This is a genomic window from Geothrix sp. 21YS21S-2 (assembly GCF_030846775.1).
GTDB lineage: Bacteria > Acidobacteriota > Holophagae > Holophagales > Holophagaceae > Mesoterricola.
Genome location: NZ_CP132910.1, coordinates 5,004,177 through 5,118,465, shown reverse-complemented (window position 1 = coordinate 5,118,465; position 114,289 = coordinate 5,004,177). Strand labels below are relative to the sequence as shown.

Here is a 114,289-nt window from a genome sequence, read left to right as displayed (position 1 = left end):
ACAGTTCTTCAACACCAAGATCAGCCTCAAGGCCTCGGACGTGGTGCGCACCGTGCAGGCCTACCGGCTGCTGGCCAAGCAGGTGGACTACCCCTTCCACCTGGGCATCACCGAGGCCGGCACCCCCTGGGGCGCCACCATCCGCAGCAGCGCCGGCCTGGGCATCCTCCTGGCCGAAGGCCTGGGCGACACCATCCGGGTCTCGCTCACCGGCGACGGCGAGGAGGAGTGCAAGATCGGCCACGAGCTGCTCCGGGCCCTGGAGCTGCGCACGGGGGGCTTCCACATGGTCAGCTGCCCTTCCTGCGGCCGGGTGCAGATCGACCTGAACACCGTCGCCCACCAGATCGAGGAGGGCCTGCGCGAGATCAACCACGAGGACGTCACGTACGCCGTCATGGGCTGCGTGGTCAACGGTCCCGGCGAGGCCCGGGACGCGGACCTGGGCGTGGCCGGCGGCGCCGGCGAGGGCCTCATCTACCGCAAGGGCATCCTCATCCGCAAGGTCAAGGAGGCCGACCTGGTCCCCGCCTTCCTGGAGGAGGCGCGCCGGTTCAAGGCAGAGAAGGACGCGTGACGGGAGTCCGGCGGGTGATCGACGCGCTGTTTGCCCATCCCCTGCTGGCCTGCGGGATCTACCTGATCCTGGAGGCCTTCCTGCCCGTGCCCTTCCAGCCCACGGCCTGGGTGGCCCGGGGGGCCATCCGGGCCTACCAGGCCACCCTGGGCCCCGCCCTGCCCTCCCAGTGCAAGTTCACCCCCACCTGCAGCCACTACGGCCTGGGCTGCGTGCGGAAGTACGGGACCCTCCGGGGAGGGGCCCTCACCACCTGGCGGATCCTCCGATGCAACCCCTTCGGCCACGGCGGCCACGACCCGGTGCCGTGATAAGGTACTAGCTCGCGTCAATCCAGGACTCCCGCATGCCCATCGACACCTCCAGCCCCATCGAACAGCTGGCCGCCTCCAGCCAGGCCGTGACCCGCCACCTCTGCCGCCTCGGCATCGACGTGCACGGCCAGGGGGGCCTGACCCTCGCCGAGGCCTGCAAGGTCCAGGGCCTGGCGCCGGACAAGGTCGCCCAGGAGCTGGACGCCCTCAAGCCCCAGGCGCCGCGCGACTGGATGATGGCGACCATCCCCGAACTGGTCCACCACATCGTGCACCATCACCACGCCTTCACCCGGGAGGAGCTGGTGCGCATCCAGAAGCTCCTGGACGCGGGCCTGGCCATCCCCGGCCCCGCCCAGGCCGTCCTCATCCGCATCAAGGTCCACTTCGCCAGCCTCGCCAGGGACCTGGTGGCCCACTTCCAGATGGAGGAGCGCAACCTCTTCCCGGCCATCTGCGCCGCCGAAAACGGAGGCGTGACGCCCATCTCGCTCAGCACCCCCTCGGAGCAGGCCCGCACCATCTCCGCCGAGCACCAGGCCGCCGAGGAGCTCCTCCACAACATCCGGCTCATCACCTCCGACTACGAGATCACCCCGGACTCCCCGGCGCACCTGAGAGCCATCTACCTGGGCCTGCGGAATCTGGAGGACGACCTGCACCTCCACCTCTTCCTCGAGAACCACATCCTCTTCCCCAGGGCCCTCCCGGCCTGATCATGGAGCCCATCGTGGGAGGTTGGAAGAGCACCTGGCCGTGGAGGGCGACGGTCACCGCCTGGGGGCTGGTGAGCCTTCCGCTCACGGCCGTCACCATCATCCTGGGGGCGCCCTTCCTGGGGCCCAAGCGGAGCTTCTGGACCTTTGGGCCGCTGTGGAGCCGGTCCATCTTCCGGTTCTTCGGCATGCACAACGAGCTCATCGGGTGGGAGGACCTGCCCGAGGACATCCGGGAGCGCCGCCAGCCGGTGATCTTCATGGCCAACCACGAGAGCCTCCTGGACCCGCCCGTGCTCATGGGCACCCTGCCCATCCCGGCCGTGTACCTGGCCAAGAAGGAGCTGAAGTGGATGGTCCCGGTGGGCTGGGCCGCCATGATGGCCGGCACCATCTTCATCGACCGCAGCAACCGCGAGAAGGCCGTGGCCAGCATCGCCGAGGCCGCCCGCCAGATACGGGGCGGCAAGAGCGTCGTCCTCTTCCCCGAGGGCACCCGCACCCGCACCGGGGAGCTGCTCCCCTTCAAGAAGGGCGGCTTCGCCCTGGCCGTGGACGCCGACACCCCCATCCTCCCCCTGGGCATCGGCGGCGCCTACCACATGCTGCCCCCCGGCAAGCTCCTGGTGCGGCCGTGGAAGTACGTCATCACCGTGGGCCAGCCCATCCACCCCAGGGACTTCGAGACGAAGGAGGACCTCATGGCCGAGGTGCGGGCCCGCATCGTGGACCTGAGGGAACGGGCCAAGGTCCCCGCGGCATCGCCTGCTCCCGCCAGGGAAGGGTGAGACGGGGCGGCGGATACGGCCGTACGGCCCGGGTCAGAACCTCGTGAAGTCCTGCTCGGCGTGGGCCTCCTTGGAGCCCATCCGCGCCGGCGCGCCGCCCTTCCTGGGCGGGGGCCGCACCCCGCGGCGCCCCCGGGAGGGACGGGCCTCTTCGCCCAGGCTGAAGAAGTCCATGGCGGCCTGGAGTTCCAGGGCCTGGGCGTTGACCTCCTCCGAGGTGGAGGCCAGTTCCTCGGAGGCTGCGGCGTTCTGGGCCACGGCCTGGCTGATCTGGCCGATGGCGGCGTTGATCTGGCCCACGCCTGAGTTCTGTTCGCTGGATGCCGCGGCGATCTCCTGCACCAGGTCGGCGGTCTTCTGGATGGAGGGCACGATGGTCTCCAGGAGGTTCCCGGCCTTCCCGGCCAGCTCCACGCTGCCCGAGGCCAGGGCGCTGATCTCCTCGGCCGCGATCTGGCTGCGCTCGGCCAGCTTGCGCACCTCGGCGGCCACCACGGCGAAGCCTTTGCCGTGCTCCCCGGCCCGCCCCGCCTCGATGGCGGCGTTCAGTGCCAGCAGGTTGGTCTGGTAGGCGATGTCGTCGATGATGGCGATCTTCCGGGCGATCTGCTTCATGGCGTCCACGGTCTCCCGCACGGCCGCGCCGCCCTCCACGGTCTCGCGGGCGGTCTTGATGGCGAGGTCCCCGGTGACCTTGGCGTTCTCGTTGTTCTGGGCGATGGAGGCGCTCATCTCCTCCATGGACGCGCTGGTCTCCTCCACGCTGGCGGCCTGTTCCGAGGCGCCCTGGCTCAGGGCCTGGGCCGTGGAGCTGAGCTGTTCGGACGCCTCCACGAGGCTGCTGCAGGCTTCCAGCACGCCGCCGATGGTCTCGGACAGCTTCTCGACGGTGGCGTTGGAGGCATCCTTGAGGCGCAGGAACTCCCCCTCGTAGGCCACCGTGATCCGCTCCGACAGGTCGCCCTTGGCCGCGGCCTCCATGACCCGCCGCACGTCGCTGAGCCCCTTCTGGCAGGTCTCGGAGAGCGTGTTGAGGGACGTGCCCAGGGCCAGGATGTAGCCCCGGCTTCCCTCCACGGCGATGCGCTGGTGGAAGTCGCCCCGGCCCGCGGCCTCCACGACCTTCTGGGTCTCGGCCAGGACCCGCGAGAGGGTGGCGACCATGGTCCTCATGGCGGCCATCATGCTGGTGGCGTCGCCCTCGGCGACCGGGACCTCCATGGTGATGTCGCCCTGGGCCACGCGCTGGGCGATGGAGGCGGCAAGGGCGGGTTCGCCCCCCACCTGGCCCTTGATAATCCGGGTCACCAGGCCCCCCAGCAGGATGGAGAGCACGAAGCAGGCGGCGACGAGCGTCCCGGCCTGCCAGCGGACCTTTTCGTACACGGCCTGGCCGGCCTTGTTGGCGGCCTCGGCGTTCAGCCGGTTGATCTCCACCACCTCGGCCAGGAGCTTCTCCACGGCGCCGTACGTGGGGCGCACGTCCCCGACCAGCCACTTCTCCGCCTCGGCGCGCTTGCCGGCCTCGGCCAGGGCGACGAGCTTGCGGGTGGATGTGACGTAGGGCTCCCACAACTGGTCGTAGAGCTTCCACTGGGCCACCTCGGCCTCGCCCATCATGGTCTTCCGCTCCCGGGCGACCCAGTCGGCGACGGAGGAGCGGTACTTGCCCATGTGATCGATCTGGCCCGTGCGGTAGGCGGTGTCCTGGGCCAGGACGATGTTGCCCAGGGCCCTCTGGCAGTTGGCCAGGGCCAAGGTGGCGTTGCTGGTGTTGATCACCGCCAGGGTGCAGTTGGAGTAGGCGTCCTCCATCATCCGGTGGAGGTCGAAGGACGCGCGGATGCCGAAGATCCCCACGACGACGGTGATGAGGGCCACGGCCACGAAGGCCGTGATGAGCTGGGTGGCCAGCCGGAGGGACTTGAACCACGTCATGGGGCCTCCAGGCGCAAAGGGTTCCGATGGCACAATACCTCAGGAACTATAGCCATGGATTCCAGCGACGCCAGGAGGCGCCTGGAATAATTTAATGCTGACCCGGAGCTCCGGAAGGCCCGGGCTCAGAGGCCCAGCTTGGCGAACGCGGCCTCCACCGGTTCGGCGTCGGGATCCCAGACCGGCACGTCCGGCCACTGGTTGCGGAAGTAGGTCCCCTGCCGCTTGGCGTAGGCGCGGGTGTCCAGGATGATGCGGGCGCCCGCGCCCCGGGGCTCGTCCATCCAGACGTCGTAGCCCAGGGGGCGCAGGCGGCGCAGCGCGGCCTCCGCCGGGGTGCCCTGGAGGGCGGCCACCTCCTTCTGCCAGCCGGCGCGGATCATCTGGCGAACCCGGGCGGCCACCCGTTCCCGCTGGCGCTCCCGGGAAGGCAGCACGAGGATGGCCAGCCAGCCCTCGGGCACGCCCCGGTCCACGCCGTCCAGGAAGAGCGAGGCGCGGCTCCCGGTGGCCAGGTGGAGGCCCAGGGCCCGCTGCACCCGGGAGCGGTCGTTGGGATGGAGCTGGGCGGCGCGCGCGGGGTCCACCGCGGCCAGGTAGCGGTGCAGGGCCGGGGAGCCCAGCAGGTCCACCCACCGGCGCAGCTTGGCGGTGATCGCCTCGGGCACGTCGGGCAGCTGCGTGAGCTGGTCCCAGACGCCCCGGAGGTAGAGGCCGGACCCGGTGACGAGCACCGGGTTGGCGCAGGCGCCGATCCAGCCCCGGGCCAGCTCCCCGAAGGAGGCCGGATTCACGGCGGTCTCCAGGGGCAGGACGCCGTAGCCGTGGTGGGGGATGCCCTCCCGCTCGGCCTCGCTGGGCTGGCCCGTGCCCACGGGCAGGTCCCGGTAGGCCTGGAAGGGGTCGCCGTTGACCACCTCGCCGCCGATGCGCCGGGCCAGGGCGATGGCCAGGGCCGACTTGCCCGAGGCCGTGGGGCCGAGCACCGCGATCCTAGTCATGGCTCACCGCCAGCAGCGCGATGACGCGGGCCGCCTCGTCCCGGGCGAGCCGCGCGGCCTCCAGGGTGTGGTCCAGCGCGGAGGCGGGGTCCTGGCGCAGGGTGAGGAGGGCGCCGCACTGGGCCCTGAGCCGCTCGACGTTGCCGCCGGGGTCCGGGAGGCGGCGCGCGGCGCCGGCCTCGAGGATCTTCAGGAAGCGCTGGATGGCCGAGCACGCGGCGGTGGTGGCGGCGGGGGCGCTGCGGCTGTCGCCCTTGAGGGCCAGGGCCGCGGCCAGAAGGCGCAGGCCGTCCTCGAACTGGGATGGGAGGGGCCCGCCCGGCCCGGCCGGGCCGGTCATCCGCAGCGGCTCGCGGCGCCCAGGGGGAGCACGGGGTAGTCCCCCGTGAAGCACGCGTAGCAGAAGTGGCCCCCGTCGAGGTCCTGGACGGTGGACTGGAGGTCCTCCAGGGTCAGGTAGCCGATGGTGTCCGCGCCGATGAAGGTCCGGATCTCCTCCAGGTTCCGGGTGGCCGCGAGCAGGTGCTCCCGGTCCGGCGTGTCGATGCCGTAGAAGCAGGGGTGGGTGGTGGGCGGGCTGGAGATGCGCATGTGCACCTCCGCGGCCCCCGCGGCGCGCACCATGGAGACGATCTTGCGGCTGGTGGTGCCCCGCACCACGCTGTCGTCCACCAGCACCACGCGCTTGCCCCGGAGGAGTTCGCGCACGGGGTTGAGCTTCACCTTCACCCCGAAGGAGCGGATGCTCTGCTTGGGCTCGATGAAGGTGCGTCCCACGTAGTGGTTGCGGATGAGGCCGAAGTCGAAGGGGATCCCGGATTCCTCGGAGTAGCCCAGGGCCGCCGAGACGCCCGAGTCGGGCACGGGCACCACCAGGTCGGCCGCGACGCCGTGGCGCCTGGCCAGGAGGCGCCCCATCTCCCGGCGGGTGGCCATGACGGAGAGGCCGTACACGAAGGAGTCGGGCCGGGCGAAGTACACGTGCTCGAACACGCAGGGCCGGGCCTGGATCCGCTCCCTGGGGAACACGGACGTGAGCCCTTCCCGGTCCAGCACCACCAGCTCGCCGGCCTCCACCTCGCGCACGTACTCGGCCCCCAGCAGGTCGAAGGCGCAGGTCTCGCTGGAAAAGGCCGTGGCCTCCCCCAGACGCCCGATGGACAGGGGCCGGAAGCCCCGGGGGTCCCGGGCCGCCATGAACTTGTCCTTGGTGATGATCAGCACCGAGAACGCCCCCTCCACCTGCCGGAGCGCCTCCACCACCGCGTCCACGACGCTGGCGGCCCGGGCCCGGTTGATGAGGGCGAGGATCACTTCGGAATCCGAGGGGCTGGAGAAGACCTGGCCCTCCTGGATGAGGCGGTTCCGCAGCTCCTCGGTGTTGGTCAGGTTGCCGTTGTGGCACAGGGCGATCTGCCCGAACCGGCCCTCCACCAGGAAGGGGTGGGCCGCCGAGGCCACGTTGCCGCCCGTGGTGGAATACCGGGTGTGCCCGATGGCGCCGTCCCCGGGGAGGCGGTCCAGGGTGGCCTCCGTGAAGACGTCGGCCACGTAGCCCTGGCCCTTGTGCAGGTGGAGCCGGCCCTGGTCGCGCGAGCAGATGCCCGCGGCCTCCTGGCCACGGTGCTGCAGGGCATAGAGCCCCAGGTAGGTCTGGCGCGAGGCTTCCAGCTCAGGCCAGATCCCGAATACGCCGCACTCGTCCTTGAAAGCCATGATCCCCCCGGTCCATCAGGATAACCGACCCCGGAGGGGTCACTGTATCTGCTCTGTAACCATTACTTGCTGATCGTCGTCCAGCAGGGCGCCCCACTTGCGCAGGGTGCGCAGGAGCACCGTCCCGTCCTCGGCCGGGGCCGGGGCGGGTCCCAGGCTGACCCCTTCCAGGTGGAGTTCGATGGAGGCCAGGTCCCCTTCCGGAAGGCTGGCGCTCAGGTAGGAGAGGGCCAGGAGGTTCGGGGAGACCTCGGCCAGGTACACGAACGCCCCCACGGAGGAGGGCGTCAGGGCCTGCCAGAGCCGGCAGAACCGTTTGCCGAAACGCATCCCCCCCTCCCTGGGCACCACCCCCGACGTGGGGCCTTCAAGGTACAGGAGGCTCTCCACCCGGGTCAGCACCGACGCGGGGGGCAGCCCCCCCTTGCCCGGGAAGGCCCGGATCCTCCAGCCCACGAACCGGGGGCGCTTGACCCTGTTGTGCGTGGCCACGGGCGCCGTGGTGACCACCTGCAGGCGGCTCTCGAGGGGGGCGCCTCCGTCCCGCATGCGCACCACGACCTTGTAGTCCAGGACGGTCCCCCCGGATCCGGCCGCATCGACAGAAAGGGCCATGAGGGCCGACGCCAGGATCACTGAGAAATACCGCATGAATTCAGGGTAGCCTCCGGATCCCCGCCCAGCCACGCCTTTTTGCCCCAGAATGGAGGCATGCCACTCTGCTTCGACCTCGACGGCACACTCGGACAGTTCGGCGGCGGCTACGTGCTGCTCAGGAAGGCCCTGGGCGACCTCTGGGGCGCCGAACCCACCGTGGAGCAGCTGCGCCGCTGCACCGGCTCCACCGACTGGGAGATCATGGGCGAGCTCCACGCCATGCGCTTCGGAGTCCCCATGTCCGAGGCCCACTACGCCGCCTACGAGGCCGCGTGCCTCGCCCGGTTCGAGGACGCCTTCCACCCCCAGGGCCACGCCCCCACCGCCTTCCGGGGGCTCATCGACGGCATGGCCCGCCTGGTGGACGCCGGCCGCGCCGTCTGGCTGGTTTCCGGGAACGTCCCGAGGGTCCTCGCCTTCAAGGCCGGCCTCCTGGGCGTGGATCCGCGCATCCCCCGCCTGGGGAGCCTGCCCCGGCTGGACCGCGCCGGCCTCATCCGCATGGCCATGGCCGGCTGCAAGGGCCCGCACCTCTACGTGGGCGACCGTCCCCATGACCGCCATGCCGCCGAACTGGCGGGCATCCCGTTCCTGGGGGTCGGGGACCTGGTGCCGGGCGATCATCCGGTCCTGCCGCCGGAAGCCGAGGCGGAGCACCTGGTGAGCGCGGTGGGGAAGCTGCTGGGCACCGGGAAGGGGAACTGACGCGCCTGGCCTCCTGCCCGTGTGGCCCGAGGTTTGGGTGCGTCCGCCCCAGAGCACCTGCCGGGTCTCGGCATCCGCGGAAGGAAGGCCGTCCTGACCCCCTTCATTCAGACTACTTGAAACGAAAAGCCCATCGCCGAGGGGCGAGGTTCGCCGGGAAAAGATCTTTTTTTATTCTTCGGCGATCCTCGGCTGCCTCGGCGACTCGGCGATAGGCTCTTCGTTGGGGTTCTCCGGATTCATCGGGAAACAGGTCGGCACCCGTGAACTCGTGGCATCTTGGGTTCGTCGAGAACAAGTACTCCGTGCAGAACCCAAAATGGAAACCGCGGACAAATCCGTCTCAGTGGATCTCAGGCTGAGGTCCGTGCTGAAACCCGGCGGAACCCGGACGGAAGTCGCCGCCGCCCTGGCCTGGAAAGCGGCCCGGCCCATCCTGAGGTCCAGAGCCCTCCATGGAGGCCCCATGCGTCCCCTCCGCGAATCCGAAGCCCTCTCGATCACCGGCGGCTCCCCCGGCCCCATCCGGGAATTCCCCCATCTGGACCCCTTCCCTCCCCGCCCCTGCCCGCCACCGGTGCTCCGTCCCTGGCCGGTTCCACGGCCGCCTTTCCCGCCGCCCTTCCAGCCGCCCCGGAGCCCAATCCGGTGAATATCCGGGTAATGCTGCATCCGGTGGACATCCTGGAATATGGTCCAGAACCAGACATCCCATCTTTTCCAGTTTCCTCGATGACCCGTCCCCTCACTCCACCTCGGGCAGGGGCTCCCGGCCTTCGGCCAGGTCCAGCTTCCCCTGGTGGGAGAGGCGCTTGACGGCCCGCTCCATGCGCGTGGCCTGGCTGCGGGTGCCGACGGGGGCCTGGAAGAGGAGCTTCTGGCCCGCCCGGCCCCGGGTGAACTTGGCGCCCTTGCCGGCGGCGTGGGCCGCGCACCGGGCCTCCACGTCGGTGGTGATGCCGGTGTAGATGGACCGGCCGCACTGGAGGAGGTAGAGGTGCCAGGTGGTCATGCGGGGCGGGCCAGGCCCTTGTGCACCAGGGCCACCAGGGCGTCCATCACGGCCTGGGCGGGGATGCCGGCGGAGGCGGCCGCGGCCAGGAGGTCCGCCACGGAGGCGCCGGGGTCCAGGCGCTCCAGCAGGTCCCGCTCCAGGGGCGCCAGGATGTGCTCCACGGGCATGGCCTGGGCGGCGAGGCGGGCCTGGGTGGTGGGGGGCACCCGCATGCCCAGGGCCCGGGCCTCCAGGAGGGCCACGGGACCCGCCAGGACGACGCGCCCCCGCTGCAGGCGGTCCCGGAGGGAGGGGTCCCGGGCGAGGCGCTCGGCCGAGAACAGGGCCTCCACCTCCGCGCCGGCGTCGCGCGAGGGGGCCACGGCCTCGTCCACCCGGGTCCACGGGTCGTCGCTCCACTGGAAGGCCAGCAGCACGGAGACCACCCGGTCGTACCCCTGGGCCTGCAGGTTCGCGTGCCAGCGGCCCACGGAGGCGAGGAAGGCGGCGTTGTCGTCGCCCACGGCGTGGCCGATCGCGTACACCTGGGCGGGGTGGACGCGCAGGCGGAGGATGTGGACGTCCATGGGGGCGCCGCCGAGCCAGAGGCGCAGCCTGTCCTCCAGGGGCTCACCCTCCCGCTCTCCGAGCTCCGTCACGATCTGGGCCAGGCCGCCCGGGGCCAGGTGGCGGGGCAGCCCTTCGACGATGCGCCGCTGGACGTCCTCGCCGCTGGGCCCGCCGTCCCGGTAGTCCACCTCCTGGGCGGGGGCGGGCACGAAGGGGGGGTTGGCGGTGATCAGCCCGAAGCGCCGGTCCCCCACCGGGGCGTACAGGTCGCCCTGGAGGGCCTCCAGGTTGGCCAGGCGCAGGGCCCGGGCGTTGAAGGCGGTGCAGGCCACGGCTCGGGCGTTGATGTCCACCGCGGTGGCGGTCCCGGCGTGGGAGGCCGCCAGGAGGGCGTGGATGCCCGACCCGCAGCAGAGGTCCAGGGACGCCGCCACGGGCCGGCGCACCGTGGCGCGCGCCAGCCAGCGGCTGTCGGTGCCCACGTACATGACCTGGTCGCGGGGGACGGCGCCGCCGTCGACCCACGCGTGGTCCGAGACGACGAGGCGGGACCCCACGGGGTACACGGAGGCCCGGGCCCGCACCTGGGCTCCGGCGCGCGCCAGGAGCCCCGCGCGCACCAGGGCGCCCTGCGCCTCCGGGTCGAAGAGCCGGCCCAGTTCCCGGGCCTCCAGGGCGCCCTGGAGGACGAAGAGGTCGATGGCCGAGGCCAGGGGATCCCGCTCCGCCAGGCGCGCCTGCCGATAGATGGGCGCCGCCTTCCACTGGAGGTCGTTCAGGTCCTCCAGGCCGAGCCGCTCCGCCACGGCGGCCTCGGTGAACCCGATGGCGCCCAGCCGCGCCAGGGCGCCCGAGCAGTCCGCGGATTCAGGGTCGAAGGTGAAGGTCATGGGAAGACGCTACCCTGCCTTTCATTTTTCAGCCAGGGCCCCCTTGATGGCCTCCTCCGTGATGGCTTCGCTGAAGCCCGTCCAGCGCTGGCGGATCCGCCCCTGGCGGTCGATGACGAAGTTGGCCGGGAAGGTCGACACCGTGCCCAGGGGCCGCACCGCCTTGGCGTTGGGGGCCACGGCGGGGGCGATCTCCAGGGCCCACTGGATGGCGAAGTGGACATCCTTGACCCGCTCCAGGGCGGGGATGTAGAGGATGAAGGACTCGAAATCGGGACTGCGGCGCCCGTCCAGCGCGCGCAGGCAGGGCACGGCCTCGTGCACCGTGGGGTGGTGGCCGTCCACCACGTGGAGGTACACGACCTTGCCCCGGAAGTCGCCCAGCCGGTAGGAGCCGGACCGCTCGTGGATGACGTCGGCCACGTCGAAGGTGACGCTGCGCGCGTCGGGCCGGAGCCAGCCCGGCAGCACCCGGCCCACGCCGCTGCTCCTGGGCGGGTGGATCTTGCCGAAGAGGCCCCACACCACGCGGCCGGGATCCGGCCTCCAGGCGCCCATGCCGAAGAAGTAGATGTCCAGGGCGAGGTAGCCGAGGAGGGCCAGGGCGATGCCCAGCACGGCCACCGCGCCGCGGTGCCCCACCCCTTCCCGGCGCAGCTCCCGGGCGCCTTCCGTCAGGGACCGGGCGCGCCGCCGGCCCCGGTCCGGGGCGTAGGTGGCCTTGAGCAGGGCCTGGCGGCCGAAAGCCTCGAAGGACGCGTCCTCCACCGGCTCCCCGTCCTGGAGCTTGCGGAGCCGCGCCGCGGCCTCCGGGTGGCCCAGGTCCGCGGCCATCCGGTAGTGCTCGAGGGCCTTCCAGTGGTTCCGGGGCCGGCCGAAGCCGGTCCTGTGGGCCTCGGCCACCTGGTAGGCGGCGTCCGGGTCGCCCCGGTCCGCGAGGACCGCGAAGCGGTCCAGGGCCTCCACGGCCGCCTCCGGGGCCTCTCCGCCTCCCGTGAGGCGCTCGACGTGGGCCCGTTCCAGGAGGCGCAGGGCGTTCTCCCGCACCAGGGGCTCGTAGCCGCGGCGCTCCGCGTGCCGGTAGAGGGGATCCAGGAACCGGTGCAGGAGCCAGTGGCGGGAGCAGAGCCGGGTCATCCGGCCCGTGAGGCGGAAGGTGTCCAAATCAGGCCCCGGCGCGGGCCGCGGCCAGGGCCCGGCTCACCACCGCCAGGGCCTCCTTGATGCTGCAGGGCTTGGACAGGAAGCCCGCGAGGCCTCGGCCGGCGAGGGCGGTCGTGGCCTCCTCCTGGCTGTAGCCGCTCATGAGCACGACGGGCACTTCCGGGGCCAGCTTGTGGATCTCCTCGAACACCTCGTCGCCGCCCATGCGGGGCATGGTGAGGTCCAGGAGCACGGCGTTGATGGAGGACCGGTGGCGGACGAAGGAGGCGAAGCCGTCCACCCCGTCCACGCCCTCGATGACCTTGAAGCCGGCGTTCTCGAAGCCCTGGCGGAGGATGGCGCGGATGGTGGGCTCGTCGTCCACCAGCAGGAGCACGCCGGAGGCGCCCACCAGGGGGGTTCCCTCGTCGCCCTCGTCGATCTCGGGGTTCTTCTCGGCCAGGTGGAAGTAGAGCACGGTGGAGTCGCCCAGGCCGGGCTCGCCCTTGGCGTGCACGGCGCCCTGGTGCTCCCTGAGGATGTCCTCCACGGTGGACAGGCCCAGGCCGTGGCCCGGGTGCAGGGTGCTGAAGAGGGGGTCGAAGACCTTGCCCAGGATCTCGGGAGGCGTGCCGGGACCGGTGTCGGCCACCTCCAGGCAGACGAAGTCGCCGCGGAGGCCCTGGCCCCCGGTCTCGGTGCCGCCCAGGCTGCGCATGAAGGTGCGGATGGTGATCTCGCCGCCCCGGATCCCAAGGGACTCGCAGGCGTTGAAGACCAGGTTGAGCAGGGCGTGGCGGGCCTGGGTCAGGTCCACGCTGGCCAGGGGCAGGTCGTTCTGGAGGTCCAAAACCAGGTGGGCGCCGTCGGGCACGAGGGTCTCGATGGCGGAAAGGCTCTCCCGCACCGCGTCGTTGAGCTGGTGGGGCGAGATCTGGATGCGGCCCTGCCCGGTGTAGGAGAGGATCTGCTTGCAGAGGCCCGTGGCGCGCCCGATGCTTGCCTGCACGCTCTCGAGGCTGGCGCGCAGGATCGCCGGGCCCTGCTCGCCTTCGAGGGCGATCTCGGCGTAGCCCTGGATTCCCATGAGGGTGTTGTTCAGGTCGTTGACGGTGCCCCTCACCAGCGCGCCCAGGCTCTCCACCTTGTGGGCCTGCACCAGGGCGGACTCGAAGGAGCGCTGCTGGGTGATGTCCTGGATCACCGCCAGGGTCTCGGCGGGGCGGCCGTCGCCGTAGCGGACGAAGACCGTCCGGCGGCTCTTGAACCAGCGCCAGGCCCCGTGGTGGTTGCGGATGCGGTAGATCTCCTCCAGGATGGGCTCCTCCCCGCCCTCCGGCGGGGGCGGCGCGGGGGCCTCCCGGTGCTTGCGGAGGATGGGCAGGTCGTCGGGATGGACCAGCGAGTAGAAGTAGTCCCGCCCGCCCTTCATGAAGGTCTCGGTGGGGTAGCCCAGCAGGTCTTCCACCGCGGGATTCAGGTACAGGAAGGCGCCCGATTCGGCGTCCATGATGGCGTGGATGTCCTGGCTGAGCTCGGCCACCTTCTCGATGTAGCGCTCACCCTCGCCCAGGGCCAGTTCGGCCTCCCGGGCGCGCACCGCCGTGGAGCGGATCCCCATGGTGCCCACGATGGCCATGCCCGTCAGGGACAGCGCCAGGACCGGCGAGTGGGTGCCGGCCGTGAAGACCAGGCTCACCGCGGCCGCAGCGAAGAGCAGGAAGAACAGCCCCAGCATGGCCGGCGGCGTCACAAGCTTGCGCATCGAAGGTGCGGTCATGGATCGTCTCGCGGGAATGGGGGCGGGAGGGAGGGCGGCGGTTATTATATTCCCCCAGGTGCCTCCCCCGCGGGAGCCCTATTTCAGCAAAGGTAAAATTCAGAGCCCTCCAGGAGTCCCAGATGCCCGCAGTCCCCGTGGTGGCGCCCGCCGATCTCGTTCCGCCCTATCTCCTCCTGGATGCCCGGCCCGGGGCCGAGGCCTTCGCCAGGGAGCACCTGCCCGGGGCCGTCCACGCGGACCTGGACGCGTTCCTCAGCGCCCGGAACGCCCCGGGGTTCGATCCGGCCCGCGGGGGCCGCCACCCCCTGCCCACCCCCGAGGCGTGGGCGCGCCAGCTGGGCGACTGGGGCGTCACGCCGGAAACGAGCGTGGTGGCCTACGACGACGCCTGCGGGGGCTCCGGCGCCGCCAGGCTCTGGTGGATGCTCCGCGCCTTCGGGCACGAGCGGGTCGCGGTGCTGGACGGCGGGATCCAGGCCGGCCGCGAGGAGGGCCTTCCCGCCCCGGGCGCGATGCCCGTTCCGGCCAGGCCGTATCCCGAGGACCGGTGGCTCCTGCCCATGGCGGACCTCCCCATGGTGGACCGGCTCCGCTCCGACCCGGACTGGAAGGTGCTGGACGTGCGCGCCGCCCCGCGATACCGGGGCGAGAGCGAGCCCTTCGACCCTGTCGCCGGCCACATCCCCGGCGCGGTGAACCTGCCCTGGCAGGAGAACCTCGACGGCAGGGGACGCATGAAACCCGCCCAGGAGCTCCGGCGCATGTACGCGGAGCTGCTCGGGGAGACGCCCCGGGGCCGCCTGGTCGTGCACTGCGGCAGCGGCGTCACGGCCTGCCACACCCTCCTGGCCATGGAGGCCGCGGGACTGGGCGGCGCGGCGCTCTATGTCGGCTCCTGGAGCGAGTGGTGCAGAAATCCGTTGCCGGTCGCCACGGGGGCCGCCCGGTAAAAAAACGGCGGGCGTCCGGATTTGGACGCTTGCCGGGGTCTGGACCCCCTTGCTATCCTCATCGGTGAACCCAGAGGAAAATCCGATGCGCATCTCCAAGCTGTGCTTTTGCCTCGCCACGCCCCTCCTCTGCCTCGGCCTCGCCGGCGCGGAGACGCTCACCCTCAAGGTTCTGCCCCTGGACGCCCGGGGCATCGCCGAGGGCCTGAAGCCCGCCGACTGGAAGGTCCAGATCGCCGGCAAGGGCGCGGACGTCGTCAGCCTGCGAACCCCCGCGGACGTGGGCAAGGAAGGCCAGAGGTGGGCCATCGTCCTCCTGCCCGTGCGCGACCCGGACTTCCGCCAGGTGGTGCTCCAGTCCATCGCCACCTTCATGGCCTCCCTGCCCCCCTCCGATTCCGCGCTGGTGGTCATGCGCACCGCCAAGGGCCTGGAGTGCCTCACCCCCGGCTTCACCACGCGCCCCTCCCTGTGGGGCAAGGCGCTGACGCTGGCCGCCGGCACCTGGTCCGGCAAGCTCGAGGGGAACCCGAACGCCGACTTCAGCCTCCCGCCGACCCCCGCCAACGAGCCCCAGGAAGGCATGGAGGCCGTCAACGCGCTCCTCGCCGGCGGCCTGGGCCGGGCCATGGCCCGCGAGGCCCAGGACTCCAACTCCCGCCGCAAGAGCGTGATCGGCGACTATGCCGCCGAGGAGCTGGGGAGCATGACCAAGACCGTGACGGCCGCCATGGAGGAAATGGAGAAGATGGCCCGGACCCTGGCGAAGGACGCCCCCGGCACGCAGGTGGTGGTCGTCAGCCGCAACGAGATCGACGACCTGGCCAACCCCATCTGGGCCCAGAAGGTCGCCCGCATGAGCGCGGGGGGCATGAAGGCCCTGGGGCGCAACGAGGTCCTGGGCGGACGCGACGTCATGAACAGCCGCCTGCAGACCGAGCTGATGATCCGGGACGTCACCCTGGCCAGGACGGCCGTGAAGAACACCTTCGCCGGCCTCGGCCTCACCCTCCACAGCGTGGGCGGCATCGGCGAATCCAATACCGGCCCCTTCGGGGAGGCCGCCACCGCCTCGGGCGGCAACACGTTCCGCCTCGAGAACGAGCTTCCCGCCCGCCTCACCCAGGCCCTCAACCTCTGGGCCACCCGGTACGAACTCAAGGTCGCCGTCCCCGCCGGCATCTCCCGCCCCGCCGCCATCAAGGTGGAGACGGGCCGCAAGGACCTGAAGCTGTTCTCGCCCACCCTCCAGTAGCTCAGGCGGTCCGGGACTCCCACATCGCGTTCACGATCTTCCAGGGTCCCGCGGACCGGGCCAGGTGCAGGTGGATGACCCATCCGCACAGCTCGGCCACCGCGCTTGCGGAGGCCTTGCGCACCTCCAGGATCCGCACCTCCACCGTGCGGCGGTCCGGGGGGGTCTGGCTGCCCAGGCTGCCCTGCACGCCCAGGGGACGCGACTGCGTGCCCAGGGTCACGAGGCGGTTGACGTAGTCGGGGTGCAGGGTCCGAAGCATCTCGTCGGTGTCCCCCCAATACCAGGCCTGGGCGAACTCCTGCACGGCCCGGCGGATGGCCGGAGACGGATCCTCGGAAGCGTTCAGCCCGACAGGCGGGAAGGCCATCCCCAGTGAACGCTGCATGATTCCCATATGTCGTGAGTCGCCTCTGGGCATCGGTGCCCCCTTTTCGAAGGTGTTCTGCACCATGAGTGCGTCCAGGACGCCCAGGGTTTACACCCTCTGACGAATTTCCTTCTTCGTGACATTCGGCCACTTGTCGAAAAACTTGACCAAATCAATCAGGAACAGTATATTAGGTCGGTCTGGACAGGATGGCCCCTTTGAAGATCTCAGCCCGCGGCAGGTATTCCATGCAAGCGCTGTTCGACCTGGCCCACCACAGCCACGGACAGCCGGTTCCCCTCCACCTCATCGCCCAGAGGCAGGAACTCAGTCTGCCCTTCCTGGAGCAGATCTTCAACCGCCTGAAGAAGGCGGGGATCGTCGCCAGCGTGCGCGGCCCCAAGGGCGGCTACATCATCACGCGCCCCTGCAACATGGTGACGGTGGGCGATGTGCTGCGCCTCACGGACACCAGCTTCTACGCCTCCGCCAAGGAGGACCCCGTCACGGCGAAGTCCGCCCTTCGCGCCGACGTGAAGATGAACGAGCTGCTGTGGAAGCAGCTCTCCAGCCAGATCACCAACTTCATGGACACCATCTCGCTGGCCGACCTCTGCGTCGAAAGCCACAGCAACACCTGCCCCGACTGCACCTGCCCCGCCTACACCAAGGGCGTGCAGGACCAGCTGGACAGCGGGGCCCGGCCCCGGTGCGCCGCCCTGGGCTGATCCGAATTGAGCAATCCCTGCGCCCTCCCCAGCATCGCCCTGCCCCCCACCGAAGCGGACCTCAAGACCCTCCCCAAGCTGGAGGAGCGCATCCGCCGGCGCGTGGGCATGGCCATCCACGAATTCGGCCTCATCCAGGAAGGTGACCGCATCCTGGTTGGCCTCAGCGGCGGCAAGGACTCCTGGGCCCTGCTGGACGTGCTGGAGTCCCTGCGCAGGCGCGCCCCCATCCGGTTCGAGGTGCACGGCGCCACCATCGACCCCGGCTTTCCCGGCTACAACCCCGACCGCATCGCGGAGGTGTGCGAGGCCAAGGGCATCCCCCACGTGATCCTGGGCGCGCCCATCGACACGCTGGTGCGCCGCAAGCCCGACATCACCCCCTGCGCCATCTGCTCCAGGCTGCGCCGGGGCGTGCTCTACTCCTACGCCAAGGAGCACCGCTTCAACAAGCTGGCCCTGGGCCACCACCTGGACGACCTCATCGAGACGCTGCTCATCAACCAGTTCTTCGAGGGGCGCCTGTCCACCATGCCCCTGAAGCTGGTGAGCGACGACGGCGGCAACACCGTCATCCGTCCCCTGGGCACCTGCGAGGAGGAGGACCTGCGCCGCTTCGCGTGGCTGAAGGGCTACCCCTTCGTGCCCTGCGGCTGCCCCCTGTGCGGGGCGTCCGTGCTGGAATCCAGGAGGGCCCAGATCAAGGACCTGGTGGCAACGCTCAAGGAGAGCATCCCGGACCTGAAGTTCTCGATGCTCAAGGCCATGAAGAACGTCAAGCCCTCGCACCTCCTGGACGCGCGGCTGCCTCCGGAGGTCTAGAAGACCCGCAGCCAGAGGCCCTTCAGATAGAACCCCTCGGGATGGTTCAGCGCGTAGGGGTGATCCATCGGCTGCCCGAGATGGGCCAGCACCTGGGCCTCGCGGCCGGCCTCCAGCAGCGCGGTCCACGCCGCCTCCTGGAAGCGTCCCCGCTCCAGGTGCTGGGAGCAGGAGAAGACCCCGAGCACCCCTCCGGGGGCGGTGGCGCGGGCCCCCAGCCGGAAGACGTCCTTGTAGGCCTTGAAGGCCTTGTCCACGTCCTTGCGCTGCTTGGCGAAGGCGGGGGGATCCACCACCACCCGGTCGAAGCCCGCGGGCGGAAGGGCGCGCATCAGCTCGAAGGCGTCCCCTTCCATCCGTTCGTGGGCTTCGGGGGGAAGGCCGTTGGCGGCCCAGTCCCGCTCGGCCTGGTCCAGGGCCTGGGCGGAGATGTCCAGGGTGGCCACGCGCGCGGCCCCGCCCAGCCCGGCGTGGATGGAGAAGCCGCCGGTGTAGCCGAAGGCGTTGAGCACGGTGGCGCCCCTGGAGATCCGCCCCAGGAACAGGCGGTGCTCCCGCTGGTCCAGGAAGAAGCCGGTCTTCTGGCCCTTGAGCAGGTCCACGGCGAGGCGGGCCGGGCCTTCGCGGACCGTGACGGGGCCCGCCAGGGAGCCCTTGAGCAGGCGGTTCACGGGGGCCAGGCCCTCCTCCTTGCGGCCGCCCTGGCTGCGCTCCACGAAGACGGTGATGCCTTCGGCCTTGGCCAGCTCCACCAGGACGGGCCACCAGATGTCGCGCAGGGCCTCCAGGCCGGCGGTGCCCACCTGGATGACCAGGGCGTGGGCATAGCGGTCGACCACGAGCCCGGGCAGGAGGTCCCCTTCCCCGAACACCCACCGGCACCCGGCCTCGGGGCCGTCCAGGCCCAGCAGCCGCCGCCCCTCCAGGGCCCGGCCCAGGCGCTCGCGGAAGAAGGCCGCGTCCAGGGGCCCGTCATCGAAACGGAAGATGCGCACGGCCAGGGGATTCGTCGCGGAGGCGGTGCCCACGGCCAGCACGTTGCCCGAGGCGTCCGCCAGGCGCACCAGGGGTGAGGCGGGCGGTTCGGCCAGGGCGCCGGAGTACACCCAGGGGTGCAGCTTGGACAGGAGGGCTTCCTTGCCGGGCTTCAGACGGAGGAGGGAATATTTTTCCATTGCACCAGCTTACTTCCCCCGGGAGGTTTTGCAGGCGCCCAGGAATCATGAGAAGCTGGGGCGTTCACCCCAACCCAAGGAAAATACATGCGCCCAGCGGCCCTCCTGCTGTTTATTCCCGCGCTCGTCTCGCCCCTCCAGGGCGCGAAATGGCCGCCGATCCCCAAGGAGGTGTGGGCCATGAGCGGGGACCCCGCCCTGGTGGCCAAGGGCGCGGTGATCCTGGAGCGCAAGCTGGACTTCCAGCCGGACTGGTTCGAGCAGACCTTGCGCGTGCGCATCCTGGGTCAGGCGGGGCTCGCCGCCGCCGAGCTCACGGACCTGCCCGCCACCCTCGTCTCCCTGGAGGGCCAGGTGACCTTCCCGGACGGCCGGGTCGTGCCCATCGGCCGACGCGAGGACTTCCTGCCCTGCAAGGCGGTCTCCCCCGACGACGGCACGACGGTCGACACCGGGCTGGTCCCGCCCGGGCTTACCGGCGACTGCGTGGTCGAGCTGCGCTGGCGCGAGCTCACCGAAGTGGGCGCGGCGGTGTTCCGGCGCATGCCCACGGTCGGCAAGGGCCATCTGCCGGAGCGTTTCGGCGCGTTCAAGTACTGGACCCTGGGCTCCCCCTTTCCCACCAAGGTCACGGTGGTTCAGCGGGCCAAGGAAATGTACTGGCCCCTCATCTTCTCGGCCACCGCGGGCTTCGACGTGGTGGAGGGATCCACGTCCATGGGGACCACCTACACGATCCGCGAGATCCCGGGCCACCCCCGCGCGCCCTTCTCCAACGAGCTGATCCGGCCGGTCCCCAAGGTGGTGGTCTTCAAGCCCATCGCCTCCGTGGGCAACCTCCTCACCAAGGCGCCCGCCATGGACTACTGGCAGAAGGTGGTGGAGTTCTTCTACAAGGACTGGTACACGAAGTTCGTGGCCAAGGGCGAAGCCTACCGGACCTTCTCCGAGGCCCTCCGGAAGGACCTGACGGGAGGGCCCCGGGAGAAGGCCCGGACCATCGCGGAGCGCCTGGCCCGGAAGACCGTGAACATCGACCAGCTGATGTTCGGCGAGAAACCCGATCCCCTCGCGCGTTGGGCGGTGGACGAGGGTGCCGTCAAGGAAGGTTCCGCCCATTTCATGGAGTCGGGAAGCACCTTCAACGTTTCGTCCGGGAACGGCATCGTCGGCGCCTCCGGCTGGACCGATGCGAGGGCCTACAACGTGGACGTCGCCAAGGTATCGTCCCTCAACTACATGGCGCGATCGGGCTTCGTCGACAACAAGGGCGCCGCCAGGCTCCTGTTCAACCTCCTCGCCGACGAGGGGATCCCCGCGAAGATCGGCCTCGTCTCCGACCGCAGGCTCTGGATGGTGAACCCCGAGGTGCGCACGCCCTTCCAGTTCACCCACAACCTGCTGGGCGTGGACGAGCCGGGCCAGCCCACCCTCTGGTTCGACCCCGCCAACCGCCTCCTGCCCATCGGCCAGATGCCCATCGAGTACCAGTCCACCAAGGCCGTGACCATCGACACCGCCACCTGGAAGGCCGGCGTGCAGGACATCCGCATCGAGCCCGCCACCGGCAACACCCGCATCTTCACCTTCGAGGTGGACGCCTCTTCCGGCCAGGGCAAGGCCTCCCTGGTGGCCAACTTCCTGGGCGCGCCGGCACTGGCGGCCCGCAGCGTCCTGGGCACCCGGGCCCCCGCGGACCGGGAGGCCTGGTTCAGGGAGAAGCTGGGCAAGGGCGGCTTCACCGCCACCAAGGTGGAGGTGGCCAACGCCGCGGACCCCGCCCAGCCCCTCGGGCTCGTCGCCTCGGGCACCCTGGCCCTGGCCCCCGGCGCCACGCTGAAGATCAACCCCTTCCCCGGCATGGATGCCCCGCTGTACCTGCCCCAGGCGATGCCCGCGGAGCGGATGGAACCCATCCTCCTGCCCTGGCTGGGCGTCCAGGAGGCCACCAGCACCGTGAAGGTGCCCAAGGGCTACGTCCTGGCCAAGCCGGTGAACTCCACCCGCTCCACCCAGTGGGGCACGGTGATCCTGGACGTGCGCCAGGACCCCGGCACCGGGGACCTGAACGCCCGGATGAAGGTGAGCACGCTGGCCGTCTACAACCACGCGATCACCTACCAGACCCTGAAGGACTACCTCAACCTGGTGAAGCTGGCGGTGGCTCCCGAAGTCACCTTGGAGAAGGCACCCTAGCCTTCCACTCCTTCGACTCCGGGATGAACAGCGCCTGCCCGTACGTCGCCTTCCCATAGTCCGCGATGATCCGCTGGCCCTTGTCCGCCGCCGTCAGCCAGGCCTGGAAGGCGGTGGCGCCGGCGAGGTCCGCCTTCGGGCACGTGGCGGGGTTCACCAGGATGAGGGAGATGTGGTTGAGCAGGACCTCGTCGCCCTCCACCAGAACTTCCAGCTTGATGCGCTTGCGGGCGCCCAGGAAGCTGGCGCGGTCCATGAGGGTGTAGGCGTTCTGGGCGTCGGTGAAGACCAGGGTGGCGATGTTGCCCTCGGAGCCCTTGGGGAACAGCCGGTACCAGGAGCCGGCGGGCTTCAGGCCCGCCCTGGTCCACAGGTCCCTTTCGGCCACGTGCGTGCCGGAGTTGTCCCCGCGGGTGATGAAGGGCGCGCCCTTGGCGGCCAGGGTGCGCAGGGCGTCCAGGGCGTTCTTCATGCCGCGGACGCCGGCGGGATCGGCCGCGGGACCGACGATCACGAAGTCGTTGTACATGAGGGGGACCCGGCCAATGCCGTACCCGTCCGCCACGAACTTCTCCTCCAGGGCCCGGGCGTGGGCCAGGACGATGTCCACGCTGCCCTGCCTGGCGATCTCCAGGGCGGCGCCGGTACCGGCGCCCACGTGGCGCACCCGGATGCCGCTCTCCTCCTCGAAGGCGTCCTCCAGGGCGCCCACGATGCCGGAATCGATGGGTCCGATGGTGCTGGCCAGGAGGATGACCTTCCCGGGCCGCTGGGCGCCCAGGAACGTGGAAAGGAGCAGCAGCCCGAGAGCCAGGGTCCGGCGATGCATGGTGCCTCCGAGGGTGGATGGCCCCAGTCTAGCGCTTCAGCACCCGCTTCAGGGCCGCGGCGAGGGCCTCCACGGCGGCCCGGGGCGTTCCGGGCAGCATCGAGACCCGGATCACGCTGCGCGCCTCGACCTCGGAGTAGCCCAGGGAGGTGACGGCGTGGCTGGGCCGGGTGGCGCCGCTGTGGCAGGCGGAACCGGTGCTGACGGCAAAGCCCGCCAGGTCCAGGGCGATCTGCACCGATTCCCCGTTGTGGCCCCGGAGCAGGAGGGCGCTGGTGTTGGGCAGCCGGGCCCGTCCCCGCCCCAGGACCTCGTAGTCCGTGGACCACCCCAGCACCTCCTCCTCCAGGAGGTCGCGCAGGGGCGCCAGGTCCGCGTTGGCCTGCACCCGGCCGGGAACGGCCCTGGCGGCCTCGGCCAGTCCCAGGATGGCCGCCAGGTCCTCGGTTCCTCCCCGGCGGCGGCGCTCCTGCGGGCCCTCCATGACCGGGGTCCAGGGCAGGTCCGGGCGCATCCAGAGCAGGGCCGCGCCCCGGGGGCCGCCCATCTTGTGGCCGGAGAAGACCGCGGCGTCGCAGGCCGTGAGATCCACGGGCACCTTGCCCCAGGCCTGGGCGGCGTCCATGATCCGCACCGCCCCGGGGGCCGGGGGCATGGCGTAGAGGATCCCGGTCTCGTTGCTGGCGGCCATCTGCACCACGGTGGCGGCGCCCGCGGTGTCGCAGGGCAGCCAGCGCACCTGGGTCCAGTCCTTCAGGGGATTCAGGCAGGCGCTGTGCTCGCCCGGGAAGACGCAGGCGGGGCGGTTGCCCAGACGGGGCTGCAGGCCCCGGACGAGCAGGTGGAGCGCCTCGGTGGCGCTGGCGCAGAAGACCAGCTCCCCCGGCGCGGCGCCCAGCTCCCCGGCCACCACGCGCCGGGCCTCCTCCAGGAGGTGCCGGGCCCGCTGGCCCTCCCGGTGCGTGCTGGTGGGGTTGGCCCAGGCCTGGGCCACGGCCCGGGCCTGGGCGGCGAGCACCTCGGGCAGGGGGGGCGTGGAGGCGTTGGCGTCGAAGTAGAACCGTTCCATCCGGTCATTGTCGCCGGGTTGCGGGCAACGAAGGTAGTATCGAAGGGACAGCCCCCGGGAGCACCGTGTCCACACCCCTCCATCCCCAGAACGTCATCGCCATGGTCTGGGACTTCGACAAGACATTGATTCCCGGCTACATGCAGGAGCCGATCTTCAAGGCCTTCGGCGTGGACGAGACGGCCTTCTGGCGGGAGGTGAACGCCCTGCCGGGGTTCTTCGCCCGCCTGGACGTGACCCTCCACCCGGACACGGCCTACCTGAACCACCTGCTGACCTACGTCCACCACGGCCGCATGCCCGGGCTCACCAACGCGCGGCTGCGGGAGCTGGGCGGGGGCATCGTCTTCCACCCGGGGCTGCCGGACTTCTTCGAGCGGATCCAGCGGCGCCTCGAGGACGACCCCGAGGCCCGCAGGTTCGAACTGCGGCTGGAGCACTACGTGGTTTCCACGGGCCTCAAGGCCATGATCGAGGGCTCGGCCATCAAGCCCTTCGTGAAGGGCATCTGGGCCTCGGAGTTCCTGGAGTCCCCGGCCCCGCCGGGCTTCGACCCCGACGCCACCGTGGACCTGGACCTGCCCACCTACGAGGCGCTCCTGCCCGAGACCCAGGGCATCTCCCAGATCGCCGTGGCCTACGACAACACCAGCAAGACCCGCGCCCTCTTCGAGATCAACAAGGGCAGCAACGTGAACGCCACCATCGAGGTGAACTCCACCATGCGCCCCGAGGACCGCCGGGTGCCCTTCCACCACATGATCTACATCGCCGACGGCCCCTCGGACGTGCCGGCCTTTTCCGTGATGCGGCAGAACCACGGCACCGGCTACGCCGTGTACGACCCGGCCAACCCCCGGAGCCTGCGGCAGGTGGACCGCCTTCGCCGGGACGGGCGCATCGACCACTACGGCCCCGCCGACTACCGCGAGGGCAGCCCCACCTCGGACTGGCTGATGATGCAGGTGGAGCGCATCGCCGCCCAGATCGTCGAGGAGCGCAAATCCGCCCTGAAGGCGCGGGTGGGTGAAGCGCCCCACCACCTTCCGCACTAGGATGGATGCATGAGGAACCTCCTTCGCACCCTCCACCAGGCCCTGGGACCGGAATCCGGGCTCGTGCTGGTGGGCGGCGCGGTGCGGGACCTCCTGCTGGACCGTCCCAGCCCCGACTGGGACCTGGCCACCGCGCTCCTCCCGGAGGAGGTCACGGCCCGGGCGCGGGCCGCGGGCCTGCGCGTCATCCCCACCGGGCTGCAGCACGGCACCGTGACGGTCATGGTCGGCGCCCGGGGCTTCGAGATCACCACCTTCCGGGGCGACGAGGTCTACGTGGACGGGCGGCGCCCCGAGTCCGTGAAGCTCGGCGTGGCCCTCGAGGAGGACCTTGCCCGCCGGGACTTCACGATCAACGCCATGGCCCTGCCCGCCCACGCCCTGGACGACGGCGACTGGGAGGCCTTCCTGGTGGATCCCTTCGGGGGCCGGGAGGACCTGGCCTCGGGCACCATCCGCGCCGTGGGCGACCCCCTGGACCGCTTCAAGGAGGACGGACTCCGGTGCCTTCGGGCCTGCCGCTTCGCTTCCCAGCTGGACTTCGACATCGAGCGCGGGACCCTCGCCGCCATTCCGAGGCGCCTGGAGGTGGCGGAAAAGGTCTCGGTCGAGCGGGCCATGACCGAGCTGACCAAGCTCCTGTGCGGCCTGCAGCCCGGCAAGGGCCTCTCGGCCCTGGCCTCCACGGGCCTCCTGGGCCTGTGGCTGGCCGAGCTCCTCCCCATGATCGGGTGCCCCCAGAACCGCTACCACGCCTATCCCGTCTGGGAGCACACCCTGGAAGTGGTGCGCCGCACCCCCCCCGACCCGGGCCTGCGATGGGCCGCGCTCCTCCACGACTGCGGCAAGCCCGCGCGCAAGACCGAGGACGCCCAGGGCCACATCCACTTCTACGGCCACGAGCCCGTGTCGGTGCGCATCGCCGGGGAGATCCTGACCCGCCTGCGGGCATCGGGCGCCCTCGCCCGGGACGTGACCGCCCTGGTGGCCCACCATGGCACCCATCCCGGCCCCGACTGGGGCGATCCCGCCTGCCGCCGGTTCCTCAAGCGCCTCCGGGAGGACGGCCTGTCCCTGGAGCGCTGGGGCGTCTTCCGCCTGGCGGACCAGTCCGGCAAGGGCGTCGGGGACGAGACGTGCTTCGAGGAGCACCGGGCCGTGATGGCGCGCCTGGAGGCCCTGGCCCAGGCCGATCCGCCCCTGCACGTGAAGGCCCTGGCCCTGGACGGCCGCGCCCTCATGGCCAGGGCGAACCGCAAGGGCGGGCCCTGGCTGGGGGAACTTCAGGGGTTCCTCCTGGAAAAGGTCATGGACGACCCCACCCTGAACCTGCCGGAAAAACTCGAGGCCCTCGCCGGAGCCTGGCTCAGGGAACGCGGGTAGGCCCTTCGGCCGCCTGCGCCTGTTCCGGGTTCGCCGTCACGAGCGGCAGCGACACCTTGAACGTGGAGCCCTTCCCGATGGCGCTGGCCACCTCGATGGTGCCCTGGTGGGCCTCCACCAGCGTCCTGCAGATGCTCAGGCCCAGACCCCAGCCCAGGGTCGCGTCGGCCTCCCGGGCCTGGCTGAAGGGCTTGAAGAGGTCCGCGGCCTGGGCGGGGTCGATGCCGCGGCCCGTGTCCCACACCTCCAGCACCCAGCATGGGGGCTCAAGGCGCGAGCGGATGCCGATCTCGCCGGGGGCGGAGGTGAACTTCAGGGCGTTCTCGATGAGGTTGAAGAGAACCTGCTGCATGGACTCGGCGTCGGCCAGGATCCAGGTGCGGTCCCCCATGGGGTCCAGGGCGATGCGGGCCGTGAGGTCCCGGGACTCGGCCTTCATGCGCAGCGTCTCGGAGAGGCCCTCCATGATCTCGCCCGGGTGGCACACGCGGAAGTTGAGGCCGTCGGTGAGGCTCTCGGCCCTGCTGCTGTCCAGGAGGTGCTTGAGCAGGCGCTCCACGCGCTGGGCCTCCCGGGCCACCACCTTGAGGGCGGACTTGCCGGAACCGCCGAGGTCCTGGTTCTCCTCCAGCCGCTCCACGGAGATCAGGATGCTGGTCAGGGGCGACCGCAGGTCGTGGGTGATGGTGTTCATGAGCTGGACGCGGCCCTCCAGGCTGCGCTTGAGCTGGTGGTGGAGCCGCTCCAGGGAGCGGTTGCGCAGGGTGAGCTCCTCGGTGCGTTCCTGCACCTTGATCTCCAGCATGCGGGATCGCCTCCGGACCTGCCTGATCCGGACGTCCACCAGCAGGAGGAACGCCAGCACCCCGGCCAGCACGAAGGCCGTGCGCGCCCAGGCCGTCTGGTACCAGGCCGCCCGGACCCGGATGCGCACCGTGTCCGACTCCGTCCAGGACAGGCCGTCGCTGGCCCGCACCCGCACGGAGAGGACGCCCGGGCCCAGCCGGGCGATCTGGAAGAGGTTGCTGGACTGCTCCACCTGGCGCCAGGCGCCGTCGATCCACACCTGGTAGGAGGGGTTCTCGGGCGGGAGCGGCTTGGCGGCGTCGAACCGCAGGGTGAGGGTGCCCGGCGTGGGGGGCAGGACGATGTTCACGGGCAGCCCGAAGGCCAGGGTTCCCACCGTGGCGTCCAGGATCCGCGGCTTGGGCAGGCGCGGCTCGGGCAGGTCCGCGGCGGGGTCCAGGATGCACAGGCCCCCCGCCATGCCGATCCAGAGCCGGCCCAGGTGGTCCCGGCACACCGCGGAATCCGAGGTCTCGTTGGAGAGCAGCCCGAGGTTCCGGGTGATCTGCATGACCCTCGGCCCGGTGCGGCCCGCGCGCAGGACGGAGAGGCCCCGGGCGTGGCCCACCACCAGGTCGCCGTTGCCCAGGCGGGAGATCCAGCCCACGCGCCCGTGGATCCGGGCGTTGGCCTCGGTGTAGGTGTCGCACGGGCCGTCCTCGCCCTGGGGAAAGCTGAAGACCCCGTCGCTGCCGGTCCCCACCCAGAGGTCGCCCGCGGGGCCCACGTAGAGGCTCGAGATGGATCGGGTGCCCAGGGGCGTGCCGCGCAGCGCGGGCCGGTAGACGCCGTCCTGGAAGGCGTATACGCCGTACCGGGTGGCGGCCAGGAGGCCCTCCCCCCGGGGGACGATGGCCAGGATGGAGGGTTCACCCACTTCCACGGGCGCCGGGTGGCGGGCGATGAAGGTCCCGTCCAGGTCCATCTCCACGAGCCCCTGCTCGAAAGTGCAGGCCCACAGCCGGCCCCGGTGGACCAGCACGGACGATACGAACACGTTCTCCAGGGCCCTGGGACCCTTGCGGATCCGGCCCCGCTCCCAGATCACCAGGCCCTTGTGGGTGCATATCCAGGCGCCGCCCATGCGGCGCGGGGCGATGCCCCACACCACGTTGCTGGGCAGGCCCGAGATCTGGTCCCAGGCGCCGGTGACGCCCCGGCCCCGCTCCCACATGTGGAGCCCGGTGGTGCCGCCGATGAGCATCCGGTCCGGGCCGAGCTCCGCGAAGGAGAGCACGATGCCCAGGCCCAGGCCGATGCCGGTGCGCACGTCCTTCTCCAGGCACAGCAGGCCCGGCACGGCCTCGGCCACCAGACCCGCGCCGTCCGTGCCGAACCACAGGTCGCCCCGGCTGTCCCGGAGGACGGAGGCCACCCCTTCCCGGGGCAGGCCGTCCAGGTAGGAAAGCACGCGGCCCACTCCGGAGGGGCTGCGCAGGTAGGCGCCATCGGCGTCCATGGCCAGGAGCAGCTCGCCCTGCGGGGTCACCTGGACGTTCCGGAACCGCACCTTCCGGTCCAGTCCGGGCAGGGGATCCTGGAACCACGTCAGGCCCTGGCCCAGGCGGTAGAGGGCATCGGCGCAAAGGGCCCACACGTGGCCGGAGGCGTCCGTGCGCAGGCGGCGGAAGCGCGAGGTCATGGGTCCGGGCAGCACCCCGTCGGCCAGGGTATTGCCGTCCCACCGGGCGATGCGGTCCTTGAGGGAACCCAGCCAGACGCGCCCCTGGGCATCCACGGCCATGGAGAAGATGGGCTGCCGGTTCCACCCGCCGGGCAGGTCCACGGCCTCGAACCGGCCGCCCCGCAACCGGTAGAGCCCCAGCCGGGTTCCCGCGAGGATCTCGCCGGCGGCGTTCTCCACCAGGCAGTTGACGTTGAGGACCGCCAGACCCTGGGCCTCCCCGAAGTGGGTGATGGTCCCGCCCAGGATGCGGTCCACGCCGCCCTCCTGGCCGGCCACCCAGATGGCCCCGGCACGGTCCTGCAGCATGTCGGTGACGTCCAGGGCGGTCAGGCCCTGCTTGGCGCCGAAGGGCTGGAACCCCGAAGCCCCCAGCCGGGCCACGCCCTCGGCCGTGCCGGCCCACAGGAACCCGTCCCGGTCCTCCAGGAGCGCGGTCACCTGGCTCTGCGGAAGGCCGTCACGGTCATCGAAGTGGCGATAAGTCTGGACTTGTGCTTCAAGACAGCCGGCCAGGGCCAGGACCAGCAGGAGGCATCTGGCCAACCATCGACGGCCTTCCGGCATGAAATCCCCACGGGAGGTGAACACTGACCCAATTTAGCCCACCCTTCCGGCCGGTTTGTCATGAAACGGACATGCGCCTCAATTTCAGGAAGGAAAAATTGCCGGAGGGGGCTTGACACATTAGTCGCTAACACGCATATTTTCTTCGCCACTGGAATCCACCTTCCGGAACCCGGGCCGGCCGTGGTTTCCAGCCTCAACCCAAGGAGACTTCCATGAACCTCAATCGCCGCGACAACCGAACCACCCCCGCCACCCTCACCCCCGCCTTCGAGCCCTTCGGCCTCATGAGGAACTTCCTGAGGTGGGACCCCTTCCGGGACCTGGACTTCAACCTGGACCTCCAGACCGCCTTCACGCCTTCCTTCGATATCCGGGAGACGCCCGGGGCCTACGTGTTCGAGGCCGACCTGCCCGGCATCCGCCGCGAGGACGTGGAGATCAACCTCACCGGCAACCGCATCACCGTCACCGGCAAGCGTGAGGCGCGCGCGCGTGGAGAGCACGAGAACGTCTTCATGCTCGAGCGCAGCAACGGCTCCTTCACGCGCAGCTTCAACCTCCCCGACGGCGTGGACGCCGGCAAGGTGGCCGCCGACCTCAAGGACGGCGTGCTCACCCTGACGCTGCCCAAGGTGCCCGAGGTCCAGCCCAAGAAGATCGAGATCAGTCTCGCCCGATGAGCACCACGGCCTGCGCCGCCAGGCCCTCGCCCCGCCCCGTGAAGCCCAGCTTCTCGGTGGTGGTGGCCTTGACGTTGAGGTCCTGGGGCGCGAGCCCCAGGACGGGCGCGATGCGGGCCCGCATGGCATCCCGGTGCGGAGCGAGCTTCGGGCGCTCCCCGATCAGGCACACGTCGGCATTCACGACGCTCCATCCGCCGGCCTTCAGGGCGGTCATCACCGCGGCCAGGAGGTCGACGGAATCGGCGCCGCGGTAGGCGGGATCCGTATCCGGGAAGTGCTGGCCGATGTCGCCCAGGCCGGCCGCGCCCAGCAGGGCGTCCATGAGGGCGTGGACCATGACGTCCGCGTCGCTGTGGCCCAGGAGGCCCCGGTCGTGGGCCACCCGGCAGCCCATGAGCACCAGGGGCCGTCCGTCCCCGGGCTCCGCGAAGCGGTGCACGTCGAAGCCCTGGCCCACCCGGATCACAGCCCCTCCCGGATGCGGAACTCGTCCGTGGAATCCTCCACGGCGCCCTGGGGCTGCCTGCCCGAGGCGTCGGGCAGGATGATGGTCACGACCGTGCCCTGGCCCTCCTCGCTGACCACCACCACCGTGCCGCCGTGCTCCTCCACGATCTTCTTCACCGTGGCCATGCCCAGGCCCGTGCCCTTGCGCTTGCCGTGGCTGAAGAAGGGCTCGAAGATCCGCTTGAGGACCTTCCTGGGAATGCCCTTGCCGTTGTCCCGCACCACGATCTGGGTGCCCTCCGGCACCCGCTTCCAGAGCAGGCGGACCTCGCCGGCCTCCTGGCCCTCCAGGGCGTCGATGGAGTTGGCCACCAGGTTCTCCACCACCCGGGCGAACCGGTGCTTGTCGATGCTGACCGGGCAGGCCTCGCCTTCGCACCGCAGCGCCGCCCCCGCTTCCGCCGCGCGGGGCTGCAGGGGCTCCACCATGGCACCCAGGTAGGACCCCAGCTCCACGGTCTCGCGCTTGGGTTCGCGCACCTTGGCGTAGTCCAGGATGTCCGCGCTGAGCCGGCTGAGGCGGTCCACGGCGGAAAGGATCTGGTCCAGGTGGTGCCGGCAGTAGTCGTCCTTGATGGTGGCGCCCAGCAGCTGGGCGTGGCCGCCCACCACGAACAGGCCGTTCTTGAAATCGTGGACGATGCTCGACGCCACCTGGCCCACGGTGGCCAGCACCTGGTTGCGCAGGTTCGCCTCGGCCAGCCGGGTGCGCTCGATGGCGATGGCGCACAGCGCCACGATGGCCTCGAAGGTGGGCCGGTCCACGGGCTCGCTGACGATCTTCCGGCTGTCCAGGTACACGACGCCGATGCGCTCGCCCTGCACCTGCAGGGGCAGGCAGAGGATGGTCTTGAGCTGGAGGTTGATGACGGACTTCTGGGCCATGAGGGCCTCGTCCGTGGCCACGTTGTGGATCCACACCGCGTCGCCCTGCTCGAAGACCTTGTGCACGCTGCTCATGGAGAGGTGGATGTTCTTCTCCATCTCGGCGCCGAGGTTCCGCTGGACCTTCACCACCAGCTCCCCGCTCTCGGGCAGCATGAGGAAGCCGCGGTCGGTGCCCGAGATGGCCAGGAGGCGGTCCAGGGTCTGCTCCAGCAGGTCGTCCAGTTCCGTGTCCCCCGCCAGGAGGCCGGCGGTCTTGAGGATGGCCTGGAGGTTCACCTCGGAGGCGAAGGCAGATTCCGCGCGAAGGGTCAGGTAGTAGGCTCCGTCCGCCACGCGCACGGTGCTGCCGGGCTCCCAGGCCATGCGGGTGACCCGCTGGTCCTTGAAGTAGGTGCCGTGGCTGGACCCCAGGTCCTCCACCCACCAGGCGTCGCCGGCGAACTCGATCTTCAGGTGGTTGCGGCTGACCATGCTGTCGGAGAGCACCACGTCGCACTGGCTCTGGCGGCCGAGCACCATGACGTTCTGGGCGGGCACGGCCCGCTCGAAGCCGTGCCGGTCCCTGATGGAAATGGACGTCCGTTCAGGCACGAGGCCCCCCTGAAGGACAAAGTATAGGGGATCCATCGCGGCGACACTAGACAAGGCTCTCCGGCCGTGAGGCAATCTACCCATGGATCACGCAAGGAACCCGGACCTCGACCCATCGCTTCCCGAGGAGCCCTTCGAATACTCGCTGCGGCCGCAGCGCCTGGCGGAATATATCGGCCAGGAGAAGGTGAAGGCCCGCCTGGAGATCGCCCTGCAGGCCGCGCTGAGGCGCCATGAGGTGCTGGACCACGTGCTGCTCTTCGGCCCCCCGGGCCTGGGCAAGACCACCCTCGCCCACGTGCTGGCCAACGAGATGAACTCGGCCTGCAAGGTCATCCAGGCCCCGGCGCTGGAGAAGAAGGGCGACCTCGCCGCCATCCTCACCAACCTGGACGACGGGGAGTTCCTCTTCATCGACGAGATCCACCGGCTGGCGGCGCCCATCGAGGAGATGCTCTACTCCGCCATGGAGGACCGCAAGCTCGACATCCTCATCGGCCAGGGCCCCTCGGCCCAGACCCTCAAGGTGGACCTGCGCCCCTTCACCCTGGTGGGCGCCACCACCCGCGCCGGCCTCATCAGCAAGCCCCTCCACGACCGCTTCGGCATGGTGCACCGCCTGGACTACTACACCCGCGAGGAGCTCACCGTCATCGCCCGGCGCAGCTCCCAGGTGCTGGGCGTGGAACTGGCCCCCGAGGGCGCGGAGAGCATCGCCCGCCGCAGCCGCGGCACCCCGCGCATCGTGAACCGCCTCCTGCGCCGCTGCCGGGACTACGCCGAGGTCAAGGGGGACGGCATCATCACCTCCGGCCTCGCCGACGCCTGCCTCGCCCTGCACGAGGTGGACGACCTGGGCCTGGAGGGCCTGGACCGCGCCTACCTGGAGGCCCTGTGCGTGAAGTTCCGGGGCGGCCCCGTGGGCGTGCGCACCCTGGCCGCCGCCCTGGGCGAGAGCGACGGCGGCGCCCTGGAGGACCTGGTGGAGCCCTACCTCATGCAGATCGGCTTCCTGGACCGCACCCAGCAGGGGCGCAAGGCCACCGAGGCGGCCTACGGATACCTGGGCCTGAAGACGGTGCCGAACTCCCTCTTCTCCTAGAGTCCAGCCTCGTACTCGTCCAGCCACGCCAGGGTGGCCTCGACGATGTGGACCCGGTGCGAGAGCACGGCCTTCAGGTGGTCCCCCCCGCCGGCCCGGAGCCTGCCGCGGATGTCCTCCAGCCACGCGAGGCAGGCCTCCCGCTGGGCCCGCACCAGCGCCCGCGCCCGGCCGGGCCCCGTGCCCCGGGCGAAGTAGAGGCGGGCGAAGAAGTCCTGGCGCATGTTCCGGATGCTGTCCACCGGGCTGTCCACCCAGGCCTCGAAGGCGGCGCGGCCGGCGGGGGTGACCTGCAGCTGCTTGCGGGACGGGTGGGACTCCCCTTCGATGAGCGTCCCCGCAAGGAGCCCCTTGGCCTCGAGCTTGTCCACCAGGGCGTAGAGGGAACTCTGCTTGATCTTCCAGATCAGGCCGAACCCGTCGAGGGCCTGCACGGCCTTGCAGAGGTTGTAGCCGTGCATGGGGGTCCGGTCGAGGATCCCCAGGAGGGTCAGTTCCAGGGTGAGCGGGGCGCTGGTGCGGGTCATGGGTCGATTCTAGCCGGATCCTGTGGCATCATTTAATGACTGGTCAAAGATTGAGTAGCTGATTTCCAACCCCTTCCAGAGGTATGCCATGGCCTTTCCATCCCGCCTTCTCACATCGCGCTGGGGCGCGATCCTCACGGGCGCCGTCATCGGCGTGCTGGCCCCCGTGCTGGTGCGCTGGGGCAACCCCGGCAACATGGGCGTCTGCGTCGCCTGCTTCACCCGGGATGTCGCCGGCGCGCTGGGCTTCCACCGGGCGGCGGCGGTCCAGTACCTCCGGCCGGAAATCGCGGGCCTGATCCTGGGATCCCTGGCCGCGGCCCTCCTGTTCCGGGAGTTCCGCCCCCGGGGCGGCTCGAGCCCGCTGGCCCGGTTCCTCCTGGGCCTGTTCGCGGCCATCGGCGCGCTGGTCTTCCTGGGGTGCCCCTGGCGTGCCTACCTCCGCCTGGGCGGCGGCGACTGGAACGCCATCCCCGGCATCCTCGGCCTGGCGGCCGGCGTCGGCCTGGGGATCCTCTGCCTCCGGCGGGGCTTCAGCCTCGGCCGCAGCCAGGGTTCCCCGAAGGCGCTGGGCTTCGTGATGCCCGCCCTCGCCCTGGGCCTCCTGGCCCTTCTCGTTCTCGCGCCCCTGTTCGGCCGGGATGCGGCGGGCCTGCCCACCGGACCGGTCTTCTTCTCCGCCAAGGGACCGGGCAGTCAGCATGCCCCGCTCTGGATCGCCCTGGCGGCCAGCCTCGCCATCGGCTTCCTCGCCCAGCGCAGCCGCTTCTGCTCGGTGGGCGCCGTCAGGGACCTGATCCTGCTCCGGGACGGCCAGATGTTCTACGGCCTCGTGGCCCTGGTGGCCGCGGCCGCCCTCACCAACGGAGCCCTGGGGCAGTTCAGGGCCGGGTTCGCCGGGCAGCCCCTGGCCCATACCGCGACGCTCTGGAATTTCGGAGGAATGGTCCTGGCCGGGCTGGCCTTCACCCTCGCCGGCGGTTGTCCCGGCCGGCAGCTCTTCCTCTCGGGCGAAGGGGACGGCGATGCCGCCGTCTTCAGCCTGGGCCTCCTGACCGGCGCCGCCGTCGCCCACAACTTCAACCTCGCCTCCTCCGCCGCCGGCCCCGCCCCCTATGGCCCGGCTTCGGTCCTTCTGGGCCTGGCCGTCTGCGCCGTCATCGGGCTGACCTTCCGCGAACCGGCCGGTGCCCGGTGAGCGCCCTCATCGATGCCCGCGGCCTGTCCTGTCCCGAACCGGCCATGAACGCGCGCAAGGCCATGCTCGCCGCCGGCGGGGGCACGATCCAGATCCTGCTGGATTCGGTGGCGTCCCGCGAGAACGTGGCCCGGGCCGCGGCCCACCTGGGCTGGCAGGCCGCCGTCAAGGACCTGCCGGGTGGGGAATTCCGGATGACGTTGACGAAATGAACGGCGTCATCTACCTGGACCACGCCGCCACGTCCTGGCCCAAGCCGCCCGGCGTGACCCGGGCCATGGCCCGCTTCCTGGACGAGGAGGGGGGCAACCCCGGGCGCTCCGGGCACCGCCTGTCCCTGGCCGCGGCCCGGACCGCGTACGGCGTCCGGGAGGCCGTGGCCGGGCTGGTGAACGCGCCCGATCCCCTGGGCGTGGTCTTCACGGCCAACGGCACCCACGCCCTCAACCTCGCCCTCCACGGCCTGCTGGCGCCGGGCTGCAGGGTCGTGGCGGGGGGGATGGAGCACAACGCCGTGCTGCGGCCCCTCCGGCATCTGGAAGCCCGGGGGATCGAGGTCGCCGTCGTGCCGGCGGCCCGGGACGGATCGCTGGACCCGGAGGCCTTCCGCCGCGCCGTCGTCCCCGGCACCACCCTGGTGGTGGTCAACCACGCCAGCAACGTCGTGGGCACCCTGGCCCCCGTGCGGGAGATCGCGGCCGTGGCCCATTCGGCCGGCGCCCTCCTCCTGGTGGACGCCGCCCAGACCCTGGGAGCGCTGCCCGTGGACATGCAGGCCCTGGGCATCGACCTCCTCGCCTTCACGGGGCACAAGGGGCTCCAGGGCCCGCCCGGCACGGGGGGCCTGGTGCTGGGCGCGGGCGTGGATCCCCGGCGCATCGCGCCGCTCCTCCAGGGGGGCACCGGGAGCCGTTCCGAACACGAGACCCAGCCGGACTTCCTCCCGGACCGGTTCGAGAGCGGCACCCCCAACGGCGTGGGCATCGCGGGGCTGGGCGCGGGCATCGCCTGGGTGCTGGAGCGCGGCCCCGCGGCCCTCCACGCGCAGGCCGCGGACCTCTCCCGGTTCCTCGCCGAAGGCCTGATGGAGATCCCGGGAGTGACGGTGCACGGGCCGAGCGACGCCTCAAGGCGCCTCGCGGTGGTCTCCTTCACCGTGGCCGGACTTCACGTCTCGGACCTGGGGCTCCGCCTCGACGAGGAGCACGGGGTGCTCTGCCGGGTGGGGCTGCACTGCTCGCCCGCGGCGCACCGCGCCATCGGCACCTTCAGCGAGGGCACGGTGCGGTTCGCCCCCGGCCCCGGGGTCACCCGGGAGGACCTGGAGACGGTCCTGCGGGCCGTGGCCGCCGTGGTGCGCGCGTGAGCCAGAGCGTCGCCCTGTTCCACGCCATCTCCGCGGCCCTCCGGGCCGAAAAGCTCCTCGGCCCCACCGGCTGGCCCTTCAAGCTGATCCCCACCCCCCGCCAGTTCTCCTCCGATTGCGGCGTGGCGCTCCGCTTCGAGACCGCCCGCCGCGCCGAGGTGGAGGCGGTCTTCGCCCGGGCGCGCCTGGATGCGGAGTTCCGGGAACTCTAGCTCCTGAGCCGCTGGGACCGGGCCCGCTGCGTGGTGATCGCCGCCCAATAGCCATGGGTTTGAACAAAATAACTTGAGAGTTGTATGTGCACTTGGGGCTGCCGGCAAACCCGGCGCACTTCGGAACCAGGATGAAGCGGCAACTCCCAGGAGAGCCTATCCCCTTTTATCCCATATATCTGCGTTAATCCCAGTTTCGGCAGGGCCGACGCTGCGATGGGTCGCCGCAGGTGTCATTGGACGTCCTTGACCTCGAGTTCCAGGGCCCCGGTTCCTTCGCGAGGCTTCATTCCCAGCCTGCGAACCTCGATCCTCGCTTTGCCGGAACTGATGAGAAGGCAGATAGGAAGGCCAGGGCGTCCTCGAACCCCTTCTCGACGAACCCTTGGCCCAGGGTGTTCGCAATTCGGTGGCGGAAGCCGGTGATCTGCTGGGTGAGGGGGGCCTGGATGGGAAGGGTCTGCCTCCACGACTCCAGGGCGCCGACACACCGCTGCCGGGTGGTAACGGGAATTGGATTTTCGGGAAAGAGCAGGATAAAGACTGGCTGGTCAAAGCCTGAGCCCGATGAACAGACACGGGTTCGCGACCAGGCGGCGTAAATTCGGGTGGCCTTGCCGTATCTCGTGGCCAGGCTGCGAACGGGTCCCACATCACGTCAGCTGGAAAGCACCTCGGCATCCAGCCACCTCCTTGTGGAATCCGGATGCCGCTTTCGAGCCAAGGGTGTGACCCAGCTATTCACAGCTTTGGGTTTGCCGACACGCCCTTCCTGGAATGGCTGGGATTTGGGAGAATTAACTAATATTTTATAGACCTAAACCCAGCTTCGGGCCAGCCGAAAACAATCTAGACAAAAAGTTCTAGACATGTTTGTCTATGTCCATTCCGGAGCTCCCATGGCCAAGCCCCTCAAACCCACCGCAGCGGAACTGGACCTCCTCCGGATCCTCTGGCGCCTGGGCCCCGCCACCGTCAAGGAGGCCCACGCCGAACTCCTGAAGGACCGGGAGGTGGCCTACTCGGCGGTGCTCCGGCTCATGCAGATCATGCACGGCAAGGGGCTCCTCCTGCGGGACGAGGCGCAGCGCTCCCACGTGTACCGGCCCGCCCAGGCCCAGGACTCCACCCAGACCGGCCTCCTGGGCGACCTCATCCGCAAGGCCTTCGCGGGCTCGGGCAAGGCCCTGGTGCTGGCGGCCCTGAAGGGCGGTCACGTGACGCCCGAGGAGCGCAGGGAGATCGAAGGCTGGCTCCGGGGCGAAGGAGGCGGGAAATGACCTGGCTGCCCGTGATCGAGGCCCTGGGCTGGGCCTTCCTGGACTTCATCTGGCAGGGCCTCCTGGTGTGGGCGGGAACGGCCGCGGCCCTGCAGGCGCTCCGGGGTCCCCGGCTGCGCTATGCCGCGGCCTGCGCGGGGCTCGCGCTGTGCCTGGCCCTGCCGGTGGCGGGGGTCCTGACCCGGCTGCCGGGGGCCGCCCCCGTCGTCAGCATCGAGCGCGTCCCGGTGGCGGCCCCGGTCCAGGCCACCCGGGGGCCCCTGCCGGCGCGGGTCCGCGCGGCGGTGGGCTCCCGCCTGCCTCTGGTGGTGCAGGTCTGGGCGCTGGGGGCGAGCCTCCTGGCGCTGCGCCTGGCCCTGGGCCTGGTCTGGGTGGGCCGGCTGGGGCGGCGCGGAGCCCGCGCGGCGGACGCCGCATGGAAAGGGCGCATGGAGCGCCTCGCCGCCGCGCTGGGCATGGCCCGGCGGGTCACCCTGAAGGTCTCGGCCTCCATCGACTCGCCGCTGTCCTTCGGGTGGTGGCGGCCGGTGATCCTGCTCCCCGCCGCCCTCGTGGCCGGCATGGACCCCCTGCTCCTGGAGGCGCTGCTGGCCCATGAGCTGGCCCATGTGCGGCGCTTCGACTACCTCGCCAACCTCCTTCAGACCGTCGTGGAGACCCTGCTCTTCTACCACCCCGGGGTGTGGTGGATCTCGGGGCGCATCCGGGCGGAACGCGAACTCATCTGCGACGAACTCGCGGCCGGGGCACTGGGCGAACCGCGGCGCCTGGTCCTGGCCCTGAGGGAGCTGGACCTCTTCCAGCTCTCCAACACCCAACCGGCCCAGGCGGCCCACGGAGGCAATCTCATGAACAGGATCCGACGTCTCATCCAGCCCGAACCGCGGCCCATGGCGTGGAAGCTCGCGCTCGCCATCGCGGGGTTCACCACGCTCTGCGGCGCCAGCGCGGCCCTGGCCCGCGTCCAGGCGGAGCCCGGCAAGAAGGACGTGCCGTACGCCATCGTCAGCAAGAAGAAGGACGGCATCACCCGTTCGGGCCCCGGCGCCGCCAACAAGGAGCTCTGGCGCCTGCGCGCGAAGCTTGAGGACGACTTCTTCTGGTTCAGGTCCGGCGGCAAGGACTACGTGGTCAGCGATCCCGCCCTGGTGGCCCGGGCCCGGGCGCTCCAGCAGCCCATGGAGGAGCTCGGGGGCCAGATGGGCGCCCTGGGCGGGGAGATGGGCGAAGTGGGCCGCAGGCAGGGCGACATCGGGCGCCAGCAGGGCGACGTGGGCCGGAAGCAGGGGGACATCGGCCGGAAGCAGGGGGAGATCGGCCGCCAGATGGGCGAGATCGGGCGCCAGCAGGGCGTCCTCGGAACCCGGATGGAGAAGGTCGAGCGCCGGCTGGACAACGACAACCTCAAGCCCGCCGAACGCAAGGCCCTGGAAAAGCAGCTCGCGGAACTCGAGGCGTCCATGCACGCCCTGGAGGCGAAGATGGAGGCCCTGGAGGCGCCCATGGAGGCCCTGGGCCGCGAGATGGATGAGGCCGCCAAACCCATGGAGGGCCTTGGGCAGAAGATGGAGGAGGCCGGAAGGCCGATGAAGGAGCTGGAGGCGCGGATGAAGGTGCTCAGCGCGAAGATGGAGGGGCTCAGCCGCGAGGCCGACGCGGGCATGAAGAAGCTCGCCGAAGAGGCCCTGGCGTCGGGCAAGGCCCGGCCTGCGGGCAGTCTCTAGGGCTCCTCCACCACCACCGCCACTTCCTTGTCCAGGAGCCGGAACAGGAGCTTGCCCTTGTCCTTGAGGCTCTCCAGTTCCGGCTTCAGGTCGCCGGTGGCGGTCAGGCGCAGGGTGAGATCGTCCCCGTCGGCCGTCAGGCGCACCAGGCGCACCGATTGCCGGCGGGTCCGGTCCAGGGCGTCGGCCACGCGGATGATGGCGGCCAGCTTCTCCACCACGTGCTGGGTCCAGGGCTTGAGCTGGGCGTAGGCCTCGTGGGTCATGGAAGGGGGCTTGCCCCGGTGGTAGCGCACGATCTGGCTCATGGCCTCGGTCTCCGTGGGCCAGAAGCCGGCGAGCTTGGCGTTGGTGATCAGGTAGGCGCCGTGCTTGTGGTGGCCCTTCTCCGAAAGGGAGAGGCCGATGTCGTGCAGGCGCGCCGCGTAGCCCAGCATCTCCCGCTCGGGGTCCCCCAGTTCGAACTCGGGCATGAGGTCCGTGAAGAGCTGGTCGGCCAGGTACGCCACGTGGCGGCTGTGCCCGGGATCGGGGTCCAGCTTGGCGGCCAGGGCCTCCACCGAGGCCCTGCGCCGGTCCCCCAGCACCGGCAGGGCCATGCCGCCGCGCGCCAGGGCCTGCCAGACCATGCCCTCCCGCAGGCCCACGGGCAGGGTGCGCACGTGGCCGGCCCCGGTCCAGGCCATGAGGGCCGCCACCCAGCTGGCCCCCACGTGGAGGACTTCCGCGCGCTTGGGATCGACCCCGAGCTGGGTCACCCGCTCCTGGGAGGAGGTCTTCCACAGCTTGCGCTTGAACTTCAGGAGCTGCTCGGTGTCGAAGGTGCCCTGGCCGCCGGCGCCGCTGGCCAGGTCGAGGAGCGTCCCGGAGGTGGCGAGGATGACCTCGGGGTGGGGCAGGTCCCCGGGCAGGGCCTTGGCGGCCTTCTTCAGGATCCTGCGGAGGAACTTGCGCACCCGCTGAAGGTCCTCCGCGGTGGGGGGGTTGGCCGTGGGCAGGGCGTCGGCGAGGCGCTGGAGGCCCCAGGGCATCGAAATGGTGGCCACGGCCCGGCCCGCTTCCAGCCACGTGAGCTCGGTGGACCCGCCGCCGATGTCCATGAGCACGGCGGGCGTGTCGGGGAACGGAATGGCGCGGCTGACCGCCAGGTAGATGAGGCTGGCCTCCTCCTCCCCGGAGATCACCCGGATGTTCACCCCCAGCCCCGCCGCCTCCCGGATGAACAGGGTCGCGTTGGAGGCCTCGCGCAGCGCGGCGGTGCCGCAGGCCAGCACCGTGTCGCACTGGAGCCCTTTGACCACCTCCGCCATGAGGGCCAGGGACTCCAGTCCCGCCTGGAAGGCCTCGGCGCCGATCTCGCCGGTCTTCAGGAGGCCCCGGGCCAGGCGGACCATGTGCTTTTCACGGGCCAGCACCCGCTGGTTCCCGACGGCATCGGTCTCCACCACGACGAGGTGGATGGAATTGGATCCGACATCGATGGCGGCGATTCTCATGGGGGAAGGGTAGCGCCACGCCGCCCCTTGTCTAGCGGGGAATGGTCCCCGTGCGGTCCCAGCGGGTCCAGGACAGGAAATGCCGCGCGCCGTCCACGAAATTCATGAGGACGTCCGTGGGGCCCTTGGGCACGTTGGCGGGCGTGTCGTCGGTGCCGCCCTCCCGGAAGCTCCACCAGATGATGAAGGGCCGTCCCCGGAGGTGGTCCATGGGAACGAACCCCCAGTAGCGGCTGTCGGCGCTGCTGTCGCGGTTGTCGCCCATGGCGAAGAGGAAGCCGGGGGGCACCTTCACGGGACCGAAGGTGTCGCGGTACCCGCCGTCCAGGCCCTCCTGGCCCTGCTGGTCCATGGCCAGGACCTCGGGGTCCGCGTAGTTCCACAGCTTGGAGGGGGGCATGTCGTCGTAGATGCCGGGGTCGCGGGTCAGGGGCCAGGGGCCCGGAACGGGGCCCTCCTTGCGGTCCAGGACGTGGTGCTCCCAGGCTGCGGTGACCAGCTTGCCGTTCAGGTAGAACCGCTTGTTCCGCATCTCGACGGTGTCGCCGGGCAGGGCCACGAGGCGCTTGACGTAGTCGTTGTTCCGTTCGAGCGGGTACCGGAAGACGATGATGTCCCCGCGCGAGGGGCTGCGCATGGGGAAGAGCTTCTCCTCCCAGGCCCACTGGGGCCGGGCGAAGATGAACTTGTTCACCAGCAGGTGGTCCCCGATCATCAGCGTGTTGCGCATGGAGGCCGAGGGGATGGTGAACTGCTGCCCCACGAAGGTCTTGAAGAAGACGATGAGCAGCACGGCGAAGAGGACCACTTCCAGGTTGTCCCGGACTGCCCCCTTGGCCACGCCCGCAGGCAGGACGTGTTCCAGTTTCTCCTCGCTCATTTGGCGCCCTCCGGAGGGGGATCGGTGTAGCCCTGGGAGACCAGGCGGCTCACCGCCACCCACTTGCCGTCGATCAGGTTCAGGGTCTCGACCTCGCCCAGGTCAGGGACCAGCAGGGTGCGGCGCCGAACGCCCCGGGCGCTGACGGGGGCGGACTCGACCCAGATGCCGGTGGCGTCGGGGTCGGGCAGCTTCACGCCCGGGATGTCGACCCGGGCCCTTCCCACCACGAAGTTGACGATGCCCCGGTCCTCCCACCGGGAAACCCGGTCCGGGAAGCCCGCGGGCAGGACCACCAATTCCTTGGAACCGTCCAGCTTCAGGGCCTCGAGACCGTCCTGCAGGCGGAAGGTGGCCTCGGTCACGGAGGTGAAGCTGGCGTAGGTGCGCACCACGGTGCGCCCGTCGGGCCCAAGCGTCGAGGACTTCACCCGCACCTGGAGCCGCTGGGAGGCCTCGGCGCCGGGCCGGGCGTAGACGAGGGTCTGGCCTGCCTCCCAGGAGGCGTAGACGGGCACCCGGTCCCGGGTGACCAGGTGGTCGCAACCCGCCGTCAGGAGGAGGCCGGCGGCGAGGATTCGTCTCATCGCAGGCCCCGGTTGTACTTGGCCATGAGGTCCGAGAGGCTCGCCGTGCCGGGCGCGGGCTGGGGAGCCTTGGGCGCCGCGGCGGTGGTCCTGGCCGGGGGCCGGGTGTCGGGCTTGCGTTCCGGCCGCGGGCCGCGGTCGGGGCGGGGGCCGCGGTCGGGGCGGGAGGGACGTTCCGGCCTGCCCGCGGCGGCCTGGGGGACGCCGGCCTGGGGCGCCGGAGCGCCGCCCTGGGGGCGGGGAGGCCGCTGGCCCTGGGCCCGGGGAGGCCTGGGCTCGCCCTGGGGCCTCGGCTGGCGCTCGGGCCTGGGACCCGCGGGACGGGGGGCCCCGCCGCCTCCGGGCAGGAGGGCCTTGATGGAGAGGCCGATGCGCTTGGACTTGAGGTCCACCGCCAGCACCTTCACGCGCACCGCCTGGCCCACGCTGAGGGCCTCGGAGGCGTTCTTGACGTAGTGGTGCGAGATCTCGGAGAGGTGCACCAGGCCGTCCTGGTGGACGCCCACGTCCACGAAGGCCCCGAAATCGGTGACGTTCGTGACGATGCCCTGCAGCTCCATGCCGATCTCCAGGTCCGAGGGCTTGTGCACCCCCTCCTTGAAGACCACGGCCTCGAAGCGCTGCCGGGGGTCGCGGCCGGGCTTCTTGAGCTCGGCGATGATGTCCTTGACGGTCTCCACGCCGAACTGCGCGTCCGTGAAGAGGGCCGGATCCAGGGCGTCCAGCACCGCGTCGTTGCCCACCAGCTCGGGCACGGACTTGCCGGCCATCTGGCAGATGCGCTGCACGACGGGGTAGGACTCGGGGTGCACGGCGGAGGAATCCAGGGGGTTCTCGCCGTCCCGGATGCGCAGGAAGCCCGCAGCCTGCTGGAAGGCCTTCTCGCCGAAGCGGGGCACCTCCATGAGCTGCTCCCGGTGCCGGAAGGCGCCGTTGGCGAAGCGGTGCTGCACGATGTGCTTGGCCAGGCTCTCGCCGATGCCCGCCACGTAGGCCAGGAGCCGGTAGCTGGCGGAGTTGAGGTCCACGCCCACGCGGTTCACGCAGGACTCCACCACCTCGTCCAGGCCCTTCTTGAGGGCGGTCTGGTTCACGTCGTGCTGGTACTGGCCCACGCCGATGGACTTGGGCTCCACCTTGACCAGCTCGGCCAGGGGATCCTGGAAGCGCCGCGCGATCGAGATCGCGCCGCGCACCGTGACGTCCTGCTCGGGGAACTCCTCCCGGGCCACGTCGGAGGCGGAATAGACGGAGGCGCCGGCCTCGCTGACGGCCACGCACAGCACGCCTTCGCGGCCGGTGTCCTTGAGCCACTCCCGCAGGAAGGCCTCGGCCTCGCGGCCCCCGGTGCCGTTGCCGATGGCGATGGCCTCGATGGGGTACTTGGCCCCCAGCTGCTCCAGGATGGCCCGGCTGCCCTCGATGTCCCGCTTGGGCTCGAGGGGATAGATGGTGGCGGTGTCCATGAACTGGCCCAGCCGGTTGATGATGGCGAGCTTGCAGCCGGTGCGGATGCCGGGGTCGACCCCCAGGGTGCAGAACTGGCCCGCGGGGGGCGCCAGGAGCAGGTGGTCCAGGTTGGTCTGGAAGACCTTGATGGCCTCCAGGTCCGCCTTCTTCTTGGCCTCGACCCGCACGTCGGTCTCGATGGTGGGCGCAAGAAGGCGGTCGAAGGCGTCGCCGCACACGTCATGGAGCATGATGCGGTAGGCCGAGGCCGGGTTCACCTGCACCTTGGAGACCAGGCCGGTCACGAGGGTCTCCCGGTCCACGACGAGCTTGACGGTGAGGATCTCCTCCTTCTCGCCGCGGCGCACCGCGAGCACCCGGTGGCCGGGCATCTTGCGCAGGGGCTCCTGGAACTGCCAGTAGGGCTTGAAGCGCAGCGCCTCGGGGGCCTCCTTGCGCTCCTCGCGCAGCTCGGCATGCAGCACGCCGGTGTCCAGGAACACCTGGCGCAGCCAGGAGCGCACGTCGGCGTCCTCCGCGAGGCGCTCGGCGAGGATGTGGCCCGCGCCCTCCACGCACTTGCTGGGGGTCTCGGTGCCTTCCTGGTCCGCCTTGACGAAGGGGGATGCCAGCATGAGGGGATCGGCGCCGTCGGCGTCCGTGAGCAGCGCGTCCAGGAGGGGCTCGAGGCCCCGCTCCCGGGCGTCCGTGGCCTTGGTGCGCTTCTTGGGCTTGTAGGGAAGGTAGAGGTCCTCCAGCTCGGTCTTGGACCAGGCCGCCTCGATGCGCCCCTTCAGCTCGGGCGTGAGCTTGCCCTGCTTGTCGATGGTCTTCAGCACCGTCTCGCGGCGGTCCAGCAGCTCCTTGAAATAGGCGAGGCGCTCCTCCACGGCCCGGATCGCCACTTCGTCCAGGGAGCCGGTGGCCTCCTTGCGGTAGCGGGCGATGAAGGGAACCGTGTTCCCTTCGTTGATCAAGGCCGTGACGGCCGCCACCCCCGCCCGGGGCAGGGAGAGTTCCTTGCAAATGCGATCGACCAACAACTCCACGGCACGTTCCTTTAGGTCACCTGGGAGGTGAAAGGGAATCATACCCTAGAATCCGTGCGCGCTCGCGGGTGGGCCGATTCGTAGGTCCTGGCGAGGCTTTCCAGGTCCAGGTGGGTGTAGCGCTGGGTGGTGCTGAGGCTCGCATGCCCCAGGAGTTCCTGGATGGCCCGCAGGTCCATGCCGTGGTTGAGGAGGTGGGTGGCGAAGCTGTGCCTCAGGGCGTGGGGGCTCACCCGGGCCCGCACCGCCGCGGTCTCCAGGGCCTTGGCCAGGAAGCCCCGCACGCTGGTGGGCGTGAGCCGTCCCCCCCGCTGGTTGACCAGGACGGCCGCGGTCGGCGGCAGGTTTTTTACCGCCAGGAATTCGCGGCGAAAGGCCAGGTAGGCGTCCAGCACTCCGGCGGCCTTCTCGTGGAAGGGCACCAGGCGCTCCTTGCTCCCCTTGCCCATGACCCGCAGGGTGCGCTCCGGCAGGAGGAGGTCCTGGAGGTCCAGCCCCGTGAGCTCGGACACCCGGAGCCCGCAGGCGTAGAGGAGCTCGAGGATGCAGCGCAGGCGGGACGAAGGGAAGTCGGCGGGCTCGGGCAGGTCCAGCAGCGCGCCGCTCTCGCCCTCGGTGAGGAAGGCCGGGAGCCGCTTGGGCAGCTTGGGATTGCGCAGGCCCGTCGAGGGGTCCTGGCCGATGCGCTGGGTCTCGAACAGCCACCCGAAGAAGGACCTCACCGTGGACAGGATCCGGGCCTGGCTGGCGGGGTCCAGCCCCCGCTCCCCCAGCTCCATGGCGAAACCGCGCAGGGTCCGGGGCTTGACGTCCCAGCCCTCCCAGCCGGCCCCGGCGGCGTGGGCCAGGAGCTTGCCCAGGTCCGCCTTCCGGGCTCTCAGGGTGTGGGGCGAGACCCCGCGGGCCCGCTGCTCCAGCACGAAGGCGGCGACCGCCTCCGCGAGGCCGGGCCGGCCCTCGGGCCCCGCCATGGCATGTCCAGGGTTCTCCATGCTGCTACCATGCCACGATCCCGTCCCTCCGGAGCCCCGACTTGGTCGAAACAATCCCCCAGCTCTTCTATAAGGCCCTGGAACGGGAGGACCCCGCCGCCCTGGCCCATCGGGTGGAGGGCGCCTGGGTGCCCATCTCCCACCGGGAGCTCCAGGCCCGGGTGGAGCGCCTGGCCCTGGCCCTGGAGGCCCGCGGGGTCCGTCCCGGGGACCGGGTCGGCATCCTGTCCGAGAACCGGCCCGAATGGGCCGTCGCGGACTACGCCTGCGCCGTCTCGGGGATCGTCTCGGTCCCCGTGTACCCGACCCTGAACCTCCCCCAGACCGCCCACATCCTGCGCCACAGCGATTCCCGGTGGATCCTCTGCTCCACCCCGGAGCAGCTGGCCAAGGTCCTGGACCTCTGGCCGGAACTCCCCGGCCTGGAGGCGGCGGTCCTGATGGCCGGCGAGGCGCCCCCGGCCCCCGGGCGGAGCATCCTCCGCTGGAACGACCTCATGGCCGAGGGCGGCGCCCTGGAGGCACGGCGACCCGACGTCCGCGTCCGGGCCATGGCGGTCCGCCCCGGCGACCTGCTGACCCTCATCTACACCTCCGGCACCACGGGCGACCCCAAGGGCACCATGCTCAGCCACGGCAACGTGGCCTCCAACGTCCTCCAGGCCCTGACGGCCCTGGAGGTCCGGGCCGGCCAGCGCTGCCTGAGCATCCTGCCCCTTTCGCATATCTTCGAGCGCATGGGCGGCCACTACACCATGTTCCACGCCGGCGTGTCGATCCACTACGGCGAGAGCCTCCAGACCATCGCCCGGGACCTCCTCGAGGTGAGGCCGGAGATCCTGCTGGCGGTGCCGCGGATCTTCGAGAAGCTCTACGGGAAGGTGCGGGAGCAGGTGGCGGCCGGGGGCCTCCTCAGCCAGTGGATCTTCCACTGGGTCATGGCCCTGGGGCGCCGCATGGCGGCGCACCGCTACCGCGACCGGCCCCTGCCCTTCCTCCTGGGCCTGGGCCGGATCCTCGCCGACGTCCTGGTCTTCGGGAAGATCCGCGCCCGCCTGGGCGGGAGGCTGGGCCTGGCTGCCTGCGGCGGCGCCGCGATCCACCCCCGGATCCTGGAGTTCTTCTGGGCCGCGGGCATCCCCCTCTACGAAGGGTACGGCCTCACCGAGACCAGCCCGCTGCTCACCATCTCCCGCAAGGGCGACATGGTCCCCGGCTCCGTGGGCCGGCCCATCCTGGACCGATGGGAGGGCCTGCCCTTCCTGAAGCTCGCCGAGGACGGCGAGATCCTCTGCCACGGCCCCAACGTCATGCAGGGCTACTGGAACGACGCGGAGGCCACCCGCGAGGTGATGGACGCCGAAGGCTACTTCCACACCGGCGACATCGGGGAGATGGACGCGGCCGGCCACGTGCGCATCACCGACCGCAAGAAGGAGATCCTCTGCACCTCGGGCGGGAAGAACATCGCCCCCCAGCCGCTGGAGAACGCCCTGCGCGCCGACAAGTACGTCGAGCAGGCCGTGGTGGTGGGCGAGGGGCGCAACTTCATCAGCGCCCTGATCGTCCCCGACTTCGCGGTCCTCCGCCGGTGGGCGGCGCACAAGAAGCTTCCCTTCGCCTCCGACGCGGAGCTCTCGGCCCTGCCAGAGGCCAACGCGAAGATCATGGCCCGGGTCGAACGGATCAATGCGCGGTTCTCCAATTATGAACGGATCCGGAAGGTGGCCCTCCTGGACCGGGAGCTCACCCCGGACAGCGGCCTGCTGACCCCCTCCCTGAAAGTGAGGCGCCGGGCCGTCAACGAGGCCTTCGCGGCGAAGATCGAGGCCCTCTATGGCCCCACGCCTTAACGAAAATTAATTGGTGAATTCATATATCTGCCTTAAGGTGGCCTAGGAATCCTTCGACACAATTCATCGTCGGGCGGCTTCATTCACAGGAGACTGCTGGATGAGTGACTCCAACCCGTCGCCGGCCCCGGTCATCACCCTGGTCAACGACGATCCCGTGCAGCTGAGTCTCCTTTCGAGGATCCTCGAGAGGGCGGGCCTGGACGTCCGGGCCTACGCCAGCGCCGAGGCGGCCCTGGGCGCCATGGACCGGGAGCGCCCGCCCAGCCTGGTCCTCACCGACCTGTACATGCCCGGCATCGACGGGTGGCGCTTCTGCCGCCTCCTGCGCTCCCCGGAGTTCGCATCCTTCAACGCCGTGCCCATCCTGGTGGTGTCCGCCACCTACGCCGGGGACGAGCCCGACCGCATCGCGACGGACCTGGGCGCCGAATCCTTCCTTTCCGCGCCGGTGGACCCCCTCCTGCTGACCCGGCGGGTGCGGGCCATCCTGGAGGGACGCCAGGTGCGGTCCCTGCCACGGGTCCTGATCGTCGAGGACAGCCGCACCCTGGCGGGAATGCTCCGCACGGCCTTCAACGGCCACGGCTACCAGGCCGACACGGCCTCCACCGTGGCCGAGGCGCTGGCGGCCTTCCGGGGCGCCTCCTACGACGTGGCGGTGCTGGACTACCACCTGCCCGACGGGCTCGGGGACACCCTTCTGGACGATTTCAGGAACCTCCGGCCCACCTGCGTCTGCCTCATGATGACCACCGACCCGGGGCCGGAGCTGGCCCTGGACTGGATGAAACGCGGCGCCGCCGACTACCTGCGCAAGCCCTTCCAGGTGGCCTTCCTGCTGGAGCTCTGCGCCCGCGCCCGCCGGGAGCGCGCCCTCCTCCGCGTGCAGGACATGCTCGAGCAGCGCACCCGCGAGCTGCGCCTGAGCGAGGAGAAATCCCGGCAGGCCGCGGAATTCGCCCGCCACATCCTCGATTCCACCGACGCCCACCTGGCCGTGGTGGACGGCGACGGCACGATCCTGGACGTGAACGAGGCCTGGCGCCGCTTCGCGCGAAGCAACGGCGGCGGCGACGAAAGCGTCTGGGGCCCCGGCGCCAGCTACTTCCGCAACGACACCCCCGGCGACCCGGCCTACGAGGGCATCCGGCGCGTCCAGGACGGCGGGCTCCCCTCCTTCGAAGTCGAGTATCCCTGCCACTCCCCAGTGGAGGAGCGCTGGTTCTCCATGCGGGTCCAGCCCTTCCTCGGGCGCCCGGGCACCGTGCTGGTGGCCCACTTCGACGTGACGGTCCTCAAGCGCGCCGAAGCCAGGCTCCAGGAGAGCGAAATGCGCATGAGCGCCCTCCTCAACGCCGTGCCCGACCTCATGTTCACCCTGGACGCCGAAGGCAACTTCATCGACGCCCATGCCCCCGACGAGGCCCTCCTCTTCCGGCCCAGGGAGGCGTTCATGGGCCGCCACCTGCGGGAGGTCCTCCCTCCGGACGTGGCGGCCGTCACCCTCGCCCACGTGGAGGAGATCCACCAGAGGGGGGAGACGTCCCCCTACTGCTACGAGTCCTTCCACGGCGGCGAGAAGCGCTACTTCGAGTGCCGGATGGTGCCCTGCAGCGGGGACCAGGTGCTGGCCATGGTGCGCGACATCACGGACCGCCGCCGGGCCGAGGCCGAGGGCGAGATCCTCCAGGCCCAGCTCCTCCAGGCCCAGAAGATGGAATCCATCGGCCGGCTCGCCGGGGGCGTGGCGCACGACTTCAACAACATGCTCTGCGTGATCATCGGCCTGGGGGACCTGCTCCTTTCCCGCACCGACCCTGCCCACCCGTTCCACGCCCACCTCAGCGAGATCCACAAGGCCGCGGAGCGATCCTCCAACCTCACCCGCCAGCTCCTGGCCTTCGCCCGCAGGCAGGCCATCGCCCCCAGGATCCTGGACCTGAACCCCACGGTGGAGGACATGTTCAAGATGCTCCGCCGGCTCATCGGCGAGGACATCGAGCTCACCTGGACCCCGGGCCCGGACCTCTGGCGGGTCCGGCTCGACCCCTCCCAGATCGACCAGATCCTTGCCAACCTGTGCGTCAATTCCCGGGACGCCATCCGGGACGTGGGCACCATCCACATCTCCACCCGGAACCGGACCGTCCTCGCGTCCCAGTGCCTGAACCGCCCGGGCCTGGCGCCCGGGGACTACGTGCTGCTCACCGTGAGCGACGACGGCCAGGGCATGGACGAGGCCACCCGGAAGCTGATCTTCGAGCCCTTCTTCACCACGAAGGAGGTGGGCAAGGGCACCGGCCTGGGCCTGGCGACGGTGTACGGCATCGTCAAGCAGAACCGGGGCTGGATCGAGGTCGCCAGCCAGCCCGGCCGGGGCACCGCGGTCACCATCTACCTGCCCCGCGACCTGGGCCAGGCCGAGCCCCAGCGCCTGGAGGGGCCCGCCCTCGGGCCCGGCCAGGGCCGGGAGACGATCCTCCTGGTGGAGGACGAGCCCGCCATCCTGGCCATGGCCACGGACATGCTCCGGGAACTGGGCTACCTCCTCCTGCCCGCGGCCACCCCGGCCGAGGCCCTCCACCTCGCCGAGGGCCGCCGGGAGCGGATCGACCTCGTGCTGGCCGACCTGGTGCTGCCCATCATGAACGGCCGGGACCTGGCCCGGGCCGTGCGGGCGCTCCACCCCGAGGCGCGCACCCTCTTCATGAGCGGGTACGCCGCCGGGGACTCCCTGGACGCGGCGGTGCGGGACGACGGCGCGCCCTTCCTGCAGAAGCCCTTCTCCCTCAAGGAACTGGAGCACAAGGTGCGCGACGCCCTGGGTGCGAGTTGACCGGCCCCGGCCGGACCCCTACCCTGGAAGAATGAGACTGACCCAGGGTGAAAAGTCGGAACGCAGCCAGGTGGCCATCCTCCAGGCGGCTCTCCACCTCTTCTCCAGGCAGGGCTACCGCGGCACCAGCATCCGGGAGATCGCCACCGAGGCGGGCCTTTCCACCGGGAACGTGTACCACCACTTCCCCGACAAGGAGACCCTCTTCACGACCCTCCTGGCCCAGTACTGGGAGGACATCGACGATCCGGAACTCCCGTTCAACAAGGCCCTGGCCGCCGGCGCCTTCCCCGACGACATGGAGGCCCTGGCCCGGGCCGCCGAGCAGACCATCCGGGACCACCGGCAGTATGTGGCCCTGATCTATGTCGACGTGGTGGAGTTCGAAGGGAACCACATCCGGAAGTTCTACAGCGAGATGTCCGGGCGCTTCGCCAGGTTCCTGGAGGCCAGGTATCCCGGGGACGCCCTGAAAGAGCGCATGGCGCCCGGCTTCGAGCCCAGGACCGCCCTCATGATGGCCAGCCGCATCTTCCTGCAGTACTTCGCCGTGGAGATCCTGTTCGGGGTCCCGGAACAGTTCGGGCTGCCGACCTCCGTGGCGCTGCGGGAGATGGCCGGGATCCTCCGCAAGGGCATGCTCAGGCCCGCCCCCGGCAAGGCTGCGAAGGTCCGCAAGGCGTGAACGCCGGCGGCGAGGAACCGCGTTGACAGGTCCCTCGGGCGGAGCGTACCATCGTCCCAACCAGTCACATACCAATCGTTCGTTTTGTTGTTCTGCCCGCCGGGAGAAATGATGAGCAAGCTCGGAATCGCGTTGACCGGGGTGGCGGTCCTCCTCCTGGCTGCAGCCGGGCTGTCCGCGTGGCTTATCGCCAAGCGCCCGCTGCGGGTCTTCGCCTGGGCCATGCGTCGGACCTTGAAGCGCCTGGGCCTGGTCCAGATCGCCATCCCCTCCCCCTCCGGGCCCCAGAACGCCTTCCTCGGGGGCAACGGCCCCCTGCTCGTCCTGATCCACGGCGCGGGCGACCACGCGGGTACCTGGGCCAAGGTGGCCCCGGCCCTCCTGAAGGACCACACCCTCCTCATCCCCGACCTGGCCGGGCACGGCCAGAGCGCCCCCGCGGCGGGCCCCATCGACACCGCCGTCATCGTCGCCGGCCTGGAGGCGGTGCTGGAGAACGCGTGCCAGGGCCGCAAGGCGACCCTCGTGGGCAATTCCCTGGGCGCCTGGATGGCCATGGTCATGGCCCAGCGCCTGCCCGGCCTGGTGGAGAAGGTCGTGGCCGTGAACGGCGGCTCCCTGCCGGGCTCCGGCAAGCCCGTGAACCTCCTGCCCACCACGCGCCAGGAGGCCCGGGAGACCATGGCCCAGCTGCGGGATCCGTCCAACCCCCCCGTCCCTGACACCGTCCTGGACGACATGATCCGCCAGGCCCGAACCAGCAGCCTCGCCCGATTCGCGGGAACCTTCGCCACCATGGCCCCCTGGCTCATGACCGAGGACCAGCTCCGCACCCTCCAGGTCCCCGTCCGCATGGTGTGGGGCACCGCCGACGCCCTCATGCCTCTGGAGTATGCCGCCCGCATGCAGGCGGTCCTCCCCGACTCCCGGCTCTTCCCCGTCGAGCGCTGCGGCCACGTGCCCCAGTCCGAAGCCCCCCGCCGCTTCCTGGACGCGCTGGCCAAGGCCCTGGAGGCCTGATTTCCCAAGCCGCCGGCGACGGTCCATGGCCAAGCCAGGGGCGATCGCCGGCGGGGATTCCCGGAGAGGGGTTGGCTCCTGCTCTCCGGGAATCCGGTCATGATTCCCTGTCCCGTTCATCCCTTGCATCGGCGTTCATCCTGTTCCCGCAGGGCCAAAGCCGGGATGGGCCGGAGCGCGGGTTGCGCGCATGAGCCGACCCATCGCGGCTTCGGCCCTGCGGGAACAGGATGGACGCCGATGCCTGGGATGAAGGGGATCAGGGTCCGGTCTTATTCGGAGTAGGGGCCCCACTGGATGACCGTCGAGGCCCAGACGAAGCCCAGGCCCGCGCCCACGAAGACGATCTTCGATCCGTCCTTGATCTTCCCGGCCTTCAGGCCCAGTTCGAGCGAGAGCACCTGGTCGTTCTGGCCGATGTGGCCGTATTCGTCGAGGTACGTGGTCTGTTCCTGGCCCAGGCCCAGCTCTGCAAGCACGGCGTCGTGGGCGCTGCGCTTGAAGTGCAGGATGGCCAGGTAGTCGATGGCGTCCTCCTGGAATCCGGAGAGCTTCATCGACTCGCGGATCACGGTGTAGAAGTTGGGCATCGTGACCTCGCCGAGCTTGGCCTTGAAGGCCTCCTCGTCGGGAACCACGAAGTGGGCGCGCTCCAGGTCCCCGGCCGCGGGGGGCCACTCGCGGCTGCCCAGGGCCGGCACCACGCACATCTCGGACAGGGAGCCGTCGCCGCGGAAGGCCGAGGCCAGCACGGCGTTCCGGCCCGCGTTCTTGCGCAGCACCACGGCCGAGCCGCCCGAGCCGATGTCCAGCATGAAGCGGGTGGCGGGAACGTCGAGGTCGATGAGGTCGTTGTTGCGGTAGCCCGACACCAGCAGGACCGTCTGCAGCTCCGGGTGGCTGAACATCAGGGCCTTGGCCACGTCGAGGGCCGCCATCATGGAGCCGCACATGGCCTCCATGTCGAAGCTCCAGGCCTTCTTCGCGCCGATCTGGTTGGCCACGTAGAGCCCGGCCAGCCAGCAGGGGTAGTCCTTGTGCTGGGCGCCGCACCAGATCACCAGATCCACGTCCCCGCCCGCGACGCCGGCCTGGTCCAGGGCCTTGCGCGCGGCGGCCAGGCCCATGAAGGCCGTGGTCTCGCCCGGGCCCGCCACCGGTTTCTCCTTCACGCCGAACTTGAGCGCGATGACGGGTTCGGGGATGCCGGTGGCGGCGGAGAGGTCCGCAGCGGTCAACTTGCCCTCGGGAAGCCAGGTCCCGTGCCCGATGATGCCTACATGCATTAGGGTCTCCAAAGAAGTGAATCGGTTCTCATTTCAATTACGCCGTTCGGGACCATTCGTCAAGGGGGACCAGCAGGCTCACCCCTTGCAATCCTGGGGAGTAAGGCTCCAAATGCTGAATTATGAGCAGAAAGATATCCCATGCCTTTTCGCTTGCGTGGGGGAATGGTGGAGTTTATATTTTTTAAAATACCGAATCAGTTCTCATTTTCAACCCCTGGTGCTTGGCTGGATGAAGGAGCGAGGCATGAAGACAGAGAGCCGGGGGAAGCCGGGGACCGAGGAGCGCCTGGTGGCGGCAGCGGTGCTCCTCTTTTCCAAGAAGTGGTACGGCACCGTGTCCGTGGCCGAGATCTGCCGCGCGGCAGGACTTTCCAACGGCGTCTTCTACCGCTACTTCGACACCAAGGAGGCCCTCTTCAAGGTCATCCTCGGGCGGGTCCTGGACCAGGTGCGGGAGGCGGTGGACAGCGTCCGGGGCAGCACGCCCCGGGAGCGCATCCGCAACTTCGCCGAGACCATCATCCGTTTCTCCGAGGAGCACCCCGACCTCATCTCGGTCTTCCGCGAGGGGCAGTACCGCCACATCGAGTACGAGAGGCGCCTCTCCGTCATCTACATCCACGCCCTCAGCTCGAGCCTGGGCCGGGAGATCGGGGTGCCCGAGTACCTCTACGCCCTGGGCGGCCTCCGGTTCTGCGCCATCGCCCGGGCCTTCGGCCACGCGCCGGTGGACGTCCAGTCCACCTGCGACATCCTCACCGACGGCCTCTTCCGGGGCCTCACCTTCGACCCCGCCAAGGTCTTCGGCGGCTCCGCCACGCCCCTGCCCCTCCCCCAGGAGGAGACGGCCCGGGACCGGCTCCTGCGCTCGGGCCGGAGGCTGTTCGGGGAGAAGGGCTTCTTCGAGACCAACATCCACGAGGTGACCGGCGGCGCCGGCCTGTCGGTGGGGGCCTTCTACACCTATTTCGAATCCAAGGAGACGTTCTACGCCGAGCTCATCGAGCGGGTCGGCCACGATGTGCGCGCGTTCATCTCCCGGAACCTGGCGAACCCGGATGCGGGAACGCCCAATGCCCTCGAACTTGAGCTCCGCGGACTCTGGCTCTGGGTCGTCTACCTCAACATCGACAAGTGGTGCTACAACATCGTGCGGGAGGCCGAGTTCATCCTGCCCCAGGCCGTGCGGCAGTACTACGGCGCCTTCGCCGCGGGCTACCGCAAGCGTCCCGCCCCCTACCGCGTCGTCGCCACCGCCCCCGGCGTGGACGAAGGCACCGCCATCGAATACCTCATGGGAATCGCCCACTACTTCGGAATCAAGACCGCCTTCGACGAGTCCACCGCCAACGCGCGGACCCTCGTGGACGGCGTCGGCGGCTACCTCAGCCGCGGACTCTCCGACTTCCTGGCCTAGGGCCACTCAAACATCAGTTTTTATGGAGGTTACATGAACCATCAGGAAATCTACGCCCGCAAACGGGTATCGGCGGACGAGGCCGTCACCCATATCCGCTCGGACAACGACGTCATCGTCGCCATGTGCGCCTCCGAGCCCCAGGGCTGCATGTCGAAGTTCCACACCGTGGCCGACCGGGTCGAGAACGTCCGGGTCTTCTCCTGCCTCACCCTCAAGCCGTACGACTTCTACATGCGGCCCGAGATGAAGGGCCACTTCGAACTGGCCAGCTGGTTCCATGCGCCGGGCTCCCGGGAGTCCCTGAAGAAGGGCCTGGGCCTGGTCACGTACGTGCCCAACATGCTCCACCGCGCCGCCAGCGACCGCATGCACGCGCACGTGCCCGACATCTTCTTCGGCACCTGCACCCCGCCGGACAAGAACGGCTTCGTGTCCCTGTCCCTGGGCCTCACCTACGAGAAGGACGTCATCGAGCGCGCCAGCACCGTGGTCCTCGAAGTGAACCCGCGTCTCCCGCGCACCCTGGGCGACACCCAGATCCACGTGTCGCAGGTGGACTTCTTCGTGGAACACGACCAGGAAGTGCCCGAACTGCCCGCCCCGAACCCCTCGGCCACGGACCACGCCATCGGCGCCTACATCGCCGACCTGGTGGAGGACGGCTCCACCATCCAGCTCGGCATCGGAGGCATCCCCAACGCCGCGGCCCTGGCCCTCAAGGGCAAGAAGGACCTGGGCGTGCACACCGAGATGTTCGTGGACTCCATGATGGAGCTCTACGAGCAGGGCGTGATCACGAACCTGAAGAAGGGCTTCAGGCCCGGGAAGTTCGTCACGACCTTCGCCATGGGCTCCCGCAAGCTCTACGACTGGCTCGACGACAACGTCGCCGTGGACTTCCAGCGCGGACGCTGGGTCAACGACCCCGCCGTGGTGGCGCAGAACACGAAGATGGTGTCCGTGAACACCTGCATCTCCGTGGACTTCACGGGCCAGGTGGCCAGCGAGTCCATCGGCGTGAACCAGTACTCGGGAACCGGGGGCCAGTCCGACACCGCCCAGGGCGCCGTGGCCGGCATCGACGGCAGGGGCAAGAGCATCATCGCCTGCTACAGCACCGCCAAGGGCGGCACCCTCTCCACCATCGTGCCCATGCTCCCCGAAGGCTCCGCCGTGACCCTGCACCGGTCCTACGTGGACCACGTGGTCACCGAGCACGGCGTGGCCCGCCTCCGGGGCCGCACCGTGCGCGAGCGCACGCACGAGCTCATCAACGTCGCCCATCCCGACTTCCGCGCCACCCTCACGGAGCAGGCGCAGAAGCTCGGCTACATCTGATCAGGCGGAATGCTTGGCCAGGAAGCCGAGGATGATGCTGTTGACCTCCGCCGCCTTCTCCACCACGACCACATGCCCGGAATCAGGAACCAGATGGAACTCCGAACCGGCAATCCCCCGATGCATGATCTCGCCGTACTTCCTGGGCTTGAGCACATCGTTCTCCGCCGACGCGATGCAGGCGGGGGCCTTGATGCGGCCCAGGTCGGCGGTGACGTCGAAGCGCTGGAAGCTCTCCAGCAGCCTCACGGCCGTGGGCAGGTCGAGGGTCGCGTAGCGCTCCTCGGCCATGGGGATCAGCTCGGGGTGCAGGGTCAGGAAGTGCTCGCCGTACACGTCCGGGAAGGTGAGGCGGAAGAAGGCGGCGCCGTCACCGAGCCGGGCGGCGATGATCCAGCGGTCGATGATCGCGCGGCAGATCGGGTCGCTGTGCGAAACGGACGCGATGATCGTCAGGGTGCGGACGCGCTCGGGATAGGCGATGCCCATCATGAGGTTCAGTTCGCCGCCGTAGGACGTCCCCACCATGTGCGCCTTCTCGAGGTCCAGCGCGTCCATGAGCGCCACCAGGTCGTCCGCATGCAGCTCGAAGGAATACTCCCCTCCGGGATGGTCGCTCTGCCCCTGGCCGCGCATGTCGTAGGTCAGCACGCGGTACCGGCGCGCCAGCTCGGGCAGCTGGAAGGCCCAGGACGTGGTGTTCATGAACACCCCGTTGTTGAGGATCACCAGCTCGCCGTCCGCGGGCCCGTGGAATTCGTAGAACATCTGGATGTCGTTGATGCGGATGCGTGGCATCGGAATCCTCCTGCTGGTTGTCACGGGGTCTTGGGGATACGGCATTATGCTCCCCGCTGGAAGGTCCAGGGCAACCCTTGGATCTCTCATCATGCAAAGAAACACAATTGGTATCATTTAAGAGTTAAGTATCCTATTTACACACATATAGAATAAACGATTCAGTTCTCATCTTTTGGCTTGACAGGTTTTTTGATAGGTAGACAATTTCAAAGCAAACCAATCGTTCGTTTTCTTTAGGCCCCCTCCCTTGGGGAGGCATGGCGAGCCGGAAAAGGATCTGCCGACTCGCTCATGGAAGGTGGTCACCGGCCCGGACCAGACCCGCGCAAGAACCTATACAGGAGCTAGTGATGGAACGATACGCCACCATCGCATCCACAGGCTGCTATCTGCCTGGGATCAAGGTGCACAACGACGAGCTGCGCAAGACCTTCGCCCACCTCCCCGAGTTCATCGACAAGATGGAGGCCTCCAGCGGAATCCAGTGCCGCTGGCACGCGCCCGAGGACTGGGCCACCTCCGACCTGGCGCTGCCCGCCGCCCAGCAGGCCCTTGAGCGCGCCGGCCTGAAGCCCGAGGACGTGGACCTCATCATCCTGGGCACCGACTCGCCCGACTACATCACCCCCGCCACCTCCGTGGTGCTGCAGCACAAGCTGGGCGCCGTGAACGCCGGCACCTTCGACATCGGCTGCGCCTGCGCGTCCTTCCCCACGGCGCTGGCCACGGGCGCGGGCTGGATCACCGCCAACCCGATGATCAAGACGGTCCTGGTGGTGGGCGTCTACCTCATGCACAAGCTCACCGAGGCGGGCGATCCCATGGGCTTCTTCTACGGCGACGGCGCGGGAGCGGCGGTGCTGGTGGCCTCGGACCGCCCCGGCTTCCTGGGCGCGGCGGCGCAGGCCGGCGGCGCCTACCACAAGCACTGGGGCATCTATTCGGGCGGCACCTACGAGCCCGCCACGGTGGAATCGGTCAAGGCCGGCCGCACCATGGTGAAGATGATCGAGCGCTACCCCCCCGAGATCAACCACGAGGGCTGGCCCCGGGTCGTGCGCAAGCTGGCCGCCAACTGCGGCTTCGCGATCCCCGACATCGACTTCATCGTCTTCACCCAGGTGCGCAAGGGCTCCATCGAGCTGGTCATGGAGAACCTGGGCCTGCCCATGGAGAAGACGCACACCATCATGGAGGAATGGGGCTACACGGGATCGGCCTGCATCCCCATGGCCCTGCACGACGCCCTCGAGAAGAAGAAGATCCGCTCCGGCGACCGCCTCGTGCTGGTGGGCTCCGGCGTCGGCTACAACCAGGCCGCCTGCGCCCTGATCATGCCCTGACGTTTCCCCGAGGAGTCGATTCATGTGCTGTAAACGGGACATCCTGGTGCTGAGCGGCGTGCGGACCGCCATCGGCGCGTTCGGCGGGAGTCTCAAGGATCTGGCTCCGAGCGAACTGGGCGGACGGATCGTGGCCGAGGCCATCCGGCGCTCCGGGGTGGATCCTGCGGCCATCCAGCAGGGCTTCGTCGGCAACATCCTCCAGACCGAACCCCGGGACGCCTACCTCTCCCGGTACTGCTGCCTGAAGGGCGGCATGTCCCACGCGTCGGTGGCCATGGGCGTCAACCGGCTGTGCGGCTCGGGCCTCCAGGCCGTCGTCAGCGCCGCGCAGCAGATCGAGCTGAGCGAGGCGGAGTTCACCCTGGGCGGCGGCGTGGAGTCCATGACCCGCGCCGGCCACCTGGTGCCCGGAGCCCGCTGGGGAGCCCGCATGGGCGACCTGCGCATGCTGGACATGCTGATGGGCACCCTCAACGATCCCTTCAGCTCCGCCCACATCGGCATGACGGCCGAGACCCTGGCGGCGAAGTGGGGGATCACCCGCGAGGAGCAGGACGCCCTCGCCCTGGAATCCCACCGCCGCGCGGCCCAGGCCATCGCCGAGGGACGGTTCCGGGACCAGATACTGCCCATCGAGCAGTCCACCCGCAAGGGCACCGTCGTCTTCGACCAGGACGAGCACGTGCGGAAGGACGTCACCCTGGCCAGCCTGGCGGCGCTCCGCCCCGCCTTCCTCGCCGAGGGCGGCACCGTCACCCCGGGCAACGCCTCGGGCATCAACGACGGCGCGGCGGCCCTGGTGCTGGCCGAAGCCAAGGCCGCGGCCCGCGCGGGCGCAACCCCCCTGGCCCGCGTCGCCGGCTGGGGCCTGGGCGGCGTCGACCCCGCCCTCATGGGCGAGGGGCCCATTCCCGCGGTCAAGGCCGCCCTGGCCTTCGCCGGCCTCAAGCTCTCGGACATCGACGTCATCGAATCCAACGAGGCCTTCGCGGCCCAGTCCCTCGCCGTGAGCCGGGGCCTCGATCTTGACCCGGCCAGGACCAACATCAACGGCGGCGCCATCGCCCTGGGCCACCCCATCGGGGCCACGGGCGCCATCCTGGCCGTCAAGGCCATCCACGAGCTCAACCGGACCAGGGGCCGCTATGCCCTGGCCACCCTCTGCATAGGCGGCGGACAAGGCATCGCCGCAATTTTCGAGCGGGTCTAGCAGACCCGGCACCGCGCAGCACCTGCAGTTCTCCCCTCCCCCTCCACGGATCCGGGTTCACCAACCCCATCCACCCTTTCAACGAAGGAGCCAGAATGAACGTCAAGCTCGCAATCATCGCCGCGTCGGTCGCAGCCACGACCCTCCCGGCCCAGACCCCGATCGCGGTCACGGGCGCCACCAACATCTCCATCTCGGGCCTGCTGTCGGTGGGCGTGAAGAACTCCTCCATCAGCCAGGGCAACGCTGCCGTCGGGCGCAACACCGCGACCGAGACCCACGTCGACGACAACACCTCGCGCCTGATCGTGGCGAGCAACTCGAAGATCGCCGACGGCTGGAACGTCCTGTTCCGCCTCGAGAGCCGCTTCACCCCCAACGTCCGGCCCGGTGACGCGCTCCTGCAGCCCCTGGGCGGCCCCCCCGCGGGCTACAGCGTCGGCGACGCCACCGGCTGGGCCGACGGCGACACCTTCGGCGGCGTCTCCTCCCCCTACGGCACCATCACCGTCGGCAAGTCGACCCTCTACTACACCGACACGATCTCCGCCGGCTACCTGGCCCCCGTCCTCGAGCAGCCCGGCGAGTCCTACCGGATCTGGGATGCCAACGGCCTGGCCTCCTTCAACATCCTGTCCACCTACAACACCGGCACCGTGACCAACGGCGTGCTCGCCCCCGCCACCCGCAACATCCTGGGCAACACCCGCTCCCGCAACGTCGTCCGCTACGACTCCGTCTATTTCAAGCCCGGCGCCGGCAACCTCCTCAACTTCTCCCTCGCCTGGTCCAAGAACGCCGCCGGCCCCCAGAACGTCTTCGTCTCCAACGCCAACGGCTCCACCTATGAAGGCGGCCAGACCGTCTACGCCAAGGCCGTCTTCAACGGCCACGGCTTCTCCGCTTCCGCCAGCTACCTCGACCAGAAGATGCAGGGCGTGCTCGCTTCCGCCCCCCTCACCGAGCTGAAGGCCACGCGCCTGGGCGTCTCCTACAAGATCCAGGGCCTCAAGTTCGGCGTCATCCTCGACGACACCAACATGATCAACGGCATCACCACCGGCACGGTCCTCTCCGACGCCAAGCGCACGGCCTTCGAAGTGCCCGTTTCCTACTCCTTCGGGGATCATGCCTTCTACGCCACGTACTCGGCCGCCGGCAAGACGTCCTCCCTCGACAAGACCGGCGCCAAGCAGCTGAACCTGGTCTACGACTACGCCATGACCAAGCGCGCCTTCATCGGCGTCTACTACACGAAGATCGACAACGACACCAACGCCTACTACCAGCCCTTCCTCACCGGCTACAGCCCCTTCGGCGGATCGGCCATCGCCAAGGGCGAAAGCTGGCGCCAGGTCGGCATCATCATGAACTACTGGTTCTAAACTAAACCCAAGCCCATCATCAGGAGGTTCCATGAAACTGAAGAGCATTCTCCTCGGCGGCCTCGCGGTCGCCATGGCCCTGGCGGCAGGCACCGTCTCGGCCCAGGACATCAAGATCGCCCACGTCTATGACAAGACGGGGGTCCTGGAGGCCTACGCCAAGCAGACCCAGACCGGTCTGATGATGGGCCTGCAGTACGCCACCAAGGGCACCATGATGGTCAACGGCCACAAGCTGGTGCTCATCGAGAGGGACAGCCAGGGCAAGCCCGACGTGGGCAAGTCCCAGCTGGCCTCCGCCTTCGCCGACGACAAGGCCGACATCGCCGTCGGCCCCACGTCGTCCGGCACCGCCCTGGCCATGCTGCCCGTGGCCGAGGAGTACAAGAAGATCCTCCTGGTGGAGCCGGCCGTGGCCGATTCCATCACCGGGGACAAGTGGAACCGGTACATCTTCCGCACCGGCCGCAACTCGTCCCAGGACGCCATCTCCAACGGCGTCGCCCTGGACAAGGAGGGCACCAACATCGCCACCCTGGCCCAGGACTATGCCTTCGGCAAGGACTTCGTCAAGGCCTTCAAGGGCGCCCTCAAGCACGCCAAGCTCGTGCACGAGGAATACCTGCCTGCCAACACCACGGACTTCACGGCCGGCGCGCAGCGCCTGTTCGACAAGCTCAAGAACCTCAAGGGCCGCAAGATCATCTTCATCAACTGGGCAGGGGCCGGCAATCCGTTCAAGATCGCGGACCTGGACCCCAAGCGCTTCGGCATCGAGATCGCCACCGGCGGCAACATCCTGCCGGCCCTCGCGGCCTACAAGCCCTTCCCCGGCCTGGAAGGCGCGGCCTACTACTACTACGAGATCCCCAAGAACCCGATCAACAAGTGGCTGGTCGACGAGCACATGAAGCAGTTCAAGACCCCGCCCGACTTCTTCACCGCCGGCGGCATGTGCGCGGGCCTCGCCGTCGTTGAAGCCCTCAAGAAGACCGGGGGCAACACCAACACCGAGAAGCTCATCGCCACCATGGAAGGCATGTCCTTCGAGACCCCCAAGGGCAAGATGACCTTCCGCAAGGAAGACCACCAGGCCATGCAGACCATGTACCACTTCAAGATCAAGGTCGATCCCAACGTCGCCTGGGCCATCCCCCAGCTCGTCCGCGAGATCAAGGCCGAGGAAATGAACATTCCCATCAACAACAAGCGCTAGGACGTACCGTGGCCGGTGGCGCGGGGGCCGACCCCTCCGCGCCACCGGTTACACTCAGGCATCCCGATCACCCACCCCATACGAGCGTCAATGACCTTCGCCCTTGAAACCCAAGATCTGACCATCCGGTTCGGCGGCCACGTGGCCGTCAACGCGGTGTCCTGCGGGTTCGCCCCCGGCACCCTGACAGCCATCGTCGGGCCCAACGGCGCCGGCAAGACCACCTACTTCAACCTCATCTCGGGCCAGCTCAAGGCCAGCTCCGGGAAGGTGTTCCTGCACGGGCAGGACATCAGCTCCACCTCGGCCCCCCAGCGGAGCCACCGCGGCATCGGCCGCGCCTTCCAGCTCACGAACCTGTTCCCCTACCTCACGGTCCTGGAGAACATCCGGCTGGCGGTGCAGTCGCGCGCGGGCCTGGGGCTCAACCTCTGGAGCATCTGGAGCAACCACAAGGAACTCATCGGCCGCGCCGAGGAGGTGCTGGAGACCGTCGCCCTCACCGGGAAGCGGGACTGGGCCGCCGCCGCGCTGCCCCACGGCGACCAGCGCAAGCTGGAGGTGGCCATCCTCATGGCCCTGGAGCCGGACGTCTTCATGTTCGACGAGCCCACCGCGGGCATGAGCGTGGACGAGGTGCCGGTGATCCTGGACCTCATCCGCGGCCTCAAGACGCGCAGCGACAAGACCATCCTCCTCGTGGAGCACAAGATGGACGTGGTGCGCGAACTCTCGGACCGCATCATCGTGCTGCACAACGGAGCCCTCGTGGCCGACGGCGCGCCGGCGGACGTGATCGCCTCGCCCATCGTGCAGGAAGCCTATCTGGGCATCGAGGTGGCCAAATGACGAACCCGCTCCTGCACCTCGAAGGGGTTCACACCCACATCGGCGCCTACCACATCCTCCAGGGGGTGGACCTCCAGGTCGCCCACGGCGAGATGACCGTCCTGCTGGGCCGCAACGGCGCCGGCAAGACCACCACCCTGCGCACCATCATGGGCCTCTGGAACCCCTCCAAGGGCTCCGTCAAGTTCGAGGGCCAGGACATCGGCGCCTTCCAGACCCCCGACATCGCCCGCCTGGGCATCGCCTACGTGCCGGAGAACATGGGCATCTTCGCCGACCTCACCGTGCGCGAGAACATGATCCTCGCCGCGCGCGGCGCCCGCCGCATCGAGGACGTGGACCAGAAGCGCCTGGACTGGATCTTCGGCCTCTTTCCGGCCATGAAGAAGTTCTGGCAGCATCCCGCGGGCCTCCTCTCCGGCGGCCAGAAGCAGATGCTCGCCGTGGCCCGGGCCATCGTCGAGCCCCGCAAGCTGCTGCTCATCGACGAGCCCAGCAAGGGCCTGGCGCCCGCCATCATCCAGAACATGATCTCGGCCTTCCGCGAGCTCAAGCAGACCGACACCACCATCCTGCTCGTGGAGCAGAACTTCAATTTCGCGCGGCAGCTCGGGGACCAGGTCGCCGTCATGGACAACGGCCGCGTCGTGCACGCGGGCACCATGGCCGCGCTGGCCGAGGACGAGAAGCTGCAGCAGAGCCTGCTGGGCCTTTCCCTGGGGGCCCATCAATGATCAAGGAGTGCAGATGAGTTCTCCCGCCACCACGGTCCCCGTCGCCGACGCCCTGCCGGCCGTCAAGATGGATCGCCTCCCCCTGCTGCTGGTGCCGGTCCTGGCGCTCGTGGCCCTGCCCTTGACCGGGTCCTTCTCCACCTGGGTGACCCTCACCTTCGCGGGCCTGGCCATGGGGATGATCATCTTCATCATCGCCTCGGGCCTCACCCTGGTCTTCGGCCTCATGGACGTGCTCAATTTCGGGCACGGCGTCTTCATCACCCTCGGGGCCTTCCTGGCCACCACCGTCCTGGGCTCCATGTCGGCCTGGACCGAAAGCGAGAGCCTGATCCGGAACCTGGGCGCCATCTTCCCGGCCATCCTCGTCGCCATGGTCGTGGCGGGCATCGTGGGCCTGGCTTACGAGCGCGTCATCATCCGTCCCGTGTATGGCCAGCCCCTCAAACAGATTCTCATCACCATGGGCGGCATGATCGTGGGCGAGGAGCTCATCAAGGTCGTGTGGGGGCCGGAGTCCGTGCCCCTGCCCCTGCCCGCGGCCTTCCGCGGCTCCCTCCTCTTCGGCGAGGCCGCGGTCGAGAAGTACCGCATCGCAGCCGTGGTGGTGGGCCTGGCGGTGTTCGCCATCCTGTACTGGGTCCTCAGCCGGACCAAGGTGGGCCTCCTGATCCGCGCCGGCGTCCACGACCGGGAGATGGTCGAGAGCATGGGCTACCGCATCAAGCGCCTGTTCATCGGCGTGTTCGTGGCGGGCTCCGCCCTGGCGGGCCTGGGCGGCGTGCTCTGGGGCCTCTACCAGCAGGGCGTGACGCCCCAGATCGGCAGCCAGGTCAACGTCCTGCTCTTCATCGTCATCATCATCGGCGGACTGGGCTCGGTGGGCGGCTGCTTCCTCGGGGCCCTCCTGGTGGGGCTGATGGCCAACTACACCGGCTTCCTCGCCCCCAAGGTGGCGCTCTTCTCCAACATCCTGCTGATGGTGCTCGTCCTGGTGTGGCGGCCCAGAGGGCTCTACCCGGTGGTGAACCGATGATCCTCAAAAGCCTCTTTTCCGGCGACATGCCCCGCAGCCGCGTGCTGACGGTTCTCCTCCTCCTCATCCTGGCCGGGCTCCTGCTCACGCCCTTCGTCTTCCCCGGCGCCAAGTCCATCAACGTCGCCGCCAAGATCTGCATCTTCATCGTGCTGGTGTCCAGCTTCGACCTGGTGCTGGGCTACACCGGCATCGTCTCCTTCGCCCACACGATGTTCTTCGGCATCGGCGCCTACGGCGTCGCCATCGCCCTGACCCACATGGGCCCCACCTGGGGCGCGGTGGCCGCGGGCGTCGCGGTGGCCCTCGTCCTGTCCCTGGTGCTCTCCCTGGTCATCGGCCTCTTCAGCCTCCGGGTGAAGGCCATGTTCTACGCCATGATCACGCTGGCCGTGGCCACCGCGTTCATGACGCTGGCCTCCCAGCTCTCGGACCTCACCGGCGGCGAGGACGGCCTCAGCTTCAAGGTGCCGACCATCCTGCAGCCCAGCTTCTCGCTGCGGGAGGCGCCCTTCCTGGGCGTGTCCCTGGACGGCAAGCTCATCTCCTTCTACCTGCTCATGGCCGTCACCATCGTGCTCTTCCTCGTCATGCTGCGCATCGTCAACTCCCCCTTCGGGCGGGTGCTGCAGGCCATCCGCGAGAACGAGTTCCGGGCCGAGGCCCTCGGCTACCGGACGGTGGTTTACCGTACCGTCTCCAACGTGCTGTCGGCCCTCTTCGCGACCCTGGCGGGGTGCCTGCTGGCCATGTGGCTGCGCTACAACGGGCCCGACACGTCGCTCTCCTTCGAGATCATGATCGACATCCTCCTGATGGTGGTCATCGGGGGCATGGGGACCATGTACGGCTCGGTGGTGGGCGCCACCCTCTTCCTGGTCGCCCAGAACTACCTGCAGGACCTCATGAAGCTCGGCAGCACCGCCGCCAGCGGCGTGCCCTTCCTGCGCAACCTCCTGGCCCCGGACCGCTGGATGCTCTGGCTGGGCCTCCTGTTCATCCTGAGCGTGTACAAGTTCCCCACCGGCATCGTCGGCAAGCTCAGGGCGAGGCTGCGGAGCGCCACATGAGCCTGGTCCGCCTGGAGACCGCAGGAGGCGTGGCCCGGGTCACGCTCTGCCGGAAGGGCATGCAGAACGCTCTCGTGCCCGAACTGCTGGAGGACCTCCTCCAGGTGCTGGGGCAGGTGCGGCACGACCCCGGCGCGCGGGCGGTGCTGCTTTCCGCCGAAGGCCCCGCCTTCTCCATCGGCGGGGACATGCGCCGCTTCCAGAAGGAGCGCGGAAACCTGCTGGCGTATTCCAGCCGCCTCGTGGGCCTGCTCAACGAGGCCATCCTGGCCCTGGTCGAGCTGCCCCAGCCCGTGGTGGCCGCCGTGCACGGCGTGGTCACCGGCGGGTCCCTGGGCCTGGTGCTGGCGGCGGACCTGGTCTACCTGGCCCCCCGGGCCGTATTCAAGGCCCACTACACCACCGCGGCCTTCGGCCCCGACGGCGGCTGGACGGCCCTCGTGCCCCGCCTGGCGGGCCTGCGCCGCGCCGCCTCGGCCCTCCTGCTCAACCGCACTGTCCGGGCCGAGGACGCGGTGGAGTGGGGCCTGGCCACGGCCGAAGCCCCCGCCGACACCCTCCTGGAGGTCGCCGGGGCCGCCGCGGCCCGGCTGGCATCCTTTCCCGCCGGCACCCTGCGGGCCGCCAAGGACCTGCTTTGGGGGGACCGCACCTCCCTCGCCGCGGGCCTCGAGGCCGAGCGCAGGCACTTCCTGGAACTGGTGGCGCAGCCGGCCGCCATGGAGGGCGTCGACGCCTTCCTCCGCGATTTCCACGACTACCCGCAGGGCGACGACTAGGAGCGCACCATGCTCATCCCCGACTGGCTCTTCCGGCAGGCCCAGCAGTTCCCCCACCAGACGGCGCTCGAAGACCTGCATTCCGGGCGCACCGTCTCCTACCTTGAGCTGGACGAGCGCGCCAGCCGCTGCGCCGAGTTCTTCCGCGACCAGTGGCGCCTGCAGCCCGGGGACCGGGTGGCACTCCTGGCGCACAACTCCGCCGAGTACGTGGAGATCCTCTACGGCTGCGCCAAGGCCGGCCTCATCCTGGTGGGCCTCAACTGGCGCCTGTCCCTGGACGAGCTGAAGGCCATCGTGGACGACGCCAAGCCGGCCGCCCTCGTCTACGGCCCCGAGTTCCAGGCCAGCGGCGAGGCCCTGGTGGCCACCTTCGGCCTGGAGCGCGGCATGGCGCTGGCCCGCGGGTACGAGCCCGCCCTCGCCACCGCCAGCGGCGCCCGCATCCGCATGGGCTGGCGCGGCCACGACGACCCGTGGTACCTCCTCTACACCGCCGGCACCACCGGCAAGGCCAAGGGCGTCGTCCAGACCTTCGGGATGTGCTTCACCAACTGCGTGAACATCATGGTCCACGCCGGGATCCGCCGGGACGACGTCCTGCTGGCGGTCCTCCCCTTCTTCCACACCGGCGGCCTGAACCTCTACATGAACCCCATGCTCATGGTCGGCGGCACCACCGTCATCATGCGGCAGTTCGACGTGGACCGGACCCTGGACCTCCTGGGCGGCCGGATCACGGTGATGTTCGGCGTGCCGGCCATCTACCTGTTCCTGAGCCAGCACCCGAAGTTCGCTTCCACCGACTTCTCCCGGGTCCGCTCCTGGGGCGCCGGCGGGGCCCCCATGCCCAAGGCCGTGCTCGAGGCCTACTTCGCCAAGGGCGTGACCATCTGCTTCGGCTTCGGGATGACGGAAAGCAGCCCCACGGTGTTCCTCACCGACGAGGACACCGCCCGGAAGAAGATCGGCACCGTGGGCCTGCCCGTGATGTACATGGAGGCCAAGGTGGTGGACCCCGCCACCCGGGAGACCCTGGGCACGGGTGGACGCGGCGAGATGCTCCTGCGCGGCCCCGGCATCACCCCCGGCTACTGGAACAACCCCGAGGCCACGGCGAAGTCCTTCGAGGACGGCTGGCTGTGCACGGGCGACGTGGCCTACGTGGACGAGGACGGCTGCTTCTACATCGTGGACCGCACCAAGGACATGTACATCTCCGGCGGCGAGAACGTCTACCCCGCCGAGGTGGAGAACGTGCTCTACCAGCTGGAGTGCGTCGCGGAGACCGCCGTGATCGGCGTGCCCGACGCGAAGTGGGGGGAGGTGGGCAAGGCCATCATCGCCCTGAAGCCCGGGGCGGAGCTGACCGCCGACGCGGTCGTCGCCCACTGCAAGGCCCACCTCGCCGGCTTCAAGGCCCCCCGGCACGTGGCGTTCGTCCCCGCCCTCCCCAGAAACGCCCTGGGCAAGGTGGACAAGGCCGGATTGAGGCGGGATTTCGGAGGACTCGCATGACCATCGGACTTTCTGCATCCTACAAGCGGGTCCTCATCCAGGAGGACTTCGACCGCTTCGCGCGGCTCAGCCGCGACGACAACCCCATCCACGTGGACCCGGCCTTTGCCGCCACCAGCCACTTCGGCGCCACCGTGGCCCACGGCATGATGCTCTACGGCTGCATCGCCAAGGCCCTGGGCGAGCTCATCCCCGGCCCCGGGGCCGTGCAGCTCGAGCAGACCCTGATGTTCCCCAACGGCACCCACACCATGGAGCCCATCACCGTGAGCCTCTCGGTGGAAGGCGAGGCGGACGGCATCCTCGACATCGCCACCCTCGTCACCAAGCCCGGCCCCGACGGCGCCCCCGTGCCCTCCGCCATCGGCCGCACCCGGGTGGTGCCCCTGGACGTGCCGGTGCCCAGCCCGGACCTGGCCTCCCCCTCCGCCGAACCCGGTGACCGCGCCTTCTATGGCCTGACCCTCGGCGATTCCGTGCACGACACGCGCACCTTCACCGAGGCCGACCTGGCCGAGTACGGCGACCTCACCGGGGACCGCAACCCCCTCTTCCGGGACGACGCCTACGCCCGGTGCCGCGGCTTCGAAGGCCGCGTCATCCCCGGCCCCCTCCTGGGCGGCATGTTCTCCGACCTGCTGGGCACGCGGCTCCCGGGCCGCGGAACCGGCTGGATGAAGCAGTCCCTGCGCTACCCCGCCCCCGCCTACCCCGGCGAGCCCCTCACCGCCACGGTCACCATCACCCGGCTGCGTGCGGAAAAGGAGCTGGTGAACCTGTCCACCCGCGTGACGGCCCCCGGCGGCCGCGTGGTCTGCGACGGGGAGGCCCTGGTGCTGGTGCGCAATCTGGAAAACAAGGGCTGACCTGTGACCAAGTTCCCTTACGGTGGCCCGCCACAGGTCTATCCTGGGAAGTGAGGGAAGGCGTCCGGGCAGCCAGCAGGACATCCCCCCAACCATCTCCGGCTCCCCGCGCCCTCCCCAGGGAGGCGGTCATGATGTTGCACGTGCGGGTATCCCGGGTGGACGACTACGCCGGCGAACTCACCCAGGGCCTGAGGAAGCTGGAAGCCGAACGGGCCCGGGGCGTCCTCAGCCGAGAGGAACAGGAGGACTTCCTCCAGGACCTCGCCAAAGCCATCGACAGGAACGACTTGCGCCCCATGCGCACCCGGTCCCTCCTGGACCTCCTCCTGGCCGCCTTGACGGCCGTTGCCGCCGCCCTCCTGTCCTGGAAGCTGCCGGAGGACCACCTCCCCCACGGCGTGCTCCTGGCGCTCTGCGTCCTGAGCCTGGGCATGGCCGTGTGGCGCTACCGCCTCTTCCACCGGAGGCAGCTCCACGACCGGAAGTGGCTCCACCACCTGCAATCCGCCGTGGCCGCGGGCGGGACCATTTTCGATTAATTCTATTAAGCTTTCCTCGGCTACCGCCATTTCTCGAATTTTGGAGTCGGCCTCCTGCTCAACGTCCGGAACTGGCCGCTCAAGGATGGAGGAATCAAGCGCCTGATCAACACAAGGCGTTGATCCTGGAATTCGTACTCCCCCTTACGCAAGCCTTCCCATCCGGCCTGCCTGGAAATCCTCGAACGCCTGCTGGATCTCCTCCTGCGTGTTCATCACGAACGGCCCGTAGTTGGCGATGGGTTCCCGGATGGGCTCCCCGGCCAGCAACATGAGGCTGACGGGCCCGGCGGCGGCCACGGCGAGCGTGTCCCCCTCCCCCAGCAGCGCCACGGAATCCGCGGGCACCTCCCGGCCTTCGATGGTCACGGAGCCCTTCAGGGGCACGACGGCCGCCGTCCAGCCCGCCGCCACCGGCTGCTCGAACCGGGCGCCGGCCTCCAGTTCCAGATGGGCGTAGGCGATGCGGGCCGGGGTGACGGCCGGACCGGTGACGCCGGCCCATTCCCCCGCAAGAACGCGGATGCGGCCGCCGGGAATCGCCACCCAGGGCATGCTTTCGGGCTGCAGGTCCGTGTAGCCCGGGGCCGACCCCTTGTGGGCCTTGGCCAGGTTGATCCAGAGCTGCACCCCTTCGATGGGCCCGCCGGTCTCCAGGTGCTCGGGCACCGGCATCTCCTCGTGCACGATGCCCGACCCGGCGTTCATGAGCTGGGCGCCCCCGGGCCGCAGGAGGCCCGATCCGCCCGTGCTGTCCCGGTGCCGGAAGGCGCCCTGGATGAGGTAGGTGAGGGTCTGGAAGCCCTTGTGGGGATGGGGCGGGAACCCCGCGTCCGTGCCCGGGGCCAGCACCATGGGCCCGAAGTGGTCCATGAGGAGGAAGGGATCCAGGGCGCGGAAGGCGTCGGCCCCGCGCTGCCCGCGGCCCGGCACCAGCCTTGTCAGGGGGACGCGGTTGCCGTCCTCCGTGGGCTGGCCGGGGACCAGGGCGGAGACAGTCCGGTTGGCCATGGCAGCCTCCTAGAGGTTCTTGTGGGTGCCGTCGCAAAGCGGCTTGGTGCCGCTGTGCTTGCAGGCGCAGAACCACTTGTCGCCCGTGACGTCGGCCGTGTAGGCCACGGGCGTGAAGCCGGTGCCCCGATGGGACCCGTCGCACATGGGCTGGGTCCGGCTGTTTCCGCAGGCGCACCAGTGGTAGGTCTTGCCGGCCTCCACGGCGACCTTGATGGGGGCCTTCCGGGCGATGGTGGGTTCGGGCATGGGGGACTCCTCAGATGGGTAACCTTTGGCCGAGGAGGAAAGAATGGACCCCTTGGAGGCGGACGCCAAGGCCCAGCTTTACCGTAAGCTGTAAGCATATGGAGATGCAGGTGATGGAATCAGCAGACCCTTCCGCCGGGGCCGCGGAACGCCGGCGGACCCTGGCGGTGGCCTTCGCGGGCTTCAGCGCGTTCCTCGGGCTCTACGTGACCCAGCCGCTCCTGCCCATGTTCGAGCACCTCTTCAAGGCCAGCAAGGCCACGGTGAGCCTCACGCTCACCGCCTCCACCCTGGGCGTGGCCATCGCCGCCCCCCTCATCGGCTCCGTGGCGGACCGCCTCGGGCGCAAGCGGGTCATCGTCGGCTCCGCGGGTCTGCTGACCCTGGCGACCCTCCTGTCCGCCACCTCCACCGGGCTGGGGTCGCTCATCCTCTGGCGGTTCTTCCAGGGCCTGTTCACCCCCGGCGTCTTCGCCGTGACCGTGGCCTACGTGCAGGAGGAATGGGCCGGCGGCGCCGTGGGCCGGGCCCTGTCCATCTACGTCACCGGCACCGTCATCGGCGGTTTCACGAGCCGCATCGTCTCCGGGATCATCGTCTCCCACTGGCACTGGCAGTGGGCCTTCGTGGCGACCGGCGCCATGGTGGGCGCCTCCGCCCTGGTGCTGCAGGCCTGGCTTCCCAGGGAGAGCCGCTTCGCCGGCCGCGCCCGGGGCCAGTCCCTGGCCGCCGGCGCCGCCGCGCACTTCGCCAATCCCCGTCTCGTGGCCACCTTCGCCGTGGGCTTCGGCGTGCTGTTCACGCTGGTGGCCACCTTCACGTACGTGACCTTCCACCTGGCCGGCCCCCCCTTCCACCTGGGCCCCCTGGGCATCAGCCTCCTGTTCTGCACCTACCTCTTCGGCGCCGCCGTCACCCCCCCCTGCGGCCACATCATCGACCGCTACGGCCAGCGGGCCGCCCTGGCCCTGGCCATGGGCACGGGCGCCGCTGGAATGGTCCTGACCCTCGTGCCCAGCCTCTGGGTGGTCATCGCGGGCCTGGCGCTTTGCTGCTCCGGCGTCTTCGTGGCCCAGGCCTGCAGCACGAGCTTCATCGGCATGACCGCCGGCAGCAACAAGGCCCTGGCCGTGGGCCTCTACGTCACCTGCTACTACATCGGCGGAAGCGCCGGGGCGGAGCTGCCGGGGTTCCTGTGGAGGTTCGGCGGATGGCCGGCGTGCGTGGGGCTGGTGATCCTGGTGCAGCTGCTCACGATCTGGATCACGCGGGTGTTCTGGGATGTGCGCAGGGGGGGACGGGGGGAGGCCTATCCGCTGGAAGGCTGACTCAGGGCCTGAAGGACCGCCAGGGCCTCCCCGGCCCGGTCCACGGGAACGAAAAGATGGTCGTGGCAGGCACCGGCCACCACGTTGCAGCTGATGCCGGCCGCGGCGAGGGCGGTGGCCACGGCCGCTGTGAGCCCCACGGCGTGGAGGTCGGAGGTCACGGTGAGCGTGATCCAGGCGGCGCGGAACAGGATCGGCAGGCCCGCGCGGAGCGCCTGCCCCTCCTCCGCGATGAGGGTGAGCCCTTCCCGCTCCCGGAAGGTGGCGATGGCGTCCAGGTCCGGGACGGGCCCCGGAACGGAAACGAAGACGAAGACGCCCTCATGGAGTTCGGGGTCCATGGAACGAAGCAGTTCGTCGAGATCGGAGACGGGTCGGCCCATGCCCCAGTGTGCGCCGGAGGGCCGGCGTGAACAAAAAAACGAATTGCAATAGTTTGGTCACACATCTGCTCCAGTCTTCGCCATCGGCCGGATCTCAGCCTCCAATTGACCTGGAAGTCGAATCCTGGGGGCATCCACCGCCCCGCGGCCCAAATCCCCCCATGGACCCGGGTTACAATGAACCCGAAGGTTCTGGCCCGGACCAGGGCGGCCCGCAACGGGCGACAGGGGATCAACCGGCCATCCCATGGCGACCAGCACCCGAGGAGGTTCATTTGTTCAATGTGTTTTCAAGGCAGTTCTGGTCATACATGTTCACCTCGGACCTCGCCATCGACCTGGGGACGGCCTCCGTGCTCGTCCACACCCGGCAGGCCGGGCGCATCGTGATCTTCGAGCCCTCCATCGTCGCCCTCAACACCCGCACCCACGAAGTCGAGGCGGTGGGGGACGAGGCCAAGCAGCTGCTCGGGCGGACACCCCAGGGGGTGCACACCATCCGGCCCATGAAGGACGGCATGATCTACGAAGTGGACGCGGCCGAGAAGATGCTGGCCGCGTTCATCCAGAAGGCCCGGCCCCGGCGCACCTGGGCCCGGACCCGGATCGTGGTGAGCATCCCCCCCATGGCCCACCAGGTCGCCCGGCGCGCCATGAAGCAGGTCTGCTACGACGCCAAGGCCAGCGAAGTCTTCCTGGTGGACCAGACCATGGTGGCCGCCATGGGGGCGGGGATCGCCATCAACGAGAAGCGCGGCTGCATGATCGTCGATATCGGCGGCGGCACCACGGACGTGGCGGTCATCTCGTTCAACGGCAAGGTCTTCTCGGATTCCATCGGCATCGCCGGGGACGAGATGGACGATGCCATCAACCGCTACATCTTCGAAAAATACAATCTACTCATATCCGCCACGGCGGCGGAGCAGGTCAAATGGGGCCTCGGCTCGGCCTACCCGTCCACGACGGCCCGGACCATGGCCATCGCGGGGCGGGACCAGTTCGAGGGCCTGCCCAGGACCATCACCCTGACCGAAGCGGAAATCATGGAGGCCCTGGCCGAACCCATCGCCGCCATCGTCGGCCTGGTGCGCAAGGCCCTCCACGAAACGCCCCCCCAGCTGGCAGCCGACCTGGTGGACCGCGGCATCTGCCTCACCGGCGGCGGCTCCAAGATCCAGGGCCTGGACATCCGCCTCAGCAAGGAGACCCACCTGCCCTGCTACCGGGCCGAGAACCCCGAGACGGCCGTGGTGCGGGGCACCGCCATGCTCCTGGAGGACATCCCCTTCCTGAGGCGGATCCAGATACGGGAATAGCCCGGGATCCACGCCCACCATCCCTGACCGGATCCTGCTATCCTTTTCAAGTCCAATCCTAGCAAGCGAGGAGGAGCGGGCGCCTTGGCCGGCGAATGGGCCGTGGACGATGGACAGCGACCCGCAGGGGTCCCGATCCATCCCGTGCGTATGGGCGATGGAGGAGTGCCTGGTATGGCAAGGATCATGGTGGTGGACGACAACCCGATGGCGCGCCTCTTCGTGGCCAACAGCCTCCGGCCCCTGGGCCACGAGGTGGAGGTCGTGGAACCCAGCTGCCTCTATGAAGTCTTCAAGGCTCTGCACGAGAACCCGCCCGACCTGCTCATCACGGACCTGGTCATGCCCCTCTGCCCGGGCCTGACCCTGCTGCGCTTCTGCCTGGAGGACGCCCACCTGGACAAGCTGAGGATCGTCGTCCTCACCAGCGACGGCGACCGGGACCTGGGCCAGTTCCTTCAGAAGTGCGGCAACATCCATTACATCGCCAAACCCGTCTCCCCCGCCGTCCTGGCCCAGGACGTGGCGCGGTTCCTTGACGGGACCCTCGTGCTGAACCACGGCTGGGACCTGGCCTGCCAGGGCGTGGTGGCGGTGGTGGACGACAGCCGCATGACCCGGGCCTACCATTCCAGCTGCCTGCGCAAGTTCGGCTTCCGCCCCGTGGAGGTGGACCCCAGGGAACTCCTCGCCACCCGGCGCGCCCTGGAGGAGCTCCGGCCCGACCTGATCCTCCTGGACTACCAGATGCCCGCCTTCAACGGAGACGCCCTGCTGCGCGCCATCCGCGCCACCGGGACGCTCAAGGACACCCCGGTGCTCGTGGTGACCAGCCACCAGGGGGCGGAAATGGAAAGCCGCCTGGAGAGCTTCATGGGTGTCGGGATCGCCAGCAAGCCCGTGTCCGTCGACGATCTTTTCGTCCGGGTGAAGGAGATCCTGGCCGCGCCGGTGGCCTAGGCCGCCTTTTCCAGGGTCACCTGCGCCTGGATGGCGCTGCGGACCAGGTCCAGGTGCTTCTTGAGGTCGGTGCCGTCGCGGCCCAGGTTCTGGAGGGTCGTGACCTTCACCCGCGCGGTGATCTCGCCCGTGGACGGGTTCTGGCGGACGTCGAGCTGGACCGAGCCCCACAGCGTCTCCTGGGAGGACTCCACCGGCTCCGCCAGGCGGTAGCCCTTGGGGACCACGAGCGTGCTGGTGGCCTCCTGGATGCCTCGGTAGGGCAGGAGCACCGGCTCCTCGCGAGGTTCGGCCAGGCCGGAGGGCAGACGCAGGTCGGAGGCCAGGCCCGGGAACAGCCTGCAGGTCAGGGTGGCGCCCGGATTCAGGGCCACGGTGCCCTCGGCGGTGCAGGCCAGGGGCTTGCTCACGTCGACGGCGTCGGCCACCGCCACCTTGGCCACGGCCAGTCCCGCCTTCTCCAGGGCCTGCTTGAACCAGGCTTCACGTTCGGCGGGGGCCTTGGGGCCCAGGACGTTCCGGGCCAGGAACGCCGATGAGCCCGTGAACCGGGCCTCCAGGTCGACCTTGGCCTCCTTGCCGGTGGCGTCCACCCGGATGACCCAGGCGCGCCGGCTGGCCTCGGCCGGCATGGCGCTGATCTCGCCGATGCGGGTCTTCCAGGTGGTGGCGTCGATGATCATGGCCTTGGTGTCCTGGAAGTGGGGCGAGACTTCGCCCGGAGGCAGCATGCGGTTGGTCGGATCCAGCCAAAGCACCGGCTGGCCCGCCTCGGCCACGCCCAGCAGGTTCTGGGTGAACTGGAAGGGCGTGCGCAGATCGGGATCCACCATCCACCCGCGGCGATCGGCGACCATGCCCACCTGGACCGGGATCTTTTCGTCGGCCAGCAGGCAGAACAGCAGCCTGGTGATGCCCTTGTTGTCCACGTAGCCGGTCTTCGCCATGTAGTTCAGGGTGGAAACCCGGTTGTCGTCCATGGAGTACTTGATGCTGCTGTCGCCGGCCCCGGCCAGGGTGGAGGTCACCGGACCCGAGCCCGTGATGGACCCGTTCATCGGATCGTAGAACCGCGCCGAACCCAGGGCCAGCTTGCCCTCGTCCATGTTGTTGCGGTCGAAGAAGCCCGCCTTCTCGCCGAAATTCAACTGGTCCAGGTTCACGGTACGCCGGTTGAGCCGCTCGGCGATCTCCTTGGCCCGGGCCCTGGGCCCGCCGGAGAGGCCCGCCCGCAAAGCCTCCGACCAGCGCCGGTAGGGCTCGCCCTTGTCCAGGAACTTCAGGTACCAGGCCTGGTAGTACAGTTCGGTGACCTTGTCCCAGTATTCGGCCGAGGGCACATCGTGCTGCAGGTAGGAGACGCTGGGAATGGGCCGGCTGACCGCCACCCGGGGCGCCGGACGCAACGACCGGTTGGCGAAGGGCGCGGGCGGATAACCCGGCACGTTGCGGAACGTGAAGGTGGCGCCCATGGAGGTCGAGCCCTCCTCCATCTCATGGCCCCCCGGGGTCGAGAAACTGAGCGACCAGAAGAACTCATTGGACCGCTGCACGATGGCGGTCCGGGTGGGGTAGGCCGAGCCCAGGCTCCACCACCAGAAATTGCCGCAGCGCCTGGGAAGATAGCCGATGCCGCCGAGAGGCTTGCGGATCTGCACGGCCTGGCCGTAGGCGGTCTGTTCGCGCCAGGCCAGGTCCACCACGCAGTCGGTGGTCACGCCCGGGGGCACCAGCACCTCTTCCAGCGTTTCACCGTCCTCCGCGGACGCCTCCTTGCGCGACAGCATGTCCTTGCGCTTGCCCACGGCCTTCACCTTGCCGTCGGGATAGGTCACCTGGGCTTCCATGGATAGCAGCAGCTCGGGCACATCCCTCAGCTCCGCCGCCGCCAGTCCCGCGGCGCCGACGATCCGCACCCGCAGCGTCGTGTCGATCCAGCCCGGCTGGAAATCCAGCTTGCGCTCCACGATCACGGCCCCCTTGGCCGCAACCTCCGGATCCGCCTTCAAGGCCCAGACCTCGGGGGGTATGGGCGGCCATTTGGCCTCAAGCAGAGGGCCGCCACCAAGACCAAGAAGCAAAAGCAGGATTACCGGTTTCAAGGCTGCCTCCTGAACATCCAGGGGGTGGACCGGGACCCAGTCCACTCGGATCGGTTATGGGGTTTAGGTACCAGGATGCCACATTTCGCCCCGCCTTCCCCCCAAGGTTCCCGAAGGGACCCGGGCCCGTGGAGGAATCGTCGCGCCGGGGCGAGACACCGGCCCCGAATCGCTGGATCATGTATCCAATGGAAACGTCCCCCGATCCCCTCCCCCCGCAGCCGCCCCCCCCCGCCCAGGCCCGGTCATCCTTCGGCCAGGTTGCGGAACTGCTCGACATGATCAAGTTCGAGCACACCGTCTTCGCCCTCCCCTTCGCCCTCCTGGGCGGCCTGGCCACCTACCGCGGCACGCCGCCCCTGGAAAAGGTCCTCCTCATCCTCCTGGCCATGGTGGGCGCCCGCACGGCCGCCATGACCTTCAACCGCCTGGCGGACGAGGACCTGGACGCCGAGAACCCCCGCACCGCCTCCCGGGCCCTGCCGGCCGGACGGGTGACCCGGGCCGGCGCCTACGCCCTCCTGGGGACCGCCATCATCGTTCTCTGCCTGGCGGCAGGCCGGCTCGGCCCCCTGCCCTGGAAGCTGGTGCCCGTGGCCCTGCTCATCACCCTGGGCTACTCCTTCTGCAAGCGGTTCACGGCCTTCGCCCACGTGGTCCTGGGGCTGAGCCTCGCCGGCGCGCCCCTGGGAGCCTGGATCGCGGTGAACGGGTCGGTGGACGAACCCGTGGTGTACCTGGCCCTGGGCGTCCTCACCTGGACCGCGGGGTTCGACATCATCTACGCCCTCCAGGACCTGGACTTCGACCGGGGCCGCGGCCTCCATTCCGTGCCCAGCCGCCTGGGGCCGGGCCGGTCCCTGGCCCTGTCGCGGCTCCTGCACCTGGTGGCCATGGCCTCCTGGGCCGTCTTCAACGTCCAGATGGAGGCCCACGTGCTGCCCTGGCTGGGCTGGTGCATCGTGGGCGGCATCCTCCTGCGCGAGCAGTGGGTGGTGCGCGGAGCGCGCCTCGACCGCATCGACCACGCATTCTTCACACTCAACAGTCTGGTGGGCCTCATCTTTTTCACCGGGTACGCCGCGGAGTGGTTCATCGGCAGGGCGATGCCCTGACCCGCCCGGGAAACCGCGCTCGACATGGGCCTGGAACCCAAGTAGGGTAAGAGTTCTATGACGAAAAAGACCGTCCAGCGCAGGGGTCTGAGACTGAGCCGGCCCGATTCGGAGCAGTTCCTGACGGTCATGTTCGTCTTCGCCCACCGCACCTTCCGGTGGTCCCTGGAGCGCCGCATCCTCGTGCGCATCCTGGCCACCGTGGCGGGCATCTGGGCCGTGGCCATGATCGGGGCCTCGTACGGCCTCTGGGCCACCAAGAGGCTCATGAGCTTCACCCAGCTGCAGCGGGAGACCTACACCCAGAAGGAGCAGCTGCGGGAGAGCCTCAACCAGGCCCAGGCCCTGGACGACGAGATCACCACCCTGCGAAAGCAGATGTCCGACCTCCTGAAGCTCCTGGATCCCAAGAACCCCACCCCCACCATCCAGCCCGCCCCCGGCGCCCCCAAGGCCGCCCCCAGCAGCCAGAAGCTCAGCGAGCTCCGCCAGGACCTGGAGCGCACCTCCGCCCAGGCCCACATCCTGCGCGCCAAGATGGACCCCATCATCGACCGGTGGAACCACACGCCCTCCATCCCCCCCACCGCCGGCTACCTCAGCTCCGGGTTCGGCATCCGCCTGAGCCCCTTCTCCCGGGTCAACGAGCAGGGCGACGGCCTGCTCGGCTACCACTCCGGATTCGACATCACCAACGCCGAAGGCACCCCCATCCAGGCCACGGCCGATGGCGAAGTGGTGGAGGCGGGGTGGATGGACCGCTACGGCAACGGCGTGGTCATCGCCCACTCCAACCACGTCGAGACGCTCTACGCCCACATGAGCCGCGTGAGGGTGAAAAGGGGACAGAAGGTCTCCCGTGGGGATATCCTGGGGGACATGGGACGCACGGGTAACGCCACCGGCGTCCACCTTCACTACGAAGTGAGGCTCAACGGCAGGCCCGTGAATCCCCAGCCCTACATGCGCCTCCAGCGCGAATGGCTGAAGGGTCTGCGCTAAAGAGGAGAGTTCCCCATGTTCAGCGAGAAGAAGCGCCCCGAGCCCGCCCAGGCCGTCCACACGCTTCTGGGCAAAGGCACGCTCTGGAAGGGCGAAGTGGTGGCCGGCCAGAACAACCTGCGCATCGAAGGCACCGTGGAAGGCACCATCACCAGCGAAGGCGAAGTGACCATCGCCCCCAGCGGCATGGTGCGCGGCACCATCCTGGCCAAGCACCTCATCGTCACCGGCAAGGTCGAGGGCGTCTTCAAGATCGTCGAGTGCCTCGAGATCCACGGCACCGGCTGCGTCGAGGGCGAAGTGGAGCTGGGCTCCCTGGTGGTGGACGAGGGCGGCACCCTCCAGGGCACCTGCACCCGCCGCGGCGTGGCCAGGTCCACCAGCGCCGCCCCCGCCGCCGAGCCCGTCTCCGCGCTGCCCCTGCCCCCTCCCGGTCCCGGCCGCAGCCTCGAGCCCATCCCGGAGCGCCACCCCTTCCCCGCCGCCAACGGCGCCCCGGTGCCGGACCCCTTCGCCAAGGTCTTCGAGAACAAGACCAAGGCCTGAGCCGGACCGGCGCAACGAAAAGCCCCCGTTTCCGGGGGCTTTTCGTTGTCCGGCTGCGACCCCGGGGCTAGCGCTTGGCGCCGCTGAGGTTCGCGCCGTGCAGGTTGGTGTCGGTGAGATCGGTCTCGCGCAGGTCCGCGCCGCCCAGGTGGGCGCCGCTGAGCTTGGCCTGGGACAGGTTGGCCCGCACCAGGTTGGCCCCGCTGAGGTTGGTCCACACCAGGTTGGCCCCGCTGAGGTTGGCGCCGCTGAGGTTGGCGCCGTCCATGGCCGCGTCGATGAGGTTGCAGAAGCGCAGGTCCGCGTTGGCCAGGTTGGTGCCGCTGAGGTTGGCGCCGCTGAGGTTGGCCCGGTCCAGGTAGGCGTCCCGCAGCACGGTCTCGCGCAGGTCCGCGTTGGCCAGGTTCGCGCCGTCCAGGTTGGCGCCCTTGAGGTTGGTGCCCACCAGGGTGGTCTTGCGCAGGTCCACGCCGCGCAGGTCCGCCCACACCATGGAGGCGTTGGACAGGTTCGCGTTGAGGAGGTTGGCCTCGTTGAGGTTGGCCTGGTAGAGATCCGCGCCCGAGAGGTTGGCGCCGGTGAGGTTCGCGTTGCTGAGGTTGGTGCGGTACTCGCCCCAGGACTCGGTGGGCAGCGAGGCCAGCTTGGCGCCCTCCAGGTTGGCCCGCTCGAAGTTCACGCCCAGCAGGTTGGCCCCGCTGAAGTCCGCCTGGGAGAGGTCCGCGTCGGCCATGTTGGCGCCGCTGAGGATGGTGCCGATGGCGTGGGCGCCCCGGAGGATCGCGCCGTTGAGGTTCACGGAGGCCAGCTTGGCGCCGTCCAGGATGGCGTTGGTGAGGTCGGCGCCCTTCAGGTCGAAGCCGCTGAGGTCCACGCCGCTGAGGTTCACGCCCTTGAGGATCGCGCGGTCCAGCTGCGCGTCCTTGAGGTTGGCCCAGCTGAGGTTCGCGCCGCTCAGGTTGGCGCTGAGGATCACGCCCTGGAGATCGGTGGTGCTGAGGTTGGCGGTGGTGAGGTCCGCGCCGCAGAGGTTCGCGCTGCGCAGGTCGTCGCCGTGGAGGTCCGCGCCGGTGAGGTTGGTGCCGCCCAGCTGGGTCTCCTCCAGGTTCGCGCCCACCAGCACGGCGCCGGTCATGTTGGCGCCCTCCAGGTTGGCCGCGGAGAGGTCCGCGCCGGAGAGGTCGGCCCTGCGGAGGTCCCGCTCGCCCAGGTTCACGCGGCGGAGCTTGGCGCCCACGAGGATGGCCTCGCAGAGCACCGCGCCCTCGAGCATCGCGCCGCTGAGGCTGGCGCCCGTGAGGTTCGCGCCGGTGAGGTTCGCGCCCACGAAGCTGATCTCCCGCAGGTCGGCCCCGTTGAGGTCCGCGCCGTGGCAGTCCGCGCCGCTGAGCACCGCGCCCGCCAGGAGCGCCGAGGAGAGGTTGGCCCGCACCAGCATGGCGCCCGTGAGGTTCGCGCCCGAGAGGTCCGCCCCGTGCAGGTCCGCTTCGCTGAGCACCGCGCCTTCGAGCGTGGCGTGCCGCAGCACAGCCGCGCTGAGGTTCGCGCCCGAGAGGTTGCCCTGGTTGAGGTTGATCCCGCGCAGGTTGGTGCCCGAGAGATCCGCGCCGCTGAGGTTGGCGCCGGTGAGGTCGGGGATGTCGCCCTTGTCGTACTGCAGGATGTCCAGGAACCGCATCACCGCGCCCGACAGGTTCGACCCGCCCAGGTTCGCGCCGCGCAGGTTGGCCCGGCTCAGGTTCGCCTTGCCGAGATCGGCCGTGGTGAGGTTGGCCAGGTGGAGGTCCGCGTCCGTGAGGTCCGCGCCCGAGAGGTTCGCCCGCACCAGGCTCGCGCCGCCCAGCACCGCCGCCGTGAGGTTGGCCCCCACCAGCGTGGCCCCGTTGAGCGAAGCGCCCAGCAGCGCGGTCCGGGAAAGGTTCGCGCCCTCCAGGTTGGCCCCGTCCAGCACCGTCTGCCGCAGATCCGCGCCGCTGAGGTCGGCCCCGCGCAGATCCTTGCCCGAGAGGTCCACCCCGCTGAAGTTCACGCCCGCCAGGATCGCCCCCGTGAGCACCGCCCCGCGCATGTTCGGGATGGTCGTGGCGTCGTACTGGTGGATGTCGAAGAAGCTCAGATCGCACTTCGTGAGGTTCGCGCCGCTGAGGTTCACGCCCTTGAGCTGCGCCCGGCTGAGGTTCGCCCCCTCCAGATCCGCCTCGTCAAGGTTGGCCAGCCGCAGGTCCGCCCCCGCCAGGTCCGCCCCCCGCAGGATCGCCGAGTTCAGCACCGTCCCCGCCAGGTTCGCCTCCGACAGGTTGGCCCCCGACAGATCGAACCCACGCAAGTCCAGCCCGCTGAGGTCGGTACGCTGGAAGCTTTTCCCCGACTTGAGGATGAAGACCACTTCCTTACGTGTCAGCTCGCTCATTGAACTTCCTTTGCAGCATTTGGGTTTTCTTCAAACGTGGAACAAGCCGACGATTCACGCCATCACTACGCCTGCGCTGTATCAGTCTTGATTGTGGCCTGGATGGTCACCCGCAGGTGGCCCCATTTCAAGGCTCCCGACCACGGCAAACGCCAAAGTGGGCATGGCTTTGATCGGGATTAATGGAACTCCAGTCTACTCCCTGGTCAGGAATACCCACAACCAAGATTTGCCAAGCCGGATTTCCCCAACCCGCCCCACCCCACCCCGCCCAACCCCCCGCAGAATATGGAATCCCAGCCGCTCCCCCCAGCCACCCCGACCCTCCCCCTCCCGCCTCCCCCAGGATTTCGGGTGGAAATTCCCAAAGAACCCGATACACTGGAAAGCCACCGCGGTCCCGTAGCTCAGCTGGATAGAGCATCAGACTACGAATCTGAGGGTCGGGCGTTCGAATCGCTCCGGGACCACCACTCAAACCTCCTAAAGCCAACGCTTAGGAGGTTTTTTTTACGTCCAGCCGGGCTATCAAAGGTCCGCTACTTCGCCTCGAAGTTGTAGTTTCAGGATAGGCGAGGTGCAATAGAGGTGCAAGTCCTTGGGTCGATAAAACGCCCGTCATTATTGGTTTTCCGTCGAATTCAGTGACCAGAAATCGGGAAGGAAGTGCCAAGCCGGAGAGTCAGTGGTCAGCGAACATTCGTGACCACAGCGGGACCTCGGGACCTAACATGTTAGTAAAGTATTGATTTGCTTTATATCATCATGAGTCCAGTTGGACCCAAGGGGGCGGGGTTTAACTGCAATTCGCTTTCATCTGCCAGAACCCCACGGGTGGTCAATTTACGAATTGAAGGCTTGGAAGAAGCATCTCTGGATCCAGTCATAATGCGGTTCTTCGCTGATTCTTCCCTCGCCCGCACAAACTAAATCCTCTCCACCACTGCGATTGCTCTGAGAAGGGAATCCGATGAAGCGTCCTGCGCCCGTGCCCTCCCTCACAGAGGCGCGTCAAAATTGCCACCCTTTATGCCCTAGCTTGTCATGAGCGGTTTTGAACCTGTCTGACCTGCAATGGCGCACAGTGAATGGTCACACCAGCTTAAACGGTGAGATCGGGTCGCAACCTTGAGCAATCCTGGCACCGTCATGGAGGCTGCCTGTAGAGTCCACGCTGGCGAAGCCCTGTCGCGTGGAATTGCTCAGGAAGCCAATCGGCGTTGAACTGGCGACCTGCTCGGATGTCTTACATGTCATGGCGGTGCTGGTTGCCCCGAGCCGGGAATTTGATCGGCGGTTGTCAGAAGCTGTTTTACTGCCGCCAGAAGTGACCGGCGCTTCGGCGCGGAGGCTGAAGGTAATCATTCGTGGAGCCTATTCACGACCATGACCGCTATCCTCTCCACCCCCGCGCCAGCCAGCCGCCCACCACCAGGTTGCCCCTGTGGAGAGGGTCGTCATCCACCGTACGGCAACCCTGTTGGTAATCAGTAAGACAGCCACCCGGTTCGAGGTTCCCGCCTTCGCCCCCAAGTCGGCTGACCGCCCTCGCGGGTGATCCCGCGTATTCCTCCCTCAACCCTATCCAGCGAGTCCTATCCCAGGCTGACAGCCATGAGGACCGCCCCTTCATCAAGCCCACCGTCAAGGTGGCTAGGAGAACTTATGTTCAATGACAATTACCCGGACGCCGGGTACCCATACGACTTTGACGAGGCAGCTACCGAGGACACCTTTGATGCCAGGGTCACCTTCGTGATCCAGGAGAACGCTTCCTGGCTTCAGTCTGCCCCGCGCACTACCCAGGAGATTGCTGCCCACCTCTTCCCCATGGAGATCAGCCCAGAGGGACCGGACATCGACCTCCTCCTCACTATCGCCTCCACCATGTGGGATCAGGGCTATACGGGAGGCGCGAGGGACGAAGACGGGAACGAGTGGCAGTGGCTTGAAGTCAAGAGCGCCTGAGCGCAGCCATGGCTGGATCAAAAACCCGAAAGCAGCCACCAGTCCTCGACCCTTTCCGCCAAGCCCGGAGAGCCTACTTTGAATTTTGGTTGAAGGCAGGGTTCACCTTGCTCCGCTTGCACAAGATCAAGGAGGGCGGGGAATGCAACTGCTCCCCAAATTCCTCTTCCCGCCTGGATACCAATGCCAAGTGGACGGAATACAGGCTGAGCAAGACCATATTCCCCTGCAAGAACCCGGGCAAGCACATGGTCGGTTCCGCGAAACGCGCGGTCCTCTCCTCCATCGATAAGGTTGAGGACCATATGGACAATGGCGGCTCTGTGGGCATTTGCCTGAGAATCGATAGGCTGCCACCTGCGCCAATCCGGTTGGTCATCTTGGATCGGGACCGCCCTGGATCCTTGGAATGGCTCAGGGATAGGGGCATCAGCAGCCCCTTGGAGGTGATCGGCAAGCGGGGTGGTCATGACTACTTCGTACTGCCGGATTCCGCCCCGGATCTGAAAAGCGACACCTCGCGCTTGAACCCAGGAAAGAGCCACCCGACCACAGAGGAGAAGCCCGGCATCGACATCAAGACATCCGGGTTGGTGGTGGCTGCGTACAGCGTGAACAAGACGCTCTACTGGGAGGGGCGAGATATCTCCTGTGAGCCGGAAACGGTGGCACTGATCTTCGCCTCTCTGGACTCCATAAGAGCCAGTCTCCCGGAGTTCGATCCCAGGTCGATTTCGCCTGGAATGTCTGTCCATGTGCCTGCGGCTGAGGATGAGGAAGCCCAGGGCAACTTTTCAGAGGACGATTTTGACCGTCAGGTTGAACCACAGGAACGCCTAGACGCATACCGCCCCAGTGCTGAAACGATCAGCGGTCCCCTCATGGGCGTCAGATACTCCGCACGGAAGGACGACGCCAGGATGTTCATTCGGAAGACGGAGCCAGGAATCACCGGGCAAAAGGCGTCAGCCAATCATTTTCGCGTGATGGCGTCAATGCTGCGCCACTACTGGCTTTCTGAGGTTGACACTTTCAAGTACATGCGGCGGTATTATGCGTCCAGATGCCTGGACGAGAACGGCAACGTGAACCGTATCTCGGATCGGGAAATCGCCCGGCTCATCTTGAGTGCCAGAGGGAAGGACATCTCTGATCCAATTGGGCGCTGGGACAAATCCGAATTCCACGGAACCACGCCTGAAATCATCATCCGGAATCTCGTGAAGCGGGGCGCCCGAAAGCGCGACAAGCGTCGGCTGCGGCAGCATAGGACAAAGATATTCAAAGAATCGACCATTGAAGCCTTCTTGCGGTCCAGTGGGTCGCCCTTCAATGCTGGCGTCTCTGTGCCGCACCCTGAACTCCTAGCGCGATGCAACGCCTGGATCCATGAACACTTCAAGGGGGAGACGGTCACAGGGAAGCGGCTCTCCATGGTCCTCGATCGACTCCACTTCCAGACATTCCAGGACAGGATCGGCGGTAAGCGAGTTGTGATGGTCGAGCCGATGAGGGTAGAGCCGTGACATCGATTGGGTGCCCCGTTCAAGATTGGCGGAGAGGGAATGTGTGGATGACTCTATATTCCCACCACCCACACTCCACGTTGAACCCCCGCAGCCGCGCACGTTGGAGTAACGCCCGGGTGGCTCACTCATTCTCGGCTACAACTCTACGGCAGCGGCTACCAAGGTGGAGGCGATCAACGATCCAAGTTGGGTGGTAATCAATATAGAAGGACAGCACTGCCCCTTCAGTCAGCCACCAAGGCTGCCTATGCCATCCAGCCAACCCTGACGCAGTTCTCTTCGAGCCAGGCGGAAGCTGCGTCCAAAACCTCTACTCCTCCCCATCCATTCAAAGGAGCCACATGAACTCAACTCAAGCACTTGTCCGGCGCACTCGCGTTCCATGGGCTTATCGCCTTCCTTCGGCGATGCGTCTTCTTCACACCTCAACCGCTGCCCAGAATCTCAAATCCCGGATCATCAGGCAAATGTTCGTCGCCGGGATCCTTCCTATCCTGAAGGGTGACGTGAGGATTGAGGATGTGGTCACTCCGCCTGGAGGGTGGAGCCGCCTCCTTGGAACGCACCCATCCTTCTACAGCCTTCCAATAGAGGACCAGATTCATATCGCACTCTGGGGGAAAAGGATTCCTGCCTAACAGCCCCCACCATCCCGCAGAGCAGTTCCCGAGGGCATTCCGCCCTCATCACAACCTTTCCGGCTTGTTCAATCAAATTCCTATTCAGGCTACTCCCGGCACTTCCAAAGGAGAAGCCATGTGCTTCACAGCCACACGGGATCAAATCCCAGAATCATCGACTCACCTACAGGATGGGGGCGTGGACCGCGCCCTTGGAGATCTCGTCCGCATCCTCTCCACCATTGATCTGCCTCGCGATCATATCCACATGATCGCCGCCTTCGATTTCTTGGAATGGTTCCATGACCGCTTCCACTTACCGCCGGGCGCGTGTTCTGCAAAAGCCTTTGGTGACGGGCTGGCATTTGCCATCCGGCTTGGGCTGGTAAGGATAAAGAAGGTCGCCCGTACTCGGGAGAAGATCACCACCTACACTGGCATTGACGTGACCACCCTGGATGCAGCCCATAATCGGTGGAAGGGATCATGTGGACCGTCCCATGCCATGGATGAGGTAGCAGTTCTTCCATCCCTTGTGTCGGACTTGCCAGATGTCCCATGGGATGTTGAAGGCGGCACCGACACCGCGCCCGTTGATTACCTCGCCGCAGTCATGGAGCGCATGGAATTGAACAAACTCGAATCCTGCGTTGGAGGCGTGGATGAGGACGATTCCTTCTGATCGCGGACTCGATCTCAAGTTCAAGAAAGGCAAGGCGTAGACTGTGACCGAGTTGGATGGCGACCCTGTTGAACTCGGCTCCCAGTTTCCTGAAGATTGATCCACCAGGAGACTCAAGCAATGCAGAAGTTGACCAGCGCCCAGTTCAAGCAAAAGAGCCAGATCCAGGCTTCCTTATCCGAGGTGACCGACGAAATCCGCAAGGAGGTCGAAGCCATCAACTCCTACCTTGAGGCTGCCAGCGAGCGAATGGAGAATCTGGTAGAACGCCACAACGGGCTAGTGGGAGAAGCCAATTCCTTCATCGAGTCGGTCCATGAGGGGCAGGAAGCGTATTACGAGAGCCGGTCTGAGAACTGGCAGGACGGCGACAAGGGCGGCATTTATCAGGATTGGATGGATGCCTGGGCTGAGGAACTTGAAGCCATTGGAGTCGAGGTTCCAGAACAGATGGACGAACCCGACCTGTTCGCTTCCGACACGTTCACGGATCTTCCTCCCCTGCCCTAAACGTCAGACCAAAGGACCCTAAACGCCCGGGCTTCCACCTGGGCATTTCAATTAAGGAAATCAAGGACCGCAAACACTTGCTACGTTCATTTTTAGCAGGCTATTAGTTATTCACCGGCATATTTCAATGGAAACCACAGCGTCCTTCATTTCAATTCTAGACGTTTAGGAAAGTAGTTTGGGAATCCGCGCCAACGCTGAAATGAATTGGCGTGAATCCAGGAAATAATTAGGGTAAGCCCTGCGAAGCGAATCTACAGTGTCGGTAGCAACCAGCACTGTTTGAATATCTTCTCCGCTTAATGATGCAGAGAATTCTGCTTGTGCATAAGCTTCATTGGCTTCTGACAATCTCCTAACGCCATAGGATTGGACCTTGACCATCTTTGTCGTGGCATTTAATATGATTAGATGATAATTGCCTGAAGTTTTTCCTGAAATTATGGCATTAGCCGCAATGGCAAAAGCTTGAAGATTTCGCTTAACATCTAAATCTCGTTCAAGTCCGATACAGGTTTGAGCAATTCTATTTGGCGTCCATTTTGAAAATTCATCAAGAATAGGAGTTTTCTCTAGCAAGGAGAAAGCAGCACTCACGACTTTAAAGTAAAATAGCCATTCTGTTGACCCAACGCTAGATTTTAGTGCTTGGTTGAGAAAAGTCCCTATGATTTCAACGGCAGTTGCCCATGCGTGCTGCAAACGGGTGCGGATTTGCAATTCTAAATGAAGACCATTGTATGTAGATAGTGTAGGATTATTATATTTATAAATAAGATGAACACTTCGATAACCTGATTTGGGTGGGTGTTCAATGTAATCATCAACATCAATCAGTTCATGCGTCAACGATCCATCTGAATACTTATCCTGAAGTTTCCTGACCTGAGATATCGTATCGACCACGGCTCTTAAACCACCAATATCCTGCATTCGTGCTAATTGCATCCCATGAATTAACCTGAGTTTTGCTTCCATTGATGGAATACGTTTGAGTCGCTGTGCAACCAAAGCACCGTCACAAATTTTCTTCACTCGACCACGTAGCGTGGCTTGGAATGTATTCACCGGGTAGGCATGACAGGAGCGCCAATGTGCGATAATGGCAATTGCCTGAACCCTTGCTTCCTGGGAAGAGTGTCCATCAATTAACACTTTACCGGCGCGGTTGATTGCTTTATTCGATGCCGCTGGAATAGCGAATGCCATAGGTCCCCGCCGAGAAGGCAAATGATTGAACCCAAAGACCCTTGTAATGAAGCATGGGCTGAAGAAGACGTTGCGGAAGGATTAGACAAATGAATCGCAAGAAGCTATTGATCATGTGGTTCCCACTGAACAACTACGTTTCCTTTGATCGCATGAACCTGGAGAGTCTTCAGGTTCAGTGAGTATTCGCACCCACTTTCGTTCGTGATAATTAGGCATCCATTCTCGGTTTTTATTCCGGTGATGAAAGACCACTGTGCGTCTTCTTCAACCGCTGGATCAATTCTGACTGTGTAGATTTGACGCCGCCAAAGGACAGTACCGGATTTGATGTCTGTTGCCACGACCAGTCCCATCAGCATTGCGTGAGGTACGGTGAACTCCACACCTTTAGCCCGGACGGGATGGACTGGCTTTGGCGGAAGGCGCTTCGCATATGCCGGGGATGCGGCAAGAACGAGTCCAAGGGTAAGTGCGGCAATCTGAATGGTCCTCATGTTGGTGTTCCAATCATTTGAGGGTGCTACCCGGTGGAATTGCGAGGCTGGAAAGGAATAGGTTATCTACCTCGGATGTCTCCTTCACCGAAATCTGAATATCGCCTAACCCAGAAGCTTCCTTGTAGTCGGACGAAATGTGGAAATGCTGATCGTGGTCCCCCAGTAATTCCTGGAGTTGGGAAATGAGTTCCTGAATCTCTTGAGGACTCACTGATAGCCGGATGCCAAACCATCCGTTGTTCCAATCTTCAATTTCGGAATGCATCTATACTCTCCGATCAATCACCGCTCTCGTTTGTACTCACCTTGTATGTCGAAGCCATAATGAAACACGCTAGTTTCCATCGTACGGGTTCGCAGTCCATACCACTTAAGAACCATAAGGTCTTTTGAACATGCGCTCCTGAGGAGTCTCCCGATGGGTTCCCTGGTATCCATCATGTCCCAGGGAAGAGAAGCGCCGCCTCGACCAAGGTCAATTGGTTTAACTAGGTATATTTCTACTGCATGGGAGTCGTCATCCATTGAAGGTCCAAAGCGGACTTGGACATGAATTTGATTCGATTCGATGGTGAGGTCAGCCAGATTACCCGATCTGGGAATTTCAAATCCCCAGCCATACCCACATGCTGGTTGCCAGTGACCTCTGAAATGATCAAGTGCAGGGACTTTGAGCGTCTGGGAATATGCCACGGTAACGAGCGTGAGAAGCAGGGATGAACGGATGAGAGGTTTCATTGTTTTGGTTTACCTGGGCTTTGTCCCATTGTGGAGGCGGGTTGAGTAGGGCTTGAATGAAGCGGGATCGGAGACATCCCAATAAACAATCTCGCCCGTGGGCTTAAGGACTGCAAATCGATCCAGGAGATTTGATTCAGTCCGAACCCCACAGCATGATCCGTCATATCGGACTGCGAACAAGAAATAGCCAATCGTTTCCTCTTCTAGGTCTGCCATAAGGCATTTGGATGGAACAGAGGGGTAGAGTTTATCGCGCCGAACAGCGGCAAGGACCTTCGCAGCGGCATGGTTTACGGTACTGCTGAGGGTCTGTTCCCCACTCGTAGGAGGTGCTCCTTCGCGGGGTCCTACGACCGTCCCTACGTTCATCTGTTCCAGATCCAAGGTGGCAACCTGGGTCTTAAGATTGAGGACGCAGAACCAGGAATCAACATAGTGGTCCATATCCTCATGCCCTGTCAGAGAGATCAGGAGTGCATTTGAGTCATTGGACCATTCTCTTGGGACTGCATAGATATGGCTCAAGCCTTTTGGGTAGGGAACCCGCTGGGTTCGTCTCAAGAGCCTCCAGGGGGCATTCCATGTATCGACCTTCCTTTCTTTAAACTTCAACCCGCCCTCCCTGTGGAACAAACGGATCTCGGTCCCATCGCTGCCATAGTTGTCACTCATGGCGATCCACTGCTCATCTGGGCTGAAAAGAAGTTGAGCATTCCGGACATAGGAACAGAGGACTTCCCGTTTCTCTGGCTTTTCTGGATCGAAAAGGTAAACAGTCCGGGGAGTATCAGGGTCGATGAAAAATGATTCCGCCTTCAATTTCCCCGAAGGGGAGAACCATGAGTCAAAGGGTTTCGAGTCTGGGGCAGCGACCAGGTAGAAGGAGAATATGAAGGCGGCGAGGGGACGAAGCACGGTGGCTTCTCCTATGGCTGGGGTCGGTTCCAATAGGTGGGAAGTTCACTTCTCAGGAACTCGAAAATAATTGATCTGTTGCCCACGACCAAGATGAGCGACAGAACAACCCATCCGCCAAAGCTGAGGGTGCTTGGAGTATATCGACATAGAGCGGAGCCAGTAAGCCACCCGTCCTTGGCTGCCAGGAGGACGCAGTAATCAAACGAATAAAGTGCTCCAAGGCATAGCAGTAGAGGCGATATGGCTGCTGCGATTGATCGGTTTCCGATCACTGCCCAGGCAAGGAGGAACCCTAGGAACCACACGGGTGTCAAATGCGGGATACAGCCTAAACAAAGTCCAATGGCAACGGCGGGGACTGGTAATCGGGAGTCCTGCGCCAACAGTCGTTTGCTCAAAAAGAACCCGACGATGCACAGGATCGCGACCAATGGCTCTATTTCTTGACCATTGACCACGCCCCGAAAAAGAGTCTTCTGCCCAGCGTGATTCAATCCAAATGGCTGAGCTTCCACCATCAGCCAGTCGTATCCTTTCTGGAACCATGAAGAATTTATTGCAATGAGGAGCCACGCTCCCTTCACTAGATCTAGCGAATATGCCATTGCCTGAATTGGTCGACAGTGCTTATTCTTCAGGACCCAGGGGGAATTCGCCAGAACCTGAAAACTTAAGAACCCTGCGGTTAAAGACCCAAGGGACCAGGAAAGAAACTGGAGAAGTAGGTGTTGGTTCACGCTAAATCCACAAAGGCGGAGTCAAACAGGGCTTTCGAAGTATGAATAGTGAACGCCAACGGGAGTCGTGTCACGTTATCGAGCAGAGATAGTCTTCACGCGGTATTGCAGGGTTGCCTTGCTATTTGCTTGAACCTGAACCTGGAATCCCAAAGTATGCGCCTGCTCCTTCACGCCAGGGAGACTGCTGCTCAATAGTTCCCACTGCCCTTGGATGTCAACCTGGACGTGAACTTGGTTCGCTTGGTTCTTTTGGTTTGATATTACGATTTCGACCGCACGCTCCTCCACAGACCTCTTTGTGGATTCGGATTCATTGATCTTGTGATCTGTGATGCGGCACTTAGCGGTCAGATCCGTGACCAATCCCAAACTCAACCGCACTTCGCTACCAGCAGAGGATTCAGCCAGTTGGTCCTCCCCAAGGAGACGTAAGATACCCGAATCGTCTCCTTGATAAAGGCGGATGATCCCACCTGGAAGCTGCCGCCCGAGGTGTTGTGCCGCTTCATTCTGGAATAGGAGGTTCGCCTCGACAGAGATGGGCTGCCCCTCAATTACTTGTGTATCTTCTTCGTCGAGGAACAGGTTTCGGAAGAGTCTGTACTCCTTGCGTACCTTGATGCCATGGACTTCGAGAAACGGCACTTGAACGGACTGCTGAGGGAGTAGGTCCAATTTCCCTGGGATAGGGTATACCTTGCGTTCGCCAGCGTTCATGCTGCTGGGGAGGGTTCCTCCAGCGAATTGCATTAACCCAGGCGGGGGAGGCGGAGGAGGCGGCGCATCATATTGCATGACCTTGTCCCTGGAACGCGCGTCTGGCTGCATCGGCACATCCCCTGCAAGAAGGTCAACCTTTGCTTGGTTGAACTGGGTCTTCGTGCCATTGAGGATCGTTGCCCATGCGGTCAAGTCGATCATTTTCTCAGTTGGGTTGATGATCACCGAGTATGTCGGTGTCCACTGAAAATCCGAACTGATGTATGCGATAGAAAACTCCCGCTTCCCACCCACTGGAGTGGTCAATGCCACTTCCATTCTTGGAGAGGCAGGGACTTCGGGGGGAAGTCCGGGAATGAGGATTCGTTTCGCAGAGGAAGCACCAAGAACTTCCACCCGGTCCGGGTACTGCAATACGGCACTCTCCCCCTCAAATGAAAGCAGGGTCGCCTGTTCAATGGTGTCGACACCCCCGAGCGTGCTTGCCACTTTGACCCGCTTGCCCTCGAAGCGACCGAGGAGTTGCTGGGCGGTCGGGCGGGTGAACAGAAAAGATTGCCGCACGACACCTGTTGAACTACCCAGATCGGGATTCTGAATTTGCAAAGTCGTAGGGATGAGGCTCGACGCCAAGTCCTCAATGTGAAGCAAGACTTCGCCCTTGGGCAGAGTTACAGTGCGATTCTCCTGAATGAACGCCCGTCCGTTCTGATAAAGGGTGAGCCGGACCTGGTTCCTGTCGCTCCGTGTAGTGACCACTGGGGGTGCCTGGGCAACCAATGAGAGGGATACGAATGTGGCAAGGGGATTTAGAATCAGTCGCATAGGGTCCTCGACATTAAAGGGGGAAATGAAATACCCAGGATTCGGAGGCTTTCCACCCAGTCTGGCACCATTAAGAGGTGCTTGAGCGGTCAAGTATTTGTGTCGCCAGAGGCGGGTTAGGGCTTTACCAAAAGGTCTGTCTAGCAGGGGAAGTGCTGGGAAGGGTTCGAATCGGGCGTCAGGCAGACCAGCAGTAGAGAGGGGTGCCAGTGACACCATGGGCACCTAGGGTTGAAGCCGTGGCTCCCCAGAAGCAGTAGAAGGCAGCATCTTCGGGGCGGTATACAAGCCAGTAACCCGCTTTGTGCGCCAGACAGTAGCCTGCCAGTTCAGCGCCCTCATCGTGCCCCTCGAATCCTGGCGGCATCACCTTGGCATTGACCAGGAAGGGGTCACAGAGGCTCTCACGGATGCTGGAGCGTAACCCACCGTAGTAAGCCATCGGCGTCCACCCCAGCGTGCACATAGACGCCTGCCGTGTCACCAAACCACGCCTCCAGGATGCTCAAAAGTTCCTCGCGCAGGGTCATGACTTCCTCTTTGGTAGAGACGGTTTTGGGCTTTTCCAGTAGGTGGGTAGAGGGTGCTAGACCGCCTCCATGGTCAGGGCTGGAGGAAGTAGACTGTCAGTTCCTTTGTGGGCGTGAAGTCCGTCTTCCTAGCCCGGAAGGTATTGGCACCTGTCTTCTCGACCGGACCATCCCAGCAGAACGTGATGAGTTCGCCAGGGTTACGCTCCACAGTCAACTCGAAGTCCAGGATGGGAGTCTTCCAGGTATTCGCGGTCGTCAGGATGTAGCGGACCCACTCAGCACTCAGGGACTCCTGGTTGGCATACAGTCCGTCCGGGTGCTGTTTGTGGTTGGCGGCAACGGCTCTCTTGAAGGACTGGATGAATCCACCGTCCGGGCAGGCTGGGTCGGCATTCTCGTTATGCCAACCCTTGATGGGTGCCTGGAGTGTCGGGAGGCTCAGTGCAGCTGAGCCACCACAGACTGGGGTGTATTCGTGGGCGATCTTCATCACCCCCTGCGCCGGAAAGGTCTGGGTCCAGTGATAGGTCTTCCTGACCGACCACTGGGCTTCGACATCATCCTCGGCGTTGATGGCACCCAAGGCAATCAGTCGTTGCTTCTGGCTACGAGAGCACTCACGGATTTGTGATCGAAAAGGAAGCCGGGCGTCCTTGGGCTCCTCGAACCCGGCAAAGGTCGCAACATCCAGCTTCATGGACTCCAGTTCGGGGGTGATCTCGCGCCCATTCACGTAGGCTCTCGCCTCTACCTTGTGGGAGAGGGGCTTGTCGTCCACCCATACCTTGAAGTCATCGAAGGGCGCCCAGCCGTACCCGAGGTCAAGGTGGTATTCCGGGATCGGAAAGGCGATCTCAGTGGTCACAGCCTCCGGGGACTCGTTCCTGAACTCGTATTCGACCCGCACCTTCTTCTTGCTGATAAAAAGGCGTTCCTTGACCATGGCGACCCGCCGCTCTTGCTTGAGCCGGATGCCACCCTGGGCGACCTCAGCGGCGCCATCGTTCCCCAGGAGGGCACCAGGCACGAGAAATGGGAGGCATAGCGCTAGGGCGAAGGTTTTGACCAGCAAAGGGTCTCCATGGGGGTTGGGATGATGGATTGAGTATAGCTGAAGGCAATCCTCTCTCCCGTAGACCATGAAACCAGCCACTTTCCAAAGACATTACTTAAGCACCATGGCTGCTATGTCATTCCTGGTCACCCTATCTAGGCACCACGAGGGCACACAATCTATCCTTGGACCCCTACTCCTTCTTCCTGCACCACCAAGCGCAAGTGGGGACTGGCTGCCTACCTTGATTCACTCCGATCCCTTCTCCCGCCATTGAGGGATTCTAAGGCGTCCAAATAGGTGACCAGGAGTTTTTCGTCGCTGTGACCATCCCTATGGTGATGCGTTTGGCACCCGGAGCAGATCCATTTCCGTACCCGAAGGTCAGTAAGGTCGGGATTGATTGCGTGGCAGACCCTGCACTCAATAGTCGAGTAGGCTGGGTTAATTAATAGTCAGTAAATCGGGTTCGCGGAACCCAGGCCTTCGGCTGGGTCGGTGCGATGACGCGCAACCCGATTTACGGTCTTGAACAAGCCCGGAGCGGCAGGGGCCGGCGCGACTGGGCTGCTATGGGCAAATCGAGCTTGGCAGGCCGCCTGAGGATGGTGGAAACGCCTTGGCCATCGTCTCCCTGACCTTCGATTTCACGCTCTGTTCTGGCCGCGATGGTTCCGCTCCTGTCCATGAGCAGACCCTCTCCAGCCCACCGTGGTGGCAGGTTGCGGCGCGAGAAAGCCTGGTCGTTGTGGGGACGGTCAGCATGGGGCGTCAACTTCGGGAGGTGCCCGGGGGGCGGTGGGATCCAGGCGGACCCGGTGGAGCATGCCGCCGCAGACAGGGCAGGCGCGCATCTCTTGCTCCAGCCATGTCACCGGGGATGGAGTTGCCTTGACCTTGGTCTCGCCCAGGGCCTGCCGGGCCTGGTCCAACAGACCTCCGGGCTGGGCGGCGGCGTAGAGGCCGGCGTGGCGGATTTTTCGGAAGCCCGGGGGGAGGACGTGCTGGACCAGGCGGTGGAGGAATTCCGGCGGCTCCAGGGTCGCGGTGAGGCCGTGCTTGGTGCGAAAGGTCACCTGGTCGTCCGTGACATCCACCAACCGGGAATTGGCGATGCCCACCCGGTGGGTATAGCGCCCGAGGTAATGGAGCACGTGGCCGGACTTGCGGAACGGCTTCTTGACGTAGGCGATCCAGCGCTTCTCTTTCACTGTGCGATCAACTGGGCGTAGGCGGCCACGGTACGTTCCGGGAACTTGCCCCCATCCCGGGCGGCCCCCAGGGCGGCCAGGACCTTGCCGCGGAACACGTCGCCCAGCATCTTCAGGGGAAACAGGTAGCGGTGCTTGAGCCGGATGAAACGGCCGCCATCCAGGCTCAGGCCGCCGGTGCTGACCAGCGCGTGGACATGGGGGTGGAAGGCCAGTTCCCGGGTCCAGGTATGCAGGATCAGAGTCAGGCCAAAGGTCAGGCCCTTGCGGGTCCTGCCCAGCTCCAGAAGCGTATCGGCCACGGCGCGCAGCATGGCTTGGTAGACCTCGGCCGGGTGGAGCCGGGCCAGAGCCCGCAGTTCAGCCGGCAGGGTGAACACCACGTGGAAGTGGCCAATGGCCAGGATCCGTCGACTGCGCGCGGGCGATCCACTTCTCCTGGGCCAGGGCCTGGCACTTCGGGCAGTGCCGGTCCCGGCAGGAGTTGTAGGCGATCCGCTCATAGTCGCCGTGCTCGCAGACCAGCTTGTGGCCGCCGAGGGCGGCGGTGCGGCAACGACTGATCGCGGTCAGCACCTTCTTCTGTCCCGGGGCAAGGCGATGCCTGGCCTCCAGGGCGGGGCGGTGCCTGCGGACGATCTCGCCGATGTCGAACCGGGGCCGGGGCCCCACGCCTCAATCCGGCAGGTCTTCCAACGGGCTGCGGATGGCAGCAACCTGGCTTGGTGCGACCTGGGTGTAGATCTGAGTGGACCGGATGCTGCCGTGGCCCAGGACAACCTGGATCCGGCGCAGGTCCTCCCCGTTCTCCAGCAGATGGGTGGCGAAGGCGTGGCGGAGCATGTGCGGACCCACGATCTTGCCGATGCCGGAGGCGGCTGCCGCGCACAACAGGGCCCGGCGCGCCGTCTCAGGGCAGATGGGGTTGCCCAACTTGGAGGCGAACAACCAGGGCTTCGGCGGCTGCTCGTGCTTGTAGTAGGTCCGCAGCAACCCGTAGAGCTTGCCGTCCATGGGCACCATCCGCTCCTTGCCACCCTTGCCATGGCGGACATGGATGACCTTCTGCATGGCATCAATATCACGGGTTTCCAGCAGGCTGGCCTCATTGATACGCAAGCCGGTGGCATAGATCAGGGTGAAGAACATGCGGTACTTGGCGGTCGTGAACCCGTCCAGGAGCCGCTGGATCTCAGGCCGGCCGAGGATCGAGGGCAGGTGCGCCTTGGCCTTGGGGATGGTGATCCAGGCCACCTTCTCCGGCTGGCCCAGTGTCCTTGAATAGAGAAATTTCAGGGCCGAGTAATGCTGCCCAAGCCGGGACGCCCCGACCGCCTGGCCGCGGAGATGGTCAACCCAGCGCCGAATCGCCTCCTGGCTCGCATCCGGCAGGTCCTGGCCGAGGAACTCCTCGAAACGCCGGGCCGAAGCGACATACAACTCGATGGTTCTTTCCGCCCGGCCCGCCATTCGGAGATCGCCGGAAAATCTGGACAGAGATACACTATCTGCACGCATGCAGTTCCTCCTTGGTTATGGGGACGGTGCTGACACACCGCCATAACCAAGGAGCCTGCTTTTATATACTTCCGCAAGTCCCCCGGTGAGCGACCGGACTGGACGGGCGTTTTTCACCCTGCCGCGAAGCGGCTTCGTTCAAGCGGAGGGACCGGTTGTTCAGCTGGGCTACCTGTCGAAATATTCGAATCATGAGTTCCCACTCGCACTTGAGTAAAGCATCACGGACCGATTTCTGAGCCGGTGAAAGGAGGTATTGAGGTCTGGAATCGGTAGCCAGTGCGCCAAAATCCTCAAGAACCAGGGTTTGCACCTCCCTGAAAATATCTTCAGCGACTGACCAGTACCAGCTTTGATATCGCAGGTTAAGTTCCCTTTTGACCAGAGCGAACTGTGCCCTCCATTCCTTTCTTGCTGCCGGGGACCTGTGGCTGTAGAAGGGGTGTGCCTGGAGCTTTTCCCACCTTCGATGCCATTTCTGGATCTCAGACGGGAACTTGATTGGGTTACCTAGATTCCAAAACAAGTTTGCCTTTGCACCCCAATCAAGCCCTCGGATCTCTTCGGCAGGTCCAAGCGTTTGAGAGACTGGTTCCATTCGGACTAACGCCCGGAACTGGTCCGTGAGCTTTCCTTGGAGGCAAAGCAGGGTGGCAGAGATTGGCTGGGTCAAACCAGATGGGAGGAAGGATCTGGCTCGGTCAAATGGAATTATAAATCCACCACCAGGTGCCGGGAGATTAAGCCTGTCTTTGACCAGATCAAGCTGGACTTCTTTTGAGTATTCAAGACCCGCTTCATCTTCATTGGATGGGGAATAAGCCAGTTCCATCCGGCGATCACCCCATTCCCTTTGGACGGATTTAACTTCCTTCGCCCATTTCCTTGCCGCCTCCTGCAAGAGAATGGGATGCAATCGCTTAAGCTTGGGGGAAAGTGGACTGATGCCTTGCCGAATTCCATATATCCAAGGCAGGAAAATTCCTGGGCGTGGTTGATTTCCCATTGTGATCTCCTGATTCCATTTCCTAAATAGCACTTCCCGCACCGTTTCCAGGGTTTGGAAATACTCATTTAGGATGTGGACGCTTCGCGAGTTCGGAGCCAATTCAAGAAAACAAGCCGGCAGGGGGGATGGGAAGCAGTGGTCAATCATCGGGTCGATCCTCCTCGGACCCATTCCGGGACCGTGGAAGGATAAATACCGCAAATGAGTTGCGCAGAATAGATCTTGACCTATACTCTAACTTAAATCATTCAATGAGTTTGAAGTCAATTTTGTTGGTGAACGATGCGTGCTTGTCAAAGTCATGAAAGTACTGGTTGAAGGCAGACCGATTTCTAGTAGGACAATTACCCAATCGCATTGAACAGGTCTAACATCAATCATAAGAATATATATATTCAACGCCTTTAAGCTGACGGATTCCGGGGCATTCGGCAGCTGATCTATGCCCTAAAGTTGAATTCAAACAGAATTGCCGGTTCAAAGCCTCATTAGGGTCCCTACGTATTGAGCATCTGTATTATCAGAGCCTCCACCCGACCTAGCCCGGTGGACTCTCTTTGAAAGCGTCCACCGGGTTGTGTCAATTACGCTATGTGTTTGTCAAAGAGCAGCATTGATTGCTTTGGCGGAATACCTACGCCAAGCCAAGCTTTAGGCTGAGGGCGTCCTGTGAACGGCGCTTGGCGTCCAGGGACGTTTCAACGTAGATCATGGTCGTGGCGATGTCCTTGTGACCGAGCATCCCTTGGATTTCTGTGATGGGAGTTCCGGTTTCCGCATGTAGGGAGGCGAATGTTGCCCTCAAACGATGCTGGGTGATGTGCCCAAGCCCAAGATCCTGACTCACGCGCTGTAGAGTTTTTTTGCAGAAATGAGGGTGGTGCAGCTTTCCATTCTCCCCGGGAAATACCCACTCGCTGAGTGTCTTTGGCATGGCATAGATCGCCTTCCAGAGCCAGCCAGGGACGGGGATAACCCGGGCTTCCTTGCCCTTGGCTTTGCCCACGGTATAGGTGCGTTGATCTGGAGAGAACCATTCCCAGCGCATTCCCAGGGCTTCAGATTCTCGGATACCCAGCCCAAGCATCACCTTGAGCATCACCGCAACCTGGGGAGAGTGGCACTGGGCGTCAACGGCAGCAAGAAACTCCGGAACCCTGGAACCTGGTACGGTGGGGCGTGGCTTCTTCTGGAGTCGAAGCGGTTTGATCTTGAACGGAACTTGCCCGATGTACCCGGCGTCCACAGCGTGGTTCCACAACAGCTTTACGACCCGGAGGAGGTGATTCGCGGTTGCCATGGATCGTCCCTCCTCCAGCATCCGGGTACGGGCTTCCAGGATCATCCCCTGACTAACCTTATCAATGGGGCAGGAGCCAAGATGAGGTGTCAGCCAGAGCCGGGTAATGTGCTCAACGCCCCGCCGATGACCCGCAGATGCCGTCTTGGCGTGAGCCGCCAGCCAGTCCTTGACGAGAAGGTCGAAGGTGGGCGCGTCCTTGGGCGTGACGGGCTTGCCAAGAAGGGCTTCCTGGCGTTTGCCTTCCAGGACCTTCCTTGCTGTCTGGAGGTCATGGGCGCGAGTGCTGCCCTTGTATTGCTGCCCATTAATCCTGAAACAGTAGTGGTATACGTCTCCAACCTTCTGGAGTCCGTTCTTGAAGCCAGCCATTTCTCCCTCCGGGGATGTGGAGGGAAGAAGCGGATTGAAAACCCGGCTGGGGGCGTCCAGGTGCAATAGAGGTGCAAACCTGGGCAGGTGGCGTGGTGGCACCTGTGCAGAATGTTGAGCAAACACTGTAATGATTTAGGTTTGGTTGCTCATTTTCTTCATCGCAAGTAACTTGTTTGATTACTACGAATCTGAGGGTCGGGCGTTCGAATCGCTCCGGGACCACCACTCAAAGCCCCTGAAACCACAAGGTTTCGGGGGCTTCGAGTTTCTGGGGACCTCTTCCGCGGGTACTCCGGCGTACTCTCGTAAGTGCTGGAAATATCGCCTGTACGCCCCTCTGCTTGACACAGATTTGACACCGGAAACACCCCCCAGGAGCCCCCTCGGAGGAAGCCCCATCAGGGAAGAATCTTGAGGACCCCTCCACCTACAAACGGCCAGCAGTCTTCATTGAGGGGATCCCTATCTGAAGCTGGTGCTACGGATTCAATGGATCTTCAGAATTCTGCCCATGGCTTCAGCCAGGTCGTGAACCACCTGCTCAAGCTCCATGGAGGGATCCGCTCCCCTCTTGCGTAGAAAGGCTTTCCATTGCGTTTGCTTCTGGTGATCCACTGCAAACGCAACGGACAGGCCTTCGGGGATCCTGGTGGGGAGTGGTGTCTGTCGCCGTTGGAAGGTGGTGTGAATGGCCTCCCGCAGGGTGTCCTGTGGGATCTCAAACCGGTTCAGGATCGTCCAGACGTCGTAGTAGTCCTTTAGTCGGCTGTTCACAAGACCGAGCTCGACCATGGCCTGGAACTTTTCGGCAACCACTGTGGCCTGCGAATAGGCGCGAAGCCTGGGACAAGGGAATCCCAGCAGGCTTGGGTATTCAACCTCCTCGGGTGCCGGAAAGACCGCATCTCCAAAGCCGATATCCACCTGGAGACCGATGCGTGCTGCACCCAGGCGCGCCAGGAGCGTCACACGAACGCCCTGGTACAGATTGTCTTCCCGGATCTCCGAACCTTTTACGCTTTCAGGAAGAAACTCCAAGCCATCGGCTTCAACAGGAAGCACGCAAAGGTCCCGGAACACAGCCTCCAGACGTGGGATGTCTGTGGTGCCTGATCCCAGCAGGTCAAGATCCTTGGTGGTTCGGTGCGCCTGTCCCATCCAGAGCTCGAAGAGCATTGCGCCCTTTAGGATGAAGCTGCCCTTATGGGACGACTCACTCAGGCGATAGAGGAGTCGCTCGATCCCGAAGCGCTTCAACACCAGGTCAAGGTCCTCGCCCCGCTGCTTGGCTAGGTTCAGCAGGCGGGCTCGGACAGAAGCAGGGAGATTGCCCGACGACACTGAGTAGTCCCCACTGCGGACAATTACACTTCCCCATCGGCTTGCCCATTCCGGGATAGCCATGGGGACTCAGATGTCGGCACGGTACCCCATGGCCACCTGGCCTTGGGGAAGGCGGTGCCATGGGTCGGGTCACGGATCAGCAGGTGAGGCGTTTGAACGAGGAAATGGCGAAGCATGGCCAGGTCGGCAGGGCGGCGATGATGGCCAATATGGACCGTAAGACGGCGCGGAGTTACATACGGGCCAAGCAGTTTCCTTCGGAGATGCCGACGGAACGGGCCTGGCAGACCCGGGCGGATCCGTTCGCGGCGGACTGGCCGGAGGTTGCGGGCCGCCTAGCCGAGGCCCCGGAATTGGAGGCCAAGGGCCTGTTCGAGCACCTGATGCGCCAGCGGCCAGGGGTCTACCAGGAGGGCCAACTCCGGACCTTCCAGCGGCGGATCCAGGCCTGGCAGGCCCAGTTCGGCCCCGACAAGGAGGTGTTCTTTCCCCAGGACCACGTGCCGGGCGAAGCCATGCAGACGGATTTCACCTGGGCAACGGAGCTGAACGTGACGATCCATGGCGAGCCGTTCCCCCACATGCTCTGCCATGTAGTGCTGCCCTACTCCAACTGGGGCTGGATCACCGTGTGCCAGTCGGAGTCCATGCTGGCCCTGCGGCGGGGGATCCCGGCGGCCCTGGCCCAGCTGGGCCGGATCCCACTGTTCAGCCAGACCGACAACTCCACTTCCGCGACCCATAAGATCGCCGCCAGCGCTGCGGTCGAGGTGGAGATCACGGGGTCGGGAGAGGAGAAGTCCACGATTCACAGGACCCGCAGCCGGAAACCCCGGGCCTATAACGACGACTACTGGGACATGATGACCGGGCACTACGATGTCCAGGTGCGGACCATCAGCGTGGGCAAGTCTGAGCAGAACGGCGACGTGGAAGCCTCGAACAATGCCCTCAAGCGGCGCCTGCACCAGCACCTGCTGCTGCGCGGCCACCGGGATTTCCCCTCGGTGGAGGCGTGGGAAGCCTGGGCCCAGGGGGTCTGCGTAATGGCGAACGCCCGCCGCAAGCGGGTTCCCGAAGAACTGGCCGCCATGCGGCCCCTGCGTGTGGAGGCGTTCGCCGAGTTCGACGAATGGCGGATCAAGGTAAGCGAGGAAAGCACGCTGCTGGTGAAGCGGAACACCTACTCGGTGCCCCCGAAGCTGCTGGGCAAGTGGGTGCGGGTGCGGCTCTACGAGATGACCCTGGAAGTCTGGTTCGCGGACCGGCGGTTGCTGGTGATCCCCAGGCTGCTGGGGGAGTATCGGACTCGCATCGACTACCGCCACGTGGTCAAGGCGATGCTCAAGAAGCCGGGCGCCTTTGCCCATTACCGGCATCGGGCGGACCTGTTCCCAGGCCCGGTTTGGCATCAGGTCCTGGAGGCCCTGCAGAAGGGCCTGGGTGAGCGCCGGGGTGAGGTCGCCTACCTGCGCAACCTCAATCTGGCCGCCGAGGAAATGGAATGCGATGTCGAGGCGGCCCTGGTGCTGCTGATGGCAGAGGGCATCATCCCGGAACCGGCGCGCGTGCAGGACCTGATGGGGCTGGGCAGACCCACCGAGATTCCGGACCTGCCGCCCCTGGTGGTGGACCTGGGCGGGTTTGACGCGTTGTTGACGGAGCGGCTGGAGGAAGCGGTATGAGCAAGGAAGCGCGTCGGCAACTGGGGGACATGCTGCGGGAACTCAACCTGACCGGGGTGGCGGCAACCTACGGAGAAGCCGGGAAACGGGCTGAGAAGGAGGGCTGGGCTTTCGACCGGTTCCTGCACCACCTGATGGAACTGGAACTGGAGCAGCGGCGCCAGAAGCGTCTGGAACGGGTGCTCAAGGCCGCCAAGCTCCCGGTCGGAAAGACCCTGGCAACCCTCAAGCAGGACCTCCTGCCCGCGAAGGTCCGCCGACAGATGGCGACCCTGATCGAAGGCGGGTTCGTCGACCGGGGCGAGAACCTGCTGGCCTTTGGCCTCCCGGGCCGGGGCAAGACGCACCTCGTCTGCGCCCTGGGCGCGGAATTGATCCAGCGGGGCTACAAGGTGTATTTCACGCCAGCCTACGCCCTGGTCCAGCGCCTGCTGATCGCCAAGCAGGGCCTGGGCCTGGAGCGCGAGATGCGCCGGTTGGACGCATTCGACGCGATCATCATTGACGACATCGGCTATATCCAGCAGACCCGAGACGAGACCGAGGTTCTGTTCACCCTCCTGGCTGAGCGCTATGAGCGGCGGACCGTGATCATCACCTCGAACCTGGTGTTTTCCCAGTGGGACCGGATATTCAAGGACCCCATGACGACGGCCGCGGCCATCGACCGAATCATCCACCACTGCGTGATCCTGGAACTGAACGGCACCAGCTACCGGGCCGACGCGGCCAAGGCGCGGATGCCCCAGCCTGAGGAATCCGCAACAGCCTGACCCCCCCCAGACCCCCCCCGGCGCCGGTCCCTGCTCGGGCGCGGATTTCCCATGGAAGGCGGGTCCCCTCCCATGGAAAACCGCAAAGGGCGCGGTTTCCCACGGGCCCCGCCCCCCATTCCACGGGAAACCCGCCTCCCTCGGCCTGCGGCTGGAAACCGCTAGCGCGGTTCCCACAGGGGCCAGCGCCAAGGGCGCAGCAGCAGCGGGTGTCCATTTGTAATTGTCGTCGGGTCTGCTTTTACCACCCGTGTCTATGGCGATGTCAGGGAAGAACAGGTAAGCCAGCGGCTCCGCCGCGCCCTGGCGATGGGGAATTGTAATTGTCGTCGGGTCGGTTTTTCCCTCATCCGGTATCCGACCGCGGGCACACCGTTGCCTCACGTAAGGACCCGACCGAAATCCCAAGTCCACGCTCCTAAAAACTTGGTAAGCCGGCTGCTACGCAGCGGCCCCTCGATGGGGAATTGTAATTGTCGTCGATGGGGAATTGGCGTTGACGTCGGGCAGAGATCCTTCTTTGGCTCGGGATTCACAGAAGGGCCTCCAGGTATGGGCGCATGGTGTTCCAGGCTCGATGTTTTTTGGCCACCAGTGCAAGTTCGGCTGGTGTGCATAGTCGACGCTGGAGGGCTTCCTTGAGGGCGAGGATGGCGACGTCTATCCCGATGGATCTTCGATGGCGAAAGCAATCCGTGATGGTGCGGGGGACATCGGTGATTCGAACCTCGGTGCCCTCGATCAGGACCTGGAGGGTGTTATTGAAGAGGCGCTCGGGTTCGCAGCGGAAAATGGCGAGCGAAGGGTAGTCGACCTTGGGCTTCCAAGCCTTCCGGCTGATGAACACCCAAACCTGGTGGGGCATTTCATCGGTCAGTTCGTGGTAGCGCAGTGCTGACGCTAGGCCGATGACGCACCCAGGGACCCGCTTTGCGACTTCCGCGAGGCTGTGATGTTCCGTCCAGTCCCCATTCGCCAGCGTGTACAGCCCACGCCCTGTGCGTTCCAGGACCCCTTGCTGATGGAGGAGCGAGAGGTTTCTAGGGTGAATGCCGAGTTCGGTAAGGTCTCGCGGGCGGAGGACCCCCTTCACCTTGATCAGGGCCATGATCTGTGAAGTCTTCGTGGGTTGAATGGTCACTCCGAAAGTATCGGCTAAATTAGAAAAATAGCCAATGAAATCGGAGTTGGTTCTCGAAAGCCCTCGAAGCAATCGGGGCGGCCTTGAATAGGAAGTGGATACCCCATAAAGCCTTTGGCTGGCTGGCAACCAGCAGAAGGCTCTGCGAGGAGACTTCTCAAGCGTTCCTGGCGACACAGATCGGGTTCGGATCACAATTGCTCGAATCCGGTCTGAGCCTGATCGACACATTCCCCCGCGATCGCCCCGAGCGTCCCTCACAATCAATGGGTCGCCCAGACAGGCGAGACGGGCAGCGTGGGCGGTCAAACCGGACGATCGCGGCCAATGCCCTCTTGCTTATGACTAGGAGCCAATCTCGACTCGAGGAGCATCCTAAGACGCAGGGTTTGCCGCCTTTTCAAAGTCCGTCCCCGCCTCTTCCCGGATCACCTGCACGCCGCTTGCGCCTTCGGGACGGAAGACATAGATGCGATCGGCGTACTTCCGCACCGTGGCAATGTCGTGATGGCTGATCAGCAGGACTTGGAAACCGAGCGCGCGGCCTGCGTCGTGGACGATCTTCACCAGGAGCGGCACGAGGTCTGGCCTCAGCCAGCAGTCGGGCTCGTCCAGCAGGAGGAAGCGGCGGTGCAGCTTGAAGGGATAGCTGTGGATGAAATGATCCCGATCCCTGAAGTTCTTGTAGGTCTGGGAGCCGTCGCCAAAATCAAAGAGCGTTTTAAAGTTATTGGACTGAGCGTGGTAGATGGTCGTGAGTTGCTCGATGCCAACATCGTTTTTCGTCAAGAGGCGCCGTTGAATGACCTCGGCCACATCCTGGGAGGTCAGCTTTAGACGGTTCTTGAAGCGATCCTGGATCTTCGAAAAGTCGTTGCCCTGCTGCTTGGTCATCTCGCCCACGACGTTGGTCATGTCCTCCTGGGCGGTCACGATGACCGGTTCCTGTCGCCATCCCTGTTCCACTGGAAGAGCCAGAGCGGAACCCCGGAGGGGAGCGCCACGGGGCTCCGGTACCAGACCCTTGGCCTGGGAGGGAACCGGGCGATCCTCTTCGTCCGGGAAACCCAGGACCAGCCCTACCTGTTCCTGGGCGAGCTGAAATATCTGCGCCACGAAGGATCCCGCCCCATGGGCATCGACTTCGAACTCAAGATGCCGATGCCCGCCAAGGATTTCCAGGCCTGGGCGAGCATCGTGGCCGCCTGAGGCGGGAGGGCCGCGCGCAGCCAGAGGCTCGCCCATTCCTCACGTTTCCGATTGAAGTCCCGGCCACGTGGATGGCCAACAGGGGGACGCCGTGGACGATGCGCCGGGGTGGGGAGCAAACCTTCGAATTTCCGGAATCCAGGCCGAAGCTTGCCCGGTTGCTGGGCAGTTGTGACGCAAATCATATTGAGACTCAATCTCGTTAGAGTATGCTTTCATTCATGCATTTGTTCTCCTGCTTGGCCCCTTGGACGTTCTTGTCCTGCGGTCCCCGAGCGCCTGGCGGTCCGATGACCCCCTTCCTTGTCCCATCGGAGGATTTTCGCGCCGACAGGAGGTAGTGGCGAGGGAACCTCCCCGCCTGATGACCACGACCCTGCCCGACGGCTCCCGGCATCCCGGGGGCAATCCCTGACGTTGCCCCCTTCCCCAGCTTTTCCGCCTCTCCTTCCTCCCCCATCCCGGCGGCCCCATGGCCGCCCAGGGAACCTCTGCCAAAGGACACGCATGCCATCCTCCATCCCCCCCTTTCCCCCCCGGGCCTCCCGGTCCCACGCCGCCTTCGGTCCGCTGACCTTCGCCCTGGCGGTGTGCATGACGCCGCTGGTCGCGCAAACCAAGCCCGCTCCGGCTCCCGAGCCTCCGGCCGAAACCGTCCTTCCGGAAATCAAGGTGAAGGCTGCCGGCGGGAAGGAGACGGCCCTGACCCCCGTTTCCGGCTACCGGCCCCGCCGCTCCATGACCGGCACGAAGACCGATACGCCCCTTTCCGAAACGCCCCAGGCCATTTCCGTGGTGAGCCGGGAGCAGATCGAGGACCAGGCCTCCGTGTCCCTGGGCGACGTCCTCAACTACGCTTCCGGCGTGCGCTCGAACGCCTACGGCGTGGACAGCCGCGGGGACTGGGTGCGGGTGCGCGGCAGCGAGCCCATCCAGTTCGTGGACGGCCTGCTCCAGATCTACGGCTACAACAACAACACCCGCCCGGACCCGTACACCCTGGAGCGCGTGGAAGTCCTCCGCGGGCCCTCCTCGGTGCTCTATGGCCAGGGCAGCACCGGCGGCGTCCTCAATCTCCAGAGCAAACGGCCCCAGGCGGAACGCCAGGCCGAAGTGGGGGTCCAGTTCGGCAGCTTCAACCGGCGCCAGGTCCAGGGCGACATCACGGGCGCCATCAGCGACGATGGCCGCTGGTCCTATCGCCTGGTTGGGTTGGCCCGGAAGAGCGACACCCAGGTGGATTACGTCCAGGACAACCGCTATGTCTTCGCGCCCTCCGTGGCCTGGCGCCCCAGCGCCGACACCAGCCTGGTGATCCTCGGCCTCTGGCAGAAGGATGAGACCGGTTCCACCGCCACGTTCCTGCCCTGGTCCGGCACCGTGCTGCCCAATCCCAACGGCCAGATTCCCACCAGCCGCTTCGTCAGCGAACCCGGATTCGACGAATACACCATGCGCCAGGCCAGCCTCGGCTACCAGTTCGAGCACCGCTTCTCCGACGCGTGGACGGTGCGGCAGAACGTCCGCTACGCCGCCAACAAGGGGAGCTACCAGACCCTGTACCCCGCCAGCAACTTCGCGGATCCCCTGAACCCCTACCTGGATCCCGAGCAGCGGACCATCAGCCGCTCCATCTGGATGAACAAGCGGGACGGCCATGCCCTGGTTGCGGACCAGTCCCTGGAGGGGAAGCTGAGCTGGGGCGCCGTGGAGCAGCGCGTCCTCTTCGGCGTCGACTACCTCCACTACACCGAGAACGCCGCGTCGGCCTACGGCTTCAGCCCCACCTTCGACCTCTATGCTCCGGTCTACGGGAATTTCACGGCCCCGGCGCTTACGCCCAACCCCGCCGTGGCGCTCAGCCAGACGGGGGTCTACCTCCAGGACCAGATCACGTTCGCATCCCATTGGTCCGTCCTCCTCGGCGTGCGGAACGACCACGTCACCAACGCGGTCGAGGGCTCCCCCACCGACCGCGACAACGCCACCACCCTGCGGGCCGCCCTGATGTACCTGACCGGCCGGGGCTGGTCCCCCTACGTGAGCTACGCCGAGTCCTTCCAGCCCATCGCGGGCACCAACTTCTACGGCCAGCGCTACAGGCCCCTCAGGGGCGAACAGCTGGAAGTGGGCCTCAAGTACCAGAGCCCGTCGGGCGCCACGACCCTGAACGCCGCGTTCTATGACCTCAAGGAGAAGAACCGCCAGGTCAACGATCCCGTCCAGCCCCTCAACATGCTCCAGGCGGGCCAGACAAAGAACCGCGGCTTCGAACTGGAAGCCAAGACCCGCATCGGGAAGTCGTTCGAACTGGTCGCGAACTTCGACCACATCGACCTGGACGATCAGCTCGAGGCGGTGCCCGCCAACCAGCTCTCGCTTTGGGGCCGGGCGCGCTTCACCTTCGCCGGGAGAACGGGCTGGTCCGCCGGCCTGGGCTTCCGCCGCACGGCGGCCTTCCAGAACCCGGCCGCCCCGGAAGTGGCCGCCACCAACCTCCTGGACGCGATGCTCGCCCTGGACACCGGCAACTGGCGGTTCGCCGTCAACGGCACGAACCTGACGGACAAGATCCACGCCACGACGATCCTGACCCGCGGCGACGCATGGTACGGACCCCGGCGCAACCTCCTGACCAGCGTCACCTACCGCTTCTAGGGAGAAGGCCGCCGTGCTCCGTCGAATTCTCGTGAAGCTTCACCGCTGGTTCGGACTGGGCGCGGCGGCCTTCCTCTTCCTCGCCGGGATCACCGGCGCGGTGATCTCCTGGGACCACGAGCTGGACGCCCGGCTCAATCCGGGCATGTTCAGGGCGCGGACGGCCGGAGCCCCGAAGCCCGTGGCCGAACTCATCGCGCGGGTCGAGTCGGCCGACCCCCGCGTCCGGGTCACCTTCGCCCCGCTGGAGATCGAACCCGGCCACACGCTCATGGTTTCCGTGGCACCCCGCATCGATCCGGGCACCGGCAAAGCCTTCGAGCCCGGCTACAACCAGGTGGCCCTGGACCCCTCCACGGGCGAGATCCAGGGAAGGCGGGAATGGGGCCGGGCCTCCCTGTCCAGGGAGAACCTCCTGCCCTTCCTGTACAAGCTGCACTACAGCATGCACCTGCCGAAGAAGGGCGGGATCGAGCTGGGGGTGTGGTTGATGGGTCTCGTCGCGCTGGCGTGGGTGGCCGACAGTTTCATCGCGCTCACGATCTCGTTTCCCGCAGCGGCGGCCTGGGCCCGGTCCCTGAGGTTCCGGTGGCGGGAGGGCGGGTTCCGCCTGGTCTTCGACCTGCACCGGTCCGGAGGCGTGTGGGTGTGGCCCCTGGTGCTGATGCTGGCCGTCACCTCCGTGGGGATGAACCTGAACCGGGAGGTCATGCGCCCCGTGGTCTCCTGGTTCTCGGACCTCAGCCCTTCGCCCTTCGCGAACCGCCCCATGGCGGGTCCGGCCCGGCCCGTGGAACCCCGGATCCCCATGGCCCAGGTCCTCGATCTGGCCCGGGCCGAGGCCCGGAACCGGGGGTGGACGGCCCCGGCCGGGGGCGTGTTCCTGTCCACGGAATTCGGCGTATGGGGCGTGGGCTTCTTCGAGCGGGACCGCAGCCACGGCGACGGCGGCCTCGGCAATCCCTGGCTCTACTTCGATTCCCGGACCGGGGAAGCCGCGGGTTCGGACGTTCCCGGCACGGGAAGCGCCGGGGACCTGTTCATGCAGGCCATGTTCCCGCTTCATTCCGGGCGCCTCCTGGGAACGCCGGGGCGGATCCTCATGTCCATGATGGGACTGGCGATCGCGATGTTCAGCGCCACGGGCGTGATGATCTGGGCGCGCAGGCTGCGGGGACGCAGGAGCCTGTCCACGTAATAGGTTCCTGGGTCGGCTGTCCAACTCCTGCTTTCGTCCTTTTCGGCCTGGTGATGCTGTCCGGGGTCCGGACGCATCCCGATCCCTCGGACCGCGCCCGGGCCTCCCGCAAGGTCGCCGATGGTGAACGGCTGGCCGAGCGACACGGCCTCCCACGCATTCGCAGGGAGCGTACGGGGGAGGTCATGAATCGGCCTGGCGTAAGCTGGAGCATCCTGGCCTTCCGATCACCGGCACCCTGACAGTGCCTCCCGGCCCGGTTGCCACCTCGTTTTAGTCCTTGTCATGCGAAACTTGGCGGCATTCCCTTTCGCGCAGGCGGCCCCATGATGCGAACCCCCACGCGCCCCGAAAACGCCCCGATGCTCGAGGACCGCCGGGAGACCCCGTCCTGGGCGCGGACCTTCGGGCTGCCATCCCTTCTGGCGGTGGCCTTCGTCGGGGTGGCGAGCCTCCTGATCGGGCGGATCCAGGGGGAGGATGGGCGCCGCCAGCGGGCCGCGATGGAGGACGGCGGGAAGGCGGTGGGCCAGGGCCTCGTGCGGATCCTGTCGGACGACGAGAGCTACCTGGAGGCGCTGGCGGCGGAGTGGTCCAGGGATTCCCTGACAGACGCGGCCTTCCAGTTCCGCGCCAGCCGCTTCGTGGCCAACCATCCCGAGCTCCTCAACCTGACCCGCGTGGACGCGGCCCTCACCATCCGGGACGCGGCCCCGCGGGAGCCCAATGCCCAGATCCTGGGCCTGAAGCTGACCCTGCCCGAACCCTTGAAGGCCGCCACGGCCGCCCGGGAGAGCAGGCGGCCGAAGCGCACCCGCCCCTTCACGGCCATCCAGGGGAACCCGTCCCTGGAGATCTGGGTGCCGGTCTATCGCGGGGACGCCTTTCTCGGTCTCATCGCCGGGGTCGTCTCCGTGGATCGGCTCCTGGGGGTGGCCCTGCCTCCGTCGCTGGCGCGGATGCTGCGCTTCGAGCTGCGGGGGGACGGGGGCGACCTCCTGGCGGAATCCAGTTCCATCGTGTCGCCCCGCCCGGGGCTCCGCCAGAAGGTGGACCTGCCCACGCCCGGCCTTGCGCTGTACACGGAAAGCCTGGCGCCGGACCGCGTCCGGGCCGGCACGGTGCTGCTCCTGGTCCTCTGCATCGGTCTCGCGGCCGCCATCGGCTGGGCCCTCTGGCTGACCCGCCGGGACGTGGCGCGGCGGAAGACCGCGGGCCGCAAGCTGCTGCGCATGGCCCAGCTCTACTCGGCGCTCAGCCAGGTGAACCAGGCCATCATCCGGTCGCGGTCCCAGGATGAGCTCCTGAAGCGCATCTGCAAGGCGCTGGTGGAATTCGGCCAGCTCAGGATGGCCTGGATCGGCCGCCAGGACCCGGAGCAGCGGAGGGTGGAGATCATCTGCGAGGAGGGGGATGCGGACCGCTACACCGAGTTGCTGGATATCCGCACGGACACCTCCAACTGGGCGGAAGGGCCGGCGGGCCATGCCATCAAGGATGGAACCTACTTCATCGCCAATGATTTTCTGAGCACCTCGGCGAATCTGCCCTGGCATGACGCGGCGGCCGCCCGGGGGTTCCGGTCCGCGGCGGCCTTCCCCATCCGGCAGGGCGGGGCCATCTGGGGCGTCCTCATGGTCTATTCCTCCGAACTCAACGTCTTCGGAGAGCCTGAGATCGGCCTGCTGTGCGAAGCCGCCGCCAACGTCTCCTTCGCCCTGGACCACATCGCGGGCGAGGCCCAGCGGGTGCGGGCGGAGGAGGCGCTCCGGGTGAACGAGGAGCGTCTCCGGAATGCCCTGGAAGGCGCCAGCGACGGCATCTGGGACGTGGACATGATCTCGGGGCAGGTCTACCTCAGCCCCCGGGGCTGCCAGATCCTCGGGTACCAGGAGGAGGAACTGCCCCAAATCGCCCGCGTCTGGAACGAGCTCGTGCATCCGGAGGACCTGCCCGAAACCAACCTGGCCCTCTCCAACTACCTGGGCGGGAAGCGGGACCTCTTCCAGGTGGAACAGCGCCTCCGGACGAAGGACGGCGCGTGGAAATGGGTCCTGGCCCGGGGCAAGGTGACCCGGAGGGACGGGCTGGGGCACCCCCTGCGCATGACCGGCACGCATACCGACCTGACCGAGCGCAAGGAGATGGAAGCGGAACACCGCCGAATGGAACTGGAGCTGCAGCATGCCCAGAAGCTCGACAGCCTGGGCGCCCTGGCGGGGGGCGTCGCCCACGACATGAACAACGTGCTGACCGCCATCCTCAGCCTCGCCGAAACCCTCCGGTTCTCCTTCCCCGAGGCCGGCGCCCAGGCCCTGGCCACGATCATCCAGGCCACGGAACGGGGCAAGGGCCTCGTGAAGAGCCTCACGGATTTCTCGCGGAAGGACCTGCCCGACGCCCGGCCCCTGGACCTGAACGAGCTGGTTCGCCAGGAGGAGGCCATCCTCCTTCGGACCCTGCGCCAGAAAGTGCAGATCCAGGTGGTCCTGGAGGACGGACTGCCCCGGATCCTCGGCGAGGCCGGGATGCTGGGCAGCGCGATCATGAACCTCTGTATCAATGCCAGGGACGCCATGCCCGAGGGGGGGACCATCACCCTGCGCACCCACCGGTCGCCGGACGGCGTCGAGCTGGCCGTGGAGGACACGGGCAGGGGCATGGCGCCCGAGGTCCTGGCCCGGGCCACCGAACCCTTCTTCACCACCAAGCCGGCTGGCAAGGGCACGGGGCTGGGCCTGGCCATGGTCTACAGCACGCTCAAGGCCCACGGCGGCAACCTGGCGATCTGGAGCGTCCCTGGAAAGGGGACCCGGGTCGTCCTCAGATTTCCTCCGGCCCCTGAGGCGGCCCTGGGGGGCCCTGCGCCCCTTCCGCCGGGTGGAGCCTCGACGCGGGCCTCCCGGAAGCTGCTCCTGGTGGACGATGACGAACTCATCCAGTCCTCCGTGCCCGCAGCCCTGTCGAACCAGGGCCATGTGGTCCATTCGGCCACGACGGGCAGCCACGCCCTGGAGCTCCTCGCGGGCGGGCTGAAGGTGGACCTGGTGATCCTGGACTACAACATGCCGGGCATGAACGGCGCCGAGACGCTGGACCGGATCATGGGCCTGGATCGGGGGATTCCGGTGATCATCGCCACCGGTTTCGTGGATGCGGAGTTGTCCGCGGCCCTGGCGCGCTGGCCGAAGGTGCTGAGCCTTCCCAAGCCCTTCACCTCCGAAGCCCTCCAGCGGGCCATCGACGTCCTGACCTGAACAGCCCCGAGTCGCTGGCGGCCCCCTGCCGGGCCTTGAGGGGGAAGGGTCGCTCCGCCCGCCGCGAACGTTCAGGAGGCCGGGAACGTCACCGCCGGCGCCGTCCAGGCCGCGGGATCGTTGTTCAGCCCATGCTTGTAGGAGATCACCTCCAGCCGTTCCGGCACCACGTGGATCAGCACCAGGTTCCTGCCGCCCGGGAAGGCCTGGTCCCAGTAGGCGCGGTGGCGCCTGGCGATCTCGGCCGGGTCGGTGACCAGGACCGCCTTGCCGCGCAGGGCGACGTAGCCTTCCATCCGGGTCAGGTCGCCGTAGAAGAGCGTCACCTTGGGGTTGGCGCGAAGTTCCTGCACCTTGAGGGTCGTGTCGCTGGTGGCCATCCAGACGGACATGTCCGCCTCGGGGGGAAAGGGATTCATGGTCCGCACCCGGGGGCCGCCGTCGGCGGCGACCGTGCACAAGGCGGTGTAGTGGCAGGACGTCATGAGTTCGCGCGCGGCGGCCAGGGTCGCCTCGCGGGATGGGGTCTTGGCCGGCGCCCCGGCCCCGGCCGGCAGGACCAGGAGGAGCGCCGCGAGGGTGGCGCGGAGCAGGGAGGATCGGGCAGGTGCGCGCATGGCGGGAGCTCCGTGGAAACCTGGATGGATGGGATGTTCACGATTCTCCCACCTTTGGACCCCCTTCAACACCACCCATGCCTGGACCCGGGACCCCCAAAAGGTGTCCGAACAATTTTTTTGCGGCGACGGTTGACGACCTAATCGTATGGACCCATACTATCCAGACCTCAACCAAGGGGACCCCTTTGACACCCTGCCCAACGCCCCAATTCCGATCGCCCAAGTATGAGCGCATTCAGCGTTTAGTCGAACGCATCGGCGCCCCGACGGTGGACCGGGGGACCCTTGAGGCCTACCTGCTGCTCATGAGCGTCTCCGACGAGATCCGGGAGATCGCCAACTCCAAGCTCTCCTGCCACGGCTTGGGTGAGGGGCGCATCATGACGCTCGTCCTGCTCCTGGAGAACCAGCCTGAGCCGCTGTCCCACTCCCGGCTGGCCGAACTGATGACCGTCACCAAGGGCAGCATCACCGGCCTCGTAGACAGCCTGGAACAGGACGGCCTGGTCAAGCGGGTCGAGGCCCCCGAGGACCGGCGCACCCGGCTGATCACCATCACCCCCGCCGGCCTGGAGCTGGTGAACACCTACCTGCCCCAGAAGTTCCAAGGCATCGAACGGCTCATGTCCGTCCTGAGCCCGGAGGAACGGGAGACCCTGGCCATCCTGCTGCAGAGGATCCAGGAAGGTCTCCCCTCGTATCGGAGCGAATAGCGCTCCCTGGCCATCGTTTGAATCCGCTCCCGGACCGGGAGGCGGCCGGAAGGCTGCCGGGTCCTTCTCTACCCACTTTCGAGGTTTCCCATGACTACTGCCGCTTCCCAGACTGCCGGACCGGCCCCATCCCTGGTGGACGGAGCTTCCGCCGTCGCCGCCCCGGAGCCGTCCGCGGCCGCCCCGGCCTCCAGCCGCCGGCTGTCCTCCCTCCTCGTCGCCGGCGCGCTGGTGGCCGGCTCCCTGGGGGCCG

The 114,289-nt window shown here is 66.9% G+C and carries 101 protein-coding genes, 1 tRNA gene and 1 pseudogene (2 of these 103 only partly in view); 57 read left to right on the top strand and 46 right to left on the bottom strand.

The genetic code is table 11. From position 1 onward, the window contains the following. The 4 genes in view from ispG to RAH40_RS22435 are tightly spaced (at most 35 nt apart) and all read left to right on the top strand, a layout consistent with a single transcriptional unit that may run on beyond the window. Positions 1 to 577, top strand: partial view of a flavodoxin-dependent (E)-4-hydroxy-3-methylbut-2-enyl-diphosphate synthase gene (ispG, locus tag RAH40_RS22450; protein WP_306599875.1) — the 3' portion only. It extends 524 nt beyond the left edge of the window; 577 of the gene's 1,101 nt are visible here — the last part of the coding sequence; the start codon falls outside the window, past its left edge; the stop codon is at positions 575 to 577. Further along, a complete protein-coding gene (gene yidD / locus RAH40_RS22445) occupies positions 574 to 888 on the top strand; it encodes a membrane protein insertion efficiency factor YidD (RefSeq protein WP_306599874.1) in 315 nt (104 codons plus the stop codon). The genes ispG and yidD overlap by 4 nt, the downstream gene beginning before the upstream one ends. Positions 889 to 923: 35 nt before the next feature. After that, positions 924 to 1,607, top strand: a complete 684-nt coding sequence (locus RAH40_RS22440) for a hemerythrin domain-containing protein (protein ID WP_306599873.1) — start codon at positions 924 to 926, stop codon at positions 1,605 to 1,607. Positions 1,608 to 1,621: 14 nt separating this feature from the next. After that, the gene (locus RAH40_RS22435; protein WP_306599872.1) at positions 1,622 to 2,395 is read left to right on the top strand and encodes a 1-acyl-sn-glycerol-3-phosphate acyltransferase; all 774 of its coding nucleotides are present in this window, start codon (positions 1,622 to 1,624) and stop codon (positions 2,393 to 2,395) included. 33 nt (positions 2,396 to 2,428) lie between these two features. Here RAH40_RS22435 and RAH40_RS22430 read toward each other — a convergent pair whose 3' ends face one another. From RAH40_RS22430 to RAH40_RS22410, 5 genes are all read right to left on the bottom strand, one after another. Next, on the bottom strand, positions 2,429 to 4,333 hold the full coding sequence (locus tag RAH40_RS22430) for a methyl-accepting chemotaxis protein (protein WP_306599871.1): 1,905 nt from the start codon (positions 4,331 to 4,333) through the stop codon (positions 2,429 to 2,431). A 125-nt stretch (positions 4,334 to 4,458) separates the two neighbouring features. Beyond that, positions 4,459 to 5,334, bottom strand: coding sequence for a tRNA (adenosine(37)-N6)-dimethylallyltransferase MiaA (gene miaA / locus RAH40_RS22425; protein ID WP_306599870.1), 876 nt, complete (start codon positions 5,332 to 5,334; stop codon positions 4,459 to 4,461). Further along, positions 5,327 to 5,674, bottom strand: a complete 348-nt coding sequence (locus RAH40_RS22420) for a hypothetical protein (protein WP_306599869.1) — start codon at positions 5,672 to 5,674, stop codon at positions 5,327 to 5,329. The genes miaA and RAH40_RS22420 overlap by 8 nt, the downstream gene beginning before the upstream one ends. After that, on the bottom strand, positions 5,671 to 7,050 hold the full coding sequence (gene purF / locus RAH40_RS22415) for an amidophosphoribosyltransferase (protein ID WP_306599868.1): 1,380 nt from the start codon (positions 7,048 to 7,050) through the stop codon (positions 5,671 to 5,673). The genes RAH40_RS22420 and purF overlap by 4 nt, the downstream gene beginning before the upstream one ends. Positions 7,051 to 7,089: 39 nt before the next feature. Beyond that, a complete protein-coding gene (locus RAH40_RS22410; protein ID WP_306599867.1) occupies positions 7,090 to 7,701 on the bottom strand; it encodes a hypothetical protein in 612 nt (203 codons plus the stop codon). A 60-nt stretch (positions 7,702 to 7,761) separates the two neighbouring features. Here RAH40_RS22410 and RAH40_RS22405 point away from each other — a divergent pair, with 60 nt between their 5' ends. Beyond that, positions 7,762 to 8,412, top strand: a complete 651-nt coding sequence (locus RAH40_RS22405) for an HAD family hydrolase (protein WP_306599866.1) — start codon at positions 7,762 to 7,764, stop codon at positions 8,410 to 8,412. A gap of 745 nt (positions 8,413 to 9,157) precedes the next feature. Here RAH40_RS22405 and RAH40_RS22400 read toward each other — a convergent pair. From RAH40_RS22400 to RAH40_RS22385, 4 genes are read right to left on the bottom strand one after another with little or no spacing between them, the layout of a single operon-like run. Then, positions 9,158 to 9,424 carry a GIY-YIG nuclease family protein gene (locus RAH40_RS22400; protein WP_306599865.1) on the bottom strand — a complete coding sequence of 89 codons (267 nt, stop codon included), beginning with the start codon at positions 9,422 to 9,424 and terminating at the stop codon, positions 9,158 to 9,160. After that, complete coding sequence (locus tag RAH40_RS22395; RefSeq protein WP_306599864.1) at positions 9,421 to 10,866, bottom strand: methyltransferase; 1,446 nt, start codon at positions 10,864 to 10,866, stop codon at positions 9,421 to 9,423. Before RAH40_RS22395 ends, RAH40_RS22400 begins: the two co-directional genes overlap by 4 nt. Before the next feature lie 21 nt (positions 10,867 to 10,887). Next, positions 10,888 to 12,030 carry a hypothetical protein gene (locus tag RAH40_RS22390; RefSeq protein WP_306599863.1) on the bottom strand — a complete coding sequence of 381 codons (1,143 nt, stop codon included), beginning with the start codon at positions 12,028 to 12,030 and terminating at the stop codon, positions 10,888 to 10,890. Between the two features lies 1 nt (position 12,031). Next, positions 12,032 to 13,789, bottom strand: coding sequence for a PAS domain-containing hybrid sensor histidine kinase/response regulator (locus tag RAH40_RS22385; RefSeq protein ID WP_306599862.1), 1,758 nt, complete (start codon positions 13,787 to 13,789; stop codon positions 12,032 to 12,034). A 122-nt stretch (positions 13,790 to 13,911) separates the two neighbouring features. Here RAH40_RS22385 and RAH40_RS22380 point away from each other — a divergent pair, with 122 nt between their 5' ends. After that, entirely contained in the window at positions 13,912 to 14,742 is an 831-nt protein-coding gene (locus RAH40_RS22380) for a sulfurtransferase (RefSeq protein ID WP_306599861.1), read from the top strand. Between the two features lie 85 nt (positions 14,743 to 14,827). After that, positions 14,828 to 15,997, top strand: coding sequence for a hypothetical protein (locus RAH40_RS22375; RefSeq protein WP_306599860.1), 1,170 nt, complete (start codon positions 14,828 to 14,830; stop codon positions 15,995 to 15,997). 1 nt (position 15,998) lies between these two features. On the opposite strand, the gene RAH40_RS22370 is transcribed toward RAH40_RS22375, so the two are convergent. After that, the gene (locus RAH40_RS22370; RefSeq protein WP_306599859.1) at positions 15,999 to 16,385 is read right to left on the bottom strand and encodes a nuclear transport factor 2 family protein; all 387 of its coding nucleotides are present in this window, start codon (positions 16,383 to 16,385) and stop codon (positions 15,999 to 16,001) included. A 200-nt stretch (positions 16,386 to 16,585) separates the two neighbouring features. Here RAH40_RS22370 and RAH40_RS22365 point away from each other — a divergent pair, with 200 nt between their 5' ends. Beyond that, on the top strand, positions 16,586 to 17,095 hold the full coding sequence (locus RAH40_RS22365) for an Rrf2 family transcriptional regulator (protein WP_306599858.1): 510 nt from the start codon (positions 16,586 to 16,588) through the stop codon (positions 17,093 to 17,095). A 6-nt stretch (positions 17,096 to 17,101) separates the two neighbouring features. Further along, positions 17,102 to 17,917 carry a tRNA 2-thiocytidine(32) synthetase TtcA gene (gene ttcA / locus RAH40_RS22360; RefSeq protein WP_306599857.1) on the top strand — a complete coding sequence of 272 codons (816 nt, stop codon included), beginning with the start codon at positions 17,102 to 17,104 and terminating at the stop codon, positions 17,915 to 17,917. On the opposite strand, the gene RAH40_RS22355 is transcribed toward ttcA, so the two are convergent. Continuing rightward, the gene (locus RAH40_RS22355; protein ID WP_306599856.1) at positions 17,914 to 19,092 is read right to left on the bottom strand and encodes a class I SAM-dependent rRNA methyltransferase; all 1,179 of its coding nucleotides are present in this window, start codon (positions 19,090 to 19,092) and stop codon (positions 17,914 to 17,916) included. The genes ttcA and RAH40_RS22355 overlap by 4 nt on opposite strands. 87 nt (positions 19,093 to 19,179) lie before the next feature. Here RAH40_RS22355 and RAH40_RS22350 point away from each other — a divergent pair, with 87 nt between their 5' ends. Further along, positions 19,180 to 21,288 (top strand): hypothetical protein, encoded by a 2,109-nt coding sequence (locus RAH40_RS22350; protein WP_306599855.1) that lies wholly within the window; start codon positions 19,180 to 19,182, stop codon positions 21,286 to 21,288. On the opposite strand, the gene RAH40_RS22345 is transcribed toward RAH40_RS22350, so the two are convergent. Both RAH40_RS22345 and RAH40_RS22340 read right to left on the bottom strand, forming a co-directional pair. Beyond that, positions 21,266 to 22,117 carry a substrate-binding domain-containing protein gene (locus tag RAH40_RS22345; RefSeq protein WP_306599854.1) on the bottom strand — a complete coding sequence of 284 codons (852 nt, stop codon included), beginning with the start codon at positions 22,115 to 22,117 and terminating at the stop codon, positions 21,266 to 21,268. The two genes, RAH40_RS22350 and RAH40_RS22345, sit on opposite strands and share 23 nt — an antisense overlap. Before the next feature lie 28 nt (positions 22,118 to 22,145). Next, complete coding sequence (locus tag RAH40_RS22340; protein ID WP_306599853.1) at positions 22,146 to 23,186, bottom strand: cysteine desulfurase family protein; 1,041 nt, start codon at positions 23,184 to 23,186, stop codon at positions 22,146 to 22,148. 65 nt (positions 23,187 to 23,251) lie between these two features. On the opposite strand from RAH40_RS22340, the gene RAH40_RS22335 reads away from it, so the two are divergent. Then, complete coding sequence (locus RAH40_RS22335) at positions 23,252 to 24,241, top strand: HAD family hydrolase (protein ID WP_306599852.1); 990 nt, start codon at positions 23,252 to 23,254, stop codon at positions 24,239 to 24,241. A 9-nt stretch (positions 24,242 to 24,250) separates the two neighbouring features. Continuing rightward, positions 24,251 to 25,624, top strand: coding sequence for a CCA tRNA nucleotidyltransferase (locus tag RAH40_RS22330; protein WP_306599851.1), 1,374 nt, complete (start codon positions 24,251 to 24,253; stop codon positions 25,622 to 25,624). Here the strand turns inward: RAH40_RS22330 and RAH40_RS22325 are convergent. Beyond that, positions 25,608 to 28,700, bottom strand: coding sequence for a two-component regulator propeller domain-containing protein (locus RAH40_RS22325; protein ID WP_306599850.1), 3,093 nt, complete (start codon positions 28,698 to 28,700; stop codon positions 25,608 to 25,610). The two genes, RAH40_RS22330 and RAH40_RS22325, sit on opposite strands and share 17 nt — an antisense overlap. 236 nt (positions 28,701 to 28,936) lie before the next feature. On the opposite strand from RAH40_RS22325, the gene RAH40_RS22320 reads away from it, so the two are divergent. After that, positions 28,937 to 29,404, top strand: a complete 468-nt coding sequence (locus RAH40_RS22320) for an Hsp20/alpha crystallin family protein (protein WP_306599848.1) — start codon at positions 28,937 to 28,939, stop codon at positions 29,402 to 29,404. Here the strand turns inward: RAH40_RS22320 and ispF are convergent. Together ispF and RAH40_RS22310 are read right to left on the bottom strand one after the other, a co-directional pair. Beyond that, positions 29,388 to 29,873 carry a 2-C-methyl-D-erythritol 2,4-cyclodiphosphate synthase gene (ispF, locus tag RAH40_RS22315; RefSeq protein WP_306599847.1) on the bottom strand — a complete coding sequence of 162 codons (486 nt, stop codon included), beginning with the start codon at positions 29,871 to 29,873 and terminating at the stop codon, positions 29,388 to 29,390. The genes RAH40_RS22320 and ispF overlap by 17 nt on opposite strands. Continuing rightward, positions 29,870 to 31,393 carry an ATP-binding protein gene (locus RAH40_RS22310; RefSeq protein ID WP_306599846.1) on the bottom strand — a complete coding sequence of 508 codons (1,524 nt, stop codon included), beginning with the start codon at positions 31,391 to 31,393 and terminating at the stop codon, positions 29,870 to 29,872. The genes ispF and RAH40_RS22310 overlap by 4 nt, the downstream gene beginning before the upstream one ends. 82 nt (positions 31,394 to 31,475) lie before the next feature. Here RAH40_RS22310 and ruvB point away from each other — a divergent pair, with 82 nt between their 5' ends. Then, on the top strand, positions 31,476 to 32,495 hold the full coding sequence (gene ruvB / locus RAH40_RS22305; protein WP_306599844.1) for a Holliday junction branch migration DNA helicase RuvB: 1,020 nt from the start codon (positions 31,476 to 31,478) through the stop codon (positions 32,493 to 32,495). On the opposite strand, the gene RAH40_RS22300 is transcribed toward ruvB, so the two are convergent. Further along, the gene (locus RAH40_RS22300) at positions 32,492 to 33,022 is read right to left on the bottom strand and encodes a PadR family transcriptional regulator (RefSeq protein ID WP_306599843.1); all 531 of its coding nucleotides are present in this window, start codon (positions 33,020 to 33,022) and stop codon (positions 32,492 to 32,494) included. The genes ruvB and RAH40_RS22300 overlap by 4 nt on opposite strands. Before the next feature lie 88 nt (positions 33,023 to 33,110). Here RAH40_RS22300 and yedE point away from each other — a divergent pair, with 88 nt between their 5' ends. The 6 genes from yedE to RAH40_RS22270 all read left to right on the top strand — a co-directional run bounded on the left by yedE (position 33,111) and on the right by RAH40_RS22270 (position 38,802). Beyond that, positions 33,111 to 34,220, top strand: coding sequence for a YedE family putative selenium transporter (gene yedE / locus RAH40_RS22295; RefSeq protein WP_306599842.1), 1,110 nt, complete (start codon positions 33,111 to 33,113; stop codon positions 34,218 to 34,220). After that, complete coding sequence (locus RAH40_RS22290) at positions 34,217 to 34,432, top strand: sulfurtransferase TusA family protein (protein WP_306599841.1); 216 nt, start codon at positions 34,217 to 34,219, stop codon at positions 34,430 to 34,432. The genes yedE and RAH40_RS22290 overlap by 4 nt, the downstream gene beginning before the upstream one ends. Next, positions 34,429 to 35,586: an aminotransferase class V-fold PLP-dependent enzyme gene (locus RAH40_RS22285; RefSeq protein ID WP_306599840.1), complete on the top strand. Its 1,158-nt coding sequence runs from the start codon at positions 34,429 to 34,431 to the stop codon at positions 35,584 to 35,586. The genes RAH40_RS22290 and RAH40_RS22285 overlap by 4 nt, the downstream gene beginning before the upstream one ends. Next, positions 35,583 to 35,798, top strand: coding sequence for a DUF3343 domain-containing protein (locus RAH40_RS22280; protein ID WP_306599839.1), 216 nt, complete (start codon positions 35,583 to 35,585; stop codon positions 35,796 to 35,798). Before RAH40_RS22285 ends, RAH40_RS22280 begins: the two co-directional genes overlap by 4 nt. Positions 35,799 to 36,697: 899 nt before the next feature. Next, entirely contained in the window at positions 36,698 to 37,078 is a 381-nt protein-coding gene (locus RAH40_RS22275) for a BlaI/MecI/CopY family transcriptional regulator (RefSeq protein ID WP_306599838.1), read from the top strand. After that, on the top strand, positions 37,075 to 38,802 hold the full coding sequence (locus RAH40_RS22270; protein WP_306599836.1) for a M56 family metallopeptidase: 1,728 nt from the start codon (positions 37,075 to 37,077) through the stop codon (positions 38,800 to 38,802). Before RAH40_RS22275 ends, RAH40_RS22270 begins: the two co-directional genes overlap by 4 nt. Here RAH40_RS22270 and RAH40_RS22265 read toward each other — a convergent pair. The 5 genes from RAH40_RS22265 to RAH40_RS22245 are packed head-to-tail and all read right to left on the bottom strand — an operon-like array spanning position 38,799 to position 45,255. Further along, positions 38,799 to 40,298, bottom strand: a complete 1,500-nt coding sequence (locus RAH40_RS22265; RefSeq protein WP_306599835.1) for a Ppx/GppA phosphatase family protein — start codon at positions 40,296 to 40,298, stop codon at positions 38,799 to 38,801. The genes RAH40_RS22270 and RAH40_RS22265 overlap by 4 nt on opposite strands. Positions 40,299 to 40,329: 31 nt before the next feature. Further along, a complete protein-coding gene (gene lepB / locus RAH40_RS22260; RefSeq protein ID WP_306599834.1) occupies positions 40,330 to 41,178 on the bottom strand; it encodes a signal peptidase I in 849 nt (282 codons plus the stop codon). Further along, entirely contained in the window at positions 41,175 to 41,765 is a 591-nt protein-coding gene (locus RAH40_RS22255; protein WP_306599833.1) for a hypothetical protein, read from the bottom strand. Before RAH40_RS22255 ends, lepB begins: the two co-directional genes overlap by 4 nt. After that, on the bottom strand, positions 41,762 to 44,263 hold the full coding sequence (locus RAH40_RS22250; RefSeq protein ID WP_306599832.1) for a Tex family protein: 2,502 nt from the start codon (positions 44,261 to 44,263) through the stop codon (positions 41,762 to 41,764). The genes RAH40_RS22255 and RAH40_RS22250 overlap by 4 nt, the downstream gene beginning before the upstream one ends. A 38-nt stretch (positions 44,264 to 44,301) precedes the next feature. Continuing rightward, the gene (locus RAH40_RS22245; RefSeq protein WP_306599831.1) at positions 44,302 to 45,255 is read right to left on the bottom strand and encodes a tyrosine recombinase XerC; all 954 of its coding nucleotides are present in this window, start codon (positions 45,253 to 45,255) and stop codon (positions 44,302 to 44,304) included. A gap of 41 nt (positions 45,256 to 45,296) precedes the next feature. Here RAH40_RS22245 and RAH40_RS22240 point away from each other — a divergent pair, with 41 nt between their 5' ends. The 4 genes from RAH40_RS22240 (at position 45,297) to RAH40_RS22225 (ending at position 51,652) form a co-directional block, all read left to right on the top strand. Beyond that, a complete protein-coding gene (locus tag RAH40_RS22240) occupies positions 45,297 to 47,108 on the top strand; it encodes a long-chain fatty acid--CoA ligase (protein ID WP_306599830.1) in 1,812 nt (603 codons plus the stop codon). Between the two features lie 100 nt (positions 47,109 to 47,208). Continuing rightward, positions 47,209 to 49,947: a response regulator gene (locus RAH40_RS22235; RefSeq protein WP_306599829.1), complete on the top strand. Its 2,739-nt coding sequence runs from the start codon at positions 47,209 to 47,211 to the stop codon at positions 49,945 to 49,947. Between the two features lie 31 nt (positions 49,948 to 49,978). Further along, a complete protein-coding gene (locus tag RAH40_RS22230; protein ID WP_306599828.1) occupies positions 49,979 to 50,632 on the top strand; it encodes a TetR/AcrR family transcriptional regulator in 654 nt (217 codons plus the stop codon). A 111-nt stretch (positions 50,633 to 50,743) separates the two neighbouring features. Continuing rightward, positions 50,744 to 51,652, top strand: a complete 909-nt coding sequence (locus tag RAH40_RS22225; RefSeq protein ID WP_306599827.1) for an alpha/beta fold hydrolase — start codon at positions 50,744 to 50,746, stop codon at positions 51,650 to 51,652. 272 nt (positions 51,653 to 51,924) lie between these two features. Here the strand turns inward: RAH40_RS22225 and RAH40_RS22220 are convergent, their stop codons facing one another. Further along, complete coding sequence (locus tag RAH40_RS22220) at positions 51,925 to 52,938, bottom strand: 3-oxoacyl-ACP synthase (protein WP_306599826.1); 1,014 nt, start codon at positions 52,936 to 52,938, stop codon at positions 51,925 to 51,927. A 247-nt stretch (positions 52,939 to 53,185) separates the two neighbouring features. On the opposite strand from RAH40_RS22220, the gene RAH40_RS22215 reads away from it, so the two are divergent. Both RAH40_RS22215 and RAH40_RS22210 read left to right on the top strand, forming a co-directional pair. After that, positions 53,186 to 54,358 carry a TetR/AcrR family transcriptional regulator gene (locus RAH40_RS22215; protein ID WP_306599825.1) on the top strand — a complete coding sequence of 391 codons (1,173 nt, stop codon included), beginning with the start codon at positions 53,186 to 53,188 and terminating at the stop codon, positions 54,356 to 54,358. A gap of 33 nt (positions 54,359 to 54,391) precedes the next feature. Next, complete coding sequence (locus RAH40_RS22210) at positions 54,392 to 55,699, top strand: acetyl-CoA hydrolase/transferase family protein (protein ID WP_306599824.1); 1,308 nt, start codon at positions 54,392 to 54,394, stop codon at positions 55,697 to 55,699. On the opposite strand, the gene RAH40_RS22205 is transcribed toward RAH40_RS22210, so the two are convergent. Beyond that, positions 55,700 to 56,497, bottom strand: coding sequence for an alpha/beta fold hydrolase (locus RAH40_RS22205; RefSeq protein ID WP_306599823.1), 798 nt, complete (start codon positions 56,495 to 56,497; stop codon positions 55,700 to 55,702). 353 nt (positions 56,498 to 56,850) lie between these two features. Between RAH40_RS22205 and RAH40_RS22200 the strand changes: the two genes are divergently transcribed. The 12 genes from RAH40_RS22200 (at position 56,851) to RAH40_RS22145 (ending at position 69,051) form a co-directional block, all read left to right on the top strand. Next, a complete protein-coding gene (locus RAH40_RS22200; protein ID WP_306599822.1) occupies positions 56,851 to 57,843 on the top strand; it encodes a 3-oxoacyl-ACP synthase III family protein in 993 nt (330 codons plus the stop codon). 22 nt (positions 57,844 to 57,865) lie between these two features. Further along, positions 57,866 to 59,056 (top strand): beta-ketothiolase BktB, encoded by a 1,191-nt coding sequence (bktB, locus tag RAH40_RS22195; RefSeq protein ID WP_306599821.1) that lies wholly within the window; start codon positions 57,866 to 57,868, stop codon positions 59,054 to 59,056. A gap of 95 nt (positions 59,057 to 59,151) precedes the next feature. Beyond that, a complete protein-coding gene (locus RAH40_RS22190; protein WP_306599820.1) occupies positions 59,152 to 60,441 on the top strand; it encodes a porin in 1,290 nt (429 codons plus the stop codon). A gap of 31 nt (positions 60,442 to 60,472) precedes the next feature. Beyond that, positions 60,473 to 61,657 (top strand): substrate-binding domain-containing protein, encoded by a 1,185-nt coding sequence (locus RAH40_RS22185; protein WP_306599819.1) that lies wholly within the window; start codon positions 60,473 to 60,475, stop codon positions 61,655 to 61,657. Positions 61,658 to 61,747: 90 nt separating this feature from the next. Further along, a complete protein-coding gene (locus tag RAH40_RS22180; RefSeq protein WP_306599818.1) occupies positions 61,748 to 62,506 on the top strand; it encodes an ABC transporter ATP-binding protein in 759 nt (252 codons plus the stop codon). Beyond that, positions 62,503 to 63,240: an ABC transporter ATP-binding protein gene (locus RAH40_RS22175; RefSeq protein WP_306599817.1), complete on the top strand. Its 738-nt coding sequence runs from the start codon at positions 62,503 to 62,505 to the stop codon at positions 63,238 to 63,240. The genes RAH40_RS22180 and RAH40_RS22175 overlap by 4 nt, the downstream gene beginning before the upstream one ends. 13 nt (positions 63,241 to 63,253) lie before the next feature. After that, positions 63,254 to 64,276: a branched-chain amino acid ABC transporter permease gene (locus RAH40_RS22170; RefSeq protein WP_306599816.1), complete on the top strand. Its 1,023-nt coding sequence runs from the start codon at positions 63,254 to 63,256 to the stop codon at positions 64,274 to 64,276. Beyond that, positions 64,273 to 65,346 carry a branched-chain amino acid ABC transporter permease gene (locus RAH40_RS22165; RefSeq protein ID WP_306599815.1) on the top strand — a complete coding sequence of 358 codons (1,074 nt, stop codon included), beginning with the start codon at positions 64,273 to 64,275 and terminating at the stop codon, positions 65,344 to 65,346. The genes RAH40_RS22170 and RAH40_RS22165 overlap by 4 nt, the downstream gene beginning before the upstream one ends. Continuing rightward, positions 65,343 to 66,125, top strand: a complete 783-nt coding sequence (locus RAH40_RS22160; protein WP_306599813.1) for an enoyl-CoA hydratase/isomerase family protein — start codon at positions 65,343 to 65,345, stop codon at positions 66,123 to 66,125. Before RAH40_RS22165 ends, RAH40_RS22160 begins: the two co-directional genes overlap by 4 nt. Before the next feature lie 9 nt (positions 66,126 to 66,134). Then, positions 66,135 to 67,643: a long-chain fatty acid--CoA ligase gene (locus RAH40_RS22155; RefSeq protein ID WP_306599812.1), complete on the top strand. Its 1,509-nt coding sequence runs from the start codon at positions 66,135 to 66,137 to the stop codon at positions 67,641 to 67,643. After that, a complete protein-coding gene (locus RAH40_RS22150) occupies positions 67,640 to 68,509 on the top strand; it encodes a MaoC/PaaZ C-terminal domain-containing protein (protein ID WP_306599811.1) in 870 nt (289 codons plus the stop codon). The genes RAH40_RS22155 and RAH40_RS22150 overlap by 4 nt, the downstream gene beginning before the upstream one ends. Positions 68,510 to 68,640: 131 nt before the next feature. Continuing rightward, positions 68,641 to 69,051: a hypothetical protein gene (locus RAH40_RS22145; protein ID WP_306599810.1), complete on the top strand. Its 411-nt coding sequence runs from the start codon at positions 68,641 to 68,643 to the stop codon at positions 69,049 to 69,051. A 144-nt stretch (positions 69,052 to 69,195) separates the two neighbouring features. Here the strand turns inward: RAH40_RS22145 and RAH40_RS22140 are convergent, their stop codons facing one another. Together RAH40_RS22140 and RAH40_RS22135 are read right to left on the bottom strand one after the other, a co-directional pair. Then, positions 69,196 to 70,062 (bottom strand): pirin family protein, encoded by an 867-nt coding sequence (locus RAH40_RS22140; protein ID WP_306599809.1) that lies wholly within the window; start codon positions 70,060 to 70,062, stop codon positions 69,196 to 69,198. Positions 70,063 to 70,071: 9 nt separating this feature from the next. Next, the gene (locus tag RAH40_RS22135; protein WP_306599808.1) at positions 70,072 to 70,311 is read right to left on the bottom strand and encodes a CDGSH iron-sulfur domain-containing protein; all 240 of its coding nucleotides are present in this window, start codon (positions 70,309 to 70,311) and stop codon (positions 70,072 to 70,074) included. A 113-nt stretch (positions 70,312 to 70,424) separates the two neighbouring features. Between RAH40_RS22135 and RAH40_RS22130 the strand changes: the two genes are divergently transcribed. Further along, entirely contained in the window at positions 70,425 to 71,639 is a 1,215-nt protein-coding gene (locus RAH40_RS22130) for an MFS transporter (RefSeq protein ID WP_306599807.1), read from the top strand. Here RAH40_RS22130 and RAH40_RS22125 read toward each other — a convergent pair. Continuing rightward, positions 71,621 to 72,022, bottom strand: a complete 402-nt coding sequence (locus tag RAH40_RS22125) for an ACT domain-containing protein (RefSeq protein WP_306599806.1) — start codon at positions 72,020 to 72,022, stop codon at positions 71,621 to 71,623. The two genes, RAH40_RS22130 and RAH40_RS22125, sit on opposite strands and share 19 nt — an antisense overlap. Before the next feature lie 284 nt (positions 72,023 to 72,306). On the opposite strand from RAH40_RS22125, the gene RAH40_RS22120 reads away from it, so the two are divergent. Then, a complete protein-coding gene (locus RAH40_RS22120) occupies positions 72,307 to 73,341 on the top strand; it encodes a rod shape-determining protein (protein ID WP_306602319.1) in 1,035 nt (344 codons plus the stop codon). A gap of 174 nt (positions 73,342 to 73,515) precedes the next feature. Further along, on the top strand, positions 73,516 to 74,301 hold the full coding sequence (locus tag RAH40_RS22115) for a response regulator (protein WP_306599805.1): 786 nt from the start codon (positions 73,516 to 73,518) through the stop codon (positions 74,299 to 74,301). Here the strand turns inward: RAH40_RS22115 and RAH40_RS22110 are convergent. Then, positions 74,298 to 76,310, bottom strand: a complete 2,013-nt coding sequence (locus RAH40_RS22110) for a hypothetical protein (RefSeq protein ID WP_306599804.1) — start codon at positions 76,308 to 76,310, stop codon at positions 74,298 to 74,300. The two genes, RAH40_RS22115 and RAH40_RS22110, sit on opposite strands and share 4 nt — an antisense overlap. A 281-nt stretch (positions 76,311 to 76,591) precedes the next feature. Between RAH40_RS22110 and RAH40_RS22105 the strand changes: the two genes are divergently transcribed. From RAH40_RS22105 to RAH40_RS22095, 3 genes are read left to right on the top strand one after another with little or no spacing between them, the layout of a single operon-like run. Continuing rightward, positions 76,592 to 77,518 carry a UbiA-like polyprenyltransferase gene (locus RAH40_RS22105; protein ID WP_306599803.1) on the top strand — a complete coding sequence of 309 codons (927 nt, stop codon included), beginning with the start codon at positions 76,592 to 76,594 and terminating at the stop codon, positions 77,516 to 77,518. A gap of 57 nt (positions 77,519 to 77,575) precedes the next feature. Continuing rightward, positions 77,576 to 78,520 carry a M23 family metallopeptidase gene (locus RAH40_RS22100; RefSeq protein WP_306599802.1) on the top strand — a complete coding sequence of 315 codons (945 nt, stop codon included), beginning with the start codon at positions 77,576 to 77,578 and terminating at the stop codon, positions 78,518 to 78,520. Positions 78,521 to 78,535: 15 nt separating this feature from the next. After that, the gene (locus RAH40_RS22095) at positions 78,536 to 79,066 is read left to right on the top strand and encodes a polymer-forming cytoskeletal protein (RefSeq protein WP_306599801.1); all 531 of its coding nucleotides are present in this window, start codon (positions 78,536 to 78,538) and stop codon (positions 79,064 to 79,066) included. A gap of 67 nt (positions 79,067 to 79,133) precedes the next feature. Here the strand turns inward: RAH40_RS22095 and RAH40_RS22090 are convergent, their stop codons facing one another. Next, positions 79,134 to 81,476, bottom strand: coding sequence for a pentapeptide repeat-containing protein (locus RAH40_RS22090; protein WP_306599800.1), 2,343 nt, complete (start codon positions 81,474 to 81,476; stop codon positions 79,134 to 79,136). 396 nt (positions 81,477 to 81,872) lie between these two features. Here RAH40_RS22090 and RAH40_RS22085 point away from each other — a divergent pair. The 5 genes from RAH40_RS22085 to RAH40_RS22065 all read left to right on the top strand — a co-directional run bounded on the left by RAH40_RS22085 (position 81,873) and on the right by RAH40_RS22065 (position 86,785). Next, positions 81,873 to 81,949 (top strand) — tRNA-Arg (locus RAH40_RS22085). Positions 81,950 to 83,141: 1,192 nt separating this feature from the next. Then, complete coding sequence (locus RAH40_RS22080; protein WP_306599799.1) at positions 83,142 to 83,444, top strand: hypothetical protein; 303 nt, start codon at positions 83,142 to 83,144, stop codon at positions 83,442 to 83,444. A gap of 116 nt (positions 83,445 to 83,560) precedes the next feature. After that, entirely contained in the window at positions 83,561 to 84,970 is a 1,410-nt protein-coding gene (locus RAH40_RS22075; protein WP_306599798.1) for a hypothetical protein, read from the top strand. Positions 84,971 to 85,792: 822 nt separating this feature from the next. Next, on the top strand, positions 85,793 to 86,275 hold the full coding sequence (locus RAH40_RS22070) for a hypothetical protein (protein ID WP_306599797.1): 483 nt from the start codon (positions 85,793 to 85,795) through the stop codon (positions 86,273 to 86,275). Between the two features lie 120 nt (positions 86,276 to 86,395). Next, positions 86,396 to 86,785 (top strand): hypothetical protein, encoded by a 390-nt coding sequence (locus tag RAH40_RS22065; protein WP_306599796.1) that lies wholly within the window; start codon positions 86,396 to 86,398, stop codon positions 86,783 to 86,785. A gap of 165 nt (positions 86,786 to 86,950) precedes the next feature. Here RAH40_RS22065 and RAH40_RS22060 read toward each other — a convergent pair whose 3' ends face one another. The 14 genes from RAH40_RS22060 to RAH40_RS22000 form a co-directional block, all read right to left on the bottom strand. Then, positions 86,951 to 87,994 carry a RelA/SpoT domain-containing protein gene (locus tag RAH40_RS22060; protein ID WP_306599795.1) on the bottom strand — a complete coding sequence of 348 codons (1,044 nt, stop codon included), beginning with the start codon at positions 87,992 to 87,994 and terminating at the stop codon, positions 86,951 to 86,953. Between the two features lie 104 nt (positions 87,995 to 88,098). After that, positions 88,099 to 88,491, bottom strand: coding sequence for a hypothetical protein (locus tag RAH40_RS22055; RefSeq protein WP_306599794.1), 393 nt, complete (start codon positions 88,489 to 88,491; stop codon positions 88,099 to 88,101). Positions 88,492 to 88,504: 13 nt separating this feature from the next. After that, positions 88,505 to 88,759 (bottom strand): hypothetical protein, encoded by a 255-nt coding sequence (locus RAH40_RS22050; protein WP_306599793.1) that lies wholly within the window; start codon positions 88,757 to 88,759, stop codon positions 88,505 to 88,507. 482 nt (positions 88,760 to 89,241) lie between these two features. Further along, on the bottom strand, positions 89,242 to 90,150 hold the full coding sequence (locus RAH40_RS22045) for a hypothetical protein (RefSeq protein ID WP_306599791.1): 909 nt from the start codon (positions 90,148 to 90,150) through the stop codon (positions 89,242 to 89,244). A gap of 815 nt (positions 90,151 to 90,965) precedes the next feature. After that, complete coding sequence (locus RAH40_RS22040) at positions 90,966 to 92,438, bottom strand: DUF4139 domain-containing protein (RefSeq protein WP_306599790.1); 1,473 nt, start codon at positions 92,436 to 92,438, stop codon at positions 90,966 to 90,968. Positions 92,439 to 93,041: 603 nt separating this feature from the next. Continuing rightward, entirely contained in the window at positions 93,042 to 94,043 is a 1,002-nt protein-coding gene (locus tag RAH40_RS22035) for a DUF4424 family protein (protein WP_306599789.1), read from the bottom strand. Positions 94,044 to 94,264: 221 nt separating this feature from the next. Then, positions 94,265 to 94,474: a zinc ribbon domain-containing protein gene (locus RAH40_RS23125; RefSeq protein WP_373432593.1), complete on the bottom strand. Its 210-nt coding sequence runs from the start codon at positions 94,472 to 94,474 to the stop codon at positions 94,265 to 94,267. Between the two features lie 309 nt (positions 94,475 to 94,783). Further along, positions 94,784 to 95,236: a transposase gene (locus RAH40_RS22030; RefSeq protein ID WP_306599788.1), complete on the bottom strand. Its 453-nt coding sequence runs from the start codon at positions 95,234 to 95,236 to the stop codon at positions 94,784 to 94,786. Continuing rightward, positions 95,233 to 95,619, bottom strand: coding sequence for a transposase (locus tag RAH40_RS22025; protein ID WP_306599787.1), 387 nt, complete (start codon positions 95,617 to 95,619; stop codon positions 95,233 to 95,235). Before RAH40_RS22025 ends, RAH40_RS22030 begins: the two co-directional genes overlap by 4 nt. Then, entirely contained in the window at positions 95,597 to 95,908 is a 312-nt protein-coding gene (locus tag RAH40_RS22020) for a transposase zinc-binding domain-containing protein (RefSeq protein ID WP_306599786.1), read from the bottom strand. Before RAH40_RS22020 ends, RAH40_RS22025 begins: the two co-directional genes overlap by 23 nt. Positions 95,909 to 95,911: 3 nt before the next feature. Continuing rightward, a complete protein-coding gene (locus RAH40_RS22015; RefSeq protein WP_306598614.1) occupies positions 95,912 to 96,754 on the bottom strand; it encodes a tyrosine-type recombinase/integrase in 843 nt (280 codons plus the stop codon). A gap of 61 nt (positions 96,755 to 96,815) precedes the next feature. Beyond that, positions 96,816 to 97,910, bottom strand: coding sequence for a hypothetical protein (locus tag RAH40_RS22010; RefSeq protein WP_306599785.1), 1,095 nt, complete (start codon positions 97,908 to 97,910; stop codon positions 96,816 to 96,818). A 487-nt stretch (positions 97,911 to 98,397) separates the two neighbouring features. After that, on the bottom strand, positions 98,398 to 99,435 hold the full coding sequence (locus tag RAH40_RS22005; RefSeq protein WP_306599784.1) for a site-specific integrase: 1,038 nt from the start codon (positions 99,433 to 99,435) through the stop codon (positions 98,398 to 98,400). A gap of 489 nt (positions 99,436 to 99,924) precedes the next feature. Next, positions 99,925 to 100,842 carry a nucleotidyl transferase AbiEii/AbiGii toxin family protein gene (locus tag RAH40_RS22000; RefSeq protein WP_306599783.1) on the bottom strand — a complete coding sequence of 306 codons (918 nt, stop codon included), beginning with the start codon at positions 100,840 to 100,842 and terminating at the stop codon, positions 99,925 to 99,927. Positions 100,843 to 101,045: 203 nt separating this feature from the next. Between RAH40_RS22000 and RAH40_RS21995 the strand changes: the two genes are divergently transcribed. Together RAH40_RS21995 and istB are read left to right on the top strand one after the other, a co-directional pair. Continuing rightward, on the top strand, positions 101,046 to 102,467 hold the full coding sequence (locus RAH40_RS21995) for a hypothetical protein (protein WP_306599782.1): 1,422 nt from the start codon (positions 101,046 to 101,048) through the stop codon (positions 102,465 to 102,467). Beyond that, positions 102,464 to 103,240, top strand: coding sequence for an IS21-like element helper ATPase IstB (istB, locus tag RAH40_RS21990; RefSeq protein ID WP_306599781.1), 777 nt, complete (start codon positions 102,464 to 102,466; stop codon positions 103,238 to 103,240). The genes RAH40_RS21995 and istB overlap by 4 nt, the downstream gene beginning before the upstream one ends. Positions 103,241 to 103,772: 532 nt before the next feature. Here istB and RAH40_RS21985 read toward each other — a convergent pair. Together RAH40_RS21985 and RAH40_RS23120 are read right to left on the bottom strand one after the other, a co-directional pair. Then, on the bottom strand, positions 103,773 to 104,348 hold the full coding sequence (locus RAH40_RS21985) for a type IV toxin-antitoxin system AbiEi family antitoxin domain-containing protein (RefSeq protein ID WP_306599780.1): 576 nt from the start codon (positions 104,346 to 104,348) through the stop codon (positions 103,773 to 103,775). A gap of 672 nt (positions 104,349 to 105,020) precedes the next feature. Then, positions 105,021 to 105,320 (bottom strand): annotated as a pseudogene (locus RAH40_RS23120) (hypothetical protein); the annotation flags it as partial. Between RAH40_RS23120 and RAH40_RS23115 the strand changes: the two are divergent. The 4 genes from RAH40_RS23115 (at position 105,234) to RAH40_RS21965 (ending at position 112,703) form a co-directional block, all read left to right on the top strand. Next, positions 105,234 to 105,590, top strand: coding sequence for a DUF3427 domain-containing protein (locus RAH40_RS23115; RefSeq protein WP_373432592.1), 357 nt, complete (start codon positions 105,234 to 105,236; stop codon positions 105,588 to 105,590). The pseudogene RAH40_RS23120 and the gene RAH40_RS23115 overlap by 87 nt on opposite strands. Positions 105,591 to 106,097: 507 nt before the next feature. Continuing rightward, positions 106,098 to 108,248: a TonB-dependent siderophore receptor gene (locus RAH40_RS21975; RefSeq protein WP_306599778.1), complete on the top strand. Its 2,151-nt coding sequence runs from the start codon at positions 106,098 to 106,100 to the stop codon at positions 108,246 to 108,248. 13 nt (positions 108,249 to 108,261) lie between these two features. After that, positions 108,262 to 109,446 carry a PepSY domain-containing protein gene (locus RAH40_RS21970; protein ID WP_306599777.1) on the top strand — a complete coding sequence of 395 codons (1,185 nt, stop codon included), beginning with the start codon at positions 108,262 to 108,264 and terminating at the stop codon, positions 109,444 to 109,446. 326 nt (positions 109,447 to 109,772) lie between these two features. Beyond that, a complete protein-coding gene (locus RAH40_RS21965) occupies positions 109,773 to 112,703 on the top strand; it encodes an ATP-binding protein (RefSeq protein WP_306599776.1) in 2,931 nt (976 codons plus the stop codon). A gap of 71 nt (positions 112,704 to 112,774) precedes the next feature. Here RAH40_RS21965 and RAH40_RS21960 read toward each other — a convergent pair whose 3' ends face one another. Beyond that, positions 112,775 to 113,320, bottom strand: coding sequence for a pyridoxamine 5'-phosphate oxidase family protein (locus tag RAH40_RS21960; RefSeq protein WP_306599775.1), 546 nt, complete (start codon positions 113,318 to 113,320; stop codon positions 112,775 to 112,777). A 272-nt stretch (positions 113,321 to 113,592) separates the two neighbouring features. Here RAH40_RS21960 and RAH40_RS21955 point away from each other — a divergent pair, with 272 nt between their 5' ends. Beyond that, entirely contained in the window at positions 113,593 to 114,036 is a 444-nt protein-coding gene (locus RAH40_RS21955; protein ID WP_306599774.1) for a MarR family winged helix-turn-helix transcriptional regulator, read from the top strand. Between the two features lie 90 nt (positions 114,037 to 114,126). After that, positions 114,127 to 114,289, top strand: the start of a protein-coding gene (locus RAH40_RS21950; protein WP_306599773.1) for an HlyD family secretion protein. Its footprint extends 947 nt past the window's final position; 163 of the gene's 1,110 nt are visible here — the first part of the coding sequence; the start codon lies at positions 114,127 to 114,129; its stop codon lies off the right edge, out of view.

Bases quoted from the DNA above. Each gene is read 5' to 3' on its own strand.
- RAH40_RS22440 (WP_306599873.1), top strand. From the start codon at position 924: ATGCCCATCGACACCTCCAGCCCCATCGAACAGCTGGCCGCCTCCAGC.
- RAH40_RS22430 (WP_306599871.1), bottom strand. From the start codon at position 4,333: ATGACGTGGTTCAAGTCCCTCCGGCTGGCCACCCAGCTCATCACGGCC.
- miaA (WP_306599870.1), bottom strand. From the start codon at position 5,334: ATGACTAGGATCGCGGTGCTCGGCCCCACGGCCTCGGGCAAGTCGGCC.
- RAH40_RS22420 (WP_306599869.1), bottom strand. From the start codon at position 5,674: ATGACCGGCCCGGCCGGGCCGGGCGGGCCCCTCCCATCCCAGTTCGAG.
- purF (WP_306599868.1), bottom strand. From the start codon at position 7,050: ATGGCTTTCAAGGACGAGTGCGGCGTATTCGGGATCTGGCCTGAGCTG.
- RAH40_RS22410 (WP_306599867.1), bottom strand. From the start codon at position 7,701: ATGCGGTATTTCTCAGTGATCCTGGCGTCGGCCCTCATGGCCCTTTCT.
- RAH40_RS22405 (WP_306599866.1), top strand. From the start codon at position 7,762: ATGCCACTCTGCTTCGACCTCGACGGCACACTCGGACAGTTCGGCGGC.
- RAH40_RS22400 (WP_306599865.1), bottom strand. From the start codon at position 9,424: ATGACCACCTGGCACCTCTACCTCCTCCAGTGCGGCCGGTCCATCTAC.
- RAH40_RS22395 (WP_306599864.1), bottom strand. From the start codon at position 10,866: ATGACCTTCACCTTCGACCCTGAATCCGCGGACTGCTCGGGCGCCCTG.
- RAH40_RS22385 (WP_306599862.1), bottom strand. From the start codon at position 13,789: ATGACCGCACCTTCGATGCGCAAGCTTGTGACGCCGCCGGCCATGCTG.
- RAH40_RS22380 (WP_306599861.1), top strand. From the start codon at position 13,912: ATGCCCGCAGTCCCCGTGGTGGCGCCCGCCGATCTCGTTCCGCCCTAT.
- RAH40_RS22375 (WP_306599860.1), top strand. From the start codon at position 14,828: ATGCGCATCTCCAAGCTGTGCTTTTGCCTCGCCACGCCCCTCCTCTGC.
- RAH40_RS22370 (WP_306599859.1), bottom strand. From the start codon at position 16,385: ATGCAGCGTTCACTGGGGATGGCCTTCCCGCCTGTCGGGCTGAACGCT.
- RAH40_RS22355 (WP_306599856.1), bottom strand. From the start codon at position 19,092: ATGGAAAAATATTCCCTCCTCCGTCTGAAGCCCGGCAAGGAAGCCCTC.
- RAH40_RS22350 (WP_306599855.1), top strand. From the start codon at position 19,180: ATGCGCCCAGCGGCCCTCCTGCTGTTTATTCCCGCGCTCGTCTCGCCC.
- RAH40_RS22345 (WP_306599854.1), bottom strand. From the start codon at position 22,117: ATGCATCGCCGGACCCTGGCTCTCGGGCTGCTGCTCCTTTCCACGTTC.
- RAH40_RS22340 (WP_306599853.1), bottom strand. From the start codon at position 23,186: ATGGAACGGTTCTACTTCGACGCCAACGCCTCCACGCCCCCCCTGCCC.
- RAH40_RS22330 (WP_306599851.1), top strand. From the start codon at position 24,251: ATGAGGAACCTCCTTCGCACCCTCCACCAGGCCCTGGGACCGGAATCC.
- RAH40_RS22320 (WP_306599848.1), top strand. From the start codon at position 28,937: ATGAACCTCAATCGCCGCGACAACCGAACCACCCCCGCCACCCTCACC.
- ruvB (WP_306599844.1), top strand. From the start codon at position 31,476: ATGGATCACGCAAGGAACCCGGACCTCGACCCATCGCTTCCCGAGGAG.
- RAH40_RS22300 (WP_306599843.1), bottom strand. From the start codon at position 33,022: ATGACCCGCACCAGCGCCCCGCTCACCCTGGAACTGACCCTCCTGGGG.
- yedE (WP_306599842.1), top strand. From the start codon at position 33,111: ATGGCCTTTCCATCCCGCCTTCTCACATCGCGCTGGGGCGCGATCCTC.
- RAH40_RS22285 (WP_306599840.1), top strand. From the start codon at position 34,429: ATGAACGGCGTCATCTACCTGGACCACGCCGCCACGTCCTGGCCCAAG.
- RAH40_RS22275 (WP_306599838.1), top strand. From the start codon at position 36,698: ATGGCCAAGCCCCTCAAACCCACCGCAGCGGAACTGGACCTCCTCCGG.
- RAH40_RS22270 (WP_306599836.1), top strand. From the start codon at position 37,075: ATGACCTGGCTGCCCGTGATCGAGGCCCTGGGCTGGGCCTTCCTGGAC.
- RAH40_RS22265 (WP_306599835.1), bottom strand. From the start codon at position 40,298: ATGAGAATCGCCGCCATCGATGTCGGATCCAATTCCATCCACCTCGTC.
- lepB (WP_306599834.1), bottom strand. From the start codon at position 41,178: ATGAGCGAGGAGAAACTGGAACACGTCCTGCCTGCGGGCGTGGCCAAG.
- RAH40_RS22255 (WP_306599833.1), bottom strand. From the start codon at position 41,765: ATGAGACGAATCCTCGCCGCCGGCCTCCTCCTGACGGCGGGTTGCGAC.
- RAH40_RS22245 (WP_306599831.1), bottom strand. From the start codon at position 45,255: ATGGAGAACCCTGGACATGCCATGGCGGGGCCCGAGGGCCGGCCCGGC.
- RAH40_RS22235 (WP_306599829.1), top strand. From the start codon at position 47,209: ATGAGTGACTCCAACCCGTCGCCGGCCCCGGTCATCACCCTGGTCAAC.
- RAH40_RS22230 (WP_306599828.1), top strand. From the start codon at position 49,979: ATGAGACTGACCCAGGGTGAAAAGTCGGAACGCAGCCAGGTGGCCATC.
- RAH40_RS22225 (WP_306599827.1), top strand. From the start codon at position 50,744: ATGAGCAAGCTCGGAATCGCGTTGACCGGGGTGGCGGTCCTCCTCCTG.
- RAH40_RS22220 (WP_306599826.1), bottom strand. From the start codon at position 52,938: ATGCATGTAGGCATCATCGGGCACGGGACCTGGCTTCCCGAGGGCAAG.
- RAH40_RS22215 (WP_306599825.1), top strand. From the start codon at position 53,186: ATGAAGACAGAGAGCCGGGGGAAGCCGGGGACCGAGGAGCGCCTGGTG.
- RAH40_RS22210 (WP_306599824.1), top strand. From the start codon at position 54,392: ATGAACCATCAGGAAATCTACGCCCGCAAACGGGTATCGGCGGACGAG.
- RAH40_RS22205 (WP_306599823.1), bottom strand. From the start codon at position 56,497: ATGCCACGCATCCGCATCAACGACATCCAGATGTTCTACGAATTCCAC.
- RAH40_RS22200 (WP_306599822.1), top strand. From the start codon at position 56,851: ATGGAACGATACGCCACCATCGCATCCACAGGCTGCTATCTGCCTGGG.
- bktB (WP_306599821.1), top strand. From the start codon at position 57,866: ATGTGCTGTAAACGGGACATCCTGGTGCTGAGCGGCGTGCGGACCGCC.
- RAH40_RS22190 (WP_306599820.1), top strand. From the start codon at position 59,152: ATGAACGTCAAGCTCGCAATCATCGCCGCGTCGGTCGCAGCCACGACC.
- RAH40_RS22185 (WP_306599819.1), top strand. From the start codon at position 60,473: ATGAAACTGAAGAGCATTCTCCTCGGCGGCCTCGCGGTCGCCATGGCC.
- RAH40_RS22180 (WP_306599818.1), top strand. From the start codon at position 61,748: ATGACCTTCGCCCTTGAAACCCAAGATCTGACCATCCGGTTCGGCGGC.
- RAH40_RS22175 (WP_306599817.1), top strand. From the start codon at position 62,503: ATGACGAACCCGCTCCTGCACCTCGAAGGGGTTCACACCCACATCGGC.
- RAH40_RS22170 (WP_306599816.1), top strand. From the start codon at position 63,254: ATGAGTTCTCCCGCCACCACGGTCCCCGTCGCCGACGCCCTGCCGGCC.
- RAH40_RS22165 (WP_306599815.1), top strand. From the start codon at position 64,273: ATGATCCTCAAAAGCCTCTTTTCCGGCGACATGCCCCGCAGCCGCGTG.
- RAH40_RS22160 (WP_306599813.1), top strand. From the start codon at position 65,343: ATGAGCCTGGTCCGCCTGGAGACCGCAGGAGGCGTGGCCCGGGTCACG.
- RAH40_RS22155 (WP_306599812.1), top strand. From the start codon at position 66,135: ATGCTCATCCCCGACTGGCTCTTCCGGCAGGCCCAGCAGTTCCCCCAC.
- RAH40_RS22150 (WP_306599811.1), top strand. From the start codon at position 67,640: ATGACCATCGGACTTTCTGCATCCTACAAGCGGGTCCTCATCCAGGAG.
- RAH40_RS22145 (WP_306599810.1), top strand. From the start codon at position 68,641: ATGATGTTGCACGTGCGGGTATCCCGGGTGGACGACTACGCCGGCGAA.
- RAH40_RS22140 (WP_306599809.1), bottom strand. From the start codon at position 70,062: ATGGCCAACCGGACTGTCTCCGCCCTGGTCCCCGGCCAGCCCACGGAG.
- RAH40_RS22135 (WP_306599808.1), bottom strand. From the start codon at position 70,311: ATGCCCGAACCCACCATCGCCCGGAAGGCCCCCATCAAGGTCGCCGTG.
- RAH40_RS22130 (WP_306599807.1), top strand. From the start codon at position 70,425: ATGGAATCAGCAGACCCTTCCGCCGGGGCCGCGGAACGCCGGCGGACC.
- RAH40_RS22125 (WP_306599806.1), bottom strand. From the start codon at position 72,022: ATGGGCCGACCCGTCTCCGATCTCGACGAACTGCTTCGTTCCATGGAC.
- RAH40_RS22115 (WP_306599805.1), top strand. From the start codon at position 73,516: ATGGCAAGGATCATGGTGGTGGACGACAACCCGATGGCGCGCCTCTTC.
- RAH40_RS22105 (WP_306599803.1), top strand. From the start codon at position 76,592: ATGGAAACGTCCCCCGATCCCCTCCCCCCGCAGCCGCCCCCCCCCGCC.
- RAH40_RS22100 (WP_306599802.1), top strand. From the start codon at position 77,576: ATGACGAAAAAGACCGTCCAGCGCAGGGGTCTGAGACTGAGCCGGCCC.
- RAH40_RS22095 (WP_306599801.1), top strand. From the start codon at position 78,536: ATGTTCAGCGAGAAGAAGCGCCCCGAGCCCGCCCAGGCCGTCCACACG.
- RAH40_RS22090 (WP_306599800.1), bottom strand. From the start codon at position 81,476: ATGAGCGAGCTGACACGTAAGGAAGTGGTCTTCATCCTCAAGTCGGGG.
- RAH40_RS22080 (WP_306599799.1), top strand. From the start codon at position 83,142: ATGTTCAATGACAATTACCCGGACGCCGGGTACCCATACGACTTTGAC.
- RAH40_RS22065 (WP_306599796.1), top strand. From the start codon at position 86,396: ATGCAGAAGTTGACCAGCGCCCAGTTCAAGCAAAAGAGCCAGATCCAG.
- RAH40_RS22060 (WP_306599795.1), bottom strand. From the start codon at position 87,994: ATGGCATTCGCTATTCCAGCGGCATCGAATAAAGCAATCAACCGCGCC.
- RAH40_RS22055 (WP_306599794.1), bottom strand. From the start codon at position 88,491: ATGAGGACCATTCAGATTGCCGCACTTACCCTTGGACTCGTTCTTGCC.
- RAH40_RS22050 (WP_306599793.1), bottom strand. From the start codon at position 88,759: ATGCATTCCGAAATTGAAGATTGGAACAACGGATGGTTTGGCATCCGG.
- RAH40_RS22040 (WP_306599790.1), bottom strand. From the start codon at position 92,438: ATGCGACTGATTCTAAATCCCCTTGCCACATTCGTATCCCTCTCATTG.
- RAH40_RS22015 (WP_306598614.1), bottom strand. From the start codon at position 96,754: ATGCGTGCAGATAGTGTATCTCTGTCCAGATTTTCCGGCGATCTCCGA.
- RAH40_RS22010 (WP_306599785.1), bottom strand. From the start codon at position 97,910: ATGATTGACCACTGCTTCCCATCCCCCCTGCCGGCTTGTTTTCTTGAA.
- RAH40_RS22005 (WP_306599784.1), bottom strand. From the start codon at position 99,435: ATGGCTGGCTTCAAGAACGGACTCCAGAAGGTTGGAGACGTATACCAC.
- RAH40_RS22000 (WP_306599783.1), bottom strand. From the start codon at position 100,842: ATGGCTATCCCGGAATGGGCAAGCCGATGGGGAAGTGTAATTGTCCGC.
- RAH40_RS21995 (WP_306599782.1), top strand. From the start codon at position 101,046: ATGCCGACGGAACGGGCCTGGCAGACCCGGGCGGATCCGTTCGCGGCG.
- istB (WP_306599781.1), top strand. From the start codon at position 102,464: ATGAGCAAGGAAGCGCGTCGGCAACTGGGGGACATGCTGCGGGAACTC.
- RAH40_RS21985 (WP_306599780.1), bottom strand. From the start codon at position 104,348: ATGGCCCTGATCAAGGTGAAGGGGGTCCTCCGCCCGCGAGACCTTACC.
- RAH40_RS21975 (WP_306599778.1), top strand. From the start codon at position 106,098: ATGCCATCCTCCATCCCCCCCTTTCCCCCCCGGGCCTCCCGGTCCCAC.
- RAH40_RS21965 (WP_306599776.1), top strand. From the start codon at position 109,773: ATGATGCGAACCCCCACGCGCCCCGAAAACGCCCCGATGCTCGAGGAC.
- RAH40_RS21960 (WP_306599775.1), bottom strand. From the start codon at position 113,320: ATGCGCGCACCTGCCCGATCCTCCCTGCTCCGCGCCACCCTCGCGGCG.